We start from the raw sequence: 115,343 nt of genomic DNA, 5'->3' as shown, positions 1-115,343 counted from the left end.
ACGATTAATTATCCCAACCTAAAAGAGCACTTTGCGGTCATAGGTCCACTCCGTCATGAAAGCCGTTTACAGGAAATCGCCGAATCGATCCTGCAATCATACCTGGCTGTCTTCGTCGAGGGTGAACCGGAAGCCATACTTCTGGAAACGTCCGGCTGGGAGCATCGGGGCGTCGAGGAGCCGTCCTCTGAAGTGGCCATACGTGGGCCTAAGGAGAGTTTCACTGAAATGCTTCAAACCAATACGAACCTCATTCGCCGAAGAATTCGAACGCCAAAACTCAAGCTGGAATCTGTCGTTCTTGGAGAGTTGTCCAAAACAAAAGTCGCCATAGCCTACGTGGAAGGACTAGCCCGTCCAGACTTAGTCCAACTGGTCAAGCAACGAATTTCCAACATCCGCATGGATATCATCCTGGAATCCGGTTATATTGAAGAGCTCATTGAAGATAAATCGTTCAGCCCCTTCCCTCAGCTTCTGGACACAGAGCGTCCGGATATTGTGGCAGCGAATTTGATAGAAGGGAGAGTAGCGATATTAACCGATGGAACGCCTCAAGCCTTGCTCGTTCCGATGACGTTCTGGACCGCCTTTCAAGCCGCCGAGGATTACTACGAGCGTTTTATATACGCTACCTTGATTCGGTGGACCCGGTTTATTCTATTTACCATTTCCTTATACTTACCTTCTCTCTACGTGGCCATTACGACATTCCATCCGCAGCTGCTGCCGTCGAATTTTTTGCTGAGCATTACCTCCGCCCGCGAAGGAGTTCCGTTTCCGGCCGTCATCGAGGCCCTATTAATGGAGTTTCTGTTCGAAGGTTTACGCGAGGCGGGAGTTAGGCTGCCAAAAGCCGTAGGCTCAGCCGTCAGCATTGTCGGCGCCTTGGTCATCGGTGAAGCGGCTGTTCAGGCTGGAATTGTGTCCGCACCAATGGTCATCATTGTCTCAGTCACCGGGATCGCATCCTTCACCATCCCCCGGTACAACATGAGTATAGCGTTCCGGATCCTTCGCTTTCCACTTCTGCTGATCTCAGGAGCGTTTGGTTTGTTTGGAATCGCCATGGTGAGCATCTTCATCTTAATCCACATGGTCAGGTTGGAGTCATTTGGTGTTCCCTACTTATCGCCTATCGCTCCTTTTGAACCAAAACAAATCAAGGATGTTCTTGTACGCGCACCTTGGTGGAAATTGAGAACTCATAAGGCTTCCATGATCCGAAAGCCTAGGCGGAGGTAATATGCTTAACAAATGCCTTGGAGTACTGACAGCCATCCTTCTCCTGCTTCCGTTAACCGGATGTTGGGACCGCCACGAATTGAACGACCGCTTGTTCGAGTTTGGTTCTGGTGTCGATCGGCTCAAGGACGGGGAAATTATGCTCACCGGGCAATTCCTGATTCCAACGAATTCCAAAGAGGGTGGCGGAGGAGCGGAGAAATCTTACCTCATCGAGACAGGGGTGGGAAAGACGGTATCTGACTGCCTCTTTGACATGCAGTTAAAGCTGTCGCGAAGAATTACACGTACGCATCGTCATAACATCTATTTCGGAGAAAAGATGGCAATAGCCGGCATCTCGGACCTCATGGACTCGGTAACCCGGGATCCCGACAGTCGGCTTAAATCCGATATGTGGGTCGTAAAGGGAGGGACCGCTCTCGAGTTTATGGAAATATCCTACCCGCTGGAGAAGCTGCCTGTTATCGCCCTTTCCAAATTAAGAAACATTATCGGTAAGAAAACCGGTAATTCACTGCTGGAGTTATTAATCGAGGAACATGTTGAAGGAAGCGGCTTAACGCTACCTGCTGTCGAAATTTTATACGACCCAAAGCAAAGAAAAAAAACAATCCACGTTTACGGCCGTGCCGTTCTTAACCGTAAACAGCAGTTGGCAGGTTATTACGATAGCATGGAGTCGGCCTATCGGTTGTGGGTGACTGGACAGACCAATCGTGTTCCCGTTACAGTTCCTCTTCCTGATGGAAGAGGAACGTTCAGCGTTGATGTCCGGCAAACCAAATGCAAGGTGCGCACCAAATTTGAACGCGATCGAGTTGAAATTGAAGTCGATATGAAAGGCGGTGCTGTCGTGTTGGAAAGCATTCCGGCAATTGATCTTCGAAATATCAATCAGTTGAATAAGTTCGAAGCTGAATTGAATCGTCATGTGGAGACAGCCATTTTAAACGTGATCAAAAAAGCACAACAGCAGTTCAAAGTCGATGTGTTTCAATTCGGAAAAGCGTTCAGCCGGCAACATCCCTCGGAATGGACAGATTTGGATTCTGGGTGGGAGCAAGCGTTTTCCGATGCAAAAATCACTGTAAATTCACATGTTAAGATCAGACGGATCGGACTCCAGGGACCTCCTCCTAATAAACCGTAAGGAGCTTGAAATGAAGCTGACGAAATATCAATTGTTCTGGTTGTTATTTACGATGGAATCAGGCATGACTTTACTAATAGCGATCGGTCCGGTTTTCAAAGAAGCCAATCAAGGCGCCCCAATGGCGGTTCTTTTGGCAGGCGGGTTGTCAGTGCTAATGACCTTGATCGCGGCAAAGCTGAGCCTATTATATCCAAATGATACATTCATCGAATACGTACCGAAAATTGTAGGCAAATGGTTGGGCTATATGATCATTATGGCTTACTTAATTCTCTGGATTGGCGTAGCAGGCATCGTTTTACGCCAATATGCGGACTTCGTTCAGATGACCTTGTTTATGAGGACTCCAGTATGGGTTATCGTCTTGTTTATGTTGTTTGTGATTATATACGCGGTGCATGGCGGCATCCATATCATTGGACGCTGCAGCGAAGTGATAGGGCCCATTATCGTCATCAACCTTGTATTGTTCCGGCTCCTAACGATAAAAGACTTACGCCCGGAGCGGCTGCTTCCGCTTTTGCCTGCCGGAGGCCTTATACCGGTATTAAAGGGGAGCTTGCCGGGGGCTTCTTTCCTGGGCGAATCGGTTATGATTGTAATGCTGATCGCCTTTCTTGCTGAAAAAAAGAGAGCGGTATCTTCCGGTCTGTGGAGCGTGGGCATTGCTGCAATCGTCCTCTTAAACGTTACGCTTGACGTGTTGATGATACTGGACAATACCGTTCCAGCCAAACTGCAGTACCCTGTATATGCGGTCAGTCAATATATTTCAGTCATGGAATTCATTCAAAACCTCGATATTTTACTGGTCGTCGGCACCTGCTTCAGCGTGTTCATCAAAATATGCCTCTATATGTTCATGGCGAGTTACGGAACAGCTCGATTATTCCATATGCAAAAATGGCGAAACATGCTCTGGATCACCGGATTATCGGTATTGGCAGTTGCTTTATATCCTGGAAACGTGGATGTTACCCAAGTGAATTTTCCGCACTTCTGGAAAAACGTTGTGTTACCGATATTCTTGTTTGGTATACCGCTACTTTTATGGGTAATCGGGATTGCCCGCAAATACTTAAAACAAACCGATGCGAAAGCCCCTTGATGGGATTTTTGGGTAGAAAAAGAAGCTGACCGAGCGTATCCGATCAGCTTCTTCCTATCTTTGTTGCCGTACAGCCTGTTTTACCAAGCGGAAGCGCCACCGTCTATCGCATAGTTCGTTCCTGTATTATTGAGCATAGCTTTCAGGCAATTCATCGGTCTTCCTCCAAAACTTGACTGTTTAAGAGTTAATATTGCAAAAATGGTTCCAATTCATTCCGTGTAGTATTCGCGTTTTATTCTAAAATGGTTAAATGAGTTGATCAAAGTTTATCAGCAATACCGCCAAACCAATGAGAAACAATACAATCGGCATTATCATTTGTTTTACATTGTCGTTTATTTTAATATGCGTAAGGATCGCCCCAAGCATCGTAATCACAATGATTAAACTACCCCAGGCAGCCAATGTTTAATTCCAAACCCCCGCAATAACCAAAATCTTGAAATAACTTCAATGAATCCTGTAAAAAATCTAAACCAGCCCGGGTAACCATAATGCTTATACACTTCAACCATTTGTTTCGATCCGAATTTCATAAAACCAAACATGAGGAATCCTAACCCTAAAATATCTTGAAGGATAATAGATAAAATATGCATGATGTAGTTCTCTCCCTCTTCGTATCTTGGATGTGTTATTTATGGTCCTCTTCCCATTTCGCGACCTGTTCACGAACCCGCGGAGCGACTTCCCTGCCCAACAGCTCTATGGCTTTCATGACGTCCTCATGCGGCATGGTACCGACAGGCAAGTGCATGAAAAACCGCGTAAATCCTAAGTGTTTACTCATAAATATAATCTTGTTGGCCACCGTTTCGGAATCTCCAACGTATAAGGCACCTTCCAATGTCCGTCCGTCATCAAATTGTGAACGGGTATACTGCCCCCAGCCACGCTCTCTGGCAAAATAGTTAAACGATGCTTGAGTAGACGGAAAATACTTATCGGCTGCAAGCGAGTTGCTTTCACCTACATACCCGAGCGAATGTACGGCGATCTTTAATTTCGATATATCATGTCCTGCATGTGCTGCAGCCTTCTTATACAGCGGAACGAGCGGGGCAAACCTTAATGGGCTCCCACCAATAATAGCCAATACAAGCGGCAATCCGAGCTCGCCGGCCCGAATAACCGATTCCGGATTTCCACCACTGCCAAGCCATACCGGCAGTGGGGTCTGAACAGGGCGAGGATAGACGCCCAAATTCGTAAAGGCTGGCCGAAACCCGCCCTTCCAGGTTACCTTCTCCGATTGCCTTAATTTCAGCAAAAGCTCCAATTTCTCTTCAAATAGCTGATCATAATCTTTTAAATCATAACCAAACAACGGAAACGCATCGACCATGGATCCTCGACCCGCGATAATCTCTGCTCGCCCATTCGAGATACCATCAAGTGTAGAGAATTGCTGAAATAAACGTACCGGATCTACCGCAGAGAGTACGGTAACCGAACTGGTCAAGCGAATTCTCTTGGTCATAGGTGCTGCTGCCGCCAAAATGACGGCAGTAGCGGAATCCCCAAATTCCTTGCGATGATGCTCACCAACTCCAAATACATCAAGTCCTACTTGATCGGCAAGAACAATTTCTTCTACGACCTGACGTAACCGCTCGGCATGACTGATTGTCTCACCTGTATGAGCATCCGGAGTCGTTTCAACAAACGTATCAACACCTATTTCCATGATTAGATCCTCCTAGTTAGTTACATCATCTGTATGAAATACTCGTTTTCCAAGGGTTTCGGAACCATGGTTATCCCTTACGATTTTTGATCCCATATCCGATTTTCTTCATCACACGGATAAGCTCAAGCTTCTCCTCATCCGTCGCGAAGGATAAATGATCAGAGATCAATTCAGCGTGCTTGGGGAAAATAAGATCAAATTGACTCCGCCCTTCATCAGTTAATGTCACGTTCGTTTTTCGCCGATCGCCAGGTATTGGCACTCGTTCCACCAGCCCCTTTTTCTCAAGCTTATCGACTACGTAAGTGATACTCCCGCTTGGAATCGAGAAAGTATCGCTGATTTTCTGAATCGGCTGAGGTCCTTTATTATAAAGAAGCTCTAAAATTTGAAATGTTTCTCTGCTGAGCCCGTAATTGTCAATATCACTTTCTAGGCTGTCATATAGCTCTTTCACCATGTTTCTTAGTACGCGTACTAGCTGTAGATCCAGTTCCTTGCCTGAAGAATCGCGTTCTGCCAATATATATCCTCCTTATCCGTTTCATACTTAAATGAAAGGCCGTATTTGTAATTGAGATAGTATTCCACAAACGCGGGTCTAGCAGATAGGATATTCAGAAACACCCTATAATTAAATGTCCTAACATTAGATATTCTATTATTAGTGTAAATGGAAGTCAACCTGTAATATGCAGGAAGATAGAGCTCCCATGTAGGAACAATAAAAACCGGACCATCCCCTATTGTGAGGAATGATCCGGTTTTCTTGTACTCCATAGACTATTGTTTATAAGCTCCTGCTGCAGATAGTCTTCAGTCTTTCATCTCCACCTGCCGGTGAATGATCAAATATCCACTTCAGGCAAGTCGCCTTACGGAATCATAATTTGCTGTCCGACCTTCAATCCGTGCACGTTCGTAATGCCGTTGACATGGGCAATGGTCTTCCAGTCTACGCCGAACTTGATGCCGATACGATACAGGTTGTCACCCTTCTTGATGACGTATACCTTGCCGGAAGGCTTCGTGTCCGGTGCCGGTTTGGACGGTGTGGACGGTTTGGACGGCGTGGACGGTTTGGAAGGCTGCGCCGGAGTTGATGGCTCGGATGGCTTCGAAGGCGTCCCCGGTGTGGTTGCCGGAGGCGTCACGGGTGCCGTACCTGCCGTGCTGACCGACAAATCAAGTCCGTACTTGGCAAAGCCATCCTCGGCCCCGCCGATGTATTTCATGTTTTTGCTGCTGGCCGCAAGGTCCTTCGCATCCGGAGAGGAGGTAAAGGTCACGTTCAGCTTGGCGTCCACCGGCGCAAAGGTCCAGTTACCGTCAGCGGACGGGTTGATGGTTCCGTTGTCGCGGATGTAGTCAATGATGACCTGGCGATTTTCGTCCGGAGCGGCCATAATGATCCGCTTGCCGTCCGGGTTGGCGAGCTTCGAGGAAGAAGCGCGGTAGTTGTTGGTCGCCACGACGAACTTCTGTTTCAGGTCGATCGGCTTGCCGTCGAACTGCAGATTCGTGATACGGCTTGCCGAAGGATTCACGACAGTGCCCTTCGCATCGTATTTGTTCGGCTGGGTCACATCGATTTGATACGTTACGCCATCGATGACGTCGTAATTGTATGTCGGGAAGTCCATGTTCACGAGCGGCTGCTCGGTCGTCTTGGAAGGATCGATCTGATTGAACTGGCCTGCGGACCACTCCAGCCATTCCTTCACTTCAGCTCCCGTGACCACAACGGCATGCACGGTGTTCGGGTATACATAGAGGTCCGAGACGTTCTTGATCGCGATCGTTCCGGTCGGAATGTTTGTATAATAAGAAGCCCCGTTACGTCCGCCTGCCTTGAATGGAGCTCCTGCCGACAGCACCGGAAGGTTTTCGTATTCGGTTCCCTTTAGGTTTTTCTCGACGTACCATTTCTGCGCGTTGGTGACGATTTGAATGGACGGATCGTCCTGTACAAGTGCAAAATAACTGTTGATCGGCGCACTGGTTTTGCCTACCGGACCGCGTACATAATCGATTGTTGCATCATGCTCGGTCTTCACTGCATCCACGATTTCTTGATCGGCGTCAACGAGCGCCTTCTTGTTCGCCGTATCGTAGATCGGGCGCGCTTCGGTTTTCGAGTCGACCACTTTCCACTTGCCGTCCACGTTCTCCAGGTTCAGGTCGATGATGCCGAGGTGATCGCCCCAGAATCCAGGTTCAACCGAAGGAACGCCGTTAATCGTGCCTTTCTCCAGATCGACACCGGTTTTGCCTTTAAATTCTGCGCTCGGGAACGTTTTATGGGCATGTCCGAACAGGATGGCGTCGATTCCTTCCACCTGGCTCAGATACAGAACGGTGTTCTCCATCAGGGGCGTCTCCGGGATATCCTCGAAACCGGAGTGAGGAATGGCGACGATGACGTCGGCTCCTTCCTTCTTCATTTGCGGAATGAACTTTTTGGCCGTCTCGACCATGTCCTTCACGATGACTTTGCCTTCCAGGTTGGCTTTATCCCACTGGGAAATTTGCGGAGGAACGAATGCGATCACGCCGACCTTGATCGTCTGCTCCTTGCCGTTTTCGTCCGTTACCTTTTTGTCCAAAATCGTATAAGGGGTAAAATAGTTCACGTCGTTGCTGTCATCCTTGTCCCCGTCGTCCTTGTAGACGTTGGCGTTGACAATCGGGAAGTTCGCTCCCTCTTCCGACAGCTTCAGGAAATCCAGGCCATAGTTGAATTCATGGTTGCCGACGCCTCCGGCATCGTAATCCATGAGATCCATAGCTTTGTAAACCGGGTGCACTTCGCCCTCTTTAAGCGGTTTCACTTTGGCCACATAGTCGCCAAGCGGATTCCCTTGAATCAAGTCCCCGTTGTCGAACAGCAGGCTGTTCTTCGCTTCGTTTCTGGCTGCCTTGATCAGGCTGGCCGTCTTGGCAAACCCGTATTCGTCAGTGGGCTTGTCCGCATAGTAGTCATAGTTGACCATGTTCACGTGCAAATCGGATGTTTCCATGATCCGCAGTTTCACCTTGGATCCGTTGCTGCTGCTGTCCGCAAATGCAGGCACCATCGGAACGGCGAGCACGTTGATCGCAACGGCTGCGGCGGTGATGCCTTTGAGGACTTTTTTACGGGACTTCGACATGTTACCCCTCCTAATAGATGTACATCGAGTACGGTGGGCAGAACAAATTTTAACTCCTTTATTTAACTAACCATTGTTAAATTAAGTTCTGTCTACAAGAGTAGTTTATATCGATGTAACCTGTGAAATAAAGACAAATACATCCAATTGTCAAAAAATAATGCCCGAGAACAAGGTCTCGAGCATCAGGTCGTATTACAGATCTATGAAAATGGTTCCAATTCCTTATAGACAGGGTAAATCTACTCGATCCATTCGTGCTTCTCCCCGTCTTTTCCCGTATATTCTACACGGATGGGCGTAACTTCAAGCAGGACGTAATCCGGATCATCGGGGCCGGTAAACTGTTTCTTGAATTCTTCCTTCCAGATCTGCTTACGCAGGGAGTCCTCATCCGTTACTTTGCAGGTTCCTTCAATCTCCACAATCTCCCGCGATCCCCCGATTTCATAGCCAAGCAGCAGGGAAACGTGAGGATTCTGCTCCAGCTCCTCGACTTTATGCGTCTTGCGGTCGGTGACCAGATGGATGCTAAGGCCCTGATTATATAAAGCCATATACCGCTGCTTCGGGCGGTTCCCTTCCACCGTGGCAAATGAGCAAAACTGGTTGTGATCCAGTATTTTGGCCAGATTTTGTTCCAGGATGATTTTCGCTTCCATCTCTAGATGATCCGCTCCTTTCAGCTTCGTGTTGTCCATGGGTCGCAACCCGTAACCATAGTGTACCCTGACCGGTATAGGATGAACCTTCGAACACGGTAACTTTTATCCAAGAATAGACATGACGTGCCCTGAATACCTTGTTATGATGGAGATACCGGCCGTCATCCGGCTTGTCCGCACCATGAATTTAATACTGTAAAGGAGTTCCTCATGAAACGACTCATTTGGATAGGGTGTCTATCCTATTTTCTGATCGGCCTGGCGCATGTCGTGCTGGGATCGGTCCTTCCCGTGCTGCTGGAGCATTATCACCGTGAATACAGCGAAGGCGGGACGCTGATCTTCACCCAGTTCGCCGGTTTTCTGGCCGGCGTGCTCGTATCCCCGTGGCTGAACCGCCGTTTCGGCAAAAGGGGCGGGCTGTTGATCGCCATCGGCCTGCTTACGGCCGCCGAGCTGGTCTACACCCTGCTGCCGCCTTGGGAATGGCTGTATGCCATCGCCGTGTGCGCAGGCTTTGGCTTCGGCATGATCGAAGCGGTGATCGGGACCATTATTATTGCGGCGATTACCGATAAAACCGCTGTGGCAATGAGCCGCCTGGAGGTTTTCTTCGGGGTTGGGGCCATGGTTATGCCGCTGATCGCAAGCGGATTCATTACGGAAGGCTGGTGGAGATTCTCCTTCCTCGTCATTTCGCTGTTCGCGCTCGTCACGCTGCTGTTCTGGTCGAAAGCATCCTTCGGTGAAATCGATGCGGTGCTGAGCGCCAAAGGGCCCTCCGCTTCCGTGTCCGGTCAAGAGCATGCCGCGGCCAAACGCTTCCCTTATCAAGGCGGAGCCTTCGGCATTCTCGTCCTCTTTATCGTATTCTTCTTCCTGTACGTCGGCACCGAAATGAGCCTGGCCAACTTTATGCCCGCCATCCTGATTGAAAAAATGGGCATGAAGGAAGCCCCCGCGGCGCTCAGCGTGACCTGTTTCTGGATCGCGATGTCCGTCGGCCGGATCTTTGCCGGCGTCGTCGCCGAAAAGATTCACTACCGGGTCTACGTACTGTTCAGCTGCCTCATCACCTTGGTGCTGCTGATCGTGTTCCCGCTGATGGGCCAGGTATGGTCGGCTTTCGCGATCATCCTGCTGCTCGGGCTGTTCATGTCGGGGATCTTCTCGATTGCGCTCGTGTTTGCGAGCAAGCTTCTGCAGGGCAGCGAAGAATCGACGCCCAGCATTTTGATCGCCTCCGGCGGCGTCGGCGGAGCCATCCTGCCGCTCTTCATGGGCTGGAGCCTGGATCATCTGGAAGTGAACCAGTCAGCCTGGATGCTTGCGGTGTTCACCGTCGGCATGGTCGTGCTCAGCTTTGCGGCCTTCCAGCTGCAGCGGCGGAAGCTTGTTCGCCAGACTGGACTGCAGGGGCCGTCAGGTGCAGGAAAATAAGCCATTCAATTTAGAAGCGGGCCAGCCGGTCCGCTTTTTTTATTTTTATATAACCCTTAAAAAACTATTTACAGGTTATATAAATACAGATATAATCCATTCATAACCAGTAATAAAAATTTTAAGGGTTATAAAAAGGAGATGGATGACATGGAACTTCAAAAGCTTCCCTGGGCAGGCATTCGGGTATCGACAGAAGCCACATCGGTGGTCATTGACCCGATTTATTATTTTCCGGACGTTTTCGGCCAGTCTCACGAGCCTCTCTTCCCGCTTGGCGAATATGGCCCGGCAGATGCGGTGCTGATCACCCACGAGCATACCGATCACTTTGATCCCCAGGCTATTATCGAAGCCTACGGGGCTGATATTCCCGTGTACCTCCCACAGGAGAGTGTCCTCCTCGCCAAGAACAGTGGCCTCAACCGCGTGATCGGCGCTTCGGTCGGCGATGTGTTCCAAATCGGTACGCTGAGCGCTGCAGCCACTTACTCCATTGATGGGGTCGGGGACACCCAGATCGCCTGGGCGCTGAGCGACGGCGAGCGCCGCCTGCTCCACTGCGGAGATACGCTGTGGCATGGATACTGGTGGAAAATCGCCGCTGCTCACGGCCCGTTCGATGCGGTATGCCTGCCGGTGAACGGCGCCATTCTGGAACGTCCTGATCTGCAGCCGCCCAGCGGTATGCCGATTACGCTGCTTCCTGAACAAGCGGCCGCGGCGGCACACGTTCTGGGGGCCAAACGGCTGGTGCCGATCCACCATACCGCCATCCACCATCCGCCCGTATACCGGCAGACTTCCGATTGGCAAAATCGCCTGCGGGCTGCGGTTGATGATACAATGGACATAGCATTCCTGAATACAAAGGAAACGATTACTTTATAAAGGATGACGCATCATGGATAAGTCCCCTTCCCGCAATGTGCTGGGAGGCGCCCTGTGGATCAACCTCGCCAATACGGTACGCATGCGGGAGCATCAGGTCACGGATATGCTGGAGGAGCCGGGATATCTGGACGAATGGCTGCGCGATAATGAACTGCACGGCTTAAGCAATACCGGCGGTGCAGCCTTTTCCGCACCGCCGGAAGACCTGCTGCCCGAACTGCTCCGGCTGCGCGGCGTGTGCCGGCTCGTCCTAGAAGACGTGGACCATGACGGTACCTTGTCGGAAGAGGCATTCGCCGCCATAAGGGCCGAAGCGTCACGGTTAGACGTGGCGCTTCGGGCTGAGCGGGATGCCCAAGGCCTCCCCCATCTCATCACCTACGGACAAACCGCCGTCCAAGACGTGCTGTACCCCATCGTCCGCTCCATGTTCGAGACGCTCGCAAGCGTATCTTTGGACCGCATTCGGATATGCGAGCATGACGACTGCATCCTGCACTTTGTGGACACCTCCAAGAGCGGTAAGCGGCGCTGGTGCAGCATGGAAACTTGCGGCAACCGCCATAAGGCGGCCGAATTTTATGCGAAGAAAAAGCAGCAGCGCGGGAACTAAAAAAGCCCGGGTAGTCTCACGGACTTCCCGGGCTTTTGTCAATGAACCTGTTGCGTTGCTGACTGCCCCTCATTGATATGGCGGACACTCAGCAGCTTAGCTCCTTTGTCTAAAGACTTATATGAGTATGTCGATAAGTACGTTCTTCCGACCTCTAACAAGTTCCATGTATTTTCATTATCGACTTTAATTTTAAATGCTCCTTCCTCTTTACTATGGGGATTCTCGGCGACAATCCAATATGTCGAGCCAATGAGTTGCTTATCGAGTATCGTTATGTCTCCCCCGCCAGACGTTGGCCCGGTGCATGCTGTCAACATACACATGAAAAGCCATACTGCAATTATTTTTTTCAGGACCCTCTTCCCTCCGTTCCTAACTATTTCAATACTACCCATGCCACCAACAGCCTACAATTTATAAACAATGATGAATATATAAAGTTGCCGTACAACCCGGATTTAAGTGCTATAATGGCCTTAATTTAGGGAAAATCCGTTACAAGTATTTTGAAAAGGAGCTTATACATATGGCTAATAAACGTTTGGATCATGTCGGCATCGTCGTGCGGGATTTGGAGTCAACCATTCGGTTTTATACCGAGATCGTGGGCTTGGAGCTTAAAGGCAGGCTGACGCACACCAATGGCGTGTTCCAGCTGGCTTTTCTCGGCTTCGGGGGCAGCGACGAGACGGAAATCGAGCTCATTCAAGGCTACAGCTACGACCTGCCGGCCGAGGGCACGGTGCACCATTTCGCGATCCATGTCGACGACATTCAGCAGGAATTTGCGCGGATTCAAGCGCTCAGCGGCGTAGAGCTGATCGATCAGGAAATCGTGACTCTGCCGAACGGATACCAATACTTCTTTATCTATGGCCCGGAAAAAGAATGGATCGAATTTTTCCAGAGATAATCTGGAATCATGCAGATGTCTGGACACCCCCAGGGGGATGGACTATAATATGGGAGGAAAACAACCCGAAAACCTTATAGAATCCGGGGTGCTGGAATTGGCCGGCTGAGATTGTATCCCTTCAAGATACTGACCCTTTTAACCTGATCTGGGTAATGCCAGCGTAGGAAACCGTTTGTCACGGCATACAAGCCGTGCTGATCTTGCGCATGTGAAGCGTCCCGTTTACGGGGCGCTTTTTACATGAATAATAATGAAAAACGGGATTGCGCCTTACGAATGCTTCTATGATTCAGTCACTCAGATCGGCTTACGATTCTAAATCTAACAAGGATAGGGGATCACCGGTCGATTGCTTCGACAGAGAAAATAAAGAACGACCGGATATCAAAGGAGAGAGAAAGCCATGAAGAACAAATCCATCGGCCTGTTGCTGCTGGTCTGCACGCTCGTACTGGCGCTTGCCGGATGCGGCGGCAGCCAGAACAATACGGGCAGCGGAGAAGGCACATCCGCTTCCGATAGCACGGCAGGCCAGGACAACACCGCAGCGAAGCCGCTGAAGGACGTCAAAGTCGTCCTCGACTGGACGCCCAACACAAACCATACCGGGCTCTACGTCGCCAAAGACTTGGGCTACTATAAAGAAGAAGGCTTGAACGTTGAAATCGTGCAGCCGGGCTCCACGGGCGCCGACGCCATGGTCGCTTCCGGTAAAGTGCCCTTCGGCGTAAGCTATCAGGAGAGCGTGACTCAGGCCCGCACGCAGGGCGTGCCGCTCGTCTCGATCGCCGCAGTCATCCAGCACAATACGTCGGGCTTTGCCGCACCGGTGGACCGGGGTATCAAGACGCCGAAGGATTTTGAAGGCAAAACCTACGGTGGCTGGGGCTCCCCTGTCGAGGAAGCTGTCATGGGCTCCATCATGGAAATCGACAAGGCGGACGTGAAGAAGGTGAAAATCGTCAACATCGGCGACGCCGATTATTTTACCGCCGTGAAGCGGGACATCGATTTCGCCTGGATCTTCTACGGCTGGACGGGAATCGAAGCGAAGCTGCGCGGCGAGCCGCTGGACATGCTGTATGTCAAAGATTATTCCGAGAAGCTGGACTACTACACTCCGGTCCTCGTAACGAACGAGAAGCAGATCCAGGAGGACCCCGAGCTGGTTAAAGCGTTTATGCGCGCGACCGCCAAAGGCTATCAGTACGCGATCGACAAGCCGGAAGAAGCCGCTAACCTGCTGCTGAAAGACGTGCCGGATCTCGACAAGCAGCTGGTGATCGAGAGCCAGAAATGGTTAAGTCCTAAATATCAGGACGACGCAGCCCGCTGGGGCGAGCAGAAGGAACAGATCTGGAAGGGCTATTCCGACTGGATGTACGAGCACAAGCTGCTGGATAAGCCGCTGGACGTGAAGAGCGCGTACACAAATGACTTTTTGCCGGAACAATAAGCCGGCTAAAGCCTGACAATACCTGTAACCTATGAAGAGAGGAAGTTGATTCGTATGGCCAATACGCTGTTAAGCATTCAGGTGATCCCGAAAACGCCGGGCAACGAAGACTCTTACGCCTACGTCGACCGCGCCATTGAGGTCATTCAGCAGTCCGGCGTGAAGCACGAGGTGCATCCGCTGGAAACGACGATGGAAGGCGAGCTCGAGGAGCTGCTGGACGTTGTGCGCAAAATGCATGAAGCTCTGGTGGCCGCAGGCAGCCCAAGCATTATCTCCCAGGTTAAAATCGCCCATAATCCCGGCGGAATCAGCATGGACAAGCTGACGGAGAAGTACCGTCCATGAGAAGCTGGTGGAAAAACGTATGGCCGCCCCTCGTGGCGGTCATCTTCTTTTTGCTCGTGTGGCAGCTGCTGACCTCCCTGTTCCATATCGAACAGTGGATTCTGCCTGCGCCGAGCGACATCGCCCGGGAAACCGCGGCTGCATCCGGCGGCTTGTGGGAGCATGTATGGGCCACGCTGAAGCTGACCGTGTTCGGCTTCGCCATCGGAACCGCCATCGGGCTGATCATCGCACTGATTCTGCATTTGATTCCGTTTTTGAAGCAGGCGCTGTATCCGCTGCTGATTCTAAGCCAAAATATCCCGACGATCGCCCTCGCCCCCCTGCTGATGATCTGGTTCGGCTTCGGTCTCCTGCCCAAGATCATCGTCATCACGCTCGTCTGCTTTTTCCCGGTGGCGGTCGCCGCCTTAGGCGGCTTGAAGCAGACCGATCCCGTCATGATGAACTACATGCGCATGATCGGGGCGGGCAAAGGCCAAATCTTCGCCAAGCTGGAGCTGCCCCACGCGCTCCCTTCCATCTTCTCCGGCATTAAAATCGCTGCCACTTACAGCGTCATGGGCGCGATTATCGCCGAGTGGCTTGGAGCCGACAAGGGCATTGGCTATTATATGATGCTGCAAAAATCGGGCTACCGCACCGACCGCATGTTCGTGGCGATCATGATCATCGTCGTGCTGAGCCTGCTGATGTTCGGGCTGATTGCGCTGCTCGAAAAATGGTTCGTCCGCTGGAAGCCGAAGCAGGGCTAGCGGGCCTGGCCGGAAAGGAGAGTTGCCTTGATGAATAAAGAAAACACGCCCGCGCTGGAGATTGTCTCCGTCAGCAAAAGCTTCAAAGAGAAACGCCGTACGCTGCCTGTTCTCAGCGACATCTCGCTGACCGTGGGCCAAGGCGAATTCGTGTCCATCATCGGACCGTCGGGAAGCGGCAAGAGCACGCTGCTGCACGTGATCGGCGGGCTGACCCGCCCGGATGCCGGCACCGTCCGGATGAACGGCGCCGAGGTGACCGGGCAGCAGGGGCACATCAGCTACATGCCGCAGCAGCCCGCCCTGTTCCCTTGGCGGACGATCGAGGACAATGTGCTGCTGGCCCAGGAGGTGCACGGCCCCGTCAGCCGGGAGGCCCGTGAGGAAGCGCGGCACTGGCTCGCCAAAGTCGGCCTGGCCGGCTTTGAAAAGGCACATCCGCATACGCTATCGGGCGGCATGCAGCAGCGGGCGGCCTTTCTCCGCGCGCTGCTCAGCCCGCAGGAGCTGATGTGCCTCGACGAGCCGTTCAGCGCGCTCGATGCGCTGACCCGCAGCGACATGCAGCGCTGGCTGCTCGACATTTGGGAAGAGAACCGCCGCTCGGTTCTCTTCATTACGCACAACATCGAGGAGGCGCTGCTGCTCTCGAGCCGCATTTACGTCTTCTCGAGCCGGCCGGCCACGGTGCTGCACGCCATCGACGTACCGTTTCCGCGCCCGCGGCGCGAGGAAGTGACGGAGGCTCCCGAGTTCCTGCAGCTGAAGCGGCAGCTAAGTGAATGGATGCGTGAGGAGCAGCGAAAAATGCAGGCAGCACACCAAGGAGGATCACGCCAATGAGCAGCAACCACAGCGAAATCAAGCCTGCAAACGGCCAAGAGATGGCCCTCGACCGGAAAGCGGCGGCATCCGCATCCTCTGCGGAGGCGAACCGGCCGCCGCTCGCCCCCTTGATCGATGCCCATATTCATCTCGATACCTATAAGGAGCACGAGACGCAGGCGCTGCTCGGGAGTCTGAAGGATGCCGGCGTCGAAGCCGTCATCGGCGTGTCCATGGATCTGGCATCAAGCCAAGCCAATCTGAGGCTTGCCCAGGCCTGGCCCGGGCAGGTCTATCCCGCCTTCGGCTTCCATCCCGAGCAGCCGCTCCCTGCTGACCGCGAGATCGACGCGCTCTTCGGCTGGATGGACGAGCATGCGGGCGACATGGTCGCCGTCGGCGAAGTCGGCCTGCCGTACTACTCGCGGCTGGAGGCCGCCGAGGCCGGGCTTCCTTGGGATAACGGGCCATACGAGGCGCTGCTCGAGCGCTTCGTCCGTTTTGCCCGGGACCATGACAAGCCGATCGTGCTGCATGCCGTGTACGAGGATGCGGACATCGCCTGCGATCTGCTGGAGAAGCACGGCGTCTCCCGCGCCCATTTCCACTGGTTCAAGGGATCGGCGGACACCGTGCGGCGCATGGCGGATAGCGGGTATTACGTCTCGTTCACGCCGGATATCGCCTACGAGGCGGAAATCCAGGAGCTCGCGCGCCGGTATCCCGCCTCCCAGGTGATGACCGAGACGGACGGGCCCTGGCCGTTCGAAGGGCCGTTCGCCGGTCAGATGACCCATCCCCGCATGACCGCGGAAGTGGCCCGCGTATGGAGCAGCATCCATAGCGTTCCCCTGCCGGAAGCGAGGGCGCTGCTGCATGCCAATGCCTGCCGTTTTTATGGCCTTCCACGTTAAATCAGAAAGTGGCCTGCCCGCTATGGACAGGCCCTTTTCTTTTTACAATCCCAGGATATGTTTAACGCTATGGTGTTATCCGCCAATGAGCGCCTCTCCGGTTTCGAGCAGCGTCTTTAAGCCTGAAAGCACGATCGGAAATCCCCTTTCAACAATTTTTGCCGTTTCAGCGGCTTGTTCCAGTTCGTCATGCACAACGGTTACGAGGGTGACGCCCTTAAGTTCGTCGTGTGAACTGATCTCCCACGTAATGCGTATCGGGGGCTCGTTTTTCGTCCCCGGAAACGCAACATACCGCCAACTCATTACGAGTTTACTCGGAGGATCGATATCGACAATGATCCCTTCCGCTCTCTTTTCTTCCTTGTTCCATAGCTCGAATGGAGATTCGATTTGCCAATCGGAACGGATGGCGCAGTTGTACCAAAACTTCGACGTCTTGTCCGGATCCGTAATCGCTTGCCACACTTGTTCGGGGGTTGCTTTAATCGCGATCCGACTTACATGACGAGGGTTGGTTTCCATTTTCGTTTCACGCTCCAGTTCAAAAAAATATTTTTAATCGCTTGACACGTTACTTTTTAGTAACATATGATGAGGGTGTCATAAGTGACTTTATAGTCACATGATAGCGCAAATGGATTTGTTTGTCAGCCGGCGGCAGGCAAATCGCATAAAAAATGAACGGGAGCTGATCTTCTAAATGGCTAAACAGATGATGGAAACTCCACAACATGATCAAGACCCTCTTGACGAGCCAGGTATTCCGCCTGTGCAGCTGCATCACATTGGTTTTAAAACGGCCAGGTTCCTGGAGATGCGGGAGTTCTACCGCACCTTCCTCGGAGTCACACCGTCCCTTGAAGTGGAGGGCATTGGAGGCTTTTACACCTTTGATCTGGCCCACCATCGCCTGGTCCTCTTTCACGATCCTGCTTGCATCGAACAGGTACCCGAAAGCGCGGGCATGCATCATGTAGCATTCATCTACAGCATCGATGATCTCCTGCGGACGTACCAGCGTTTGAAACAAAAGGGGCTGGTGCCGTACATGGCGATGAATCATGGTCCAAATACGTCGTTCTATTATCGGGATCCTGACAACAATGCCCTTGAACTTCAAGCCGACAACTATGGACCTGACCTGCTCAAAGGTCTGGAAGCCATGCGCGAACTCCAGCATTGTTCCAACCCCATCGAAGCACTCGGCGTCTTGGTGAACCCGGAAACCTTTTTGAAAGCCTGGCAAGAGGGAGCAACCCTAACGGAGTTACACAAACGTTCCTACGCGGGCGAGTTTGCCGAAGGTGCACCTTCGTTCCCAATATAAAGGGGCAGAAAGCCGTAAACCGCAAATACAGAGGAGGAAAAACCAATGAACAGCATTCAGAGTATTGTTGATCGCTTCGAGATCGAAGCGCTGCGCGGCGAGTTCACCGATTCGGTGATGATGCGGGATCCCGACCGCCTGGCGTCATTGTTCACGGAGGACGGCGTGTGGCGGATTCCGGGTGCGGGCGTTGAACTCACCGGCCGGGAGCAGATTCGCGGCGGGAGCAAGCGGCTGCAAAGCCAGTGGGACTTTTTCGTGCAAACCACGCACCCGGGCACGATCCAACTCGATGGTGATACAGCCGTCGGCCGTGCCTTCATCTCTGAGCTCGCCCGCCTGCAAGACGGCAGGAGTGGACTGAACTACGCCGTATACCATGACCGCTATCAACGCACAGCGGACGGCTGGAAGTTCGCCGAGCGCGTCTACGAGATCCGATATCTCGACACCACACCGCTTTCGGGCTCGGTGCAGATCGAAGCACATGAGTAGAAACCGATGTTCCGGCGCCCCGCTGCGGGGCGCCGGCTTTTGAGTTGAAAAAAATGATTACGGGTCGGATTGGCGCATCAGAAACGGAATATACGGCACCGGCTTCGGCTGTCCTTAATACAGCTTCTGCTTGTTTTCAATCCGTTTGGTATCCAGATTCAGCTCCTGATAGTAGATCATGTTTTTATCCACTTTGGTCACGTTAAAGATGACGCCGGTCTTCCCGGACGTTTCGGGGCCCTTCACCACCGTGACAGTCTGAGGGAACACCTTGTCCGGATCCGGCACGGCCTTCAAAGAGTCCACGCTGATCTGGCTTTGGTACGTATTCGGATGCTTATCGAAATATTCCGTAGACCGGATCAGCCCGCCATCCTCGTCCCATCTGGGCTCGCCGAAGGTGTTCAATGCAGCGTAGGGTTTCAAATCTCCGGTATAGTAAAGTTCCGACTTATAGCGGTCGGGATTGCGGCTCGTTACACGGGTGACGATAAAGTATGGCCCGGTAGGGCTCAGAGTTACGTTTGACTCCTTGGCGCTGTATGTATGCTTGATGACGAGCTTTTCCGTCTTCGCCTGATAATCTCCGAAATAGACTTCGAAGCTGCTGCTGTCCGTCGATTTGATGTAAACGTATTTTTGGGTGAGCCGGGAGTAGCTCAAGCTTTTCACGGTTCCCGTGTTCGTCAGAGCCTCCATCTGATCGGCAAAAGTGGCGTTACTCCCCTGCTCCGTTACTCCGGCTGCCCCGCCTGATGAATGGCCGTTCTCCACATTGCCAGGCTTTCCTGCCTCCTCGCCGGAACTGATCGGAGCGGGAGTCATCCCCAGGCCGTCATTCAAGCCTCCCGGTTCCGTGCAACCCGCCAATGCCAGAAGTATACAGCATCCCGGCAGTACAGTTTTGAATCTTGTCCACATGTATGGCTGCTCCTTTTCCATAAAATGATCATTTATATATCTTTTAGCTGGGATAAGCAATTATAAGCATTATAGAGACCTCTGCTCGTCTATAAAAGGGCTGCTCCGTTACTTTTGAATGAAGGTTTTGTCACCATTCCTAAGTTATTTACCCAGGAAAAGGAAAATTGGCACATCAGGCGCACAAAAAAGAGACTTGCGTCCAAAGACGTAAGCCTCTTTTTCATCATCATCGAGCCTCGGCGGCTGCCGGTTTATTTTTTCATAAAGCCTTTCCCGGTCAAAAACTCCCGCATATGCAGCCGGATCGGCTCGGCCAAACGATCGGCCATAATCTGCGACCATGGCGTATCCCGCTTGCCGCCGGTCCGCTCGGACAGGTAGCGCTGCATCGTTTGGTCATACGCCTGCACAGGCTCCTGAATCCGCTCCTCGTTGTAGCCGTTGCGGTGCAGGACCGCCTCCACCGGCAGCCGCGGACGAATGCCCGGCTCCTGATCCGGCACGCCCAGGCACATGCCGAATACCGGGTAGACAAGCTTCGGCAGATTCAGCAGCTCGGATAATTCGGCGATCCGGTTGCGGATGCCCCCGATATAGACGATGCCCAGCCCGAGCGATTCCGCGGCGACCGCCGCCGTCTGGGCCGCCAAAGCCGCATCGACCGTGGCCACGATATAATTCTCCGTCGAGTCCACGTACGACTCCCGGCCGGCCATGTGACCGCCGGTGACCTGATCCAGACGGTGCAAATCCGCACACCAGATCAGAAACACCGGGCATTCCTCGATATAGGCCTGATTGCCGGCTAATTCGGCCAGCTGCTTCTTCAGGGCCGGGTCCGTGGCCGCGATGACGCTGTAAGCCTGCACATTGCTGGAAGTGGAAGCGCACTGTGCCGCAGAAATGATCTCGTGCAGCTGTTCCTCCGTAACCGGTTCATTCTTGAACTTGCGGATGGAGCGGTGGTTTTTTATTAAGGATATAACCTCGTTCATCAGTCATACATCTCCTAACGCGAGTGGTTGTTCACAAGACGTCTCAAGGTTGAATCCCGCCTGCAATCATACGCAACAGGCAGACACCGGACCCTATTATTATAAACCATCCTCGTCACTTCAAAAAATGGATGCGCTGCGGCTTCCCCTGTTCTATTTTTCATAGAAATCCATTAGAATATAATTAGATATACATCTAATTTGATTTATATTAAATTCGTTATTGTTTATTAATCACATTAACGGTTTGAACCGTAACACTTGCGGTCTATGCCAAGGAGGTCCCATCATGTATCAGATGGCCACAAGCACTACCTTTCATCTCGTCCGGCACGGCACCAAGGTCCGTGCTATCGGTGATGTCCCGCTTTCCCCCGAGGGCGTGCTGCAGGCCCGTCAGACGGCCCGTCATTTAAGCCGGCTGCCCCTGGCCGCGATTATGTCCAGCCCGCTCCGGCGGGCGGCGGACACGGCCGGATATATCGCCGAAGCCTCCGGCCTTCCCGTGCATACGGATGCCCGGCTCAGGGAGCGCGCCAACTGGGGCGATCTCCCCGGCCAATCCTTTGAAGCGTTTGTGCGCATGTGGGAGCGATGCACGAACGACCGGGATTATGTCCCTCCCGTCGGCGACTCCGCAAGACAGGCCGGCGACCGGCTGTCATCGCTCCTGTTGGAGCAGGCTTTGCAGCATCCGGGCAAACATCTCGCCTTGGTTACCCACGGCGGACTGATCACGGATTTTCTGCTCAATGCCTTTCCCGAAAGCGAGCTGAACCGCTGGTACCCCTCCTTCGTCTCCAGACAGAGCGAGCTGGTGCCGGAATGCTCGATCACGACCGTCCTGTCCGGCAGTGACGGCGGGTTCGTTCTGACCGGGTTCGCCTCCATCCGGCATCTTCAAAAGTAACCGGCAGCACAAAGCCCCGGCAGGGGCCTTGTGGCAAAGGCTCTGCCGGGGACTCGGAGCATCCGTCCATGAAGCGCATGGCGACCCGTTATCTGTTGAGCGAGTTCCCCATCGAAACATGGCTTCATTTACAGTGTAGCCATATCAATGACAAACCGGTACCGCACGTCGCTGCGAAGGACGCGTTCATAAGCCTCGTCGACTTGGTCGGCGCGAATCACCTCAATTTTAGGGGCAATGCCGTGCTCCGCTGAAAAATCAAGCATCTCCTGCGTTTCCCGAATGCCGCCTACGAGGGACCCGGCGATGCTGCGGCGGCCTATAATTAAGGAGAACACGTTGTACTGATCCGGTGTGCCCGGAGCACCGACATTAACAAGCGTACCATCGACGCGAAGGAGTGATAGGTACGCGTCAACGTCAAGATTCGCGGATACGGTGTTCAGGATGAGATCGAAACGGCCGGCCAGCGCTTTGAACGTCTCCGGATCACTGGTGGCAAAGTAATGGTCTGCGCCGAAGCTCTGGGCTTCGTCTTTTTTACCCATGGACCGGCTCAAAACCGTGACTTCCGCACCCAGGGCATGCGCGTATTGGATCGCCAGGTGGCCGAGCCCGCCCATCCCCAAAATGGCTACCTTTTTGCCGGGGCCAGCGTTCCAATGCTTCAATGGGGAATACGTGGTGATGCCGGCACAGAGCAGCGGGCTTGCCTCGCTCAGCTCCAGACCTTCCGGGATCCGGACGACGAATCTCTCCGTAACGACGATCTTTTGGCTGTACCCGCCATAGGTTGGATTGCCGTCATAGTCCAGCGAATTATAGGTCTGAACGACGCCCTTCGTGCAATACTGTTCTTCTCCCATGAGGCAGTATTCGCACTCTCCGCAGGAGTCTACAAAGCAGCCCACGCCAACGCGGTCACCCACCGCAAATCGGGTTACTTCCGAACCTGCAGCCGCTACGATGCCGGCAATTTCATGACCGGGAACCATCGGGAATATCCCCCCGCCCCACTCAGCATAGGCACTATGTATATCCGAATGGCAAACACCGCTGTAATGAATATCGATTAAAACGTCGTCCGGCCGCAGCTCTCTCCGCTCAATCGTTGTTTTTTCAAAAGGTTCTTTAGCGCCTGGGGCGCTGAGCACGCGTGTTGTACACATCTTTCTCACTACTCCCTTACTCATGGAATTGGATTGCATTGGCTTGCATTTTTAGCATAAATCTTCAAGTTCACTTTAAGTCAAGGGCATTTTTTCATCACTTAAGAGACCATGATTCTTTGGCATAAACACTTACTATTCCTGAGTTCTGTAGGCGGATTTCGCTCAACATCCTCTGTTTTTCATATTCCGTTCGGTTTTTTCCAACAACCGGCTGCCTGCCCCATCGGCATTCTATCTATTCAGGGCTCATTTCAGTTACCTCTGAACATCACTTATGCTAAAGTTAACTTTAACAACAAAAACAGAGGAGTGTATCCAATGAACAGTATAAAAGAGGTCACGCAGATGACTGGAATAACGGCTTCCACGCTCCGGTACTATGAAAATGAAGGCTTGCTCCCTCATGTCAAACGCGACGAGAACGGAAAACGCCAATACGATGAAGAAGACCTGGAATGGGTGCATTTCATTACCGCACTTCGGGCAACGGGCATGCCAATCGTACAGATACAGAGATATGTCCAGTTGTATCAAGCGGGCGATTTCACCATTTCGGAACGTAAAGCGATGATGCTCCAGCATAAAAGAGATATTGAACACAAAATAGCCGAGCTCTACCGCAATTTGGATAAAATCAATTATAAATTGGCGCTGTACGACGTGCTCGAAGCCCAAAGGAATCATGCGGACATTAAAATATGATCGAACCCAAACCCATGATGCCAGGCATCAATCCTGCTCAGTAGCCAGGGGGAACGATTTACACGCAAAAAGCCCAAGGGGCCGGCTTTCATCCGGTTCCCTCGGGCGAATTTGTTGTAACGGCATATGCAGTTAAAACTAGTGACCGGCATAACCTTTGCCACCGCTGCTTAAGTCTATCCAGCAGCGGAGCTCACAGCTTCACCCGCTGCAGGCGCAGCGCGTTCAGCACGACCGACACGGAGCTGAACGCCATCGCGGCGCCGGCCAGCCATGGCGCCAGGAAGCCCGCCGCGGCGATCGGGATGCCGACCGTGTTGTAGGCGAGCGCCCAGAACAGGTTCTGCTTGATGTTGCCCATCGTCCGGCGGCTCATCAGAATCGCGTCGGCGATGGCGTTCAAGTCGCCACGCATCAAGGTGACGTCGGCGGCCTCCATCGCCACGTCCGTCCCCGTGCCGATCGCCATGCCGATATCGGCCGTCGCCAGGGCCGGGGCGTCGTTGATGCCGTCCCCGACCATCGCCACCTTGCGGCCGGCCTGCTGCAGCTTCTTCACTTCCTCGGCCTTGCCTTCCGGCAGCACCTCCGCCAGTACGCGGCGGATGCCGGCCTGAGCCGCGATCGCCTGCGCCGTCCGCTCGTTGTCGCCGGTGATCATGACGACCTCGATGCCCATCTCCTGCAGGCGGGACACCGCCTCACGCGACGTCTCCTTGATCGTATCGGCGACGGCTACGAGCCCGGCATATTTGCCGTCCACCGCCACCAGCATCGCCGTCTTCCCGGCCTCCTCGAGCCGGTTCATCACCGGGAGGGCGCTGTCCAGCGCTACTCCTCGTTCGGCCATCAGCTTCCGGGTGCCGATCAGCACGAAGCGGCCGTCGACCCGGGCGGAGACGCCGTAGCCCGGCAGATTGGCAAATTCCTTCGCTTCCGGCAGCGGCAGCCCTTTGCTCCGCTCCTGCGCGCCCGCCACGATGGCTTCCGCCAGCGGATGCTCGGAGTGCTTCTCAACCGCCGCGGTCATCCGCAGCAGCGACTGCTCGGTCATGAGCGGCGCGGGCACCACGTCCGTCAGCTGCGGCTTGCCGCTCGTGACGGTGCCGGTTTTGTCCAGCACGACCACCTGGACGTCCTGTGCCGACTCCAGATGCTCCCCGCCTTTAAACAGGATGCCGAACTCCGCGGCCCGGCCGGAGCCGGCCATGATGGAGGTCGGCGTCGCCAGTCCGAGCGCGCACGGGCAGGCAATGACGAGCACCGCGATCGCCTTCTCCAAGGCAGGGGCAAAATGACCCGGGTCCACAAGGAAGTACCAAGCCAGCCCGGTCACAATCGCAATACCGACCACGATCGGCACGAAGATGCCGGAAATGACGTCGGCGATCCGCTGGATCGGTGCCTTGGAGCCCTGCGCCTCCTCCACGACCTTGATAATCTGCGCCAGCGCCGTCTCGCTGCCGACCTTCGTCGCCCGGATGCGCAGCACGCCGTTCTTGTTCAGCGTGGCGCCCACCACATTGTCCCCGGCCCGTTTCTCGACCGGGAGGCTTTCGCCGGTCAGCATGGACTCATCAACAGAGGACGCTCCTTCGAGAACCCGCCCGTCCACCGGAATTTTCTCCCCGGGACGGACGATTACGGTATCTCCGGCGGCTACGTCCGCGACCGGGATGCTGATCTCCTTCCCGTCCCGCAGGACGAGCGCCGTTTTGGCCTGCAGCCCCATCAGGCTTTTGATCGCCTCCGAAGACCGGCCTTTGGCAAGCGCCTCAAACCATTTACCCACCAAAATCAGCGTGATCAAAATGCTGCTCGTCTCATAATACATTTCAACCCCATGATGCATCCCCATTGCCGCGGAGGCAATCGTCAGATACAGGCTGTAAAAATAAGCGGCCGATGTGCCCAGTGCAACCAGCACGTCCATGTTGGCGCTCCAATTGCGCAGCGCTTTATAGGCTCCGACGTAGAACTGCCCGCCGATGATGAACTGTACGGGCGTCGCCAGAATCAGCTGGAACCAAGGGTTCATGAACAGCGAAGGCACTGGAATCCACGCCGTAAAGGAAAAGTGGCCTACCATCGCCCAGAGCAGCGGCAGGGAGAGAATGGCCGACATCATCCATTTCCACCGTTTATGCTGGATCTCCTGACGGCGCAGCTCGGCGGTATCCTTGGCTTCCTGCTTCGGAATCGCCTTGTACCCGAGCTGCTCGACCTTATGCATCATATCCGGCACGGTCACCGTCCCCGGCATGTATTCCACACGGGCCGTTTCCAGGGCCAGATTGACATTCGCCTCCGTCACGCCGGACAGCCGGCTGAGCCCCTTCTCGATCCGGGTCGCGCAGGCCGCGCAGGTCATTCCCGTAATGTCAAAATCCATCGTTTCCTTCATCGTGCCGTAACCGAGCGATACGATTTTGTCTTCCAGCTGCTTCAGGTTCGTCTGCTTCGGATCATAGGTAACGGAGGCCTTCTCCAATGCCAGGTTCACGTTCGCCCGGCTGACGCCTTCCATCCGGCCGAGCCCCTTCTCGATCCGGGCCGCACAGGCCGCGCAGGTCATTCCCGTAATAGGCAGAGTCGTATGTTTCTCCGATTGATCCGGTATATGCTGCTCCATGGCCGCGTTCTCTCCTTTCCCAGTCTGTGGCATACCCTAGCGGGGTATAAACTTGAGTCAAAAAAGGCAGCGCCCGCAAATCACGTAAATTCGCATCGCTGCCAGGTATATGCGGAGGACGCCCTCGCCTCCGCCAGCTTTTGAAATTTGCATTAGAGGCGTAACATCCGCCTGCCCTAATGTTTAGACAACATCGTAGCCTTGATCCTCAATCGCTGCCTTAATGGCGTCCAGGCTTACTTTGTTCTCATCGTAGTCTACCGTCACCGTATTGGACGGCAAGTCAACCTTGCCTGCGGCGCCGGCATTCTTCACCGCTCCCTCTACAGCATTGACGCAGTGGTTGCACGACATGCCTTGAACATTAAGCGTAACCTGTTTCATCATATATTCCTCCTTAAATTGGATAATCTCTGCGCTCTTGTAGGTATTATTTCATTAATTTCTTTACCGTAACCAGCAGTTCGTCAATCACTTCATGGTCCCCGGCTTCGATCCGCTCGACCACGCAGCTCTTCATATGCCCCTCCAGGAGCAGCTTGCCTACGCCGTTCAGAGCGGATTGGATCGCCGCGATCTGGTTCAGCACATCATCGCAATAGGTATCCTTCTCGATCAGGCCTTTCACACCGCGGATCTGTCCCTCAATTCGGTTCAAACGAGTAATCAAGTTGTTCTTGGTTTGTTCCGAGTGATGGCTGTGCCGCTCGCTGCATCCCGCTTCGCAGGAGCTGTCAGGACTGGGAGCGGAGAGCGGGGCACTGCCCGTCATTCCTTCGACCTTCATTTCGACCTTCGCCATGAGGACACCTCCTTTGCCGCTTTGATACCATCATTATACGATACCCCCCAATAGTATGCAAGCACAGAACCGTCAGATAATGGATTCGTTTTCCATTCCGCCATGAAAATTAAAGGAATTAAGATTTAACAAGGCGAATTAAACACTGATTCGCTTATCTATTTTTTGCTGCAGGGAGAAAATTTTTATGTTCAAAAAACGTCTTTTAACGCAGCAGCAAATACCCGGATTTATCGGCACGCTGGTGTTCTGCCTGCTTGGCACCCTTTTGTTTCTGCTCAACATGAGCCGCCTGTCCCTCCCGTATACTACGGCGGACTGGTTTCTCCTCGGCTCCATGCTTGCCGCGTCGCTGGTCCTGTATATGTATACCTTCCAGGTTCCCCCGGACGGAAGCAAGCAGTCGATGGACTCGGTCGTGTATCTGGCGTGCATCTTTACCTATGGGAGTGCGGCTTCGCTGGTTATGCTGCTGGTCAGCGCGGTCATCTTCGCCTTCATTGAACGGAAACTGGCATGGTGGAAGCATCTTCTCAATTTCTCCATTTATTCCATCATGATTTCCGGCGCAGGCGGCATGTTTCATCTGATGGGCGGCCGTCAGGGCTACCTTCAGAACGTCCATTTACCGGCATACTTCAGCGCCCTCGTAGCTTATTTTATACTGAATCTGGTATGTATCGGCTTGTACTATTGCTTGATGTACCGCAACCGGGACAACCTGTACGCCCTGCTGAAGGGATTGCTGCGGGAATCGATGCTTGTTTACTTATGCATCCTGATCCTCTCCCTCGTGCTCACCATCATGATCGTCCATAACGGTGTGACGGGACTGGGACTGTTTCTCGGCATCAGCCTGCTGCTGTCCCATCTGTTCCGGATGCAGTTCGGCATGTATCAGCAGGTGCAGGAGCGCGCCAATACGGATCAGCGGACGGGATTATACAATCATACCTACTTCGAGCAAATTCTCGACGTGCAGCTGCAGCAGGCGAGAAATACCGGCAAGCCGCTGTCCCTGGCTATGGTCGATATCGACGATTTCAAAAAGTACAACGATCACTTCGGGCACCTGAAGGGCGACCGGCTGCTGGGCCTCATGGGCCAAATTTTAAAAGAGGAATCGGAAACGGCCGGCATTTCCGCCTCCCGGTACGGCGGCGAGGAGTTTTCCCTGCTGATGCCTGGTTACGATACGCAGCAGGCCCTCCAGTTTATCAACCGTCTGCGCAAACGGATCAACGACACCCCTTACGAAGGCGTAGAAATTTTTCCGCATGGATGCTTGTCCTTCTCAGCCGGCATTTCCGGATACAAGCCTGACATCCACGACAAATCGCTATTGGTGGATCAGGCGGACCAGGCGCTCTACGGTGCCAAAAAACAGGGCAAAAACGCGGTGAACATCTACGGGGAATCCCAGCCTGTACAGGATGAGCAGGACATCGCCCAGGACGTCAAAAACATCGAGCAGCAGCTCAGCCTGTTTCTGTACAAGGATATCGATACGTTCAAGCATTCCAAGCGGGTGTTTCGCTACGCCATGGATATGAGCAAAGTACTCGGGCTGGACCCGGTCAGCCGGAAGCAGTTCGTGCTCGGGGCACTCATCCACGATATCGGCAAGCTCGAAATACCGCGCGACATTATCCGGAAGCAGGGCAAGCTGAGCCCGTCGGAATGGGAAACGGTGAAAAAGCATGTCGTTTGGGGCAAGGAAATCGCGCTCATTCAGGAGCAGTTCAAAGCGCTGACGCCCTATATCGAGCTGCATCATGAACGGTACGACGGCAAGGGGTACCCGCACGGGTATCGGAAGGAAGAAATCCCTCTGCTGTGCCGGATGCTCACCGTGATCGATTCCTTTGACGCCATGACCTCGGAGCGCCCCTATCAGAATACCAAATCGGTCGAAGATGCAATCCGCGAGCTGCGCGCCTGTGCCGGCACCCAGTTTGACCCGGACCTGACCGAGCTGTTTATCCGGTATATTGAAGCCAGACAGCAGGGCAAAGCCTTCCCGGCTGCGGATGTGAACCTTCTCTATGCGGGTTCGCCAACAACGCCTTGAATTCACCCATATTCTATCTATATGAACGAAAAACCCGTCGCATGTCTGCAAAGCATGCGACGGGTTTCTTCAACTTGATTTGATTGCTTCCTTTTACCTGCAAAAAGGATACCCTTCCGGGTACCCTTTTTCTGTCCGTCCGTTCGGGTAGGCCCAGCCGGCTTACCCGCGCTCTGTGTTTAACTCGTATGATGTTTGGTGTAATTCCTTAATCATGTGCTGCAGGAACATGTTCTGTTGACGGCTGATTCCGTACTGGTTATCCTTGATGATCAATTGTTGAATCCGTTTCTTCAGCAGCTCACTCCGACGTTCCAATACAGCCAAACTCATGAATAACATCACTCCTGATTTCAATTTTTTCGTTCATCGGGAACTCCCTTTTTATTATATCGAGACCTGAAACTTATTGAAAATGTGCTGAAAATGGCTGATCCCGGCCCTCGCGGGCTGAACCGCGATGACCGGGGCTCAGAGCCCCCAGCCGGAGATATCCTGCCGTATCCTCCGGTATCCGGCAAGTCAGCCGCCAAATATCCCATTTCATGGGAAATTTCGGATTCCGGAAAGGGGGCCACGCATAGATCCCACCGGATGTTTGGCGAAAGTTCACGAAATCGATGAATCCTGAGGTCTGCTATAGCCCATTAGGGTCATTTTCATCTTGGGTTGATGGCTATACAATTACCAGTGTGCCTGCCGCAAGCGGCGGTATCGGCTCTGAATTCAAAGTAGGTGAATCCTTGATATGTTTAAACGTAATATGAAACCGCTATGGGTGTGGATGCTGGTGATCTTCATCGGAGTGCTCATTCATCCTGCCGCCAGCTCGGCCCATGCCTATCTGACCAAGTCCAGCCCGTCCGATAATGAGGTGATGACGCAGGCGCCGGCCAAAGTGACGCTTCAGTTCAACGAGGCGCTGCAGCCGGCCTTTCACTCCATAATCGTGATGGATTCGTCCGGAGCAGAGGTTAACCAAGGTAACAGCAAAATTCCGGCCGGACAGCCGGCTGTCCTGGAAGTGGACCTGAAGGCCGGTCTTCCGGACGGCATTTATACAGTTCAGTGGAAAGCCGTGTCCGGAGACGGCCACCCGGTGAACGGAACGTTTCCGTTCCAAATCGGCACAAGCAGCCAGGGTACGGCCGGCCACATCGTGTACGCAGGTTATACGCCAGGCGCCGATCTGATCCTGATCCGCTGGCTCTTTTATGTAAGCTTGGCTTTTCTGCTTGGCATTCTATGCTTCTATCTGTATTTGCTGCCGGCGGGCGGAGGATCCCGGCTTCCGGTGTTATCTCCTCGGAGCCGCAAGCTTCTGGGCATATCTTATGCCGCTCTAGTCATCGGTGTGCTCCTGAGCCTGCCGATGCAGACGGCGATCGAAGCCGGTGTCGGCTGGAGCGAAGTGTGGAACGCGGAGCTCCTGGGCAAAATGCTGCGCATTACGAGCTTCGGCCACATTTGGCTGGTGCAGGTAATCCTTGTGCTGTTCCTGGGCGCGCTGCTGTACGCCGCAACCCAGAGCACCGAGCATAAAGGGCTCCGTGCGCTGTATGCGGGCACGCTGCTCACCGGCGTGGGGCTGCTGCTGTCCAAGGCATTTATTGGGCACGCGGCTTCGGCCGAATCGATATGGATGCCGGTATTTATGGATTTCCTTCATCTCGTCTCGGTTTCCATCTGGCTCGGCTGCCTGCTCGCACTTGGCTTGATTCTGCCTAGGGAGGCATCCCTCCCGGAAGAATCGGAGCTTCGCAAACAGAGTTACTTTGCGGTCATCGAGCGCTTCTCTTTGTGGGGCACCACCCTGGTTGCCGCAGTACTGATCAGCGGCGTGTACGCTTCGCTGACGTATGTGCCGACCTGGTATTCGCTGCTTCACACCGCCTACGGACGCATCCTGCTGCTGAAATGCGTGCTGCTGCTGGTGATGCTCGGCTTCGCCGCTGTGCACCTCATCCGCGGGCAGCGCCGCAGCAAGCCGCTTGGCGCCGGCGTATGGATCGAATTCGCGGCCGGCATTGCGGCCCTGGTTCTCGCCGCCGCCCTCTCGAACCTGCCCCCGGCGTCCTCCAATCCGGGGCCGGTGAATGTGCATCAGACGCTGGATAACCGCACCGTCGTCACGCTGCAGATCAGCCCGAATATCGCGGGCGAAAATACCTTCGAGGTAAGCGTGAAGGATGCCAGCGCCAAGCCGGTGCAGGGCATTCAGCAGATTAAGCTGACGCTGACCTCGCTGGACATGGATATGGGCAAATACGAAATCGAGATTCCCGGCGCCGACAAGACATATAAGGCCCGGGACCTGATCAGCATGGCTGGCCGCTGGAACGTCCATGTCCATATTTTGACCGAGTCCCTCGACGCCTGGGATACCGACTTCCAGATTACCGTCGGAAGCAGCTGAAGCATGCGGGGCAAGTGAAATCGCCTCATCACCAAATACAATATAAAGGGGTATTGAGTATGAAAAAATTGTTGAGCAAACGCATCGCGTTCTTGATGACGGCAGCTGCCGGCCTGCTTCTGTTTTCCGGCATTGCCAGCGCGCATGTGACGGTCAAGCCGGCCACATCGGCTCCGGGGGCCTGGGAAACTTACACGATCAAGATTCCGTCTGAGAAGGAAATCGCCACTACCAAGGTAACGTTAAAAGTGCCGGAGAACGTGGACCTTAAACAGTACCAGCCGGTGCCGGAGTGGAAAGTCACGACCGAAAAGGATGCCTCGGGTAAAATCAAGACCATTACGTGGAGCGCTACCGGGGCCGGCATCAATGCTGGTGAATTCCAGCAGTTCAACTTCGTTGCGCAGAACCCGGACCAGGATGCCGATGTCGCCTGGGACGCTTACCAATATTACAAGGACGGCAGCATCGTGGAATGGACGGGTGACGAAGGAGCGGATTCGCCGCACTCCATCACCAAAATTACCGCCGCGGAAACAACGGAGCCGGCCGATCACGGCCATGACGACACGGCCACCACGGATAACGGAGCCGGGGCCGACACGTCCGCGCAGGACCAGGCTGCCGCATCGACTCCTGCCCCGGCCGCAGCCGATTCCGGAAGCAGCGGCGTTCAGACCGCGACGCTGGTCGCCTCGATTGCCGCCCTGCTGCTGTCTATCGTGTCCTTGATCACTTCGTTTACGAAAAGACGGCAATAAAAGACCCGTAAATACGGTTGATCCGAGGAGCTGCTTATGACAGCTCGACAAAGCGATGTTATCAACAAAAAGAAGCTGTCCCGCATCAAAGCGGAGCAGCTTCTTTTTCGTTATCGGCAGTATCAAGCGTTGCCGCGTGGGCACCCTATATATGCTAAATTCCTATTTTTTCCCGCTGTGCTCGAGAATCATATCCACGAACAGATCGATTTGGCCCATAATGGCAATCGGATCATAGCGGTAGAACGTGTCGAAGTCGTTATAGAAGATGCGGTCGTTCTTCGCGGCCGCCAGGCTGTTCCAAACCGGGGAAGCCTTCAGTTCCTTCAGCTTGTCGCCTTTCTTCTCCGGATCGTAGGTCGTCAGGAACATGTAGTCCGCCGCGTACTCCGGCAGAAGCTCCATGGACAGCTGCAGCGTCTGGTTTTCCTTGCTGTTCTTCGCCGGACGTTTCAGCTGAAGCGCGTTGTACAGCACCTGGCCGCCGCGGCCGGCATTGTCGCCGAACGTCCACAGCTCACCCTTGTCCGTCAACTCGTAGATGCCGAAGGTGGCATTCTCGTCCACGACGCCTTTGAGCTTCTCACGGGCAGCCGCTGCTTTTTCGTCGAACGCTTTGATGAATTCCTCCGCCTTTTCCTTTTCGCCGGCAATATCGCCGAACAGGCGCACCGTATCGTCAACGTTGGTTGCGGTGCCATAAGGAATGTAGATGGTCGGTGCAATTTTGGACAACGCCTCATAATTGTCGTCGTACATGACGACGATCAGGTCGGGCTTGAGCGAGAGCGCCTTCTCGGTATTGATTGGATAGCCTACATCCTCTACTCCGTTCAGCTTATCTTTCAGAAACGGATTTTGGAAAATGCTCGGTTCCGCGCCCACCACAGGGGCTCCCACGGACAGCAGCTCCCCGCCATAATAATCGGTTACGATGCGCTGCGGCTTCACGGGAATCTCCACGTCGCCTTTTTCTGTCTTATACGTACGTGTTCCGCCGGCCGATGCCGTCTCTTTCGAACCCGATGCGCCCGTCTCCTTGCCGGAAGTCTCGGCTGCCGTCCCGCCGGATGCTGCTGATCCGCTGCCGCCGCTATTGCTGCCGCAGGCCGTCACCAGCATGGATAGCATGACCACCAGGATCATGACCGTAAACAATGATTTGGATCTTGTAAACATAATAACCCCCCATAGGTATGTAATTCATCAGTAATGATAATCATTATCAATTGAAAACTTAACAGCTCGCCGGCCCCTTGTCAATCTTTATTTTCTTGCCGGAAATTCGGCACCGTCCACAGATTTACCCGATACTTGTAGGGTTTCACCTAAGCACTTCCTTATTGAGAATGGCCTTCTTCCAGTGCATTGCAGAACCAACGCTCAATTGTGCCAGATTTATGCCGATTGTATATTTCTCATTGCCAAGATGCCTGCTGTTCATATAAAATGAGTAATTGAGAATGAAGTGAGAATGAGAATCAATTTCATGGAAATAGGTGACAATATATGAATCAGCAGGCAGCAGCGAATATGACCCCGGACTCCAAGGAACGCCTCCGTTCCCGTCCGAAGACCGCCAGCCTGATCCTTATCAGCGGCCTTGCCGCACTCGTTCTGAGCATGGGATTATCGATCTCCTTCGGGGCGGCCAATATCCGCCTGTCTGAAGTATGGTCGGCCGTGTTCAATTTTCATGCGGATGTGGTCAATCATCAAATTATTCGGGATTTGCGCCTGCCGCGGGTCCTTGCCAGCGCGATGATCGGCGCGGGCTTTGCGGTAGCCGGCGCCCTGATGCAGGGGATGACCCGCAATCCGCTCGCTGACTCGGGACTACTAGGCATTAATGCAGGTGCAGGCTTCGCCCTTGCGCTGTGCTTCGCCTTCTTTCCCGGTCTGTCCTTTATGTATCTAATCCTGTACGCCTTTCTCGGCGCGGGGGTCGGCGCCGGACTCGTTTACGGCGTCGGATCGCTTGCTCCGGGAGGTCTAACCCCGGTACGCCTCGTTCTGGCCGGTGCAGCGCTCAGCCTGCTGCTGACCGCGCTCAGCGAGGGCGTGGCGCTGTACTTTCACATCGGCCAGGACCTGGCCTTCTGGTATGCCGGCGGCGTAGCCGGCACGAAGTGGGTGCAGCTCAAGATCATGTTCCCGTGGATCGCCGGGGCCCTGATCGGATCGCTGCTCATTTCGCGCTCGATCACGATGCTGAGTCTCGGCGACGAAGTCGCCAAGGGACTCGGGCAGCGCACGGCCTTGATCAAGCTGGCCGCCGTGCTCATCGTGCTCGTCCTGGCGGGTTCCTCGGTCGCCGTGGTCGGATCGGTGGGCTTCATCGGGCTCATTATCCCGCATGTCACCCGCTATCTCGTGGGCGTCGATTACCGCTGGATCGTCCCTTGCTCGGCGGTGCTGGGCAGCCTGCTGGCGGTTCTCGCCGACTTGGCGGCAAGAATGATCAATCCGCCGCATGAAACCCCGATCGGGGCGATCATCTCGCTGATCGGCGTTCCGTTCTTCCTCTATCTTGCACGAAGAGAGGTAGGGGATCTGTAATGTCCGAACGACAAGCGGTTTCTACTTACGAACAGCGGAGAAAGCTTCGCGGCATGACCGTCATGCTGATTCTCGCGCTGCTCATTATTGCGGTCTTTATTGTCAGCATGAATACCGGCTACATACGGTTAAGCCCGCTCGACCTGATCCGGACGCTGTTCGGGCAGGGTTCGGATCAGGAGAACCTGATTCTCTTCGAATTCCGGCTCCCGCGGATCGTCATCTCGGTGCTCATCGGTGCCGGGCTGGCGGTGTCCGGAGCGGTCATGCAGGGGATTTTCCGCAATCCGCTGGCCGATCCCGGCATCCTCGGCATCAACTCGGGAGCAGGGCTGATGGTCATGCTGCTCGTGTCATTCTATCCGACGACACAGGCTATGCCGGTGTTCCTGCTCCCTATCTTAGCCTTTGTGGGCGCAGGATTGACGGCAGCGTTGATATACTCCCTGTCACACACGCGGAACAAGGGAATCCGCCCGATCCGGCTGATGCTGACAGGCATCGCCGTCGCCGCCGGCATTCAGGCGGCCATGATCGTGCTGACGCTCCGGCTGAAGCCTGAGCAGTATCAATTCGTCGCGACATGGCTCGCCGGGAGCATCTGGGGAACGAACTGGAAGTTTGTCCTCTCCCTTCTCCCCTGGATCGTCGTCCTGGTGCCGTACATTATTTATCGGGCACGTGTGATGAACGTGCTGCAGATGGGAGAGCAGATGGCGACCAGCCTTGGAGAAAACGTTCGCAAGGAGCAGTTCCGCCTGCTCGCCGCTGCCGTCGCCCTGGCTGCGGCAAGCGTGGCCGTCAGCGGCGGCATCGCCTTCGTCGGACTCGTCGGTCCGCATTTGGCCAGACGCCTCGTCGGTCCGAAGCATCAGATGCTGCTGCCGGTCTCGGCGTTCATCGGGGCGCTGCTCGTGATCGCGGCCGACACGATCGGCCGCTGGATTCTGCAGCCCTCCGGCGTACCGACGGGCATTGTGGTCGCCGTCATCGGCGCACCTTATTTTCTGTATCTGCTCGCCAGAGCGAAAAGTTAAAAGAAGCCCGTGCTTGATATAGATCATATTTTCCGACCTTTGGATCGGATCATACCTGAATGGACTTGGAGGGAAAACCATGAGTGAATCATTGGAGCTGTACGACGTAACCATTATCGGGGGTGGCCCTGCAGGCATGTATGCGGCTTTTTACAGCGGGATGCGCGACCTGAAGACCAAACTGATCGAAGCGAAGGACGAACTGGGCGGACGGATGCTGATTTACCCGGAGAAGATGATCTGGGACGTCGGCGGCACGGGACCGATTCTGTGCCGCAATCTGATCGAGCAGCTGAAGCAGCAGGCGCTGACCTTTGATCCGACCGTTGTGCTGGGCCAGCAGATCGTCGGCCAGGAACGCCTGGAAGACGGCACCCTTCTGCTTACTTCCTCAACCGGAGAAAAGCATTGGACCCGCACGGTCATCATGGCGATCGGTTACGGCATCCTGGAAATGGCGAAGCTGGACATCGAAGGTGCCGACCGGTACGAAGTGAGCAACCTTCACTATACGGTGCAGGAGCTTGAGCCCTTCCGCGGCAAGCGCGTGCTCATCTCCGGCGGCGGCGATTCCGCCGTGGACTGGGCCAATGAGCTTGAGCCGATCGCGGCCAGCGTCTGTGTAGTACACCGGCGCGAGCAGTTTGGCGGCCACGAGCGCAACGTGGTACGCATGAAGCAGTCCTCCGTCCAAATCCATGTTCCCTATACCGTCCGCCAGCTGCACAGCAGCGACGGGTGCGCGATCAACCAGGTTTCGATCTGCCATGAAGAGAGCGGCGATACCCTTCGTGTGGACGTTGACGCGGTCATCGTCAACCACGGCATGCGGTATAACTTTGGGTCGATCCGCGACTGGGGCATCGATATGGGCGAATGGACGGCGAACGTCAGCGACAAGCTGGAAACGAATGTGCCGGGAATTTTTGCCGCAGGAGACTTTGTGGACTACAGCAGCAAAGTGAGACTGATCGCAGGCACATTCACCGATGCCGTGCTAGCCACGAACAGCGCCAAGCTTTACATGGATCCAGAAGCACCCAAGGTTGCTTATGTCTCTTCGCACAATGAACGGTTCAAGGAGAAAAACCGGGCGCTTGGCGTCATCGACGAAGACCACTAACCCCGTATGCCGGCCAGGAACGGCCGTCTAAGGTTCAGGCTATAAACATTTAATAGAATAAATCAACCAAGCCGAGACCTTCAATGGGGGTAACTTCGGTCCGCACTCTATAGAAAAAAGGCCCGCACGATGTGCAGGCCTTTTTGCCGTTTATATCGGGTTAATCTATGATTTCACACGGGTTCACTGCTTAGGAATCAATCTTGACGCCCTTCTTGGCCGATTTCTGGTCGGCACTCGAATTGTTCAGAACAGGAAGCATCTTCGTATCCCGGACCATCGGGGAATTGCACAACCTGCAGGTCGGTTCATGCTCAAAGGCGAAATTGTCGCGCATCCACCCTTTGCACCCTTCCTTCGTACAGGACCAAATCGCTGTATTTTCCTCAGGTATTTCCTCCATCGACTTTTTGCGGTAGTTCATGCTCAGTCCCCCTTTTATGAAGTATAAAACCAAACTGTATAAACGGACGCCCTGCAGCAGTCAACCTCCGCCAAGAACGGATCTTGGACAAGCCTGCTTGGTCTATATAAAAAACTGCCCTTAACGATTCTGTTAAGGGCAGCCGCTTGTTGATGTTACAGTTTCACTACGTTCTCAGCTTGTGGTCCACGGTTGCCTTCAACCACGTTGAATTGGACGCGTTGTCCTTCGTCCAACGTTTTGAAACCATCGCCAGTGATTGCACTGTAGTGTACGAAAACATCGTTTCCGCCTTCAACTTCGATGAAACCGAAGCCTTTGTCGGCGTTAAACCATTTAACTGTACCTGTTTGCATGGGGCTGTACCTCCAAAAATTGAAATTTAATATGATCCTTCTTTTAAATAAAGCTAAAAAAAATTCACACATTGAAAAAAGTTCCATCGTAAACATGATACCCTTTTCAATATGTGAATTGGTTTCAAATTTTAGAACTGAATACAGTGTACCACAGAAATCACCGAAATGCAAGGATTTGGGAAATGTTGATATTTTATCGGACTTCCTGCAATATAGTGTTACGAGCACGTCGGGCCGACTTGCTCCTTAAAGGTTACATAGGAAGGGAGGTATATTTCTGATCGAATTCAAGAACGTCAGTAAATTTTACGGCAGCTTCCATGTCCTCCAGAATATCGACCTTCGGATCGAAGAGGGCGAAGTAGTCGTGATCATCGGACCGTCCGGTTCCGGCAAGAGCACCCTGCTCCGCTGCATTAATCGGCTGGAAAAAATCTCGTCGGGCGAGCTCTATGTGAACGGAACGGCGCTTCATGACAAAAAGATCGACATTAACCGGTTCCGGCGCGAGATTGGCATCGTCTTTCAGCATTTTAATCTGTATCCCCATAAAACGGTAATCGACAACATTGTGCTTGCGCCGGTCAAGGTGCTGGGCCTCTCCAAAGAGGAGGCGGCCGAGCGTGCGACCTCATATCTGACCCGCGTCGGCATTGCGGATAAGGCGTCCAGCTATCCTTCCCAGCTCTCGGGGGGACAGCAGCAGCGAGTCGCGATCGCCCGAGGCCTGGCCATGCATCCGAAGATTATGCTGTTCGACGAGCCCACATCGGCCCTCGATCCTGAAATGATCGGCGAGGTGCTGGATGTAATGCGCTCTCTCGCCTACGACGGGATGACGATGGTCATCGTTACGCATGAGATGGGGTTCGCCCGCGAAGTTGCCGACCGTGTCGTATTTATGGACAACGGTCAAATCATCGAGGAAGGCCCGGCGGCAAGCTTCTTCGACCATCCGCGGGAAGAGCGCGCGCGGACGTTTCTCAGCCGGCTGATCCATCATTAAATTCAGCCGAAAGCTCAAGGAAAGGGGTTATTAAATTCATGAAAAAGCCTTTGAGGTGGAGTGTTGGTTTTATCCTGTTAGCGATGTGCCTGGTGTTCACAGCCTGCGGAGGCTCAAAGAATGAGCCTACAGCCGCCACCGGCGGCGGCTCGACCGACACGACCGCAAGCGGCAACAAGGACGACGGCGGGGACACGTCCGCCAAGGGCGGTACGCTGGAAGCGATCAAGGCCCGCGGCAAGCTTATCGCCGGTGTAAAATACGACACCAAGCTATTCGGTCTGAAGGACCCGACTTCCGGCAACGTGGAAGGCTTTGACATCGACATCGCCAAGGCGCTGGCCAAAAAAATACTCGGCGATGAGACCAAAGTCGAGCTGAAGGAAGTAACGTCCAAAACCCGCATTCCGCTGCTGCAGAACGGGGACATCGATCTCATCGTCGCCACGATGACCATCACCGAGGAGCGCAAGCAGCAGGTCGATTTCAGCGACGTCTATTTTAAAGCGGGCCAATCCCTGCTCGTGAAAAAAGGCAGCAACATCCAAGGCCTGGCGGATTTGAAAAAAGGCGTGAAGGTTCTGACCGTCAAAGGCTCTACCTCGGCCAAAAACATCCGCGAAAAGGCACCGGATGCCACCGTACTGGAGTTTGAAAACTATCAGGACGCGTTTACCGCGCTGAAGGCCGGCCAAGGGGAAGCCCTGACGACCGACAACGCCATCCTGCTCGGCATGCAAAAGCAGGATCCGAACTACGTGCTGGTCGGCGGCACCTTCACCGACGAGCCTTACGGGATCGCCATCAAAAAAGGCGACGCCGAGTTTGTGAAGACCGTCAACGATCTGCTCAAGGAAATGAAGGACAGCGGCGAATACGACAAGCTGTATGAGCAGTGGATGGGTGTCAAACCTGAGTAGGGCCTTTGATTCGATGCCTTTTCTGGCACGCTGCGGAGAGCCCTGAAAACCTTTAAGAAAGGACGAAGGCCATGCCGGGCAAATTTGACATTCATGTCTTGTTTAACCACTGGGACCGCTTTGCCGAAGGCTTTATCCACACGATTGAAGCCAGCGTCCTCGCCTTGATCGGGAGCTTCGTGCTCGGCGTTATCATCGCCGTGATGCGAATCTCACCGGTCCGGGCCCTGAATGTGATCGGAACGGTGTATGTTGAGTTTATCCGCAACATCCCGCTCCTGCTCGTCGTATTTTTCTTTTTCCTGGGGCTCCCGTCGCTCGGACTGCCGCTGGACGGCTTTACCTCGGGGACGCTCGGGCTGACGGTATACACCGCTTCATTCATCGCAGAAGCCATCCGCGCCGGCATCCAGTCCGTACCGACCGGCCAGACCGAGGCCGCCCGCGCGACGGGGCTGTCATACATCCAGACGATGCTTCACATCGTGCTGCCCCAGGCCATCAAGATTGTGCTGCCGGCCATCGGCAACCAGTTTATTAATCTCGTTAAAAATTCGTCCATTCTGGCCGTCGTGACCGGGTTGGACCTGATGTATTACGCCGACCTGATCAACTCCGACACCTTCCTGCCCCTGACCGTGTATACGATCGTCGCCGTCTTTTACCTGGTGCTTACGCTTCCGCTCAGCTTTGCGGTCCATTACATGGAACGCCGGTTCCGCTCGGCTGACCGTTAAAGGGGCTTTATTCTGGCAAGAGGAGAAGATGCCGCCATGGATTTTATAGGTGCTTATTCCCTACCCAACGTCAAGTTTCTGCTTGAGGGGTTTCTCGTTACGATCGAGGTCGCGGTTTTGTCCATTGTGTTCAGCTTCGTGCTGGGAACCGTTCTCGGAACGCTGCGTTACGCCAAAATCCCGGTGTTTTCCCGGATTGTCGCAGCTATCGTCGATATTATCCGGAACCTGCCGCTGCTGCTGATCATCTTCTTCATGTACATCGTGCTCCCCCAGCTCGGCATCAAGATGTCCCCCTTTTGGGCGACAGTCGTCGGCCTGACCTTGTTCGAGGGGGCCATGATTTCGGAGATCGTCCGAGGAGGGCTCAACTCCGTTGACCGGGGACAAATCGAGGCAGCCCGCTCTTCGGGGCTGAGCTACATGCAGACGCTCAGCCATATCATTCTGCCGCAGGCGCTGCGCCGCATGATTCCGCCCTTGGTCAGCCAGTTTATTTCGCTGCTCAAGGATACGTCGCTCGCCGTCATCATTTCGCTTCCCGAGCTCATGCACAATGTGCAGATCCTGCAGGGGCACAGCCCGAACTACGTCATCCCGGCCCTCATCTTCGCCGCCGCCATGTACTTCATCGTGAACTACATTCTCTCGATCATTGCCCGGCGGCTGGAGGCCAAGACGCTCTAATCGGCTCTGGCCGTGACAAAGAAAGCAAGCCCAGCTCTCCCCCTTTACGGGTGAGGCTGGGCTTGCTTGTGTTGGTGCGTATGGACTAACGTATGCTGCTGGCGGTTAACGCGCCAGCGATACGACCAGCGTTTTGATTTCGTACGGCTTGAACCGCAGCTCTGTACCGTTGCCCGATACGCTTAACGGCTCGCCGCCTTCTTCCATTAAATTCGTCTCGGCCGCTTCGCTGACCGTACCGGCACGCAGGTCCAGCTCGACCCGGGCGCGGGTGCGGATGCCGCCGTATTCATACAGACGGATGACGATATCGTTGCTATCCTCGGCCTTTTTGACCGTGTCGATCATAATATTCGGCTGATCCACCTTCACCAGGCTGAGCGCCTCCGGCAGGATGCCTTCCTGTACCGGCACGGCCAGCAGAGGCGTATTCAGGCCGCAGGCCGCTTGATGGGTCCCGCCCTCATACCAGCCGCCGCGGTGCGGATACAGCGAATACGTAAATTCGTGCTCGCCCTGATCGGCGGATCCGTCCGGATAGAGGGCGGATTTGATCAAGCTGAGGCGGATGACGTGGTTGCGGATGTCATGCCCGTATTTGCAGTCGTTCAGCAGGCTGACGCCGTAGCCGCCCTCGGAGAGATCCACCCAGCGCTGCGCCACGGATTCGAACCGGGCGTAATCCCAGCTCGTGTTCCAGTGGGTCGGACGCTCCACGTTGCCGAACTGGATCTCGTAAGTGGCTTTGGTGGAGCGGATGTCGACCGGAAATGCAGCCTTGAGCAGCTGCTGGTGCTCGTGCCAATCCACTTTGGTCACAAAATCGATCCGCGGGTCGTCCCGGTACACCGTGAACCGCTGCTCAATGGTGGAGTTTTGATACGCATACACCAGCTTGATCACGCCGCGCAGCGGGCCTTCCTCCAGGACGGACAGTTCCTTCAGGTCTTCGACCGTCCGCATTTTTTCCTGATAGAAAATATCGATATCCCAGGCGTCGTGCGCCATCGGCTTATCCTCGAACACCTGCAGCACGTTGGCCGGCTCGCCCGGCTTCAGTACTTCGCGGTCCGCCTGCTTGTCGTACAGCGATACCAGCTGACCGGCTTCATTCAGGCGGATGCTGTAGAACGGCGTTTCCACGACGTCCCCTGTGATCTGCCAATCCGTCTCAGCCGCTGCCGCGCCTGCAGCGGAAGCTGAACCTGGGGTGCCCGCCCCACTGCTGCGGCCGTAAATGGTCGTGTATCCGTAGGCCGGCACATTCTTCACGGTAACCAGTACGCGGGATGATTCACCCTCCTGTGCTGGAATGCTCTGGGTCGGCAGCTCTTCTCCGGCTGCGGAATACCACACCATCTGTGCGGCTCCTTCCACGGGAACTTCGCTGACGAAAGAGCGCGACCAGCCGAGCGGATTGAAAATCCGGACAGGCAGGCCCTTCCCTTCCGCCTTGGCGGAGTCCGGCTGTGTAGCCGCTTCCCCTCGGCCCGCGGCGTTAAACTGCGACAGCCCCTGTTCAAGCACCTGCACGGCCAGCTGCTCGGCCTCAGCATACTCGATCCGGCTGTCCTCATACACTTCGTGAATAGACGAGCCCGGGATGATGTCGTGGAATTGGTTACGCAGCACGATCTCCCAGCTGTCCGCGAGGCCCGCGGCCGGATAGGCATAGCCCGGATTCAGGATCAGCGCCAGCGTGTTTACGAACTCCGCGTTGTGCAGCAGCTGTTCCATCCGGCGGTTCATCCGCTTGTTATAAGCCTGGGACGTATAGGTCCCGCGGTGGTATTCCAGATACAGCTCCCCATCCCACAAGTGGAGCTGCGGATCATCCTTGACCCGCTCCTCCAGCTGTTCGAAGAATTCTTCCGCTCCGCCCTGCTTCACCTGCGGCGCCCCCGGCATGTCTTCATAACGGCGGGCCGCTTCGAGCATATCCCGGGTCGGGCCGCCGCCGCCGTCGCCCCAGCCGTAGGCGAGCAGCAGATTCTCGTTGATGTCCTTCTGCCGGTAGTTATCCCACAATCCCTGAATCGAGGAGCCGGTAATGTTGCCGTTGTACGTATAGAACCAGCTGCCGTCATTGTCCGGGGTCGTGATGTAATGCGTCAGCATTTCGGTTCCGTCGATGCCGCGCCACATGAACGTGTCGTACGGGAAGCGGTTGTATTGGCTCCAGCTGATTTTGGTCGTCATGAAGTAGTCGATGCCGCTCTTCTTCAAAATTTGCGGCAGCGCCCAGCTGTATCCGAACACGTCCGGCAGCCATAAGACGCGGTTATCGACGCCGAACTCCCTCTTGAAGAAGCGCTTGCCCGTCAGCAGCTGCCGGACCAGCGACTCCCCGGAAGGAATGTTGCAGTCCGATTCCAGCCACATCGCCCCGGTCGCTTCCCAATTGCCTTCCTTCACGCGATCCTTGATTTTCTCGTACAGCGTCGGAAAATCCTTCTTCAAATAAGCGTACAGCTGCGGCTGGGACTGAAGGAAGACATACTCCGGAAAGCGGTCCATGAGTGTCAGCACGGTCGAGAATGAGCGCCCGGACTTCTCACGCGTATGCTTCAGCCGCCACAGCCAGGCGACGTCGATATGGCAGTGGCCGACCGCGGTGATCTGCGGCCGCGGGCCGCGCGGAATCGCCTCCAGCCGCTCTTTCAGCACGTACAGCGCCTGCTCGGTGGAGGCGTAGAAACGGTCCGATCCCGGCGCGCTCCAGTCCAGCAGCCGGAACGCCTCCTCCAGCGCAGATGTCATCGCCTGCTTTTCCAGGGCGCGTTCGTCCAGCAGCTTCACCGTCTGCAGCATGTGCAGCGCCGTATAGTACAGATCGTCGGTCGCCGCATCCAGCACCGCAAGTTCCAGCACATCGATCCGGTGGTCAAACGGCATATGGCTGCCGTTCGGGGGCGTCAGCCCGCTCCATGCGCGGATGGCCAGCTCCACGCGCCCTTCGTCCACGGCCTGCGCCGGAAAGAACAGCTCGGCATGGTTGCGGTCCACAGCCTGCGCCGGCTCTCCGTTCAGGTACACCTGGCCTTCATAACCGCTGCAGTTGCCCCCGCCCGTTTCTCCAAGCTTGATCAGTCCTACGACGTCCTGCGCCCGCCACGATGCGGGAAACACCACGTCGGCAATGAACCAGGCGTAGCGGTCCCTTCCTCCCCAGCGGTCCCCTACCTTCACGACCGGCTGGCTGCCTGCGGCGGCTTTCGCTTCCGCCAAACCGTCCACATCCGGTACGATATGCATGTTCTCCAGCGGCTTGCGGTCCCGGTATCTCAGCCCGGCCAGCTCCTGAATGCGCCGCTCCAGCTTTTCAATCATAAATCTCATGGATGATCACCTTTTCCCCTTCTGCATCCTTCCGTCTCCGGCCATGCATGCTCCCGGAAATTCCGGAGTAATAAATTGCTGCTTCGTCGGTTACAGCACATCAGCAATAAGTTTTGCTCGTATTAATATATATAATATAGCATTTATGTTTAATATAAAACAAAAAAAACAGCATCTCTTGTTGCAAGAAATGCCGTTTCCGATTCACCTGGTTATACCGGGCCTGTCGTATGGTGAATGACGAGACGGGGTTTAAAAATCCGCTTCGTATACTTGACGTCCTTGATGTTCCCTTCCAAAATGTCCAGCAGCAGGCTTGCCGCCTCGCGCCCCATTTCTTCCTCGCTTTGATCGATATACGTAAATACACTGAGCTCCTCGAGCATGGGACTCGGGTTATCGAACGTGACGATGGACAGGTCTCCCGGGACATCCAGCCCCAATTCCTTGGCCATGGACCACAGATTGACTCCGAGCTTGCAGTTCAGCGCGATAAACGCCGTCGCCATCCGGCTCTTGAGGAAGCGGTACAGCGGATGATCGGTACGGGAAGGCCCCGTCGGAATGCTGAAATCGGTAAGAATCAAAGCAGGATTGATCATCGCGCCCTTGTTCTTCAGCGCTTCGTTATACCCTTGAATCCGTTCATCGACTGTAACCGTCGGTATTGGAGAATCCGAGCATATCGCAATGTTCCGGTGTCCCAGCTCCCACAGATGATCCACCGCCAGGATGGAACCCAGGGCCGGATCGGACAGGACCACGTTCGTCTCTACGCCGGGCAGATGCCGGTCCAGGAGCACGAACGGGTAATTTTGCATCTTCAGCGCGATAATTTCCTCACTGTACACCTCGGCATCCACCGGAAAAATGATCAGCCCGTCCGTTGTGCTGCGGAGCTCGCGGATCGCTTCCTTCTCCAGTTCCTTGGAATTGTAAGTGAACATGACGACCAGCGAGTACTTGCTCCCCGACAGCGCGCTGCGGATCCCCCGTACCATTTGGATGGCAAAATAATCTTCAATGGAAGGGAACACGAGCCCGATCTTGGGAGCCGACGACGATTTGACCTCAGAGACGAGGGAGACCGGATTACCCGATATGTACTTCTCAGGCACGCCCTTGACGTAACTTCCCCGGCCCGGAATCCGATAGATCCAGCCTTCGCCAGCCAGCTCGGCCAGCGCATTGGCCACGGTGATCCGGCTCACCTGAAACTGGTCGATCAGCTCCTTCTCGGTCGGAATCCGGTCGTCTTCCTTCAGCTGCCTGGAAGCAATCAACTGCTTGAAATGGTTTTGAATTTGAATGTACAGCGGCTCCCTGTCCTGGCTCATGACAATAATCCTCCAATACCTGATCTTTCGGTCATCTTCCTTTTAGCATTATATCCCATGGGACATACATGTCAACGCCGCTATCCATACGCGGCCTCAACCGGACCGCTGAATATCGTACCGGATATCCAAGAAACGGAGACCGAAAATCCACATCCGGTGGCGGGCCGTCAGCCGCTGTCCGGACTCCGCCTCCCGGATCCAGAAGGTTTCCTTCAGGGGCAGGCGCATCGTGAACCATGAGGCATGCAGATAAATGCCCTCATCGCCCCGGTGAGCCGGGCTGTGGGCGCTGGTCAAAACGAGCCCGGAGCCTTCATTATACAGCCGCAGCATCCCGGTCATATTGGCGCCCGGCAGCGGCAGGGCAATATTCATGTAGGGCTCGTCTCCGAACCAATGCAGGGAATAGAGCGCAATGAAAATCGCCTCTCCCTGCCCGTTCAAACGCTGCCATGCCCGAACCCGCTGTCTGCCGTCCTTGCCCGACGCCACCGGAAGAACCCGGCCGTACATCCCCTGCCACCCCTTGAACGTGCCCAGATGGATCTGTCCGATCCGGCGGCTGATGGCTTGGTAGACCACCGCCAGCGGCCAAAACCACCCGGCCCAGCGGATGTCGGCCTTCATCGCGTACTGATCGGTATGCTCATAGAAATCCCGAATGACGGGCGACAGCCTCCGGGCACGAAACGAGACGGAGTCAAACCCGTCGATCCGGTCGACCAGCCCTGAATAGGACGCCGTGTCGTCGAGGATTCCCTTCCTGCTTAAGAAGTGGCGCCCGATATGCCTTCCGCCGGTGATGGAGCTTACCGGTTTGCCATAATAGCTCTCCTTCGGGAAGTTTCCCTCCAGCAGCCAGCCCGCAAGCGACGGTAGAGCTACACCTATCGCGTTCATGAAGCCGTGAATCCAGATCATCCGGTTGATCGAGAGGCTCCCGAACCCCATCGCCCTTCCGGCTGCGTAAACCAGGGAGAATAGAATCGTCACCATCAATACGAGCGCCGAAAAGGATATGAGGTATTTGGCGGCCCGGCGGGTAAAGGAGGCTTTAAAGACAAGCAGTCCATAGCCGTAAAGAGCAGCCAGGTACGCCGCCACCAGAATGAACTCAAGGGCGGTCGAAAAAGCAATGCCCAGCGCAATGCCGGCCGGGGCTAGCATGATGATGACGGTCGAGGTCAAATACAGCCTCCGTCTATCCGTTATTTTTCGCCCCAACAACCCGGCCAGGACCGGGATAATAAACGAAGAGTAATGGAAATGAACAGCTGTCAGCATGATGAGCACGTCCGAAAAATCCATCACCCGCAGATGCAACGACGCGGCCAGGAACCAGAAGCCGCCCCCGGCCAAGTACATCAGTCCGAAATCCACCGCGGTTTCGGCAAGCGGATGCAGCCCCCGCTCCAGCAGCCGTCTCAGCCCATACAGCGCCGTAATCACCGTAAAAGCCACCCAGGGGAGGCATAACAGCGGGATATCTTCCATGAAGGAGAGTGCCGCACAGACGGCGGCCGGGGGATAAAGTACCGTCATGATTTTGTACAAAGCCATCGTTTTCCCGTTTCGCAGGCGGGCATCTACGAGCATCAGGAAACCCGGTACCAGCACCATGACCGCCAGCATCAGCACCGCTTCCAGCACCTGAAGCTGCCGCCCGCTGACACCGAGAAACATCACATACAGCAGCAATCCGAACCATGCGTTACGCTTCATTCCGGCTTCCTCCGCTCCCGTCTTTCCTTGTTCCCGTAAAGCTTCCCTTATAAGCGAAAAGGGTGCCGAACAGCGGATTGCGCACATGCACCCGGATCCGGAAGCACTGCCGATCCTCATCGTAGGACTCCACGATCTGGGCCGCCCCGTGAAAAACCCGGGGAAGCGGGATCCGCATGCCGAACAAGGGCAGCCATTGGCTCCTTGAGTTGATGTGCATGGCTCCTTTGTCGTCCACGTGGAGGGACAGAGAGGAGCCGAGCAGCGCCGGCTTACCGAACAGGTCCAGGATTTGCTCCTCCTCGCCGTCCCATTTCATCACGGCATCGAAATGGCGCTTTTTTCCCCGGAAATCAAACGTCCGATCCCAATGCACCGTCTCCTGGCCCTTTGCATCCCGGGATACCTTGTTGTGAATGACGAAAGGGATGTTCCGGCCCCGTTCGGGGAAAAAGAGACGGGCAGGAATACCGAGCATCATCATGGCCCGCACGGCGATCGAACCGCCGCTGATCTCCTCCATCCGGCCGGCCCCGGCAAAAACCGCATCTCCCGTCAGCCGGTAACGCTCCTGCAGCTTGGGATGCAGCAGCTGATAGGTATCGCCGAGCGCCTGTTCATAGATCGATTTCATAGGTCACCCGCCTTCTTTCGGCGGCAGCGGGCGGCACTGGGCAGATGACGGCTGTTCCCGTAGCCGATCAGCGACAGGATGATCAGCATTCCGTTTAGCGTCACGGGATTAAACGGGGCGACGAAACTGCCGATGTCCCCGATTCCCGCAGAGACGGTCAGACCGCAGATGGCCACGATCTGGAGAATAAACAGCGGGCGCTTCAGCTTATACAGCGGCAGCAGCCACACGAGCCCAAAGAGCATTTCCAGTATGCCGACCATCCGGATCATCGCCACGCCGCTGCCCATGCTCCCGGTTACAGCCTCCATCATGCGAATTTCGTCCGGATGGGCCATGATTAACTTGGGAACGAGGCCGTGGTACAGCCATACAAAGGCGATTACCCCGCACACGGTCCAGTACGTGAGAAAACGCTGGAGAAGCAGCTTCGGATGAAATCCCTGCTCCAGCCACATTTTTAAAGCGTCAAAGCTCCAAGCCGTCGCCCATCCGAGCAGCGGCCTGAACAGGTAGGCATCAGCAAGGCGCCCCGCCGCGCCAAAAGCCGACTCATATTGGTACAGCGTCTCGAAGCCGATACCGCCGTCTTTGTTCGTATACTTCCAATACCCGCTGCCCTTACGGATGAGCGACAGCCGGTTATGCGTCCAAAACTTTAGTGAGGAAACCCGGTCCCCGGATTCCTTCTCCACTTGTCCCGCCGATTCTCCCTCGCCTGCAATGTCGATCCCCATGCCGATCCGGGTTCGGTACAGAAAACGTTGAGGCTCTTCCTCTGCCCGCGGCAAATACGAAATTTCCGTAAACCGGGCATCCCACGCGGTATGCAAAACCGGGTTCTGGGTATATTCCCATAGCTTATCCATCGTTGTGTCGATATCGGTTTGCACATAGATGGGCCGTTGTTTCTTCATGGCGTCTCCCCCTTGCTTTGCTCCCTTCCTAATTCGCGGAAAAAGCCCGATGTCCTTCTACATTCCCTCCTGTTTAGACAAGATCATACACGTATGGTATCTGTTCGGAGACCTCCGGCGGCGCGAAAGCTGGAAGGAACTGGCGAAGAAAGGGCGAATCCTTAGTAGATTGTTATAATCTGCCGAAGTCGGGGAGGAAAAAGTCCATGAGTTTTTTAGACCGTTTGGAAAAATACGCCGAGCTCGCCGTCCATGTTGCGGTCCATATTCAGCCGGGGCAGTCCTTGTGGATCAGCGCTCCGATCCATGTGCCGGAGTTTGTGCGCATGATCGCCAAGCAGGCGTATCACGCCGGAGCGAAGCTGGTTCATATTGAGTGGCAGGACGAAATCAGCACGCAGCTGAAATATCATCTCGCTCCTGACGAGGCTTTTGAGGAGTATCCGGTATGGAGAGCGAAGTGGGTTCAGGAGTTCGCCGAGAACGACGGAGCATTTCTCTTTATCGAATCGGCCAATCCCGAGCTGCTGAAAGGCGTGAACCCCAAGCGGATCTCAGCCCATTCCAAGGCGGCAAGCGCCGCACTCTCCAAGTGGCACGAGTATATGTCCGCAAGCAAAATGACCTGGTCCATTATCGGCGTTCCGTCCGAAGGCTGGTCGAAGCGGGTTTTCCCGGATCTGGCACCGGAAGCCGCGGTTGAGGCGCTGTGGGAGGCGATTTTCCAAACCGCCCGCGTAAGCGGCGGCGATCCCATCCAGGCTTGGAACGAACATAATGCAAATTTGCGCAGCAAGCGCGAATATTTAAACCGCAAGCAGTACAAGCAGCTTCATTATAAAGCTCCGGGCACCGACCTGTTGATCGAGCTTCCGGAGCATCATGTCTGGAACGGCGGTACCGCCCGGAACGAAGCGGGCAATGAGTTCAACCCGAACGTTCCGACGGAGGAAGTATTCACTTCGCCCCGCAGGGAAGGGACCCGGGGAACTGTCCGTAGCACCAAGCCGCTCAGCTATCAGGGAAACCTGATCGAGAACTTCAGCCTGACGTTTGAGGACGGAAAAGTCGTCGATTTTACGGCAGAGAAGGGTTATGAATTTTTAAAGGGCATGCTCGACATGGACGCGTCGGCCCGCTATTTGGGCGAAGCCGCGCTCGTGCCGCATCGCTCGCCGATCTCGGAGACGGGGCTTATTTTTTTCAATACGCTATTTGACGAAAATGCATCGAACCATCTGGCCCTGGGCGAAGCCTTCCCGACCTGCATCGAGAACGGAACCTCGCTCACCCGGGAAGAGCTTGACCGTGCCGGGCTGAATCACAGCATAATCCACGTGGACTTCATGATCGGTTCCGCCGACATGGACATCGACGGGATTACGGCGGACGGCCGAAGGGAACCTGTATTCCGTATGGGTAACTGGGCGTTCTGATCCACCATAGTTAAGCAGAGCCCTCCAAACCGCCTCACATGCAGGCTGGACGGAGGGTTTTCTATTGTGACCGATTCCAGCGTTCTTTAAGCCCCCTTACGCTTGATTCGATCCAATCCGAAACGAGATGTTCCGGAGGTCTGACCGGTGCAGCCAGCGGTCAAAGGCCTGCACCGCGGCCTCCCCCACCTGGATATCCTGCTCGCTTGTCCCTCCGCTGACCCCGATGCCCCCAATGATGACATCGCCTGCTTTTAACGGGATGCCTCCCCCCAGGATGACCACCCGGCCCTGATTCGTCGTATTAATCCCGAAGGATGGCTGCCCGGGCTGGGCCGTCCTGGACAGATTCGAGGTTGGCAATTGCAGGGCCACACTGGTCCAGGCTTTGTTCTGGGCGATATCAATGCCCCCCAGCCGGGCATGGTCCATCCGGTGGAAGGCGACCAGATTCGCGCCGTCGTCCACGATGGCGATATCCTGGGCCAGCCCCATTTCCTTGGCTTTCTTCTCGGCTGCGTCGAGCAGCAATTTGGCAAGATCCAGCGTCATTTTCATGATTAGAATACCTCCAGCTTCAATGTTCTTTCCCCATTGTATGGCCGCCAGCCCATAAGCGTGTTATTGGGGCTAAGGATATAATGAATTTGTATACAAATGCAAAACGGAAGGCAATAACAAAAAAGGTTGCCTCTATGTAGAGACAACCCTTTCGTTATTCCAAATAACCTGTCGTAGAGCCGGACGCCGAGTTGCCGTTCCAAATCCTGAATTGGAAAACTTCATCGCCTGGTTCAGTACGAAGATGGCGGAGAAGAAAAAGGAAGCCAGGATACCGTATAGGATTGGACGCATGTCAGGCCAGATAAGCCTCCTTGACCTGCTCGCTTTGCAGCAGCAAGCGGGCCTCGTCTTCCATGATGATTTCTCCGGTCTGAATGACATAGCCGCGATGGGCGATTTGAAGCGCCTGATACGCGTTTTGCTCCACGAGCAGAACGGTCATTCCCGTCCGATTCAGCTCCTGAATGATATCGAAGATCTGCTCCACGATGATCGGAGCGAGTCCCATGGACGGCTCGTCGAGAAGCAAAATTTTCGGCTGCATCATCAGTGCCCGGGCGATCGCGAGCATCTGCTGCTCGCCGCCGCTCATCGTCCCGCCAAGCTGGCCGAGCCGTTCCTTTAGGCGCGGAAAATAACCGAAAGCGCGCTCCATTCTGTCCTTCACGATTTTCCTGTCTTTGACCGAGAACGCGCCCATCTCCAAATTTTCCTTCACAGTCAGCCTCGGGAAAATGCGCCGTCCCTCTGGAACGTGCGCAATGCCGTCCAGTGCAGTCTGATGCGGTGGCTGGGTGGAAATGTCCTGGCCGCCAAATCGAATCGTCCCTTTGATTTTCACCTGGCCGCAGATCGATTTCAGGGTCGACGACTTGCCTGCGCCGTTCGAACCGATCAGCGTGACGATTTCGCCCTCGTTCACCGAAAGAGAGATTCCCTTAAGTCCCTCGATTGCGCCGTAATAAGCATGCACCTTATGAAGCTCAAGCAAGCTCATGACATCACCTCCTGCCGGACTGCGCTTTTGCCCAAATAGGCTTCAATGACTCTGGGGTTGGACCGGATTTCCTCCGGGACCCCTTCGGCAATCTTCGTGCCGTAGTCCAGAACCAGAATATATTCGGACAGCTCCATGACGAGCTTCATGTCATGCTCGATCAGCACGACCGTAATGCCCATCTCTCGCTGAATTTGCTTGATCAGCTCGATCAGCTGCGCCGTTTCGCGCGGGTTCATGCCCGCCGCCGGTTCGTCCAGCAGCAGCACCCTCGGCCGGGTCGCAAGCGCCCGGGCGATTTCCAGACGCCTTTGGGCTCCGTAAGGCAGACTGCCTGCCTCCTCATTCAAGTAGGCTGCCAAACCAACGTATTCGAGCAGGCGGTAGGCTTCCGCCGCGGAATCCTCCTCTTCCTGCCGGATTCCCGGCAGACGAAGCAGCGTGCCGAACAACCCCGCCTTCAGATGAATATGCATGCCGACCATCACGTTCTCCAGGACGGTCATGCTTCCGAACAAACGGATATTTTGAAACGTACGGGCTACGCCCAGCTCCGTAATTTTGTGGGGCTTCACCTTCACGATCGATTTGCCGCCCAGTTCGATTTCGCCTTCATCCGGTATGTAGATGCCGGTAATCATATTGAAGAAAGTCGTTTTCCCGGCTCCGTTCGGACCAATCACAGCGGATATTTTCCCTTCCGGGAACGTAAAGTCTACCCCGTTCACAGCAACGAGGCCGCCGAACCGCTTGATCAGCTTCGATACTTTCAGCTCGCTCATTTGAACGCACCTCCGCTCTGCTTGGCCGACTGCCCGATTGGAACTGCCGCCTTGGGGAGGTTCGCTTTCAGCTTTTCCTCGTTTACCTTGCGGTTCTTGGCCGCAATGAGACCGTTCGGCCGGAAAATGGCCATCAGCACGAGAATGACGCCAAAGAGTAACCGCTGCATTTTCGACGGCGATAGCGCGCTCGGGATGTTCACGATGCCGTTCAACGTCAGCTGGTTAAACCAGTTGGTCAGCTCCGTCAGCACCTGAAGGTTAAGAATCGTCACGATCGCGGCACCCAGAATGACACCGGGAACGCTGCCCATTCCGCCCAGTATAACCATAACCAGAATCGTCGCCGACTCGACCAGCGTAAAGCTCGTCGGATCGATAAACGTTTGCTTCGCGGCAAACACGACGCCCATCATGCCGGAGAACGACGCGCCAACGGCGAAGGCGGTTAGCTTGGTGCCGATGACCGGAATCCCCATCGCCTGGGCCGCAATCTCGTTTTCCCGAATCGCTTTCCATGAACGGCCCAGCCTGGAGTGCTCCAGCCTTCTTACGCCGAACAGGACGACGGCCAGGATCGCGATCACAATAAAATAAAATTGGTGCGGGAACGTAAATTGGAATCCAAACAGATTCGGAGGCGGAATCGACGAGATTCCCATCGCCCCGTTCGTGATATTCACCGGTTTGGACAGATTGTTGAAAATAAGCCGGATGATTTCGCCGAATCCAAGCGTTACGATGGCCAGATAATCGCCTTTTACCCGAAGCACCGGCAGGCCGAGAAGCACGCCGAACAGCGCGGCGATAAACCCGCCGAGCAGAATGAATAACCAGAACCAAGACCCGGAAAGCGGGAATAAATTGCCCGAAATAAAGTTGCTCACCTGTGGGGTCGAAAAGATGGCGTACGAATACGCGCCAACCGCGAAAAAAGCGATAAACCCGAGGTCGAGCAGCCCGGCGAATCCAACCACGATGTTGAGTCCAAGCGCCATGGCTATGTAAATACCACACTGCGTGACGACTTCCATGTACGATTCGTGTGAAGCTCCGCCCGAGGTAGCAAACGGAATGACGATCAGAAGAAGAACGCCGGCAATCCCCCATTTCACCGTGTTCGGGAACGCAGTATAGTACAGCAGCAAAAAGGAGGAGAGCAGCAGCAAAAAGGAAACGACCGACTTATCCGATAAATAGACGCTGAGTGCCGTGACAATGACAAAGACCGCATAGACCGCGGCTAGGACGAGCTTATTTTGCCTGAGGACGAATATCCATTTATTCACCGCTTGTCACCTACACTTTCTCTTTGATGGCTTTGCCAAACAGGCCTTCCGGCTTGAAGATCAGGACAACGATCAGGATTAGAAAGGACATGACGTCTTTATATTCCGCACCAAAACTGCCGCCCGTCAAAATCCCGAGATTCGTCGATGCGAGCATCTCGATCAAACCGATTAATATGCCGCCGAACATCGCGCCGCGGATATTGCCGATGCCCCCGAGAACGGCGGCGGTGAAAGCCTTCATACCCAGGGTGAAGCCGATATAAGGGTCAATCGTGCCGTACTGCTGCGCGAATAGTACACCAGTGCCGCCACCCAGCGCCGAACCGATAAAAAACGTGAGCGCGATCACTTTATTCACGTTGATCGACATGAGCGATGCCGTATCCCTGTCCTGCGCGACGGCGCGCATTGCGACACCCCATTTGGTCCGGTTCACGAACAAATCGAGACCGATCATGAGCACCACGGCCGCAGCGAGCACGATAATTGTATTCGTTTTAATAAAAGCATCGCCGAAAACACTCCAAAGAGAAGAAGCAGCGACCTTGAGGTTGCTGTCGTAAAGCGTAATGCCTGTCACAATAAAATTGCCCGTTTTCAGGTCGGCGATAAACCGGACGATGTCCTGAAGCAGGAAGGAAATGCCGACCGCGGAAATAAAAGAGATCAGCTTAGGCGCTTTACGAAGCGGCCGGTACGCCACACGTTCAATTCCGATTCCCAAAATCCCGGTTAACAGCATAGCGATGACAAATGCCAGCAAATAAGCAAGCCAACCCGGCATGGCTCCCAGTAAGCCGGCGGACTTCAAAGTTAGCAGCGCCGCCGTTCCTGCGAACGCGCCGGTCATAAAAATTTCCCCATGCGCGAAGTTGATGAATTCCAGAATACCGTAGACCATCGTGTAGCCGATGGCGACAACGGCATATACGGCTCCAAGCGCGAGTCCGTCGACCAATACCTGGGGAAGCGTCTGCAGGATCTCCGAAATCATGTTCAAACCCCTTTTCCGTATTTCAGTCGCAAATGAGGCAGCCGATTCAGCATACCTCTTTTGCGCAGCAATCCCATCCATCCCGAGGTTCTTATTTCGGTTCGACCTCAGAGATCATACTGCCTGGATATTGGGGACCGTCATATTTGTAAATGAACACTTTGGCATACTTGTTGTCACCTTTGTCATCAAAGCTTACCTTCGTCGCGATACCCTGATAATCGGTCGTAGTGCGAATCGCATCGCGAACCTTCTCGCGAGCAGGCACCTTGCCGCCGTTCGCGTCGATCGCCTTTGTCAGAGCGTTCAGGATAACGTTCATTGCGTCATAAGAATATACCGCGTAGTTCTCGGGATTTTTACCGAATTTCTGGTGATACTTATCGGCCCATTCCTTGTTCGACTTGATGATGTCCGTGGCTACAGAGCTGTACGCCACATTGGTCAGCTTGTCGCCGGCAACATCGACCATGCCGGAGGAGTCGATCCCGTCTCCGCCCATAATCGGCACGTCAATGCCTTTCTCGCGGGCCTGTTTGACGATCAATCCACCTTCGTTATACAGGACGCCGAAGTAAATGAAGTCCGGCTTCTTGCTCAGTACCTGGTTCAGCACGCCGCTGAAGTCCTTCTCACCGACGGTAATGCCCTCATAGCCGACAATGTTGGCTCCGAGCTCTTTGGCCGCGTTTTGGAAGCTGTCAGCAATGCCTTTGCCGTATGCCGTCTGGTCCTGAATAATGAAAATGTTCTTGGCCCCGACGGTTTTCACGGCATACTCGGCCCCTGCCGGTCCCTGAAAGTCGTCGCGGGCGACAACGCGGTTCACCGATTTCAGCTTGCGGTCGGTAAGATCCGTCGCCGTGCTCCCCGGAGAAACCATTGGGATGCTATATTTCTCGTATACGACCGATGACGGAATCGAAACGCCGGAGTTAAAATGTCCGAGCACCGCCATCACCGATTTGTCCGCGCCGATCAATTCGGCATTGGCTACCCCTTTTTTGGAGTCACCCTGATCATCGTAAGGAACAAACTGCAGGTCGAAGCCGAGCTTCTTGAATTCGTCTTTGCGTTCCTCGAGCGCCATTTGGCCGCCGAGTTTAATCGATTCCCCGTAGGCGGAGCTGCTGCCGGACAACGGCGATTGCGAGGCAATTTTAATGACCGTCAGGTCGCCTCCCGCCCCCTCCGAGCCACTCGCGGCGGAGCTGTTCTTCCCGGAGCTGCCGCATCCGGCCAGCAAAGATGCCCCCAACACGGTAACCATTACCGCTCCGAGTCCTTTTTTCCATTTCTTCATCTGAGTAACCTCCTGATTTTTTCATTATGGAAGAAAGAAGCGCGCACGCTTGCACCTCTTCCCTATAAACGGGTTCGTACATGTTCAGTTTTTCAGTACTGAGATCCGAGGGACAGACAGTGTTCATGTTTGGTTAGATGACTTATTTCGTAATAAAAGACGACCTCCTTTAATATTAAGATAAATTCGGCCCTACAAAATCTTACGAAATCCGACAGAAAATTCACAAAAAAACGCGCGAGCCTCCAATCGGCACGCGCGTATCCTCACTCATCATCTATTGTAAGCGTTATACTATCTAACATGGTGAATCGATTTTTCGGAGAATACTACTTTCTGAGCTTCTCCCGAACTTCCAAATAAAGTACCTGGAGGAATTTTTTAATATTCACTTTCCCTTTATCCTGGCTTGGATCCTCTTCCATCACCCTCATTTTCCGCCGAACGTCCTCAAAATCAAAATAAAGAGGCGCATAATGTTCAAATTTGGGATTGCCGTAATCCGTCAAGCCAATGGAAGCCAAATTCGTCAGAGCCGTCATGACGGCTCGTCGGATCCGCTGTTCGATTGCCTTGCGCTCCTTTTCAATCTCGCTTGGGCTTTGCTTGTAACGACTGGCCACCGCTTCGTACAATTCTTTTAAAGGCGGGAAACCGGACGAACGCGGATGCTCGATGAGATCTTCGATAATCGAAACGATATCTTTGCTCCCAATTTCGCCGACGATGCCCAGCTCCATGAGAATCGAACACATGACATCGCGAACGGTCCGCCTATTGCGGAGCGGCAATTGCTCCATGCCTTCGAATGCCGCCAGCGTTTGTTTGATGTCATAAATATACCGCTCGTATCTCCACCGCTCGTTCACCTTCATCAAGACGGCCTCCACTTCCAAACGGTTGATCGGCTTATGAATAAAAAAATCGATTCCGGATTGGTAGGCGTGTCCGACCAAATCCTTATTACTGATTTGCGAGATCATGATGAATTTCCCCCGAAAGCCTTGCTCCTTGGCCTCCATGATCGTCTCGATCCCGTCCTTATCGGGCATCAGCAAATCGATAAGAACAACGTCCGGTAACGCGTCAAGAATCAACCCTACCCCTTCGGTCCCGCCGGACGCCAAGCCGACGACTTCGCCAAGCGAGGTATCCTCAACAATATTTTGCAGCATTTTCCGGCTTGCCACGTCGTCGTCAACGATCGCGAACTTAAGAGACATCTTGATGGCCTCCTTGTTCTACATCGGGTTTGGGAAGACGGACGACAAACCGGGACCCGCCGGACCTGCCGGCCGGCTCCACGGCAATATGACCGCCGAAGGACCGGACAATCTCGCGGACATGCGACAAACCGATACCGTTGGCCGAAACGCCTTTCTCATTAAACTTGGTTGTAAAGCCCGGCTCGAAAATAATGCCGCGAAGCTCCTCAGGGATCCCCCTGCCCGAATCCCTCACGATAAAAACAAAATCCCGCTCGTCCTCAAACACTTTCAAATGGATCGCTCCCTGTTTATCAATCGCTTCGACGGCGTTGGCCACAAGGTTGTTCAGCACTGTCATCAGGGGAAAGTAATCCGGCCTGCACAAATCCCGCTTCACTTCCGTTTCCGCTTCGATAACGATTTTTTTCTTCAGCATTTCACTATATTCCCGGTTTCCTTCAACCACGAAACGAACGATTTCCGTTAACGTCAAATCGAATACGATTTCATCATCGTAAAGCTTTCGAAGGCCCGCCAAAATACGCTGGGAGTCCTTCTTTACCTCGTGGAGCTGCTGAGCGACCGCGATGGTCTGCCTGCTATAATCGCACAGGCGATCCTTTTTCAGCTTGCGGTACAGGTCAAAGCTGCTCGCGGTAATCCGCTCGATCGTCTCCATCGATTTTCTCAGATAAATGGCTTCCCCGTACAAGCCGGCGCCGACATTCAGCATTTGCTTGATCCGCTTTTCCTGCTCAGCATGGAGGGCGCGCATTTGGTTGATGGAGATGCTGCTGAACAAGCCGATGATAAAATAGCTGCGCAAAATCGCCACCATGAACAAATAACACCATTCATGAAATGAAAAACGGTAGGTGCCGAGCATTAGCCCGTGCAGTAAAAGCTCCGTAACATTAGATGCAAAATCGATTGCAGTGACGATCCCGCCCAGAACGAGCGGCTGAAATCGGTCCAGCCTTTTCTGTATCCGGCTCATCCCGAAGGCATAAATCAAATAATACGCGCCGGCTGCGAGGCTGTTTTGCAGGACTGCATTCAGGATGCCGGTAATGATACCTGTTTTGATATAGGGCAAGTGGCGGGTGAACAGCAAGAAAAGTAAAAATGTGCTGACGCCGAACCCGATGCGGAAAACGTCACCTTGAAACGGATGGATCTTAAATTCAGCGCCAATGGCCGTGGCCGTTGCGACTACAACCATCTGCAATTTTTCGTTTTTAACCAGATTGTTCATTTTTGGTCGCTCATGCCGAAGAGACAGGCACTATTCCCCTCCCTTAGAACTATGCCGGGTGATATCGATACTAACAGATCTCTTGCATATTTTTAAGGTACCGGAGACACCCGCTATCTCATTCTCCAAACCCGGAATTGGATGAGTTCGACCCGATCGGAACGTTCGGTAAAGACCGATAAGCCATCGCTTTTCTCCCCCATCCGCCCCGCATGTAGTGATATCTGGGACATTTGCAGCAATTTTATAATAAGTCGAACTTTATTTGAATTCTAGCCTGAGCATTTTGGTAAATACATACATATGGGGATCGCATAAGGAGACGAAAGCGTATTCAACGCGGAGAATATCTATTAGCATGAACAGGTGGAGTTTCCGGAAAAAGAGAAACGATTTCCATAGGCACACGCAAACAAACCGCCAAATAAGACTGGCGGCTGTGATAGCCAGTGCTCTAGGCGGTTTGAACATGTGGTTGTTTTATATCAAGTTTAATTGGACGTCAATATTGCCATGAGTTGCCCTCGAGTACGGACAGACGTCATGCGCCGCTTCAATCAGCTCCCGAGCCGTTTCCCTTTCTATACCTGCCAAGGTAATGTCGAGCTTGACTGCAAGCTTATAATGGTCTGTTTCATCTTTACCGAGAGTCACATGCGCCGTCACTTCCGTGCTGTCCACCTTTATTCTCCTTTCCCGGCACACGACATTCAGCGCGCTTTCAAAGCATGCTGCGTATCCACCCGCAAACAGCTGCTCTGGATTGGTTGCTCCTCCCGGTCCACCCAATTCCTTCGGATGGATCACATTAAGGTTCAGCATGCCGTCGCTCGACTCCAGCCTGCCATCCCGGCCTCCAGTTGCTGTGACGCTTGCCGTATAAAGCTCCTTCATTGTTCTAATTCCTCCTGTAATCGCGATAACGTTGCCTTCCTACAGGTTGCCCATTTCTTCTTCATTTCAAATTCAACCGGCATTTTTTAGGTGCCCAGCCTCGTCCAAGATCTATATAGTGATTTCAGCATGCAACATTTGGCACATTTCCCTCGTCAGGAACTATGAAGGAACAAGCATCATTTACCAATTGCATGCACGGTGAAATATTCCGATCCGCACTCGCAAGAAAGCCATATAGAGGAGGAAAATGACAGATGAACAAAATCTACAAAGTATTGGCAACCGCGTCGATTGCCGCGCTGGCAGCCGTTCCGGTTGCGGCCAGCGCCCAGGAAGTGCCGCCTGCATCCGCTCAAAGCGGACAAGGCCAGGTTCAACATGAGGCCAAAGTGGTTCCTGCCACCTGGGGACAAATCACGAACTTCGTGAACGACAAGACCGGCAAGTTCGTTACAGTAACGGGTCGGGGACTGGCTCCAAGCGATCAAAGCCAGATCATCCTGGCCATCACGCCGGAGACCAAGATCATTGATGCCCGCGGGAAAACCGTTCCCCTGAAAACCGTAATCGATGAGAAAAAAGTCGTGAAGGCGTTCTACGGACCGAATATTACGAAAAGCCTCCCGGCCCGCGGCACGGCGCTGACGCTTGTCGTTCAGGACCAGAGCTTTACCGCCATTGACGGTACCGTATCCGAAGTAAGAGAGAACGGCATCCTGGTCAAAGGAACCGATATTTACACCTCTAATGGGGAGACGATCCTTCTGCATCTCGCGGATAAGGCCACCATCCTCAGCCAGGATGGCAAGGTGCTGACCAGCGGCGACATTAAAGAGGGTACGAGCATCCGAGCTTTCTATGGCCCTGCCGTGGCCATGAGCCTGCCGCCGCAAGCCGGAACAAATTATGTGATCGTGAACACCGAAGACGCCGGAAGCGGCGAAACCGGAAATACGGATCAGGAACTCAAAGCCGGTACGGACGGCATCGTGACCAATACGGCGGACGGCAAAGTGACGGTCGTCGGCAAGGCTCATGACAATGGCGGCGTCAACTACGTCATCCTCTCCGTGGATGACAAAACCCAAATCGTCGACGAAGACGGCAAGGCGCTGACCAAGGATGCCCTGAAGGCGGATATCCGCGTGGACGCCTACTACAGCGATATCATGACGATGATTTATCCGGCCCAAACGCATGCCGGCAAAATCGTGGTGAAGAAGGCGGAAACGGTCAAAATCGAAGGCACCGTTAAAGCATCGGACCGTGCTTCGGCCGATCAGGTCTATGTGAACGTCGGTTCCGATGATTCCACCGACAACGATGTCCTTCTGAACATCTCGAAAGATACGCCGGTCATCCCGACAATGGGCGGCGATACCGAGCTTCGCCCGGGCACCAAAATTATCGCCTATCATTCTCCGATCATGACCAAATCGATTCCCGGCATCACGAGTGCCGAAGCGATCATCGTGACGTCGGACGCCGATACGGTACAGCCTAAGTAAATTCAACGTATACGCAACGTGCTTAAATGCGCCAAAACCCGGCCGATTCTCCTGATGAATCGGCCGGGTTTTTTATTGCGCCGGGACAAAGAGCCGAATGGCCGTTTACGAGGTCAAGCCTGCCGGATTCACGGGCACGTTCATCCGATGATCGGTGTGCCTCAGACGATCTTCAAATCCCTTACCGGTTCAGCCGCTGCTCCTTCAGCTCTCCTTTAGCTCTTCCGCTTTCTTCCGGCGAGAGCGACCGTCATTGGGATGATCAGCATGGTGTAGAAACCGAGCACCGTCATACTGAGGATAAAGGCGCTCGTGTAGCTGCGCGCATTCGACTGCAATACGCCGTCCGCCACCAGCCTGTCAGCACCCCCGGCAGCGGAAGCCGTAACCTTGCATGCGCCGGGAGCTGCCTGTGCCTGACCGGCCGCTGCCGGGAAACAATCCCGCAGCCTGGCCAGCGCCGTCTGCCCCTGCTCCTCCGACAGGGCGTAGGATGTCAGATGCTGCCGCAGTTCAAGCTCGGTCCGCGCCTCCGCCTGATGGGCATAGTGGCTTAAAGAGCTCATCCAAACAATTCCGATGAGGCCGATGCCGATGGCGGAGGCAAGCTGCATTCCCGTCGTCAAAATGCCGGAGCCCGATCCGATATCCTGCTTCTCTACTTTGGACAGCACCACATTGGTCAGCGGCGCGGCGATAAAGCCTTGGCCTATGCCCAGCAGTACGAGAGCCGGCAGCCAGAACCATACGTTCGGCGACCACCCGGTGGCCCAAATCGTCAGGGCGACGGCGAAATAGCCGACGGAGGTCATCACCGAACCGACGGTAAGGACGTGGGCTCCGATTTTGCCCGCCAGCTTCGGTGACAGCAGCGAAGCCAGGAAATATCCGATGCCCATAGGCAGAATGATTAAGCCTGATTTCAGGGCGCTGAATCCATGCCCCATCTGCAGCAAATAGGCCGTGATCAGAAAAAAGGCGGCTTGGGCGGTCATCATAAGGAAGATCACGGCCAGGCCCAGGCTGAATGCTTTCTGGCCGAACAGCCTGACGTTCATAAACGGCCGGCGCCCTTTGGCAAGCAGCCTGCGCTGCATCCATACGAAGACGGCGAGGACAGGGACGGACAGAATCAGGCTGATGACGAGCAGCGCCGGCCACCCTTCCTTCTGCCCTTGAACCAGCGGATACACGAGGAGCAGCAGGCCTGCCGCCGCTATGGCTGCACCGAACCAGTCCATCCGCGAGCGGTCCGCATCCTTCGATTCCGGAACAAACGGAGCCATGGCCAGGATGATCAATCCGACCGGGACGCTGAAGAAAAAGACCAGCCGCCAGTCGAGATGCCACGGATTCCAGCCGAGCAGCAAACCGCCGATGAGCTGGCCGGTCGAAGCGGCCAATCCCTGGGCGGCGCCATACAGCCCGAAGATCATTCCCCTCTTCTCCGGCGGGTACTGCGCCTGAATGAGGGACAGCACCTGCGGGGATATCAATGCCGCACTAAAGCCCTGAAGCACGCGGATGGCCGTAAGCACACCGACACTGCCCGAAATGCCGAATAACAAGGATGTTAAAGTAAAGCCGGCTACGCCGATCAGGAGCATCTTCCGCCGTCCGTACCGGTCGCCCAGCCGCCCGCCGATAATCAAGGCCACGGCATAGGACAAGGTGTAGGCCGAAACGACGAACTGTACGCCGTAGAAATCGGCGTGAAGCCCCCGCTGAATCGAAGGGGTCGCCACATTGATGATAAAAATGTTCGCTACGGCCATAAACACGGACAGCAGCATCACCGCCAGCATTAAACGCGGCCTCTGGCGCGGCTCAGCTGCCGCCTGCGCAAGTGGCGCGGGAATAGAATTGAACGGTTGGTTCATCGCTTGCTTCATCCTCCTCTGGCGATCCCGAGCATTTGACAGCAGCCGGAATCAGCCATTAAAATAAATGAGACAGATCTGTCTCGTTTGATAACCGTATGATACAGACAGATCTGTCTCATGTCAACAGCGAATTTACCTTTATTTAGGAATAGGTGATTAGAATGACGAAGAAGGAATCCGCCAAAGAACGGATACTGAAGGTGGCGTCCGATTTATTTTATAGTGAAGGCGTGCGTGCCGTGGGGATCGACCGGATCATTGAAGAATCAGGGGTCGCCAAGGCCAGCTTTTACCGCAACTTCCCGACCAAGGACCATCTGGTCGTGGCCTATTTGGAGCTGCGCTCCAAGATCAGAATGGAGACCCTTGAAGAAGTAAAGCGTCAGTTCCCCGATTCGCCCAAAAAACAGCTCTATGCCCTTTTGGAGGAATTGGTCGAACGGATGCAGAGCTCCCGGTTTCGCGGCTGTCCTTTTATGAACGCCATCGTCGAGTTTCCGGATGAGGACCATCCCGGACACCAGGCAGCCTTGTCATTCCGGTCCGCCCTCTGGAAAGATGTAGAAGATATTGCGCGCCAGGCCGGGGCCCGCGATCCGGTCCAGCTCACTTACCAGCTTCAGCTGCTGAAAGACGGCGCCATGATGAGCGCCTACATGGATAAGGGTTACTATCATGCCGACTATTTTCTGAATGCCTGCCAAGTGCTGATCGATCGGCAGTTTGATGAAGTCCAGTCCGTCACGCCGGACAGCTGAATAATATGGCGCCGCAAGCAGCAGCGCATCAAATAGGCAAGACCAGGAACAACTTTCGCGTTCTTCTCCCGGCCTTGCCTCTTACCATGCCCTTACGCTTTCGCAATCGCCAGCAGGTGGGATGTGACGCCCACATACTCCCGGAAGGAGCGGATCCGTTCCTGCTCGAAACGGAACACGATCGCCAGCTCATTCGCGTAGGGCATCCCGTTAAAGATTCCCTCCGCTTGAAAAATGACGATGCCGGTATCCCCTTGCTCCACGCAGGTGACCGGCGTTAACCTGGCGCTCATGCTCGCCCGTTCCAGCTCGATCAACTTCCGAAACCGCCCGGTTCCCCTCTGCTCTCCCTGCCATTCCTCAAAAGGGATCGGGACGATAAAACCAAAATCAGCGGTCACCAGCGCTTCAAACGCCCCCGTATCCCCTTCCTCAATCGCCCGGCGAAAAGCATGAAATGCTTGCAAACTGCGCTCGTTTCCCTTTTTTTCCATTGGTTCCATACAGCATCCTCCTCTATTGGGCTGATTATGCCTTTCCAAATCTTATGAACTCATCATATCGTTTAAACACGACAGGTACTGTCTTGTTTATGTGGTACACTTGAGAAAAAAAGAAAGGACGGGACGCCGATGTATAAATCCCAGCGGTTGATCCGGCTCATCATGCTCGTCAATGCCAAGAAAAGCTTTACCCTCCGCGAGCTTGCGGATGAGATGGGGGTGTCCCAGCGGACCATATCCAGGGACCTCATCGAGCTTGGCGAACTGGGCATCCCCGTCTACTCCGTTCAAGGACGGGGCGGCGGTTTCCGGCTGTTAAACGAGCGGCTGCTGCCCGCGATCGCTTTTACCGAAAGCGAAGCGACCGCTTTGTTCTTCGCCTCCCAATCGCTGGCTTACTTCGGCTCGGTCCCGTTCGGCAAAGCAGCCGCTTCCGCCCTCGACAAGTTCTATCACTATCTCCCGCCGGATCTGAAAGAGAGAATCAGCCGCTTAACCGGTAAAATGGCGATTTGGAGCCCCCGGCGCAGCATGCCGGCCGAATGTCTGGAGGTGCTGCTGCAGGCGGTCATGATTCGCAGTGCCGTGACCATTGTCTACCAATCCGGCGCATCCGCAGACGAAAGAGTCATTCAGCCGATCGGCCTCTACTCGGACCAAGGGTACTGGTACTGCCCCGCCTACTGCTTTACCCGCAAAGCGTATCGCCTGTTCCGGGCGGACCGCATCCGCTCGGCTGTGCTGAATGAAGAAATCTGCTGCCTCGATGTGGTTGATGAGAAGACGGTGTTTAATTGGAATGAGGAAGAGCTGGAGAAGGCGCCGAAGACCGGCTTTATCGTCCGATTGACTCCGGAAGGCGTCCGAATGCTGGAGGGGAACGGCAGGCTCCAGCCTTATATTGAGTGCGAGGCCGATGGCGGCGGCAGGATCGACATATCCATTCCCCGGAAGGACGTGGCGTTCTTTGCCGATATGGTCTGGATGTTGGGACCGGAAGCGGTGATTGTGGAGCCTCCCGAAGCCCGGGAGTGGGTCAACAGCCGGCTGGCGGCCATGCAGCGGCAGTACGCGGAGCTCGCACCGGAATCTGAATCCAAGTAGTATGACGATACGGGGCAGCCTGCGCTTGAACACCCCAAAGAAAAAGCCCCTGTTCGTTGGTTCAGTACCAACGGACTGGAGCCCTTTGACATACAAAAAGCCAGGCCCCTCGAGGACCTGGCTTTATTTTATCCCGTTAATAACTTTTATACTGTAAAGTGTTACCGTATGGGTATTTCTGGACCCACGTGCAAGTTATAATACTACAGCCGGAAGTATAAGTCTATATTTTTGGCGGATTTTTTCTATACTTAGACTTATTCTTTCACAGGGAGGGTCTAAGATGTTGAACCAAAGCGAAGCCGAAGAAAGGCGTTATGCCGAGGCGATGACAGACGAGCTGGGGCGGGCGCTGGAAGACATCCGCGGGAAAATATCCGCTTCCCACCGCGACGTTATTGAGGCGAAAAAATATATGTGGGAAAACATTTCACAGCTGGATCCCGCGGAGCGGGCCGCGAACAAGGTCGATATCTCGCTTCAGATCGACTCGGGTGAGAAAGCCATCGACAAGGAGCGGAAGCTGTATAAACTGTACCAGTCTCCTTATTTCGGCAGGGTAGACTTTCACGAGGATGGCCTGAAGGAAGCCGATGCCTATTATATCGGGATTCATTCTTTTGCCGGGACGGACGGACACACAAATCTGATTTACGACTGGCGCTCGCCGGTCGCCAGCATGTTTTACGATTTCGGCGTCGGCCCCGCCTATTTTATCGCCCCGCTGGGGCGGATTGAAGGCGAGCTGACGGTGAAGCGGCAGTACAAAATCAGGGACGGCCGCATGGAGTATATGATCGAAAGCTCGATCAACATCGACGACGACGTCCTGCAAAAGGAGCTCAGCAGCACTTCGGACGAAAAGATGAAAAACATCGTCGCCACGATTCAAAAGGAGCAAAACGTCATCATCCGCAACGAAACCTCCGATGAGCTCATCATTCAGGGCGTGGCCGGTTCCGGAAAAACGTCGGTCGCCCTGCACCGTATTGCCTTCCTGCTGTACCGCTATAAGGAAACGCTGACGTCGAGAAACGTGCTGATCATCTCGCCGAACAAAGTGTTCTCCGATTACATTTCGAGCGTGCTGCCCGAGCTGGGCGAAGAAAACATGATGGAAATACGCCTCGAGGAGCTGGCGGAAGCCGAGCTCAAAGGGATCGCCGGTTTCCAGACGTTCTATGAGCAGGTCACCGCGTTGATGGAGCAGGAGGATCCCTCCATGATCGAACGCATCCGGTTTAAGGCAGCCGCCGGCTTCATCCGGAAGCTGGATGAGTTTATTGCCTATGCAGAGCAGCATTATTTTGAGCCGGAAGACGTGCAGGTCGGCGGACTGCGGATTTCTGCCGCAGAGCTGAAGGCCATTTATGAAGGCACCCGCCGGATGCCCGTGCAGTCCAGGCTCGAGCGGGCCGCAAACCAGGCAGCGGCGAACCTCAGGGACGAGGATGGTCAGAAGCTGTCCGCACCCCGGATTCGCAAAATCAAGGCGGCCGTTAAAAAAATGTTCCGGGCATCCAGCCTCCTGGCGCTGTACAAGGATTTCTACGACTGGCTGGGCAGACCGGAGCTGCTGCGCATGGCAGGACCGAAAAAGCTGGAATATTCGGATGTCTTTCCCCTCGTCTACCTGAAAATGTACTGGGAAGGAACGGCTCCGTTTGATTTTGTAAAGCATCTGATCGTCGATGAAATGCAGGACTACACACCGATTCAATACGCGGTGCTTTCCAGGCTGTTCAACTGCCGCAAGACGATCCTTGGCGATGCCGGCCAATCCGTCAATCCCTACTCCTCCTCTTCGCTTACCGAGATCAAAAAGGTGTTCCCGAACGCGGATACGGTAGAGCTGTTAAAGAGCTACCGCTCCACCTATGAAATTACGACCTTTGCCCGGCAGCTTAAAGACAACCGCAGCGTCGTTCCCATTGAGCGGCACGGCGAACTGCCGCGGATTGTTGCCTGCGCAGACGAGGAGGACGAAATGGATCGCATCCAGTCCGTCATCCGGGCATTTTTGAATTCCGGATCGCGTTCCATGGGGATTGTCTGCAAAACAAAGGGTCAGGCGGACGAGGTCTATCAAAGCCTGAGGGACGTATTTGACACCCTGTATCTGCTGGACTTCGACAGCGAGGAGTTCCGCGAGGGCATCATCGTCACTTCCGCCCATTTGGCAAAAGGTTTGGAGTTCGATGAGGTCATCGTTCCTTTCGTGAGCAGCGAAGTCTACCGGAACGAGATGGACCAATCGCTGCTCTATATCGCCTGCACCCGGGCGATGCATAAGCTGACGCTGACGCACAGCGGGGAACGGACGGCCTTATTAAAAGAGCCCGGGGAGCACTAGCCCCCGGGCTCTTCCTTTTTATCCAAGATACGATTCCAGCATCCAGACGTGCTTGTCGAGATCCGCCTGCATCCCGATCAGCATATCCGCCGTCGGATGGTCGCCGGCGCTTTCCGCCACACGAATGCCGTCCTGCAGCTCCTTGCTGACCGCAGTGAAGTCATGGATGAGCGACCGCACCATACTGCGAGCATCCTCTTTTCCCCCAGCCTCGGCGACCGTGCCGATTTCGAGATACTCTTTGAGCGTGGCGGCCGGTCTGCCTTTGATCGCCAGAAGGCGTTCGGCGATATCGTCCGTTTTTTGCGTAATATCGTTGTACAGCTCTTCGAACTTCGCATGCAGCGTGAAGAACTGCTCCCCTTTTACGTACCAGTGGTAATTATGGATTTTAACATAAAGGATGCTGAAGTTTGCCACCTGCTGATCCAATACCTGTTCCAACGTGTTTGTCGTGTTTGTCGTGTTTGCCATCTGTAATCCATCCCTTCTTTAGATGAAATGGACCGCCTTAGGCGATCCGGCTGATTAAGAAACATTTGCGGCGACCGTTCGTTACGGCTGCTTGGCTTCTTCTACCGGGACAACGGTTATGTCATCCACGAGCGACTCGCAGTGCGGGCAATAATGCCGGAGTTCGACTTCGTGGCCGCAGGCGGTATGCTTCAGGCTTTTATAGCATTTATCCAGATGCTTCTCCCCCCACAGGATAAAAGCATGAAAGATCATCTCCATATCCCGTCCGCTTTCCGTCAATTCGTATTCATACCGCGGAGGATGCGCGGAGTACAGATTGGATACAATCAATCCGTCCTCCTCCAGCTGTCTGAGCCGCTCGGATAACACATTCGCAGAGATCGTCGCCAGGCCCTGCTTGATTTCGTTGAACGTTTTTTTACCGACCAAAATTTCATGTATGATCATCAAAGACCATCGATCGCCTACGATGTTCAATGTTTGCGCAATGTTGCAATCCAGGTTGTAAATATTCTTCGGCATATCCATGACCCCCCCGTGTATCTTTGCCTCAAATGTGGTGCTGGCTTCTAACCCTAAAGTGCCACAAATGACCGCCTCAAGCAAATTGGTCCCCGCGTAGCTTCCATTAGAATCCTTCCAGTACGACCTTGCCCACCGTACGGCCGGTTTCCAGCAGAGCGTGGGCCTTACGAAGATTGGCCGCATTGATCGGCGTCAGCGTTTCGGTTGTGGTTGTCCGGATGACGCCCTCGTCCACAAGGTGCGCGACTTCGTTCAGCAGCTTGTGCTGCTCGATCATGTCCGGCGTTTGGTTCGTGGAACGGGTAAACATGGTCTCCCACACGAATGTGACGCTTTTATTTTTGAGCAGGGTTAGGTTCAGCAATTCATTCGTCTCGACGATCGAGCAAATCTTGCCTTGCGGCGCGATCGCTTCCGCCATGTTCACCCAATGCTTCTCCGTGCTGTTCAAGCAGAGGATGTAGTCGACCTGCTCGATGCCGGCCGCCTTAAGCTGCGGCAGGAACGCTTCGAAATGGTTGATAACGTAATCCGCCCCCAGCCCTTTGACCCAATCCGCCGATTCGGGCCGGGAAGCTGTGCCGATGACGGTAAGACCGGAATACTTGGCCAGCTGCGTCGCAATCGATCCGACCCCGCCGGCTGCCCCGATAAGCAGGATGGTTTTGCCGGCGTTGTCGGCCGGGGTCCGGGAAATACCCAGCCGGTCGTACAAGCTCTCCCAGGCCGTGATGGTTGTTAACGGCAGCGCCGCCGCCTGCGCAAAATCCAATTTGGAAGGCTTCGTGCCCACGATTCGTTCGTCCACCAGATGAAATTCGCTGTTTCCCCCAGGTCGCGTAATGCTGCCGGCATAGAACACTTCATCGCCCGGCTGAAACAACGTCACATCCGGACCCACCTGCTCGACGACGCCCGCGACATCCCATCCCAGTACCCTAGGCACGCTCTCCACGCGGTCTTTAGGCGAACGGACTTTATAATCGACGGGATTCACCGAGATGGCGTGGACTTTCACCAGCAAATCCTTGCCTGTTGGCACCGGTTTATCGAGCTCGACGTCAATCAGGCTTTCCGGATGATCAATCGGTAGATACTTATACAGGCCTACGGCTTTCATTGTCTCTTTTACGTTCGTCATGGCTCTTCTCTCCCTTATACATGTAATTTATGGTGTTAAGCTGAGCGTCTGTGTGTGTCAGTCATTATGTAAGCGATGAGCCCGCTAAGGAGCTCATTGGATCGCGCCGAGCAAGTCGTTGATCGTCTCCGCCATCGACGGATGCGTAAAAATGGTATCGCGGAGTACGGAGTACGGCTGTCCGGACTGCATGAACACGGACACGATGTTCACAACCTCACTCGATTCCGCCCCGAACATGGTGAACCCGAGCAGACGGTCGGTCTCAGCGTCGACGACCGCCTTGAGCAGACCGTCTGTCTGCTTCAGCTGGCGTGCCCTCGTCGATGCCGTAACGGGTAATTTCGCCGTTTTCACGGTATGCCCCCGTTTGAGCGCCTCCTGTTCCGTGTACCCGACTTGGGCCAGCGGCGGATCGATAAACACGGAGTAAGGAACGAATCGCCGGTCGCCGGTCGTTCGAGTCCGGTCGCCGAACAATTGATTTTTAAGGATCCGGTAATCGTCGAGCGAAATGTACGTAAACTGCGGGCCTCCGTTCACGTCGCCGATCGCCCAGATATGCGGCACATTCGTCTGAAGCGTCTCGTCAACCCGGACGAAACCGCGCTCCGTCACTTCAACGCCTGCCGCTTCGAGATTCAGTCCGTCCGTATTCGCCTGTCTGCCGGTGGCGACCAGTACGGCATCCGCTTGGAGCGTGTCCTCACCGTCAGGCGTGGACAATCGCAGCTGAACGGATTCCCCTTGTTCCGTAATCCGGGACACCTTGGTCTGCAGCCGGAAGCGGATGCCCTTGGCCTCCAGCACCTTTTTGACCTCTTCGGCAATCTCCCGGTCCTCTCTCGGCATAAATACACCGCCGTTCTCAAGAACGGTCACCTCCGAGCCGAAGCCAGCATAGATGGAGGCGAATTCCAGGCCGATATATCCGCCGCCGATGATGGCCAACCGGGAAGGCAGCTTCGCCAAGTCCAGCATTTCGGTGCTCGTATAAACGTGAGTTCCGTCCATCCCGGGAATGTCGGGAAGGACCGGCTTTGCCCCCGTATTGATGAAAATTCGCTCAGCCTCGGCGAGGATGGTCCCAGCTTCCGTTTCCACCCGAACCTCGTGCGGGGATTGAAACGAAGCCGTTCCGGTCAATACCGTGATCCCCGGATGGCTGTTCAGGTTATTGAAGTTCTTGCCGCGCAGCAGGGTAACCAGCTCATCTTTCTCCTGAAGGGCGCGCGCATACTTCGCCTGCCGGGACTCCGGGCCGTTCCCTCCCTCCTGCGAAACGATATGCGACTGATAAGCCAGCGCCTTTGTGGGAATGCAGCCGATATTGATGCAGGTTCCGCCATACATCAGAGGTGACTTTTCCACGACGGCGACTTTCAATCCCTGCTCGGCCAGAAAGGGGGCCAACGTTTTTCCGCCTTTGCCGAAGCCGATAATTAACGCATCGAACGTTTCCTTGATCATCGGACGATCCATCCCTTCTCGAATGAAGCTCTTACTTAAGATTTTTTTCTCGTAAATATGTACCTCGCAATGTGTTCGCTGCTTGTGCTCGTTTCTATGTAAGTCATAATACAATACTTAGTTAGTTTTTACAACCCACTTATTTAAAAAAACTTACCGTTGGTTTTTTGGAGTTCAATCCGCCCCCTTAACTAAGGGAAAACGGCTCCCGTTATTTTCACTGCAGCAAAAAGACAGCCGATCCTCCTGATGGCTGCCTTCCTTGAACTGCTTTATCTGCTGCTTTTGCATCGTTAAATTCGCTAGGCTTCATTCCCAATTACATTTTCGTAATCATCCACGTCACACCGAACCGGTCAATGACCTCTCCGTAGTAAGCGCCCCAAGGCTGAAGGGCAAAAGGATATTTGCTTTCTCCGCCCTCACTCAGCTTGGCATAGGCCGCTCTGGCTTCCGTCTCATCGGTATATGTTAAAGAAAGGCTGACGCTGCGGTTATACGAAACCGGTTCAAACGCGTCGGACAGCATCAACGGGTTCGTTCCCGCCAACGTTACCGCCAAGTGCATCACTTTATCCTTCATCGCCTCAGGCGTTCCAGGCGCGTCTCCGTATGTACTGACAAACTGGATTTCCCCGCCGAGGGCCTCGATATAGTAATTCGCCTGGCTTCTTGCATCCACCGACATCAGATAAGCGTTCATTTGTGCTCCCATCATTGTTCAACAACCTTTCACCTGTTTTTTTGTCTTTACATCAATACGACGAATGCATGTCGGCGAAATCGACACGGAAGAAAAAAATTCACAAAAAGTTTTTTATAACAAAAAAAGAGCTGCTTCCACGGTCATCTTCGCCCCGTTCGAGCAGCCCTTTGCTATCGTTATCGATCTGTTTTTGTTTTTAAGGTTGAATGGATGCACCGGCCGCATACCATTTCCCGGATTTGAGTTGGAGTGTCAGCCGGACCGGCTCCCTGAACCCGAAATGCTCACTGGAATACTGCTGGGTCACATAAGCCAGGGATATCCCGAAGAAATGCAGCGGAAATACGAAGCCGATGTCATGAACGGCGGGGTCATACGCATAGCCGGTCTTCGTCATGTCTCGCTCGACTGGATGGATGTCATGATAGACAGCCTCACTCATGTAATCGGTATAGTCCGGATCTCCGCTCATGGCTTTTACCAAAATCCGTTTTGTATCATGGGCAATCCAAGCGCCAAACCCGGCGTACGCGGCTGCAAAAACAATGATCAGCGATAACGCAAGCCTTTTCCCCTTCATGCCGGTCCCCCCCTTGGTTATTCCAGGTTCCGCAGTTCCGAAGTTTTCCTTGCTAGTGAACCAGCCGCGTAATCTGCTTCTTTTTCCATGAGAAGCGGTAGTAGCTGTACACCAGAATGAAGCTGGCGATGAACGCCGCCGGATACCCGATCCAAATGCCTTCAATGCCAAGGCTTGTGTGGTACGAGAGCACGTAGGCCACTGGGACCTCCACGCACCAGATCGACACGATGTTGAATACTGTCGGCCACAACACCGTGCCGCTGGACCGCATCGTCGCCCCGTAAATCTGCGTATGGCCGAAGATGAGGTAGCTCCACAGCGTGATCATGAGCAGCCGGTGGGCGATGTCCAGCGTATCGCCGCTCGTGATAAACCAGGACAAAATATGCTCTGAGAACAGGTACACCGGGATAATGATCAATGCCCCAATGATATAGTTGAGCATAATGCCCACGCGGATGACCTGTTTCAGCCGGTCCAGCTGACCGGCCCCAATCGACTGCGCTCCCAGCACCGATACGGTCATGCCCAGGCTGATCGCCGGCATCTGGACGTAGCTCGCCACCTGATTTCCCGCGCCGTAGGCAGCGGTTGCGTCTGACCCGAACCGGTTGACGAATATGATGACCGCAATCTCGGACAGCGACACCAGGATCATGCTGATGCTGGAGGGAATGCCGAGACGAAGCAGCAGCTTCAGCATTTCCCTGTCCATCCCCAGGTGCCTGCGCACCGAGGCGTCGAACTGCAGCGCGTGGTTCTTCCAGCGAAGATACCACAGCATCACGATAAAGGTCACGATCGTGGAGACCAGATTGGCGTAAGCCGCGCCGTACAAGCCGAGCTTAGGCAGCCCGATCCAGCCGAAGATCAGCACAGGCAGCAGAATCAGGTTCAGCACCGTGCTGACGATCAGAAAATAAAACGGCGTTTTGGAATCGCCCGTTCCGCGCATAAAAGTCGTATAGACCGCATACAGGAACAAGAACGGCAGGCTCCAGAACATAATGCGGGCATAATGTACGGAAATGTCGATAATGTTGGACGGGGTTCCGATCAGAAGCAAAATGTCCTCGGTAAAGATGCCCCCCAGCACCGCCAGAACAATGCCGAGGATGAGCGTGAAGGTCAGCGTCGTGCCGACGACCGCCTTGAGCTTCTCCTCGTTACGGGCACCGTAGGCCTGGCCGATCAGAATGGCACTGCCGGAGCCGATCCCGATCACAAAGGATATGACCAGAAAAAATAACGGGAAAAACGCAGATATCGCCGCCAATGCCTCAACCCCGATCCAGCGCCCCACAACGATGCTGCCGACCAGCTGGCCGACGGACTGCAGGGCGTTGCTCAGAATAAGGGGGATAAGGAAGGCGATCATGGCCCGCAGTACCGTATCCTTCTTGTCGGGAGCGCCCGGCCCCGGCCTCTCGGATGGCACGGCACCGGAGGTGCCTTTTAATCCTTGCTCGGTTGAACTCATGTAAAACCATCTCCTTTTATCATCATCCAATGGAAAGGCTTCTGCTTGCTCATCAATATCCCATCTCCTTCAATAGGCGGGACAAAATGCGGAACCGCTCACCCAGCAGCTCGCCGTCTTCGCTCAGCGCCTGGGCAAAAAGCTTGATATCTTCGTCGATCATCGGATTGTCCGTGCATACCGCCACTTCCATGGCATCACCCTGCACCCCCACCCGGTCGATGGTCGCCTCTTCCGGGTCATACAGCTTGGGATATCGGTAGGCTTCGCTGAAATAGGCGCTGCTGCGCAGAATCAGAATCGCCAGATCCAACACCCGGTGCATTGGAAGCTCTTCGGATTGGCGCGACCATTTCTCGCCGGTATATCGCCATACCTTAGCGGAAATATCCACCTTCCCACGCTCGTTCCACTGGGCCAGACCCAGGGATAGTCCCTTGGCATCCGTACTGTATGCCTTTCTGCCGTCGATATTTTCATAATTCTCGGATACGATGACCGGTTTATGCTTTAACGTTGTTGGGATCTTCATGGTTAGATCATCTCCACATGTTTTAATTTATCTTTCCAAATATCGCGCAGGAGCTCAAGGTCCTCCGTATAGTCGGTTTTGGACTCATCCTTGTCATAGGCGAGCGTGTCTACAACCTTCACTTCAAACTGGCTCTCCCCGTATTCGTTCCATTCCCGCTGCAGTTCCTTGCATTTGTGCAGGCCGGATCTTAACGTAAACTGATGCCGGTTCAGCATGCTCTTCATATCCTGCGTGAAACCCAGATAGATGCGTCCGGAAGGGATACATTTGAGCATATATACGCCCATTTGGGGTTTCATTTCTTTGTACTGGGCGATCAGCTCAGCCCTGCGGCTCTTGTCCATCCGATTCATCTCACTTATCCGTTTAATATTTAGTAATTTACTAAATCAGTAATTTACTAAATGACTAGATCATTTATATTACAGATATTGTATCCTGTCAAGGAATTTGGAAAACTTTTGAGATGAACATAAGGCATCAGCCCTTTTGTGATCGGAAAATTTCATTCAAAGAAGACAGACCGCGTTTAAAGGTTATTTTTCTTGCATTATCAAGAAGCCATGGCTCTGGAGTTTATACGTTCTGATATTATAAGAAAAACGTCTATCGACGTACCTTCAAAGAAGACAGACCGCGTTTAAAGGTTATTTTTCTTGCAATATCAGGAAGCCATGGCTCTGGAGTTTATACGTTCTGATATTATAAAAAAGGCACCCGGCCGTTAGCCAGGTGCCTCAGGAAATCGGCGCAGCCTCGCGCCTTCCTATTTATTTTCCAGCTTCGCCTGCTCCACCCGCTGCTGCGCCGCCGTATAGGTGTCGATCAGCTTTTGGACGCCGAGGCCGTTGATTTCCTCCACATATTTATCCCACTCGCTTAACTTTCGCGTGCCCAGGACAAACTTGGAGAAGTTCTCTTCGCGGTATTTCTTCACGGCCTGCCCGGTCACCGACAGCACCTCGTTCTCCGCGTCGGTAAATGCCGGCTTCGGCTGCATCGCCGGCGGATCGTACTTGACCGCTTCCTCATATGCCTTCTTCAAATCGTCCGAGAACAGCGACAGGTGCGCGTTGAAGTCGATCCACGTGTACGTACCGCTCGTCTGCAGGCCGGTCTGCTTCCGCATTTCCGTCACGTCGGTATACTCCGGCTTGAACTTCTTCTCCCCGTTGTCCACCGTATAGGTCTCGCCTTCCTTGCCCCAGCTGCTTAAGTTTCGCCCATCTTCACTGTAGAAAAAGTCCATATACTTCATAATTTCGTCCTTATGCTTGGAGCTCGAGGCGACGGTCAGACCGCCCTCAAGATAGTGGAAATACGGGTTCAGCTGCTTCACGCCCGGCAGTCCTGCCGGCGGCGCCATGAACTGCAGGCTGTACTCCGGATTGTCCTTGCGCATCGCGTTATTGAAAAAGTCGACGCGGCTGATGTAATCGATTGTCACAAAGGATTGACCCGTGGACATGACGTCCTGCCACTGCTTCGTCTGGATCGAGAGGAAATCCGGCGGAATCAGTCCTTCCTCATAGAAGGTATGCCACATCTCCACCATTTTCTTGTAGTTATCCTCGGTCGGTCCGAACTTCCACTTGTTGTCGTCAAAATCGTAATACACATCCGTGCCCGTATCGAAGTTGGTCGTCAGGTTGGCGTACATCTCATCCGGAATTTGCCCGAAGCGCATCGACAGCGGATAGCTGTCCGGGTACAGCTGCTTCAGCTTTTTCAGCACCTGATGCAGCTCCTCGTAGGTCTTAGGCGTCTGCAGTCCGTTTTTCTTGAACACATCCTCGCGGTACAGCCAGATCATCCGGTTCGTCTCCCCAAAGCCTTGGTTCGGGAACATATACATTTTGCCGTCCGCAGACAATGCGGCCTTGGCCTCCTCCGGATACTGCTCCATCCACTTTTTCAGATTCGGCATTTGGTCGACGTGGTCCAAAATATTTTCCAGCGCGCCTTGGTCCCCGTATTTGTTGGAGTCCCTGCGGCCCGACATATACATGAGGTCCGGGAGATTGGCCGAGGCCATGACCAGGTTCAGCGTGTCGCTCAGCTTACCCGAAGGCGTCTGTACGTTCAGCGTGACTCCGGTTTTCTCCTGAATCCATTTCCAGATCGGCCAATCCTTGCTGTAAGGGAAGGTCGCATTATTGTCAAGCAGAGCCGTTAAGGTGACCGTTTCCTTCTGTCCCCCAGTTCCGGCATTGGCATTGGATGCCGTATTCGTCTCTTCCTTCTTCCCGCCGGTGCATCCAGCTGCGGCAATGACGATCAGCAGCGCGGCCAGCAGCGCTGAAGCGATCTTTCTTTTCTTCATTCGTTTCGCCCCTTTGATCAAAATTGGAACATCACAGTTATCCCTTCACCGCACCGATCATCGATCCTTTCACAAAATATTTCTGGACGAACGGATATATGATCAGGATCGGAATCGTGGATACCATGATCGTTGCAAACTTCAGCGAATCCTCGACCACCATGTTGTCTCCGCCGATCTGCGTCACCTGCCCGGAGCTGACGCTTCCGGCCAGCACGAGATTGCGGAGGATGACCTGAAGCGGGAACAGGTCGGGATTGCGTAAATACAGCAGCGGATTCATGAAGTTGTTCCAGATGCCTACCGCATAGAACAATGAGATCGTAGCGAACACCGGCTTGGATAACGGAACGATAATGCGGAAGAAGATGCCGATGTCGTTCAGTCCGTCCATTCGTCCCGATTCCTCCAGCTCCTTCGGTATGCCGCTGAAGAACGTCCGCATCAGAATGAGATTCCATGTGCTGACCGCTCCCGGCAGTACCATGCCCCAGATCGTATCGACCAGCCCGAGCGAGCGGACCACCAGAAACGTCGGGATCATGCCCCCGCTGAAAAACATCGTAAACACGATCAATAGCGTAAAGCCTTTGTGAAACGTCATGTCGCTCCGGGACAGCGCATAAGCGCCCATGGACGTAATGATCATCGCAATCGCCGTGCCCAGCACGGTGTAGATGATCGTGTTCCGGTAGGCCGACCAAATTTTCGGGTCCCCCAGCACCAGATCGTACATCCGGAGATTAAAGCCCTTTGGCCACAGCGTGACTTCTCCCTTCATGACGTACACGTCCCCGCTGAGCGAAACCGCAAGCATGTAAACGAACGGATACAATGTCACGGCAGCCACACCGAGCAGAATCAGCGTATTGACGATGGTAAACAGGCTGATCCTGCGGCGGCCGCGAACCTCCCCTGCACTTACCATAGGCTGGTTCCCCCCAGTCTGCGGCTGATAAAGTTGGCCGAAAAAATAAAGATGAAGCTGATGACCCCCATGAACAGATCAATGGAAGAGGCGTAGCTGAAGTTCCCCTGCTCCATGCCGACCCGATATACATAGGTGCTGATGATGTCCGCCGTGTCGTAAATGGCCGGGTTATACATCAGAAATACTTTCTCGAAGCCGATCTCGAGCACCTTCCCGATATCGAGGATCAGGATGATCATGATGGTCGGCGCAATGCCGGGCAGCGTCACATGCCACAGCTTTCGCCACCGGTTCGCCCCGTCGATGCTGGCCGCTTCATACAGCTGCGGATCGACCGCGGTCAGCGCCGCCAGGAAGATGATCGTCTCCCATCCGATGTGCTGCCAGATTTCCGACAGGACATAGACCGGCCGGAACCATCCCGGCTCCATCATGAAGTTGACCGGCTTGCCGCCAAGCGCAGTAATCAGCTCATTGATGATTCCGCCGTTCGGGGACAGGAACATGATCACCATGCTGGCCACGATGACGTTGGAAATGAAATGCGGCAGGTAGCTGACGGTCTGCACCCATTTTTTGAACACGGCATTCCGGACTTCGTTCAGCAGCAGGGCCAGAATGATGGGCGCCGGGAAGCCGAAAACCAGCTTGTAAACACCGAGCAGCACCGTGTTTTTCATCAGCACCCAGAAATCCGGGTTCTCGAAAAACATCCGGTAATACTTGAAGCCCACCCACTCGCTCGCCCAAATGCCCTTGAACACGTTGTAGTTTTTGAATGTAATGACGAGGCCGAACATCGGTGCATACTTGAAAATCGCGTAATACAGCAGGCACGGGAGAAACAGCAGCCATAAGTATTTGCTTCGTCTCCAGGCCCGCTTCAGCCTGCTCTGCATGGTCATGCCGCTGCGGCGCTTTACGTTCAGGCCCGGCAGGCCTGCTTCAACGATTCCCGACACTTCCGATTGTGCTTGTTTCACCCACATGCGCACCTCCCTCTTTGGTCATGGGCCGTGAAACCCTGTACCCGAATCATACTTGAACGTTTCCCCATAAATAAATCTGCACGTTTGTGAGGATATCCCCTTTTTCCTGGGTCAGCCGGAAGATTGTAGAGATTCCCGAAAAGGTGAATATTGTTTGAACGCGAAAATAAATCTTATGATATAGGTAACAGAGCGCACATTGCGGAGGTGTTCAAGAGATGTCACTCATCCTGACGAAAAAACTGGGGTACACGACGCTTTTCACGAAATTACTGCTTGGATTTCTGGCCGTCATCTTGCTTCTTGCCGCCTTCAACCTGGTTTCCTTCTTCTATTTAAAACGCCAGATCCACCAGGAGATCGTCAAGTACAACGAACTGAGCATTAATCACGCAGTGGAGGGCTACGAGGATCATTTTCGGCTGACCCGGGAAATGGTGCTCGGTCTGAACCAGAACAGCCTCTGGGCGACCCACATCAACTTGCTCCGGCATGCCAAAGTCAACAAGGCGTACGGCTACGTCAACGACGTTATTGCCGAGATGAAACAGCTGTACACGAACCCCTTCCTCTATATTGACAACCTCATCATTGACTTCCGCAGCGACGCCTACGTCATCGAGAAGGACGGGACAAGCAGCGCAAAAGCGATGTTCGGCACGTATTACGTAAGCCCTTCCTACCCCCTGGAGTTTTGGGACGGCCAGTTTGAAGAATCGTACGCCTACCGCGTGTTTCCGTCAGCCCCCTTTACCGAGAACACGGCGGGCCACACGGTGTCCAAAGGCGTGCTGATGCCCATGGTCATTAAAATGATGCCTTACCGCGACATGTACTTCATCGTCATGATCGATGCCCAAAAGCTGACACAGGACCTGCACGTGTCGATCAGCGATCAGTTTTATATTCTGAGTGCCGACGGGCAGCCGCTCTACCAGACGTCGGCCGACATGAAATCGGGCCTGGTCACCTCGTTTGATCCGGACCGTTCCTTTATGCAAACGAAGGATTACTACTATTTCTATAAAACAGGGGCTGGTACGGGCTTCACCTATGTCAGCCGGGTTCCGGTCCAGAGCATTTCCGGCCAGCTCCTCAATCTGAATCTGATCCTGCTGTCACTGCTCGCGATCGTCGGCGTCCTGATCGTGCTCACCTTCCTGTTTAGCCGGCGCATGCACCAGCCGATCCGGCTCATCGTCGACGAACTGAAGGGCTACGAGACCGACGCAGGCAGTGGGACGGATAACGAACCCGTTCGCGAAATCGAGCTGATCACGCGAAAAATGCACCACATGCGCATCTCCCACCAAAGCATTTCGCGTGATCTGGCGCGCAAAAACTCCATGCTCCGGCATTACGCCTACACCAACAAGCTGAAGAACATCCATATGAACCTGAAGGAGATCCAGGAGTTGACCGATACGAGCCTGCCTTACGTAGTGGTGGTCTACCAGGTGCTGTTCAAGGATGCCTTCGAACACTATCAGCAGAAAACCGGTAAAGGCTCTTACTACCTCCGCGTGTACGTCGACAATGTGTGGCGCCAGGCTTTTCCCGACGCCGTCACGATCCAGACCGAGCCCCACCAGATCCTGACGCTGCTATTCCTGCCCGAACCCGAAGCGGATCTCACCCCGTACATGCAGCGGCTGCTGCAGGTGTTCTCCGTGGACCGCGACAGCTATCTCGTCACGATGGCCCATGGAGCCGTTCAGCCGGCAGGGGCGGACTTCACGGCCGCGTATGAGCAGGTCCAGGAACGGCTGAAGCTGCGCCGCCTGGTGGATGAAACGCAGTGGATTCGGCCGGACTCCCCTGCTGACGGCGGAGCGCGAGGCGAGCGCTACCTCAAAGCGATGTGGGAGCAGGAGTTCCAGACCCGCCTGATGAGCGGCAGCGAGGAAGGCATGCAGGAGTGGGTCGGGCGCAGCCTGGACCAGCTCGAGAAGAAGCAGGCGGTGGCCAGCGACTACCGGCAGTTCGCCAAGGATGTGGCGGGCGAGCTGGATAAAGCGCTGCGCCAGCTTCCCGCGGCCGCATCGGCCGATGCCGGCGGCCGCCCGCCGCTCGAAGAGACCCGGCGCTTCTACAGCCGGGCCCAGTACGAGCGCTGGTTCGGGGACCTGCTGCGCCCCGTGCTGCAGGGAATCCGGCGCAAGACGGAGGAGCATGATCCGATCACGTCGTTCGTGACGGAGTATATGTGCACGCATTTGGACGAGGACATCAACCTCGACATGATGGCCGACAAGTTGAACATTACGTCCGGCTATCTGTCGACGTATTTTAAGGAGAAGACAGGTGTTAATTTCAGCGACTATCTGAACGACCTGCGCATCCGGACGGCCAAGGAGCTGCTGCAGAACCTGGATCTGCGTATTCAGGACGTGGCGGCCCGGGTCGGCTACCGCAACGTGAACTCGTTCATCCGTATGTTCAAGCGGCATGCGGGGATTACGCCCGGGGAGTATCGGCGTAAATATGCGTCGTAGGGGAAGTGATGGCGGGCAGGCTGGGCGGCGGGCAGCGTTGGTGCAGGTTAAATCCGGTACTTCGGCGCTCGCATGGACGCTCCGTGTACGGATCGTTCTTCCGATCGCTGTTGTCTTTGGATTTCTTCACCGGAAACATAACAAGGGTGAAATCCAAAGACAAAGGCGACCGCTCCGCTTCTCCAGATCGATTCCGCCCACTCCGCTGGGTCGAGATTGGAGTTATGACGAGTAGCAGACAAAAATTAATCACATGAAATAACCATCCTATTAGCAATCTGCCCAAAAATTCCAATCAATCGGGGTAGTTCCTTGCCTAACTCATATCTTTCACAGCATTAATCTTGTTCCATTAACCTTCTTCCACACCCGGCTCCCTTGTTCAGTTCAGTGCAGGGCCTGCCGTCCATCACATGTGGGTAAGTAAAAACCCCCACCCGGACTTCGTATCCGGGCGGGGGTTCGATGTTTTAGTCAGCCCGCGCTAAGCCTGAGGCTGTATATTGGGCTGCGCGTCGCGGGCGTCGTACTTCAGCTGCCCGCGCTTGTAGATGCGAAGGATGCGGATGCCCGCCGCATCCTTGGTGAAGAGCGCCACGTCCGCGGGCGCGCCGGGCGCCAGGCCCTGGGCCGCGGGCAGGCCGAGCAGGCCCGCGGGGCGCACCGAGGCCATCGCCCACGCCTCGCCGAGGCTTGCGATGGCCCGCTCCGCGAGGTGCGCGATGCCGGCGGTGAGCGGCAGCGCCGAGCCCGCAAGCAGCGCGGGCTGCCCGGCCAGGTGCAGCCGCCCTGCCGGCGTCAGCGTGACGCGGCCGCCGATATGCGTGTCGTACGTGCCGGGCGGCATTCCGCCGAAGCTGACGGCATCGCTGACCAGGATCAGCCGCTCGCCCTTTACCTTGGCGGCGACGCGAAGAAAAGCGTCCGGCAGGTGAAAGCCGTCCGCAATCACGCTCGCCCACAAGGGCTCTTCCGCCAGCTGATCCCATATGTAGTTCGGGTGGCGGGGCAGCACCGGGTGAGCGCCGTTGCCCAGGTGTGTGGACATGCGCGCCCCGGCTTGAACGGCCGCCTGGATTTGGGCCGAGTTGGCCGCGGTGTGGCCGATCGAGACCAGCACGCCGCTGCCCGTGCACCGCTCGATAAAGTCCACGGCCTCCGGCCACTCCGGCGAGACCGTGACGATCCGGATCCGCCCTCCGGCAGCCTCCTGCCAGGACTGGAACAGCTCCCAGTCCGGCGCTCTGACATACTGGGCGTCATGGGCTCCTCTCGGCCCATCTTCCGGGGAGATAAACGGCCCCTCCAGGTGAATTCCCGCCATATTATGATTAGCGTCCGTTTCGCACACTTCGGCAATCGTGCCGAGTCCGCTGCGCAGCGCCTCATCGCTGTTCGTAATCAGCGTGGGCAAATACGAGGTGACACCCTCCGCCCACAGCCTCTCGTTTAACTGCCGGACGGTGTCCGCCTGCAGCGGATGCGTGTTGAGGTCCAGCCCCGCATACCCGTTGATCTGCAGATCGACAAGTCCCGGTCCGATCAGGGGCAGCTCCTGCTCGCCCGCCTGTGCCCCGGCAACCCGCCGGCGCTCTGCCTCTTCCGGTGTCCCGAGCACCTCGTACCCGGCAATCACCCCACCTGCCAGGGTGAGCCGGATATGCTCCCGGGTCAGGGCATGGATGCCCTCCAGCCGGATCAGGGCGTCACGGCCGCCTGCTGCCGTGGGATCCATGCCGCCGCGGTCAGCCTCCATACGAATCCCGATCCAGGTATAACGTACAGTTCGGATGCTCCCGCAAAATGGAAGCCGGGCAGGCGGTCGTGATCGGTCCCTCCAGTGTCTGCGTCACCGCGCTGCGCTTCGTCGGTCCCGGCACGATGCAGAACAGGCGGCCGCCGGAGAGCAGCGTAGGGATCGTCAGCGTCATCGCCGTTTCGGGCACCTCCCGGAACCGGTCAAAACAGCCGTCCCGAACCTGCTGTTCCCGGCACATGTCGTCGAGCTCGACGATTTTTACCGTCTTCGGGTCGTTGAAATCGGCCACCGGCGGATCGTTAAAGGCTAAATGGCCGTTCTCCCCGATGCCGAGGCAGACAATGTCGATCGGGGCTTCCTGCAGCAGCGCCGCATACCGCTCACACTCCGCGGCGGGATTGGCGGAGCCGTCGATCAGGTGGACGGTTCCCGGGCGGACCCGGGAGAACAGCCGGGTATCCAGAAAAGTGCTGAACCGCTGGGGAGCATCTTCGTCCAGTCCGATATATTCGTCCATGTGAAACGCGGTCACCCGGCTCCACTCGATATCTTTATCCGCTGCGAGATAGTCCAGCAGCTCGTTCTGCGACGGAGCCGCGGCAAACACGATCCGCAGGCTGCCCTGGTCTGCCAGGATCGCCTTCATTGCTTGGGAGACATCGGCTGCCGCCGCTCTTCCCATCTCGTCTCTCGACGCGTACTGCCGGACCTGAAGACGGTCCTTCCACCACTTTTTCTCCGCCAAACGGGGACTGGGCATGATCATTCCTCCTCCATTGAATTACAAACCGCTCTTGCTTATTGAAATGGAACTCCGCTCCAGCAGCTCAAACAAGGAATTCAGGCAGTCAATGGTCGCCTCTTCCCCTCCCTCGGAAAAGGCATATCCGGCCGGGCGTTTGAGCTGCTCTTCCGTCAGGCTCGATTGGAGCCTGTAGTGGGTTTCGACCACCAAATAGCCGTCATACCCTTCTTGCACCAGGCGGTGCAGCAGGCCGGCGTAATCTACCTGGCCTTTTCCAACCGCCACCGCTTCGGTATGATCTCCCTGCTTCACCGCATCCTTCAGGTGGATGTGGCAGATCCGCTCCCGCAAAGCTTCGTAGCCGTCAGGGTAAGGGATCTCCTCGTCCGGGTCCCACAGATCGTTCCCCGGGTCATACAATCCTTGCAAATAAGGAGAATCCACCGCCCGGATCAGCGACGCGGCCTTGGCCGCATTGGAGGCGTAGACCGCCGGATCCGCTTCCAGCGCGTAAATGACGCCATGCTGCTCCAATATCGGCACCACGCCCTTTAATTCCCGGACGATGTCGTCATACGCCTCCTCCAGCGGGCCTTCGGCCCAGAAGCTGAAGCCGCGTACATACCGGGTGCCGAGCCGCTGCGCCAATTCCGCATAACGGGTCAAAATTCCCCGGTGTTCGGCTACTTCTTCTGCATTTCGAAGATTGCATTTAAACACCGGGGCGGATAAGCCGCTGACCTTCAGGCCAGCCGCGCGGATCGCCGCACCGATCTCCTCAATGCGCGAATCGCTTAGCCGGTACAGCTGCTCCCCATCCACGGAGCGCAGCTCCAGTGCGGCCAGCCCGTACCTGCGGGCAATCCGGATCGCATCGGTGATGTCCTGGGAGATTTCGTCGGTAATGACGCCCAGTTGAAAAGCCGCATTCATGTCGCCCTTTCCCCTCCTTTCATCAAGCGGCAAAATCAGGAGCTGGCAACCGGGCTGATACCCGTATCCAGCTTCACGGTCCTGCCGGTCTCCCGGCTTTCGTTGGCCGCCTCCAGAAAAGCGATGACTTCCAGCGTCTCCGTCAAGTCGATCGGAGCGGCGCCCGTTTGGAACATGCGGATCACTTCTTCCATCATGCTGGCATAATACGGCTTGCCGTCCGCATACACGTCGACATGCTCGGTCCCCTGCTCACGGTGAATCAGGGCGCCGAAACGGCGGTTGCCCTTCCGGTTGCCGCGCAGTGTTCCGACCCGGCCGTCCTCCCATACGCCTACGGCGAGATCATGGTCAGCATTCGTGGTGACCGTGACCTCTTTACACCCCTTGCCCATGCTGCGGTACAGCATATCAGCGGCATGGATGCCGTACCAGTAAAAGCCCGGCTGCGTCGGCTGCAGCTCCATGGGGCCGTAGGTATCCACGCCGATAATGCTCCCCTGATCGGCTGAATCCAGCGCCCGGCCCAGGCCTTCCGACCAGCGGACGGAGGAGCAGCTCATGAGCGGAATTCCGTGCTCCTGCGCCAGCCGGTAGATCGCCTTAGCGTCACGGGTCGTGACGGCAAACGGCTTGTCGATAAAAACCGGCTTTCCATATGAAACGATCTGCCGAAACTGCTCCAAGTGCACGCGCCCGTCCACCGAGAGCAGCAGGATAGCATCGGCATTTTCGGCTGCCTCCTGGATGCTCTGGACGATGGGGACGCCGCTGTTGTCCCTGACTTCAGCCGTGAATTTATCCACCCGCCCGATACTCAATTCAAAATCCGGCGATCCGCCCGGATAGGCGGCCGTCACTTTCCCGCCGCGCACGTGGTGCGGGTGATCCGGGTTGTTCAGCAGCTCCGCAAAGAGCGGTGCATGCGACGTGTCCAGGCCAATGATTGCGATCTTCAGCTCTTCTGTACTCATTTTTCGCTTATCGCCTCTTCCTACAATTTGATTTCCTTGCCCGTACGCGAGGACTCGTAAATGGCTAGGATCAAGTCCACCGATTTCCTCGCTTCCTCTCCCGAAATGAGCGGCTCGCGATCCTCCCGCACCGCCTGAATCAGGTCGTCGATCAGAATGTAGTGCCCGTCGGAAGAAATGGCATTCGGGTCGTCCGCGCCTTCGGCGGAGCCTTCCGACACGAGCGGGGCTGTATCACCGTCGACCGTTTTCCATACTTTAAAACCGCTGTCTCCGTAAATGATCGTGCCGTGCTCGCCGTGAATTTCAAAACGCGGCTCCTGGCCGGGATTCACCGATGTCGTTCCCTGGATGACCCCAAACGCCCCATTCTTATATTTCAAAACCGCAACCGCTGTATCCTCCACCTCGATGTCACGAATTAACGGAGCCGTGTAGGCAAAGACGCTATCTACTTCTCCCATCATCCAGCGGATGATGTCAATGCCGTGCACCCCCTGATTCATGAGGGCGCCGCCCCCGTCAATGGCCCATGTTCCGCGCCATCCGGCGCTTTTGTAATATTCCGGGCTGCGGTAGTACTTTAAGTAGGCGTCCCCCAGCACTAACTTGCCAAGCTTGCCTTCGTTAATGGCCTTTTTGGTCAGTAGCGCATGCGGCGTGGTGCGTTTCTGGAATACGGTGGCCAGCTTGACGCCATGGCTCCGGCAGGCTTCGATCATCTCGTCCATATCCGCCTTGGTAATGCCGAGGGGCTTTTCGCACAGCACGTGCTTGCCCGCCTCCGCGGCCGCGACGGTGGCATCCCGGTGGCCTCCACTGGGCACGCAGATGCAGACGGCGTCCACGTCACACTCCTGCAGCATTTGCCGGGTATCCGTATATACATGGGCCGCCCCGAATTCCTCTGCTATTTTTGCCGCTTTTTCCGGAACGGCATCGACAACCGCCGCCAGCTCCGCCTCCGGATGGCTCACGATGGCTCTGGCGTGCAGGGGGGCAATCACCCCGGCCCCAATAATGGCAAACCGCATTTTTTGGCTCATACCAATCTCCTCCCGGTGGGATCCACCTTAAGTTTACAACCCCATTCTAGTGGGACCCGTCTCCACGGCCAATCGCCCATTCTGCGGCTTTGCGCACAACTTTGGCGTCATCCGCAGGATCGAAGATGAATCCGTAAAGATGTATATGACAGCGCTCTCCGGGACTTGACCGTAAGGCAACAAAAAAAGCGCCCCCTGCCCCCCGGCAGGAAACGCTCTGCTTACAAAAAATAATTCGTGATCGACTGGTCGCTGGCCAGAAGGCCTTCGCTGTCCAGCTTCTTTTTCAAATACTTTTTATCCGAGGAAATAAACACGCTCATGATCAGATCGACCACGAACAGGAACGTAATATGATTGGACATAAAGGCGCTGTTATTGACGGATATTTTATCCGGAACGATAATATCGACAGCCGCGTTCTCCGTAATCGGCGAAGCGTCGTAGCAGGTAATGGCGACCACCCTCGCCTGATTGACCCGCGCGATGGATACCGCATCGATAATTTCCCTCGTTGAACCCGAACGGGAGAAAGCGATGACCACATCGTCCGGACCGCACTGGGAGGCGGCGATCTTCATTTCCCTGCTGTCGTTGATGGCTTCCGCCATCATGCCGATAATCGCCAGCCGGTTGCGGAGCGCCATAGCCGCCAAAAACGAATCGAACAATCCGATGACAACGATCCGGCGGGCACTTTTCAGCAGATCTACGACCTGGTTGAGTTGCTCCTCCGTCACGAGCGCAGACGTGTTCACGATCAGCTCATTATAATCCAAAGCGAGCGCATCAATGGGATTGATCTCGCGTCTTTCTTTCTTCTTCGCCTGCATATCCCGGTAGAACGCGTCCTGGGCAAAGGCAATCTTGAAGTCGTTGAAGCCTTTGAAGCCGACCTTTTTGCAGAAGCGGTTAATGCTCGTCTCGGACACGCCGATCTCATTCGCAATCGCCGTGATGGTGTTGCGGGTAATAAACTCCGGATTATGAATGACAAAGTTGGCGATTTGATTTTCGCCGTAGGTTAACTTTTGGGTTTGCGATACGATTTTGGCGATGACGGCCGGAACCTGTGAAGACATGTGACCTCCTCCTGACCTACCTGTGGGAAAATAGCTAATCCGGTAACCCCCGCTAGCAAACCCCATTATATCATACAAGGGAAGGTATTTAGAAAACGATGTCACAACGCCGCCGCACGGCCGCTCTTCCACACCTCGACTTCCCGGCTAAAGGCCTCTTCGCTTAATGAGCCGGTTTGAAGCAGGAAGGCGTAGTCCAGCACGTTCGGCAGGAAGGGCAAGCCCATCATCTCCTTACAAAAGGCGTGGGCCGCGATTTCGCTGCACTGGACGATGCTCGAACGCTTCACCAGCCGCCTGCCCAGCCGGAACACCTCGACCGGCTCCAGCATGTCGTTCGTAAACTGTCCGGCCCGATACTCCACATAGTGAAAAAATTCATGCGCCAGGTGGATATCGACCAGCCGCTCCAGCTCATCGTCCTGTGAGGATGAAGAACGCTGCGCCTGTTCTCCAAGGCTCATGACCGCCCGGTACGCATCAGCCATGCCGCGGAGGGATGCGGCGTATACGACCACCTCCGGCGGCGTTTTGGTGAAATCGATCTGCGCCCGCAGAGAGAGGTGATGGAACGTACCGGAGCGATCGGTGATTTCGTAGTGGAGCCCTTCGCGGCGGTACAGCTCCCGGATGGACATGCCCCGGCAGGCCTGGGCCGCTTCCCTGCCCCTTTGGAGCGACCTGTCCACATAATAGGCCAGGCGGTCCTGGGGAATTTTACGGTACAGCGGGTCCTTGGTGAGCTCCGCATGGGCGAGCACCTCATCGGTCAGTCCAAGATATTGAACATTCCAACCGTATTCCTGGAACTCCGGCATGCCTTTCATCCCCCTCTTCATGGTCCTATCCTTTATCTAACTTCTGATCTCTAGAACTGTTCTACTGGTACGCAATGACGATCATTTCGTCCTCGGGCTTCAGCATCTCCGTTTCAAGCGTGAGAATCGACAGCAGCTGCTCCTTCGTCTGCATGCCGGTCAAATCCAGCATTTTCTCCTTATAAAAAGCAAACACCTTCGGGATCGTCGCGTTGGCGTCGGAGTAGATCGTATTATCGTCCAGAAATTCGTTAAGCCGGTCATCGGCCTGCGCTTTCGTCACTTTCGTAAATTGGACGCCGCCTTTCTTGAAGCGGACGACCCCTTCGCGGTCCAGCACGGCGACGTAGTTGACCCTCTTCTTCATCAGGCCGAACAGGGATTTCTTCGTCTGCTCCGCTTCGAACAGGCTCCAGCGTCCGCACTGAGCCGCCAGCCGGGTGTTCTCCGTCGATTGGTCGACCGAGCTGGCCGCAACCGCCGTCATTTCTTCCACCGGCATCGCCTGCTGGCCGAGGTCTTTGGAGCGCAGCTCGGTTGAACCGGTCGCGATGGCCCGCAGAATGTTCTTCTGGCTATCGATTTCAATCGTGACCTCCACCGTCTCCTCGCTGGCTCCCGATTGGACGATCCGCTCCACGATGTCGGCCCGGATCCGCTTGATATCCTCCTCCGTCGGATTCACGACGGTCCGCTCCAGCTGCTCCTTGACCATGGCCAGCGCCACCCCGATCGTGGAGACGTAAGGCGCGTTGCTGGCGATCTGGCTCTTGAAGCCTTCCCGCTCACCCATCGCCGGCACCAGCACGGCCCCGCTGCCCCCGCCGCCGACCAGCGTGACGAAGGCCCGGTCCAGCTCATAGTCCTGGATCATTTCATTCACGGTTTTCATCGTTTTGTCGATCGCGATATCCATCACCTTGCGCGCGGTTTCCTCCACGCTCAAACCGACGTGTGCGGCAAGGGCTTCCCAGGCTTTCACCGCCGCTTGCTTGTTTCCGTATGCGTAGTCTCCCTCCGGCACATAGCCGAGGATGTTGGCTGCACCCGCCAGCGTATACGAAAGCTCCCGTCCGTTTCCGCACTCGCAGATGGCGTATTCGGCCGGGTCGCCTTCCCGGGGGCTGACGAATTTCACCTTCGGACTGACGATGTGGTCCGGCGGTGCGAACGCTTCGTACTCCTTGCCGGCGATGTGCGCGCTGCGCGGGCCGACGTCGGTAATTTTGCCGCCGGACACCTTGATCATGCTGCCGCCGGCGATACCGAGCGTGCGGACGTCCAGCGATTGCAGGTACGTGCGGTGGCCGCCGACCTGGGCGTTCTGGATCATGACCTTGCCGTTTTTGATGACGGAAATGTCCACGCTCGTTCCGCCGACCTCAAAGAAAATGCCGTCCGAAATTTTCTCGTACATCAAAGCGCCCGCCACCCCGGCTGCGAGGCCCGACAGCATCGTCAGGATCGGGCGCTTCCGCACCTCGTCGATGCTCATCACGCCGCCGTCGCAGCGCATGATCATCAGTTGGGACTGGATATTGGCGTTTTTGACGGACTTCTCGGTCATGTTGGCCGTTTCCATCATTTTCGGAATGAGGGATGCATTCACGACCGCCGTCCGCGTCCGCGTCTTCAGCCCGTACAGTTGGGAAATCTCGTGGCCGCCGGTGGCATAGATGCCCTTGCGGTTCGCCAGATCGATGACCCGCAGCTCATTGGTCGGATCGTCGACGCTGTACGCCTCAGAGGCGACGATGACTTCGGCCCCCTGCTGCACCAGGGCGTCGATAGCCGCTTCAATGTCCGTGTCGGTGAGATTTTTGGAGTCGAGGAACGTATGATACGTCTTCAAATACTTGCCTGGCGCCAGCTCAATATCCCCCGGATTGGACTCCGACCTTGCGCTCATGCCGTCGAGTCCCGTGCCCATACCGATGATGCCGACTCTGGCCACATCCCCTTCAAGCAGGGCGTTGGTCGCCTGGGTTGTCCCATGGGCGATAAACGTGACGTCCTCCGGGAGAATACCCTGGCTCTCCAGAATCCGGTTCAAAATCTGCACGATCCCCTTCGCCACACCGTCCTCATCATGGTGCGTCGTCGGGATTTTCATTTTGCCGATGACTTCAAACGTTTCGTTGTCGATGACGGCCGCGTCCGTAAACGTTCCGCCGACGTCGATGCCTACCCTTACTTTTTTTCTCTCCATGTTATCCTCCTGAAGTCAGGACAGGGGAAGGCCCGCATCAAGCCGCGCAGTCCGTTCCCCGTCCGGAATCATCCGTTAAACTGTCTTTTATCAAAACACCATGAACGCGCCGATGACCATGGAGATCAGGACGGCGACCATCATCCAAGGCAGCGTCTTCTTCAAGATTTCGTTGATGTCGGTCTTTGTAAAATCCGAAACCCACACGTTATGCGAGTTCGTCGGGTCGGATACGGCCTGCACGTTGCTGACGACTCGCAGCGCCAGCATGGCGGCGACCGGCGTCATGCCTGCCGTCACGAACAGGGCGGCGATGCCGCTGCCAAGACCCCATACGTTGAGCGGACCGCGGTAAATCGCCAGCGGCGACAGGATGGTGAAGAAGAGAATGTACATGATCGGATTGCCGGGAAGCACCGCCTCAATGAGCGGAGAGATCAGCGCCGAAACCTGTGGTGCCATAACCGAATTAAGCAGGATGCCGATGCCGATCATCAGCGCCATGGCGCCGGCGACGTCTTGGATTCCCTCGATCAGCGCGCTGGAGAGCACGTGGATCGGGCGCTTCGGCCAGGCCAGCAGAATCGTGACGAGCGCCCCAATGATGACGGCGGGAACGATATCGATTTTAAAAGCGAACACCAGAATGACCGGCACCAGCGGGCTGATCAGCGCATACGTCGGCACCTTCTTGCCGTCACCGCCGGTAGCTGCGGGCATTGCCCATGCTCTGCGGCCTTTGCCGTCCTTGCGGATATAGAACACGATCATAGCCAGGGACAGCACGATCAGCGGCAGCGCGGCCACCAGCGTGTAGTCGGCGATTTGGTCAACCGACAGCCCGAGTACATCAACATACACGGCCCAGTTCGACACGTTGAAAAGCGCACCCACCCCGACAGCGGACAGCACGACGATCGATGCGACGAACTGCGAAATGCCGGCGGTCAGCATGATCGGAATGACGATCGTACCGACCAGGATCACCATGCCCAGCCCGCCTGCGGCGGAGAAAATAATAGACGCGGTCACGAAAAACAGAATCGCGATCAGCATCGGCTTATCCCCGGCCAGCTCGGCGGCCTTGCGGATAATCGATTTGGTAATGCCGACCTTGTTCAGGATTTGCCCGAACCAGGCGCCAAATACGAGGCCGGCAATCGCCCCGGACAGCCGCATCGAGCCGGACGCCAGGATTGTTTTGGCAATGCTTGTCGTATCGGGATTATTCAAGTTCCATGGCACCCCGGCGATGATCGCAAACAGGATCGCCATCAGCGGAAGCGCCAGAATTGCCGGGATTTTACGCGTCATCATCAGCCCGACGAACACCAAAAACACAATCAAAATACCGATCGCCTGCACCCACATTACACCAGTCACTTTGGTTACCCCTCTCGTCATGAGATTCCTTCACGTGGTTACTTCATATGCTTAATGATTCATAGCCTATATTTCCAGATGTGCTCCTTGCGCTTTGAGCTGAGCCTGCACCGCTATGATGTCCACATCCTGCACGTTAACGCCATGTTTGGCCGCGTATGCCGCAGCCACGCCGCCCGCATGGCCGATCGCCCCCGTCGTCGGAGTGGTTCGCATGGCCGCCTGCGCTTCGAACGTCGCCGAGATGCAGCGGCCGATAACGATCAGGTTTTTTACGGAATTCGTGATCATGCAGGAGTACGGAATGCTGTACATGCCGCCCCACTCCAGCTTCTGATGCTTCGTCCCTTCCCCGTCCGGGCTGTGAATGTCGATCGGATATCCGGAATGAGCGATGGTATCGTCAAAAAGCTTCTGCTCCAGCAGGTCCTCGGCGGTCAGGGTATAGACCCCTTTGATCTGGCGGGAGCTGCGCACCCCGATGTTCGGACCGGTGGACTCCACGACCGCGTTTTCGAAGCCAGGAATGTATTTGCGGACAAACAGCTCCAGCTCGCGGCACTGCTTCCGTCCCTCCATCTCCGCCAGGCTGAGGCTGAACGCATCGGTCGGGTCGTGACCCAGAATCCGGGTCGTGTTCAGAATGACCTCGCCCGGATTGTTTGTTTCGAAGAACAGCACGTTCTCGCGCTGGATCGAAATTTCGCCCCGCTCCTTCGCCTTCCGGAACAAGCTGTCAAAGCCGCCGACCGAGAGGCGCGGCGCCTTCTCGATGATGGAGGTGTCGCCGTTGTAGAGCGGAAAATCCTCCGGATGCGCATGGATGTACTCCTTCACCTTCGGAATGTTCACGTTGTACATTTTCATTTTCAGCGTCATCGGCTGCATCGCCCCGTCCGATTCCCGGCCTTTCGTAAATTCCGCTCCGGCGCCCACGGAAAGATCCCCGTCCCCGGTCCCGTCAATGAACACGGATGCTTCGATGTCGGTCAGCCCCGACTTGTTGCACACCTTAATGCTGACGATGCGTCCGTCCTCCGCCTTCACGCCGGCGAGCATCGTATGGTACAGAATCTCCCCGCCGCTCTCGGTGACCATCAGCTCCAGTTCATGCTTCATCGCTTCGGCGTCGAACGGGGTTACTGAATACGTAAAGCCGACCGTGTCAAAAATATGCCCCGGCGACTTCCCCTGCCGCTTCAGCCGCTCGATCAGCTGGTCGGTAAAGCCCCGGATCGCCAGCTTATCCCCGGCGTGAAAGGTCATCATCGGTCCGACGCCGTTCGCCGTCAGCGTACCGCCTAGAAACCCGTGGGACTCCACGATCAGCGTTTTGGCCCCCGAGCTTGCGGCCGCCACCGCAGCCATTGAGCCGGAAATACCGCCGCCCATAACCACCACATCATACTTCAGCTTGTTCTCCAATTCGTCCTCACTCCTCCGGTAAATGATGTATGATTGCTTCTTGATTCATAGACTATCAAAACCTCAGGTTTATGTAAATGCTTTCAAGAAAATATTTTTCTATATATCCGGATTTTTAGTAAATTATTTTCTAACCGTTCTAATGCGAGGTTGCGCGGCATATAACAATGGGTTGGGAGTGGGAAATGATCCACAGCAGCAGTTGACCTGCCCCCGAATTGCCGCCATTCAAAGGCGCAGCCCGAACAAAAAAGCACCGGAATCCCTCCGGTGCTCCCTTCAACAGTCCTGCTTATTTTGCAAATTACTTCTCATAGTTCTTCGCCATAAAGGGCTCCGCCAGTCTCGACGGGTGCAGCTTGCGGCCGAGGCCGAAAAACTCGCAAAAGCTCATGATCAGCGGGTTCCACCGCTCGGGGTTGATGTAGTGTTTCTCCCCCATCAGCAGCTCTTCGTCGATGTGGATCCGCTTAATCTTCATCTCCATCGCCGCGATGGAGCTTGGCTCTTCGAAGGAGTGGACCTGCACCAGCTCCGCTTCCAACTGAACCGGACATTCCCCGGCCCGCGGCGCTTTCACCAGTTTCGACGGGACTTGCGTAAACCCGGAGAGACCGAATTTATCCGGTTCATACCGGTAGCCCATCTCCGCCTTGTAATCAGGGACGGGGCTCGTCCCTGTCGTCAGCGCCAGACGATCCACTTGACTGACCAGATCGGCCGACGGAAGATTCAACACACACTCACGCTCACGCTTGATATTTTGGACCGTCTTTGATTTGCCGCTCATGCCGAGCATGCAGGACTGATTCAGCCACCACGCGGAAGACATCGGGGCTAAATTGGCCGAGCCATCCTCATTCAAAGTGCTGATCAGAACTACAGGCGTGCCAAAGTAGAGAATATTGGGTTCAATCGTTTTAAGCATCCTCTTACTTCCCCCTATCCATTTGTAAAAAATCTATGACCAAGGGATATCCTGTAGGGCTGCAGCCACCTTAGGAAATATCTCGGCTTAAGTATACTGCCGCCGGCGGGAGCTTGGAAGGCTTCCCAAGTATAAGCGCAAGATAACGAAAACCGCAGAAACAGGTCGCGGGTGTTTGGGGACCATCCGGGTACCGCAAAACAAAAAGCACCGGAATCTCTTCCGGCGCTCCTCAACCTTATGCACTTGTGTAGAAGCTGTCGCAAAGCGGATCCTATCCGGCCCCCGGCGCATGTGGTGAACCTTTGGCACAGGTTGCCATAGTAACCGCACTCACGCTCAGCCCCTTGCCACGCGCTCGCTTTAACCCTACACCGAATACAGCCGCCCGTCCTCCTCTTCCTTCAGCCAGATCTGCATAAATCCCGGTTCCCGGTTGTCCCACAAATGGTACGGTACGAAGCGGTACTCCCGCTGCCCGTCGAACCCGGTGAGCGCCACCATGCCGCCCAGCTCGTCCCGCGGCTCCAGGCCAAAGGAAATGCCCGGCCGGACTGCAAACTCATCATAAACGAGTTCAGGGTTATCCGCCTGCTCCAGGCAGTACACCAGCGGCCCGCGCTGAACGGCGACACGGCCCCGGTCGGCCTCGACCTCCGGCCGCGCGTGCACCGGCTGAACTGGCATTTCCATCACGTAGTCAATCGTATCGCCCGGCTTCCAGCGGCGGCTGAGCACGAGGAATCCCTGGTCTATGGTCCAATCCGCAGGAGCTACGGTCTCCCCGTTAATGGACAGTTTCGCCCCGCGGCACCATCCCGGCAGACGCAGCCGCACCGCGAATTCGGCCTCCCTGGCCGGCTCCACCTCGATATGCACATGCCCGTCCCATGGATAGCGGGTTATGGTCTTCATCAAGACCCGGCTGCCGTCCTTCAGTTCCAGATCGGCCGTACCGGCGACGAACTGCAGCATGACGGGGCCTTCCTCGTTCACGGCGTAGTTGTATCCGCCGATCGAAGGCAGAAACCGCACCAAATTCGTCGGGCAGCAGGACGTATCGAACCATTCGGTCCGGTGATGATCCCCCCGGGACGCCAGCGGGTTGACGTAGAAAAAGCGGTCGCCGGACAGCGAAATCCCCGCCAAAGCTCCGTTGTACATGGAGCGCTCTACGACGTCGGCGTACTTCGCCTCGCCAAACAGCAGGCTCATCCGGTGATTCCAGAACACCATCGCGATCGAGGCGCAGGTTTCGCAGTAAGCGCTCTCGTTCGGGAGGTCGTAGTCGTGTGTAAACCCTTCATTATGCCGGGACGGCCCGATGCCTCCGGTAATGTACATGTTCCGCTCGACCGTGTGCGCCCACACTTTGCGCAGGGCGTCTTCGTAGGTCCGGTCCCCGGAGGCCAGCACCACGTCCGCCATGGCGGTGTACAGATACATCGCACGGACAGCGTGCCCGGTGACCTTTTCGATATCGCGGACAGGGACATCGTCCTGGCAGTATGCCGGTCCCCACTCCTCGCGGTCCCATATCGCGCCTTGGCCGTGCCCGTGCCCCCGCTCCTCGAGCAGCCACAGCGCGAGCTTCCAATAACGCTCCTCGCCGGTCGCGCGGTACAGCTTGATCAGCGCCAGCTCGATCTCCTCATGGCCTTCCACCCAATGCCGCTTGCCCGGCCCGAACAGGCTGTCGTAATGGTCCGCCAGCTTGCAGGCCACGTCCAGCAGCGTGCGCTTGCCTGTAGCCGCATGGTACGCAACCGCCGCTTCGATCAGGTGGCCGCCGTTATACATTTCGTGCTTTTCCATATCCGTCCACTTCCGGTCCGGAGCTTCAAGCGTGTAATACGTCGTCAGGTATCCGTCCGGCTCCTGAGCCGCTGCGATCAAGCCGATGATCCGGTCGATCTCCGCCTCCAGCTCGGGGTCGCGGTCCGCCATCAGCAGATATGCCGCGCCTTCAAGCACCTTGTACACATCGGAATCGTTAAAATAAATCCCTTCGAATTCCCCTTCCATAAGACCGGCCGCTTTGGCGAAATTGCTGATCCGCCCGGTCGATTCGCATTTGTCCAGGCAGGTCCGGAGCGTTACCTGCTTGCACACCTCCAGCTTTTGCTTCCACAGTTCATCCTGGATCTTCACCTGAGTAAAAGGCACGCCCTGCCAGCCCTGCTGCGAATGAGCCGTTGTCATCCTGCACCCTCTCCCTTCATGCAATATGCTGCAATGATTAACCTTTCAACCCCGTCAGGGTAATTCCCTCCAGAAAATAACGCTGTCCCAGCAAAAAAATGAGAACGCACGGGAGAATGACCACCGCAGAGGCCGCCATCAGCAGATCCCACTGGGCCGAGTAGCTGCCCTGGAACATCTGCAGGCCTAGCGCCAGCGTGAAGCGGCTGTCGCTCTTCAGGTAAATGAGCGGTCCCATGAAGTCGTTCCAGGTGCCCAGGAAGGTGAACAAGGCGACAACGATCACCGCAGAGCGGCTGAGCGGCAGAATGATGCGCCAATAGATTTGAAAGTAACCCGCCCCGTCGACGACGGCCGCTTCGTCAAAGTCCTTCGGAATCGACATATAGAATTGCCGCAGCAAAAAGATGTTGAAGATTCCGCCTCCGAAAAAGGACGGCACGATGAGCGGATAATACGTATCATAGAACCCGAGCTCCTTCCAGCCGAGAAAGCTCGGGATGAGCGTTACCGCTCCCGGCAGCATCATGCTCGACAGCAGGACGGCGAACACGGCATCCCGCCCTTTCCAGCGGATCCGTGAAAACCCGAACGCCGAAATCGTGCTCGTCAGCACCGTTCCGATCATCACGCTCGCCACGATGACCAGCGTATTGACGAAGTAAGTGCCGAACGGGAGGGACGTAAGCGCCCTTTTATAATTGTCCCAGTGGAAGGGATGCGGAATCCATTCCGGGGGCATCACGAAGATCTGGGATAAATCCATCAGCGAGCTCCGGATCAGCCAAATAAACGGGATGATAAACAGCAGCGAGATCAGTCCGAGCGCCACATAGCCCGCGCCCAGCTTCAGTCTGGATTCCCTCATGACGGCCCGCCTCCTTCGTAGTGAACCCAGGATTTCGACGACCGGAACACGAGGAATGTAAACGCCAGAATGATCACGAACAGCACCCAGGCCAGCGCCGAGGCATAACCCATTTCCGTATCCCGGAACGCGGTCCGCCACAGATAGAACACGAAGAACAGACTCTTGTCGTTCGGTCCCCCCTGGGTCAAAATATACGCCTCGTTAAACACCTGGAAGGAGCTGATGATGGTCATTACCGCGTTGAAAAAGATCGTCGGCGTCACCATCGGAATCGTAATATGACGCAGCTTGTGGTACCAGCCGCCCCCGTCCACATCAACCGCCTCGTAGTACTGCTTGGGAATGCCGGACAAGCCCGCCAGAAAAATGATGACCGTCCCTCCGATGCCCCACAGCGTCGTCAGCACAATGGAGGGGATGACGCTCTTTTCAGAAAAAATCCAGTCGCTCGTCGGCAGGTGAAGCCATTTCAGCATCATGTTGATCAGCCCGAGGTCCGGGTTGAGCAGCCACATCCATATCATCGCCGAGGCCACTGCCGGCACGATGCTCGGCAGATAAATGATCGTCCGGAACAAGGCGCGCGCCTTAATGTTCATGTTCAGCAGCAGCGCGATGATGAAGGAAATGATGATGCAGGCCGGCACCCGCAGCAGGACGAAATAAAACGTCACGCCAAGCGAGCGGTAGAAACTCTCGTCCTGGCCGGAGAAGAGCCGGGCATAGTTGTCGAAGCCGATAAAGGACACCGACTCCTTGAATACGTTGTAATCGGTCAAGCTCAGCACAAAGCTCGCGATCATGGGACCGGCGGTAAACAGGATAAACCCGAGTACCGCCGGAGCCGTAAACAGCAGCCCGTAGAACAGAGCTTTGCGTTCCCGCACGCCCGCCTTGCGGCGTACAGGAACCGGAGCGTTCATCGGAATGTTCGTCTGCATGTGTACTTTAAGCCCCCTATTTTACGTCTCGCCGTCCTTGCACCTGTGCCTGAGCCTTGGCCGCGATGCTGTCCATGGCCTCCTTGGCCGTTGTTTTGCCCAACCATACGTTATCCATGGCAGGATTGACGATATCCATGATTTTGTTGAAATTCTTAACGTAGCCGGTAGGCGTGGCATGACTGTGATTCAGCACAACGTCAATAACCGCATCTTTGTAGCCTGATGGCCGGGAAGGCTGATTTACCGCCCATTTCGACAGCAGGGCATCATCCGTATACCAGTCCTTCAGCGAAGGCATCCATGTGCCGTAAGTTAGCATCTCGATTGACGCGTCCGGGTCAATAAGCGCCTTGAGCAGCTCCCAGGACTCTTGGGGATGCTTGGTCGATTTAAAGATGGAAAACATCGCGCAGACTACCGTGGTCGCCGGCTTTTTCATGACAGGAAGCACCCCGACGTTAAAGTGAACCTTCGATTCCGCAAGCGTGCTGGTGTTCCATTGTCCGTCAATCACCATCGCCACTTTTCTCGTCTGCAGAGCCACATTTGTTGCCGGAATGTTCTTAGCCTGCAGCGGTGACGGTGCAACGTGGTACTTATTGATCAGATCGGCGATATTCTGCAGCGCCTCGACGGCTTCCGGCTGGTTCAAAGCAAATGTTTTGCCGTCCGGGGAGACAAAGTCGCCGCCATTTGAAAAAATAAAGCTGCTGTATGCTCCCCACCAGTTGCCGGGGTTCACCCCATATTGCTTGATGTTTTTCGGATCAAAATTCGGATCGTCCGCATTCCGTCCTTTGTTGTCCAGGGTCAACTTCTTGGCAGTATCCACGAACTGTTCCCAGGTCCACGCTTCCGATACTTTTGAAGGCGGCGGCGTCAACCCAGCCTCCTTGAAGACATCTTCGTTATAAAAAAGCGTAAACGATTCCGGGCCGGGGGCAATACCGATGATATTGCCGGGCTCCGAGGAATAGGTGATATTCGGGACCAGCGTATCGGCCTTTATTTCGGAATCCTTGTCCAGAAATTCCTGAAGATTCAGGAATTTTCCCTGTTCCGCAAGCGGAAAGGCGATCGTCGCCGATTCCATCATCGCCACGTCCGGCTCATCGTTGCCGGCAACCATGGTCGTCAGCTTGGTGTCGTAATCGGTAGGAATCTGCTGCAGTTCCACCTTCACATTGGGGTGTTCTGCTTCGAACCGGGCGATGACCTTTTTGTTTACGGCAATTTCATTAGGCGCTCCCCATAAGGTGAGGCGGAGCTTGATCTGTTCGCCGGCCTCCGCCTGAGTTCCCCCCTTGTCCGAGCTTCCGGCTGCAGGCCCGCCGCTTTCCTCCGACCGGGTGCAGGCGCTCAGCAGCAATCCTGCCGTGAGCAGAAATACAATCGCTGCCGTCAGCGGCTTTCGGTGTTTTTTCATCATGAACTTTAACCCCTCTCCTGCTATACGAATGATTTCATAGCTGCAGCCTATGTTGCTTTTGATTATAGATTTTGGGCAGCGCTTTCAAAACCGGAATATTGTTAGAATGGTGGACTTTGATTAGGAACGTGGGGAAGTGTGATGATCACCCTTGTTCCCTGGCCTACAGCGGATTCGATATCGATGCCGTACTCGTCCCCATATGCGAGACGAATGCGGGAAATCGTGTTTTTGATGCCGATGGAGGCGGACTCTGCATACAAAATCCGCTGAACCGTTTCCCGGCTCATGCCGCGCCCGTTATCCGACACCTCCAGCACGCGGGCTCCATCCTTGATCTTTCCGGTAACTTCGATGCGTCCCCCTTCTTCCATCTGCTCAAAACCGTGGAGAATGGCATTTTCGACGAACGGCTGAAACAACAGCCTTGGTACCGGCGTATCCAGCAGCTCGGCAGCGATGTCAAAATGAACCGTAAACTTCGATTCAAAGCGGGCCTCCATAATGTAAAAATAGTCCTTCATCCACTCGAGCTCCTCGGCCACCGTTACGGCCCCCCAGTCCTTGCGCGAGGTGTAATGCAGCATATTGGACAGGCGGACGAGCATCCGGTTCAGCTCCCTCTGTCCCGATTCGATGGCCATCCAGTTCATGATGTTGAGCGTATTGTAGAGAAAATGCGGGTTCATCTGCATATTGAGCGCCATGATTTCCGCCTCTTTCTCCTTGATCCGGATTTCGTAATTTTCCTTTACCAGCGTTTCGATGCGCGAGTTCATCCGGTTGAACCGCTGCAGCAGCACCCCGAATTCGTCATGGGTCCGGACCTCTACCCGGGTCTGAAAGTCCCCTTCGCCCACCGAGCGCATGGCGGTAAATAGCTGCCGGATCGGGCCTGTCATTTTGCGGACGATAAAGTAAGCGAATAAGTACGCAATCAATGCCAGAAGCGCAGCCAGCACGATGGTCGACGTGCGGATGGTCGGAATAAAGCCGCGGACGAGGGTGGATTCCGGAATCATGACCACCGAGAGCCAGCCGGTCACGGCGGAGCGGTCGAAGCACAAGATCGTCTTTTTGCCGTTCAGGACCAATCGCTGCGTCCCGCTGCCCGCCTTGCGAATGGCGTTCACCCATTGTTCATTGAACACTTGGGTCACTTGGGAGGCGTCCGAGCTCGCCACGACCTTGTTATCCGGATCAATCACCAAATAACTCGAACCCGCGGGAATGCTTTGATCAAATTGGGAGTTGAAGAAGTCCGCTTTAAAGCCGATTGTCAGCACCGGCCGCTCCACGTCCGGATCCAGCCTTGCAAGCGTAGAATTATCGACATAGGAAAATTCCATCAGCCGGGTGGCGGAAAACATGTACCGGTATTCGATATCGCTGTTTTGCAGCCAGGGCTGATCGAACATTTGGACGAAATTGTAGGTAGGGTACCAGACCATTTTGCCATGTGCCGTCTCTGCCTCCTGATACAGCGCCGTGCGGGTCGGATCCCCCTGCGGAAGATTCCGCTGCGAACCGAAACTGTAATAGGAAGTCCACAGCTGGTACGTGTACACATCCTCATTTTGCGTAAAATACTTGCTCAGGATGGCCGACACCTGCCTGTCCGCATTCAGCAGCTCCGACGGTCTGGAAGGATCCAGTTGGTTGAAGATCCGAAAAAGGTCGCGGTCCACGAACAAGGCCAAGCTGCCCTGATCTACTTTCCTCAGCTTCGTATCCATGACCTCATTGCTCTTTTTGACGATTTCGAGCACGTTGTTTTGCGCCTGATCCCGCATCGAGCTCAAGCTGTTTCGGTAATAGATGAAGCTCAGAAGCAGCAGGGGCAGCGCGATGAGAACCACATAGCTGGCCAGAAGCCTGGAGCGGAATTTCATCTGGACCTCCCCTCCCCTGATTTTTGCTGTCCGGCCCAATGACGGTACGCGTCGGGCGTAGCGCCAACATGCTTTTTGAAGCTCCGGGAAAAGTATTTCGTATCGCGGAAGCCGCACCTTTCGGCGATCTCGTACACCTTTAATCCGCTGGAGTCCCGCAGCAGCTCTTCGGCTTTGCGCATCCGGATCTCAATAAGAACATCCGAGAAGGAGCGGCCCGTCGCCTCCTTGAACAAGGTGCTGAAATAAGACGGGTTGAAGCGGAACGATTCCGCCACCGATTCCAGGGATAAATCTTCCATATACCGCTCGCGCATCAGCTCCAGGCAGCTGTCGATCACGAGCTCACGTTTACTTTTTTTCTGGTCCTTCAGCGTGACGCCCATTTGCCCGAGCACCGAATCCAAAATCTCCAGGAGCTCCGCAAATCGCCGGCAAGCACGGATCTGCCGCACGGCTTCCTCCGTCAACGTGTTCATCCCCCACCCGGATTTGCTGTCTGCCAGCTTCAGCAGGAGCAGACAGGTTTGGTCCTTGACGGACTGCGGTTCGGCCATGCCGTCCGCCGACATGGCAGTCACGGCTGTACGGCACAGCTCCTTCGCGCCGTCCGTATCGCCGGCATTCAGGAGATCAAACAGCTCTGCGGCATCGCTCGTTAATGCCGGCTGCATCGGCAGAAGCTCGTCGTGGAACAATACGGACCCATGCTGGTCATAAAACAGATACGGCAGCGCGGCCAGAGCCGTCCTGTAAGACTGAGGGCCCCCCTCGGCTAGATCAACGCATTCTTCTCCGATCGCATGCACCCATCGCCCAGGGTATCCTGCATTAGCAAGCTCTGCTTGAAGATTGGCAGTAACCCTGTAGATTTCTTCCCGCCATTCACCGAGACTTGTACCGATTTGAAGGATCGTGACCCACCTCGGCCGCGCCCAATCCGCCGCATCCCAGGCGATCGTCAAGGCCGTGCCGAAGGCAGACCAGGCGCGTTCCAACGCGCGGTGCAGCCTGTCGGCCGACAGAGATATGGAGCGGGGCTCGGTGTAAATGTCAGGTGATGAAGCGCGGAAACCGGATGGCATCCCGCGATCCAAATGTTCCGCGGTAGAGACGCTCCTCTCCCCGCTGGCCGGCTCCAGCTCCGAAACGATGACCACACCAGAGCCATCCGCGATGCCGGCCGAAACCCAACTCCGCTCCTCCTCCCCGCTCAGACTGCCGGACAGCCACTGCTGGATCAAACGCCCTTGATGCGCCAATGAGGCTGCTGTCATTTGCTCCTCCAGCGCCTGGGTTCGGTCCCTTGCTTCACGCTCTTCACGATAGATCTTTTCCAGGCGCGCCAGTACCTCTTCCAGCTTGTCGACATCGACCGGCTTTAACAAATAATCAAATGCCCCCTGCCGCAATGCTTCCTGGGCGTATTCGAAAAGGTTGTACGCGGACAGCATTACGACCCGCGGCTTGTAAGGCAAGGCTTCGTTCGCTCGCCGCAGGAACGTAAGCCCGTCCATTTGCGGCATCCGGATATCCGTAAATATGACTTCGGGCCGATCGATGCCGGCCATTTCGAGCGCCTTCGCTCCGTCCCCGGCCGTAAACACTTCGCAGCCGGGCCGGCTCGCCAGCAGCATCCCGGCCATGCCCCGGCGGTGCCGCGGCTCATCGTCTACAATCATGAATTTCAAAGCGGTTCACCCCCAGAATGTTCATAGCATTAAATTCAACAACATCGTATCAGATGGAAGAAAAGGTAGGTATATAAAAAACCAACCCGGCAGGATAGGATCCTGTCCGGGTTGGTTTGGTTGGTTTGTGAAACTCTGCTAGAACAATTTAGGATGTCAGAGGTACTATGTAATGAGTGATGAAGACCTGCCCTAGCGGAATTAAATTTTCAATGTTGCCTGTTTGCCTCATCCACTGTATTTTCGCAGCATATTCTCCAGGCACAGGCACCATCCCTCCATCCATCGTCGGAGCAATCATCTGCAAGGTAAATTCCGTTCCCTCCATCGTCGGACCATCCTCATTTACAAGCCCTAAATTTATCGCTGCCAAATCTGGAGGAAGCAAAACATCTGCAATCCCGTCGCTATTCGTTTCCCCTATAGCAACTTCCTCGCCGTTATGCCACAGTATGAATTGAGCACCAGGTGCCGCCTCGGATTCCTCCCCACTCCCTCTTCTAAGATCGATCTGCAGACCTAGGACGGTCTCAGGTGTGATTCCCCCGGCTTTTACTCTTAGTGTTCTATTCAAGTCAGTGCCCTCTACTGGGTTAACCTCTGTCGACAGCTCATCAAAAACATGGACCTCTTTTGTTACGGTCACGAGCGGATCGCCGGCAGCCTCTTCATCCTTTAGCAGCTCAACCCTTACCCGATAATCGCCGACTTCCGGCAATCTGGTTCTAAAAGTAATTGGCGTGCCGTTCAGCTCGCCAAGGGTAAAGGCTTCCCCTTCTTCCCCGTCTGGTCCGGCTTCCTTAGTTAGGACGATGCCATCAGGGCTGAGCTGGCCCTCTTTGATAACCTTTTTCCCATACCCATAGGTGTAATCCGTTTCGGACAAGTTGATGCCCGTTATAGAGCTGTACGTCACTCGTACCTTTACTTTCGTATCCTGATCCGATTGACCGCTGCTAAATCCAAGCGAGAACGTATGCGAAGCATTGAGCGGCACTTGTTCCGGAAAATCCGGGTTGAAAACAGCCTTAATTTCGGTAGGCTCCTGATCGACCGGAGGATCCACCGGCGGGTTCACCGGTGGTGTTACCGACCCACCGCCTGATCCCGGGGAATTGGGCTGCGCGGGGGGAGGCGGCTGCTGGCCTCCCATTTGGATCCGCTCCTGATCACGCCGCTGCGCGTCTTCTTCAAAGCGCTTCTTCTCTTCAGCACCCAGCTGCTGCATGTACTGCTCCTGGGCCTGCTTAGCCTTTTGCTCTACTGCCCTCTGGTTGGCCTGCTGCATTTCGGCGAGCGTTTTCAGGATCTTGTCAAGGATAGCCTGTAATTGCTGCTGCATCTGCTGTTGCATCAATATTTCCTGTATCTGTTGCTGTTGCAATGTTTCCTTTATCTGCTGCTTCTGTTGCTGAACTTGTTCCTGAAGCTTCTTCAGCAGCTCCTGCTGAGCCTTCTCCTGCTCTTTGCGTTTAGCCTCCAGCTGCGGGTCCAATCCCACGGTCGGATCAAACGGACGCACATTTCCAAGGTCAATTTTTCCGTTCGGGTCGTCAATCCCACGGTTCACCTGTTCTATCAACGGATCCAATTTACTTTTTTCGATCTTACCCTGACTACTCGCCTCCTTGGCTACGTTGCCGACCAAGACATTCAAATTTTGCTGGATTTTTTGAAGGTCTTCCAGCTGGTTTACCAAAAAGGGGTCGTTTGACCCGTTTGACTGTGAAGTATCAGAAGGTTTAGGCTTACCTTGTTCCAATTGCTTCTTCTGCTGCTCAATCAGCTCCTGGTTCTCCCGGTCGATCTGCGCCTTGTTTTGAATGATGGCTTTAAGGATTTCCGGTGAGGCCTGCTGAACGAAATCCGAAATATCGACACCTGTTGGCGTTTGAAGGGAAGGATCCACGCCGGGCGTTAAGCTGATTTGCTGGGCTGGATATAAAGTGACGGGTGATTCGGCCTTGCCGGCAAAGCTTTGGGGGTTCGTACCGGAAATCTTGACCACTCCAGCTCCCGCTGCAATATCAGGGATACCTGTCAATGGATTGATAATGACAAAAAACTGCGTTCCTTTAACCTCCAGCTTCTGGCCGGGAACGTCCATTTCAAACACATCCCGGGACTCGCGCAGATCATGCACGCTCGTATAAGCCTGGCCAGACATCAGCTCCAGCTTAGTCGTAGATTGTACGGCTCCACCCGTCAGCACCTTGATCCGAATTTCGCTGTTGGGAGCCAGCGTGATTTCGTCCCCTTCGTCCTGAATGGCCAGAACCGCACTACCGGATTCAGTAACAAGCGTGTCCCCCTCATGCAAAAGCATTCCCGGATACGCCTGAATGCGCAGCGCTCCCCCGCTCTGCTGGATATAAGCCGGTCCGTCAATGCGGCTGATGGTCATGCTGCGTGCGCTGTCGGCAGAAGCCTGGGTCGTCCAGGCCGCTGAGCATGCGAGCAGCAGAATCAGCGACGTGCTGACCATTTTCAAAGATAATTTTCCTCGTATCACGTTGTTTTCAACTCCTTTCCTTTATTTATCACGGATGACCACGGTTTTCTCCGAAGCCAGCCATTTCACGTCTTTGTCCAGCAGGTCCGTCAGCGTCCGGATCGGCACATACAGCTTCCCGTCGATGGACTGGGCGGTGCTGCCGGCTTCCAGCTGAATCATGCGGTCCCCCGATTGTATCAAAGCGGACTTAGAGGTAGCCGACACCAGCTTCAGCCCTAGCTCGGATGCGATAGCCCGCAGCGGGATCAGCGTCTGGCCGTCCTTGGTTACACGGGTATCGGCCTGAAGCCATTGGGCGTTGTATGCCACGTAAACGGCACCGGTCGGCTTCATCGGTTTATGATCCGGCTCTCGATACAGGCTCCACTGCCGCAAGCCGTTTCCGGTAATCCAGCCGACACTCCCGTCCTGGCTTACAGCAACCCCCTGCGGATATGAAAGCAAAGCGGTGCTCTCGACACCGTCTGCCTTCCCTTCTTCTCCCTGCAAAGAGCCCACGAGTGTATGGACCTGACCGTCTTTCAACGTTCGAACGACCTGATTGAGCGAATCGGCAATGACCAGCTCATGCTGTGAGGAGGACCAGTCCACATCAGCAGGATGATTAAATTTCGCCGAAGCCGCAGCTCCGTCTTGGTAGCCTCCGTCCCGGTAGAGTTTCACTGATGCCGCCCCTTGGCCATCGCCTGCTGCCAATCCGGCGACCGTCGTGACCATGCCGGTTTTCAGGTTAATATAGCGAATGACCTGGTTGCCGGAGTCACTGACGTAGAGATTCCCCTCATCGTCGAGCGCCAGCCCCGACGGCTCGTTAAACCGCGCATCCTTCAGTGCCCCGTCCTTGTAGTCGCCAGCGAATGACGCCACTCCCGGGTAAACTTCCACAACACGGCTGGAGGCGCCGGTAAGCGTACTGACCGTGCCGTCTGCCGTGATTTTCCGAATCACATGATTCAGCGTATCGGCAACATACACCGATCCATCCTTTGCCACGGCCACGTCCTCAGGCGTATAAAACGCGGCGGCCGAACCAGCCCCGTCTTGAAGTCCCTGGACTCCATTGCCTGCCAGCGTGCTGACCTGCCCCGTAGGGGTGATTTTGCGGATCGCATGGTTCCCCGAGTCGGCGACGTACAAATTGCCGGCGGTATCCGTATCCATGCCCATCGGCTGATTAAACAGCGCGGTATTCGCAGCCCCGTCCAGCAATCCACCCAGCGGCTTGGCGCTCTCGTTATAACCCGCAAACCGCATTCCCGCATAAACGGTCCGCTTCGTGCCGCTGACCTTCCATATCACGTGGTTCACCGTGTCGGACACCAGCACGCCGCCGTCCTTCAAGGTCAGTGCCCTGCCGTTTCCAACCCATCCCGCGGCGAGCAATTCCCCCTTCGTGCTGGCGGTAGCATCCGGCTGCCAAGTGCTGACGCTGAGCCATGCCGAGTCCTCTCTGACCCCTGCACCCAAAGCCAGGGAAGGCATACCAAGTGCCATGCACAGCGTCAACGCGGCGGTAACCCACCTTTTACCGTACCCCTGCAAATTTCATTCCTCCTATGTATTTATGAATGGATGCAAACCACTACGCTGAATTGCTCTGCATCGATCTTATCCTGATTAAAAGCTTCCGACTAGTAAAATATTTCTATTTCAGGGCGCGAGCAGGCAAGGTTTCTTCTTTTGACGTAAAAAAGATTCCCGCCTATCGCTCAGGCAGGAATCTCACCGATTTCTATATGCTGTTACTTACCGGGACAGCGACTCCACAATCCCGCGGGCAATCCACACGCCGGCCGCTCCGGCTTGAGCCAGACCGCGCGTGATCCCCGCTCCGTCACCGCCGCAGTACAGCCCGCGGATTTCCGTCTCCAGCGTCTCCGACAGCTTTGGACGGGCGGAGTAGAACTTGGCCTCGACACCGTAGAATAACGTATGCTCCGAAGCAATTCCCGGCGTGACATGGTCCAGCGCTTCGATCATTTCGATCAGGCTTCTCATCGTGTTGTAAGGCAGGACAAGACCCAAGTCCCCGGGCACAGCCTCTTTCAGAGTGGGCTCCAGAAATCCTTCCCGGATCCGCCCTTCGGTCGAGCGCCGTCCGCGCAAAATATCCCCGTATTTCTGGACGATGATCCCACCATTGGAGAGATCGTTGGCCCGTTTACATATTTCACGCGCATACTCATTCGGCTTATCAAACGGTTCCGTAAATTTATGCGAGACGAGCAGCGCAAAGTTCGTGTTGGACGAGCCCAGCGCCGGATCCTTGAAAGAATGGCCGTTGGCCGCCATGGCTCCGCTGTGGTTCTCGACCACGACATGGCCGGAAGGGTTGCTGCAGAATGTCCGGACCCGTGTGCCGACCGACGTGTTAAAAACGAATTTTCCCTCGTACAGATGCTGGTTGATTTCCGACATCACCACGTCGGAGGTTTCGACGCGAACGCCGACGTCGACCTGGTTGTTATACATTTTGAGCCGGCGCTTCTTCAGTATGCTTGTCAGCCAAGCCGACCCGTCCCGGCCGGGGGCGATGATGACGCGGTCCGCCTCATAGGTGTCCCCGTTCTTCAGGACGATGCCCTGTACCGTGTGAACGCCGTCTTCCTTGACGGTGAGTATGTCTTCCACCTCGGCCTTGAACATCATGTCGATGCGCGTGTTCAGAAACTCGTAGATCGATTTTAAAATTTCCAGGTTCTGCTCGGTACCGAGATGCCGCACCTGTGCCCGCAGCAGCTTCAGACCCGCCGCATAACCGCGCTGCTCAATGCCCCGGATGACATCCGTCGTCGGATCGGTAATATTCGTCGTAGCGCCATGCTGCAGGTTCAGCTCGTCAACGTACTGGATCAACTCGAGCACTTTGGATGGAGGAAGATAGTCTGTCATCCAGCCGCCAAATTCGGTCGTAATGTTGAATTTTCCGTCGCTGTAAGCTCCGGCTCCGCCAAAGCCAGCTGTGATCGAGCAGGCCGGTACGCAGCCCGCAAACTCCTTACGGCCGCCGGCGGGTGGACATAACTTGATTTTGTCCTCCAGAATTGGACAGCTGCGGCGGTAAATATCATGCCCTTTATCTACCAGGAGCACCTTCAGATGAGGCGCCTTCAACGCAAATTCATAACAGGCAAAAATACCGGCTGGACCGGCTCCAACGACAATGACATCATATTTATTCATCATGTTCCTCCTGAAATGGGATAGGTCAGCACAAAAAATCCCCGGCATAGAATAGGTATGCGAAGCAGCCTATTCGTAGCCAGGGATTTACGGCCCCTTGTAGAAACCCTCAAACCATATCATTGAGGTTATACGAATCAAGTGTCTGTATTGATCGTTTACAGGAGTTAGTGTAAAGGATAAATACGAATGTGTCAACACCACCAATGATCATTGTTCGTATTTTTGCAAAAAAAATTAGATGCTAGGCATTTTCGACTGACATATCAACCACAAAATACGAACATTATGGGATAGCCAAAAATACGATTTGCCAATGGCGCCCTGATTGGATAAGATGTAAGCGTTACCGTCGGACAATGAATCTTACGGAATCGGATTTCTATTTCAATCTACGGGAGGTAGACCGGATGATTAGAGGGATCGGGCATTTGGCCTTTGATGTGGCCGATATGAACAAATCGATCGATTTTTACTGCGGCATTTTGGGATTTAAAAAGGCATTTTCCATTGAGGATGATCATGGCAACCCCTGGATCGAGTATATTAAGGTCCGGGAGGGCCAGTTTATCGAACTGTTTTATGGGGCCGAAAATAAACCTGAAGCGGTGAAGCGTCCCATCGGATTCTCGCATTTATGCCTGGAAGTGGACAGCATCGAAGAAATCGCCGCCCATCTGAAACGGAATGGTGTCCCGCTGGACGTGGAGCCCCAGCAGGGCAAAGACTCCAATTGGCAGTGCTGGGCAAAGGATCCGGACGGCAACCGCATTGAATTTATGCAGCTTAACCCGAATTCCCCGCAAATGAAGGCTTAAAAAAAACCCCTTAACCGCACCGTTCGTGCGGCTAAGGGGTTTCCTTATATCCATCCTTATTTCTCATCCGTCGGCGGCTGGTCGCCGGATGCCTTGTCGCCGGCCTTATCGCCGGTTTCCTGATCCGTATTTCCCTGGTCGGGATTTGTCAAGACGAACGATCCGCCGGCCGCGTTAACCTTTTCAATCTGGGCAATGTCCAGCTTTTTGCCAAGCTTCACGGTTACGGTGCTGGTGTATTCGTCCGTCAGCACCGTACCGGAATCGGTCGTTCCCGTAGTACCCGACGTTCCTGTGCTGTCCGTTACTCCCCCGTTGTCACCGTTACCGCTGGCTTCACTGCCTGCGGCCGCTCCGTCTTTTCCACCGGAAGTGCCGGTCGATGCATCAGCCGATGGATCGGCAGACTTGTCCGGGGCCTGGCCGGCATCCGTTCCCGCCGTTCCGTCCGCGGCGTTCGTCTTCCCGGCGGAGGAACCGCCGGTATCCGCATCCCCGCTCTGCACCGCGTCCGTACCGGATCCGCCGGTCTGTCCGCCTTCCGTCGCATCGGTGCCCGACGGTCCCGCCGAATCGGCGGTCTGTCCGTCGTCCGAATCGCCGGCAGCCGTATCTCCGGCCGTGGAATCCGTCCCCCCGGCTGGATCCGCCGCGCACTGGCTGACCGTCTGCGGATCAATCGCCTCGAACAGGATGTTTCCGTCCTTATCCAGGACGGTCACCTCGCCTGCCTTGAAGTTCCGGCACGCCTCCGGCTGCTTGAAATGGAAAGTGAGCTCCGTCAACTCCCCCTGGTCCCCATCCTTAACCTGCTCCGCCGTGAGCAGCGGAATTTCCGTCGCCGTTTCCGCTGCCGGTGGCTGGGATGCTACCGGCGTTTTCGTGACATCTACCGGGGTCGCTTTCCGGTCGAAGGCGCCGTTCGCCTGCAGCGTCAGCATCGTTACGCCTGCCGCGATCACGATCACCAGCAGCACCGAGCTGAGCATGATCGGCTTACGGTTGTTTCTGAAAAATTTCATCCACGATGGCGCCAGCTCCGCCCGCGCCCGGGCATAGGCCGGCTGCAGTGCCATCGGAGCGGAGTCAAAATACCGTTTCACCTTGTCTTTGTTCCGGAACGCGCCCGGGTCATTTCGTTTCATAAACGACACGATCGCCGCGGCATACGCGGGCACCAGGCCGCGCGGACGCACAAACAGCGGCTGGTCCGCCGACCACTGGATGTACTCATACACCGTCTCCGGGCTGTCTCCGTATTTATACACGAAGTCCAGCAGGGACCCGTAGTCCACCGCGCCGGTCTCCACGTCCTGACAGAAGGCTAGGGTAATCCACTCGAACACCTCCGGCTTCACTTCCCGCTGCAGCCAGCCGCGGCCGATATACTGCACCTGGTCCCTCTCGGCAAAGGACAATCCGTCCAGCACGTCCTCCCTTTTCGGATGGTCGGTACCGAACCATTGATAGAGCGCAAGCATAACATTCGCTTTGGAGCGGATGCGGGCATCGAATCGGGATACCCACGATTTTAATTCTTTCGGTTCCCGCAGAAATCCAATATCCAGCAGCTGCTCTCTCGAAAGACGTTCCAAATCCAGATCCTTCAGCAAAAAGAGATTGGCCGCATACACCAGCCGGTCGACAAACCGTGACCCGCCTTCGATTTGGCCCAGTCCACGGCCCGGATCCCGCTCGAGATCGTCCAGCTGGTCCATCACCGCATTCACGGCGCGGACCGGATCGGACTCCCGGCCCAGCTTGTCCATCAGCTGCGTTTCCGCAAGCTTGGTAAACACCGCATTCTCCAGCACAATCGGGTGATTCTGCACCCAGGTGCCGGCGAACTCGATCAGATCACTGGCTGTCGCTGCCTGTTTCAGCCTGTTTTCTATGTAAGGCTCGAACAGCAGGGCGGGCAGCCCCGGGCTGCTCAGCACACGGGCGAAGAAAGTGCGGCTCAAGGTCGGCGTGCTCTCCAGCATGCCGTACGCGGCTTGCGCAATATCTTCACGCTGCTGCGACAGCGCATTGTTAATCGTACGGATGAAATACTCCACGATCCGCAGGCCAAAATTTTTGCCGTCGACGGCATAGTAGTCCTTGATGCTTTCGATGATGTCCGTACCTGGCACCTCGCCCAGCTTTACCCGATCCAGCTCCTTGTCAAAACGCGTCAAGAACAGCTGATTTAGCCGGGCTTTGGCATGAATTGCCCCAGGCGTGGACAGATAATCGAGAATGCAGCGCAGCACCGTGCCGGATTGCGCCGTATACAGCTCTTCCCGTCCCTGATCGATCTGGTACAGCACGCAAAGCTCATGGTAGCCCGCAACCGAGATCCGCCGGATCGGCTCCATGCCCTCCATCATTTGGTCGGCAAAAGCATAAAAATCCTCCGACCGTTCCGGATTCCGCAGATTCGCCCAGGCGAAATCCAGATACGGCTGCTTGGACCAGTCCAGGTCCACGTTGATGACACGGCCCGCCGCCAGCTCAAACAAATAATCCTTCTCCACGCTGCGGTCGCCGAGACGCAGGCCTCCTTTTTCCACGAAGGTCAGGTGGATGCCCTTTTTGCTCTGCGGCTCTTTGGCATACGTCAGAAAACCAAGCTCGCGGCGCAGCGCGTAAGGCAGGCTGCCGTACAGCACATGCAGCAGCTGGCGTGCCTTAACGGATAACTGCTCGACCGGAACGTCCAGGACGATGTATACCTTCTTTTTGCCCGATACCGAAGACATGGCTGCAAACAGCAGCTGTTTGAACACCTTCTCGTCGATATGCAGCTCCTCCAGGAGCGCCATCACTTCGGCCGGATTCATATTCCGTGCTTCTTCCCCCTCTGGAAGGTCCATAAGTTCGGGGAGATCCGCGCCCTGCTCAATATCGTAATGATCAGCAAACTTGGCGTTCAGCAGCTTGCGGTAATCTGTGCCCGTCTGCTCCATCCAGCCCGGAGGGAGCACGTAGTTATGGGTAAAAAAGGCGCTGCGCAGCCCCGTAAAATCCGCCGGCTGGTACACGCTCCGTCCCAAAACCGTTTCCCCGGTCTCGGCCCGAAACAGATGCAAGGCGTCCGGATAGGCGGCCGCTTCCTTCTCGCTCCGTGCGGTCAGCTCCGCCGGGGCGTCATATTGACAGAACGGATGCAGCACTTTTTTAATAAAGCCGTGCTCCAGCCCCAGCGATCTGGCGATCGTGTCAAACCCTTCGGTAGAGCGGAAAATCCCGCGCCGCTCGCGGGTATACATTTGCTGCTGAACCCTTTTGGGAGTGAAATCAGGCACTAGTCTTCTCTCCCCTCGATGTATTTCAGCTTGTACAACAGCCAGATAAAGGGCTCATCCACCCGGATCGGGCTGACCACGGTTTGCAGCTTCTGCCCCACCGGGTTGCTGCCCAGCGCAGACACCGCGAAATAAGCCGTATTGGAAAAGTAGACGTCCATCGTCCCCTTAAACGGCCGGTCGACCTTTTCGATGAAGCGGCGAATTTCTCCGTCGATATTTTCGAACTCGGTCAGATTCAAATATTTGCGGTGCACCATGTTGTTGAAAATGTTGCTGTTCGGCTTCACGTACTCGCCGTCCTCGTCCTTCAGCGAGTGGAGCATGTCGCTCTTCGTCAGCACCACCGCCGTCGGTATGTCGGTCTTGCCTTTGTCCTCGTAGGCGATGAAATCGCCGAACATCGTCAGCACCACGTCCCGCGGCTCGTCGTACTGCGACACCCATTCTCCCGGCTGGTCGCCTAAATTCAGGCGGATCTTCTCACGGATGGAGCGGATCTGCAGCGGATCGACCATGAACAGGATGCCCGCGGAGTTTTTGATGTGCTGCCCGTGCAGGCCGAGGTAGTCCTCATCGACCATGCCCTCGCCGGCCACGTCGAAGAACACCAGTGTAAGCGGCGGTTTGGTCTCGTCCTTGAACACGAACTGGAAAATAAATGGCTCCTGCATCTTCTCCTTCTGCGTGGAGGCGAGCAGGTCCCCGCGTTCAAACAGCGGCTCCTCGTACATCGTGCGGAACTTCCGGCTGATCTCCGCATTCAGCGGCATGCAGGCCGCATTGAAATGGTCGGCTGTCATATGCTGAAGCGTATGGATCAGCGAGGTCATATACACCGACTTGCCGACTTGCGAGGCGCCGATGATCGAAATGATATTGCTCGGCACTTTGCCCGCCGTTACCGGAAGTTCGTTATGGCACTTCGGGCACAGCCGTCTGCGCGTGACCACCCCGTAGCGGTCGTTCAGCCCGATCAGCACGTGATCGGAGTAGATCTGATGCTCCTCGGGAATGTCCCGCGGATAGAGGATCGCCTCCATATCGTACACCGAATCCAGGCCGAAGCGTTCCCTGTAGCGGTTCAGCTCCTCATCCTCGCGGAGCGCGTAATCCTCGTCGTCTTCCCGATGGTGAGCGGCGCGGAACACGACCTCCTCCGGCGAAAATTTGCTGAAGCAGTACGGACATACGATATCGTAAAACAACGGCCGGGGCTCCGGCTCCGGCTTCCTCTTGAACCTGTCAAAAATGCCCATGATGCTCTCGTTCCCCCTTCCCAGTGCTTCTATGTTAAAAAGCTGGCTCGAAGAGCCGCTGATGCTTTTCGTGAGCTGGCTCGAAGAGCCGCTGATGCTTTTCGTGAGCTGGCTTGAAGAGCCGCTGATGATCTTTCGTGAGCTGACTCGAAGAGGCGCTGATGATCTTTCGTGAGCTGGCTTGAAGAGCCGCTGATGATCTTTCGTGAGCTGGCTCGAAGAGGCGCTGATGATCTTTCGTGAGCTGGCTCGAAGAGG

The 115,343-nt window shown here is 55.2% G+C and carries 100 protein-coding genes, 1 pseudogene and 2 riboswitches (1 of these 103 cut by a window edge); of the genes and pseudogenes, 33 read left to right on the top strand and 68 right to left on the bottom strand.

Going from position 1 to position 115,343, the window contains the following annotated elements; translation table 11 throughout:
- The 3 genes in view from FHS19_RS23675 to FHS19_RS23665 are tightly spaced (at most 10 nt apart) and all read left to right on the top strand, a layout consistent with a single transcriptional unit that may run on beyond the window.
- Window positions 1-1,245 carry the 3' portion of a spore germination protein gene (locus FHS19_RS23675; RefSeq protein ID WP_183584260.1) on the top strand. Its footprint begins 246 nt before the window's first position, so 1,245 of the gene's 1,491 nt are visible here — the last part of the coding sequence; its start codon lies off the left edge, out of view; its stop codon occupies window positions 1,243-1,245.
- A gap of 1 nt (window position 1,246) precedes the next feature.
- Window positions 1,247-2,398 carry a Ger(x)C family spore germination protein gene (locus tag FHS19_RS23670; protein WP_183584259.1) on the top strand — a complete coding sequence of 384 codons (1,152 nt, stop codon included), beginning with the start codon at window positions 1,247-1,249 and terminating at the stop codon, window positions 2,396-2,398.
- Between the two features lie 10 nt (window positions 2,399-2,408).
- Entirely contained in the window at window positions 2,409-3,509 is a 1,101-nt protein-coding gene (locus FHS19_RS23665; RefSeq protein ID WP_183584258.1) for a GerAB/ArcD/ProY family transporter, read from the top strand.
- A gap of 249 nt (window positions 3,510-3,758) precedes the next feature.
- Here the strand turns inward: FHS19_RS23665 and FHS19_RS35770 are convergent.
- The 5 genes and pseudogenes from FHS19_RS35770 to FHS19_RS23635 all read right to left on the bottom strand — a co-directional run bounded on the left by FHS19_RS35770 (window position 3,759) and on the right by FHS19_RS23635 (window position 9,055).
- Window positions 3,759-4,048, bottom strand: a pseudogene (locus FHS19_RS35770) (DoxX family protein).
- 98 nt (window positions 4,049-4,146) lie between these two features.
- Window positions 4,147-5,199, bottom strand: coding sequence for an LLM class flavin-dependent oxidoreductase (locus tag FHS19_RS23650; protein WP_183584255.1), 1,053 nt, complete (start codon window positions 5,197-5,199; stop codon window positions 4,147-4,149).
- Between the two features lie 70 nt (window positions 5,200-5,269).
- The gene (locus FHS19_RS23645; protein WP_246426781.1) at window positions 5,270-5,725 is read right to left on the bottom strand and encodes a MarR family winged helix-turn-helix transcriptional regulator; all 456 of its coding nucleotides are present in this window, start codon (window positions 5,723-5,725) and stop codon (window positions 5,270-5,272) included.
- A gap of 352 nt (window positions 5,726-6,077) precedes the next feature.
- Entirely contained in the window at window positions 6,078-8,354 is a 2,277-nt protein-coding gene (locus FHS19_RS23640) for a bifunctional 2',3'-cyclic-nucleotide 2'-phosphodiesterase/3'-nucleotidase (RefSeq protein WP_183584254.1), read from the bottom strand.
- A 242-nt stretch (window positions 8,355-8,596) separates the two neighbouring features.
- A complete protein-coding gene (locus tag FHS19_RS23635; protein ID WP_246426780.1) occupies window positions 8,597-9,055 on the bottom strand; it encodes a pyridoxamine 5'-phosphate oxidase family protein in 459 nt (152 codons plus the stop codon).
- Between the two features lie 96 nt (window positions 9,056-9,151).
- Here FHS19_RS23635 and FHS19_RS23630 point away from each other — a divergent pair, with 96 nt between their 5' ends.
- From FHS19_RS23630 to FHS19_RS23620, 3 genes are all read left to right on the top strand, one after another.
- Window positions 9,152-10,459, top strand: a complete 1,308-nt coding sequence (locus tag FHS19_RS23630; RefSeq protein WP_312887332.1) for an MFS transporter — start codon at window positions 9,152-9,154, stop codon at window positions 10,457-10,459.
- A 150-nt stretch (window positions 10,460-10,609) separates the two neighbouring features.
- Window positions 10,610-11,350: an MBL fold metallo-hydrolase gene (locus FHS19_RS23625; RefSeq protein ID WP_183584252.1), complete on the top strand. Its 741-nt coding sequence runs from the start codon at window positions 10,610-10,612 to the stop codon at window positions 11,348-11,350.
- A 13-nt stretch (window positions 11,351-11,363) separates the two neighbouring features.
- Entirely contained in the window at window positions 11,364-11,966 is a 603-nt protein-coding gene (locus tag FHS19_RS23620) for a CGNR zinc finger domain-containing protein (protein ID WP_183584251.1), read from the top strand.
- A 38-nt stretch (window positions 11,967-12,004) separates the two neighbouring features.
- Here the strand turns inward: FHS19_RS23620 and FHS19_RS23615 are convergent, their stop codons facing one another.
- A complete protein-coding gene (locus FHS19_RS23615) occupies window positions 12,005-12,364 on the bottom strand; it encodes a hypothetical protein (protein ID WP_183584250.1) in 360 nt (119 codons plus the stop codon).
- 131 nt (window positions 12,365-12,495) lie between these two features.
- On the opposite strand from FHS19_RS23615, the gene FHS19_RS23610 reads away from it, so the two are divergent.
- The 6 genes from FHS19_RS23610 to FHS19_RS23585 all read left to right on the top strand — a co-directional run bounded on the left by FHS19_RS23610 (window position 12,496) and on the right by FHS19_RS23585 (window position 17,183).
- Complete coding sequence (locus FHS19_RS23610; protein ID WP_183584249.1) at window positions 12,496-12,882, top strand: VOC family protein; 387 nt, start codon at window positions 12,496-12,498, stop codon at window positions 12,880-12,882.
- A 74-nt stretch (window positions 12,883-12,956) separates the two neighbouring features.
- Window positions 12,957-13,069, top strand: a riboswitch (TPP riboswitch).
- Between the two features lie 219 nt (window positions 13,070-13,288).
- Window positions 13,289-14,341: an ABC transporter substrate-binding protein gene (locus FHS19_RS23605; RefSeq protein WP_183584248.1), complete on the top strand. Its 1,053-nt coding sequence runs from the start codon at window positions 13,289-13,291 to the stop codon at window positions 14,339-14,341.
- A gap of 54 nt (window positions 14,342-14,395) precedes the next feature.
- On the top strand, window positions 14,396-14,689 hold the full coding sequence (locus FHS19_RS23600) for a thiamine-binding protein (protein WP_076172706.1): 294 nt from the start codon (window positions 14,396-14,398) through the stop codon (window positions 14,687-14,689).
- Window positions 14,686-15,444: an ABC transporter permease gene (locus FHS19_RS23595; RefSeq protein ID WP_183584247.1), complete on the top strand. Its 759-nt coding sequence runs from the start codon at window positions 14,686-14,688 to the stop codon at window positions 15,442-15,444. Before FHS19_RS23600 ends, FHS19_RS23595 begins: the two co-directional genes overlap by 4 nt.
- Window positions 15,445-15,474: 30 nt before the next feature.
- Complete coding sequence (locus FHS19_RS23590) at window positions 15,475-16,287, top strand: ABC transporter ATP-binding protein (protein ID WP_183584246.1); 813 nt, start codon at window positions 15,475-15,477, stop codon at window positions 16,285-16,287.
- A gap of 41 nt (window positions 16,288-16,328) precedes the next feature.
- Window positions 16,329-17,183: a TatD family hydrolase gene (locus FHS19_RS23585; protein ID WP_183584576.1), complete on the top strand. Its 855-nt coding sequence runs from the start codon at window positions 16,329-16,331 to the stop codon at window positions 17,181-17,183.
- Between the two features lie 75 nt (window positions 17,184-17,258).
- Here the strand turns inward: FHS19_RS23585 and FHS19_RS23580 are convergent, their stop codons facing one another.
- On the bottom strand, window positions 17,259-17,708 hold the full coding sequence (locus FHS19_RS23580) for an SRPBCC domain-containing protein (RefSeq protein WP_183584245.1): 450 nt from the start codon (window positions 17,706-17,708) through the stop codon (window positions 17,259-17,261).
- Between the two features lie 178 nt (window positions 17,709-17,886).
- Here FHS19_RS23580 and FHS19_RS23575 point away from each other — a divergent pair, with 178 nt between their 5' ends.
- Both FHS19_RS23575 and FHS19_RS23570 read left to right on the top strand, forming a co-directional pair.
- Window positions 17,887-18,513 carry a VOC family protein gene (locus FHS19_RS23575; RefSeq protein ID WP_183584244.1) on the top strand — a complete coding sequence of 209 codons (627 nt, stop codon included), beginning with the start codon at window positions 17,887-17,889 and terminating at the stop codon, window positions 18,511-18,513.
- Between the two features lie 45 nt (window positions 18,514-18,558).
- Window positions 18,559-19,008: a YybH family protein gene (locus FHS19_RS23570; RefSeq protein WP_183584243.1), complete on the top strand. Its 450-nt coding sequence runs from the start codon at window positions 18,559-18,561 to the stop codon at window positions 19,006-19,008.
- 114 nt (window positions 19,009-19,122) lie between these two features.
- Here FHS19_RS23570 and FHS19_RS23565 read toward each other — a convergent pair whose 3' ends face one another.
- Complete coding sequence (locus tag FHS19_RS23565) at window positions 19,123-19,929, bottom strand: hypothetical protein (protein ID WP_183584242.1); 807 nt, start codon at window positions 19,927-19,929, stop codon at window positions 19,123-19,125.
- 254 nt (window positions 19,930-20,183) lie between these two features.
- A complete protein-coding gene (gene nfsA / locus FHS19_RS23560) occupies window positions 20,184-20,927 on the bottom strand; it encodes an oxygen-insensitive NADPH nitroreductase (protein WP_183584241.1) in 744 nt (247 codons plus the stop codon).
- Window positions 20,928-21,216: 289 nt separating this feature from the next.
- On the opposite strand from nfsA, the gene FHS19_RS23555 reads away from it, so the two are divergent.
- Window positions 21,217-21,837: a histidine phosphatase family protein gene (locus FHS19_RS23555; protein WP_246426778.1), complete on the top strand. Its 621-nt coding sequence runs from the start codon at window positions 21,217-21,219 to the stop codon at window positions 21,835-21,837.
- A gap of 128 nt (window positions 21,838-21,965) precedes the next feature.
- Here the strand turns inward: FHS19_RS23555 and FHS19_RS23550 are convergent, their stop codons facing one another.
- Window positions 21,966-23,006, bottom strand: a complete 1,041-nt coding sequence (locus FHS19_RS23550; RefSeq protein ID WP_183584240.1) for an NAD(P)-dependent alcohol dehydrogenase — start codon at window positions 23,004-23,006, stop codon at window positions 21,966-21,968.
- A gap of 321 nt (window positions 23,007-23,327) precedes the next feature.
- Here FHS19_RS23550 and FHS19_RS23545 point away from each other — a divergent pair, with 321 nt between their 5' ends.
- Window positions 23,328-23,711 (top strand): MerR family transcriptional regulator, encoded by a 384-nt coding sequence (locus FHS19_RS23545; RefSeq protein ID WP_183584239.1) that lies wholly within the window; start codon window positions 23,328-23,330, stop codon window positions 23,709-23,711.
- A 193-nt stretch (window positions 23,712-23,904) separates the two neighbouring features.
- Here FHS19_RS23545 and FHS19_RS23540 read toward each other — a convergent pair whose 3' ends face one another.
- The 3 genes from FHS19_RS23540 to FHS19_RS23530 form a co-directional block, all read right to left on the bottom strand.
- Window positions 23,905-26,343 carry a heavy metal translocating P-type ATPase gene (locus FHS19_RS23540; RefSeq protein ID WP_183584238.1) on the bottom strand — a complete coding sequence of 813 codons (2,439 nt, stop codon included), beginning with the start codon at window positions 26,341-26,343 and terminating at the stop codon, window positions 23,905-23,907.
- 183 nt (window positions 26,344-26,526) lie between these two features.
- Complete coding sequence (locus FHS19_RS23535; RefSeq protein WP_183584574.1) at window positions 26,527-26,727, bottom strand: copper ion binding protein; 201 nt, start codon at window positions 26,725-26,727, stop codon at window positions 26,527-26,529.
- Between the two features lie 46 nt (window positions 26,728-26,773).
- Window positions 26,774-27,115 (bottom strand): metal-sensitive transcriptional regulator, encoded by a 342-nt coding sequence (locus tag FHS19_RS23530; RefSeq protein WP_183584573.1) that lies wholly within the window; start codon window positions 27,113-27,115, stop codon window positions 26,774-26,776.
- A 217-nt stretch (window positions 27,116-27,332) separates the two neighbouring features.
- On the opposite strand from FHS19_RS23530, the gene FHS19_RS23525 reads away from it, so the two are divergent.
- Window positions 27,333-29,216 (top strand): bifunctional diguanylate cyclase/phosphohydrolase, encoded by a 1,884-nt coding sequence (locus tag FHS19_RS23525; RefSeq protein ID WP_183584237.1) that lies wholly within the window; start codon window positions 27,333-27,335, stop codon window positions 29,214-29,216.
- Between the two features lie 162 nt (window positions 29,217-29,378).
- Here FHS19_RS23525 and FHS19_RS23520 read toward each other — a convergent pair whose 3' ends face one another.
- Window positions 29,379-29,549, bottom strand: coding sequence for a hypothetical protein (locus FHS19_RS23520; RefSeq protein WP_163880247.1), 171 nt, complete (start codon window positions 29,547-29,549; stop codon window positions 29,379-29,381).
- Window positions 29,550-29,964: 415 nt separating this feature from the next.
- Here FHS19_RS23520 and FHS19_RS23515 point away from each other — a divergent pair, with 415 nt between their 5' ends.
- Together FHS19_RS23515 and FHS19_RS23510 are read left to right on the top strand one after the other, a co-directional pair.
- Window positions 29,965-31,632, top strand: a complete 1,668-nt coding sequence (locus tag FHS19_RS23515) for a copper resistance CopC/CopD family protein (RefSeq protein WP_183584236.1) — start codon at window positions 29,965-29,967, stop codon at window positions 31,630-31,632.
- A 59-nt stretch (window positions 31,633-31,691) separates the two neighbouring features.
- Window positions 31,692-32,393 (top strand): YcnI family copper-binding membrane protein, encoded by a 702-nt coding sequence (locus FHS19_RS23510; RefSeq protein ID WP_183584235.1) that lies wholly within the window; start codon window positions 31,692-31,694, stop codon window positions 32,391-32,393.
- A gap of 162 nt (window positions 32,394-32,555) precedes the next feature.
- Here the strand turns inward: FHS19_RS23510 and FHS19_RS23505 are convergent, their stop codons facing one another.
- Entirely contained in the window at window positions 32,556-33,572 is a 1,017-nt protein-coding gene (locus tag FHS19_RS23505; RefSeq protein WP_183584234.1) for an ABC transporter substrate-binding protein, read from the bottom strand.
- Window positions 33,573-33,902: 330 nt separating this feature from the next.
- On the opposite strand from FHS19_RS23505, the gene FHS19_RS23500 reads away from it, so the two are divergent.
- From FHS19_RS23500 to FHS19_RS23490, 3 genes are all read left to right on the top strand, one after another.
- Window positions 33,903-34,952: a FecCD family ABC transporter permease gene (locus FHS19_RS23500; protein WP_183584233.1), complete on the top strand. Its 1,050-nt coding sequence runs from the start codon at window positions 33,903-33,905 to the stop codon at window positions 34,950-34,952.
- Complete coding sequence (locus FHS19_RS23495) at window positions 34,952-35,989, top strand: FecCD family ABC transporter permease (RefSeq protein ID WP_183584232.1); 1,038 nt, start codon at window positions 34,952-34,954, stop codon at window positions 35,987-35,989. Before FHS19_RS23500 ends, FHS19_RS23495 begins: the two co-directional genes overlap by 1 nt.
- A 79-nt stretch (window positions 35,990-36,068) precedes the next feature.
- Window positions 36,069-37,112: an NAD(P)/FAD-dependent oxidoreductase gene (locus FHS19_RS23490; protein ID WP_183584231.1), complete on the top strand. Its 1,044-nt coding sequence runs from the start codon at window positions 36,069-36,071 to the stop codon at window positions 37,110-37,112.
- A gap of 190 nt (window positions 37,113-37,302) precedes the next feature.
- On the opposite strand, the gene FHS19_RS23485 is transcribed toward FHS19_RS23490, so the two are convergent.
- Together FHS19_RS23485 and FHS19_RS23480 are read right to left on the bottom strand one after the other, a co-directional pair.
- Window positions 37,303-37,536 carry a cold-shock protein gene (locus tag FHS19_RS23485; RefSeq protein WP_076172678.1) on the bottom strand — a complete coding sequence of 78 codons (234 nt, stop codon included), beginning with the start codon at window positions 37,534-37,536 and terminating at the stop codon, window positions 37,303-37,305.
- A 155-nt stretch (window positions 37,537-37,691) separates the two neighbouring features.
- Window positions 37,692-37,892 (bottom strand): cold-shock protein, encoded by a 201-nt coding sequence (locus FHS19_RS23480; protein ID WP_076172675.1) that lies wholly within the window; start codon window positions 37,890-37,892, stop codon window positions 37,692-37,694.
- Between the two features lie 280 nt (window positions 37,893-38,172).
- Between FHS19_RS23480 and FHS19_RS23475 the strand changes: the two genes are divergently transcribed.
- The 4 genes from FHS19_RS23475 to FHS19_RS23460 all read left to right on the top strand — a co-directional run bounded on the left by FHS19_RS23475 (window position 38,173) and on the right by FHS19_RS23460 (window position 41,245).
- On the top strand, window positions 38,173-38,901 hold the full coding sequence (locus tag FHS19_RS23475; RefSeq protein WP_183584572.1) for an amino acid ABC transporter ATP-binding protein: 729 nt from the start codon (window positions 38,173-38,175) through the stop codon (window positions 38,899-38,901).
- Window positions 38,902-38,939: 38 nt separating this feature from the next.
- Entirely contained in the window at window positions 38,940-39,821 is an 882-nt protein-coding gene (locus tag FHS19_RS23470) for an ABC transporter substrate-binding protein (protein ID WP_246426777.1), read from the top strand.
- Window positions 39,822-39,892: 71 nt separating this feature from the next.
- A complete protein-coding gene (locus tag FHS19_RS23465; protein WP_183584230.1) occupies window positions 39,893-40,558 on the top strand; it encodes an amino acid ABC transporter permease in 666 nt (221 codons plus the stop codon).
- A gap of 36 nt (window positions 40,559-40,594) precedes the next feature.
- Entirely contained in the window at window positions 40,595-41,245 is a 651-nt protein-coding gene (locus tag FHS19_RS23460; RefSeq protein WP_183584229.1) for an amino acid ABC transporter permease, read from the top strand.
- Window positions 41,246-41,350: 105 nt separating this feature from the next.
- Here the strand turns inward: FHS19_RS23460 and FHS19_RS23455 are convergent, their stop codons facing one another.
- From FHS19_RS23455 to FHS19_RS23435, 5 genes are all read right to left on the bottom strand, one after another.
- A complete protein-coding gene (locus FHS19_RS23455; RefSeq protein ID WP_183584228.1) occupies window positions 41,351-44,584 on the bottom strand; it encodes an alpha-mannosidase in 3,234 nt (1,077 codons plus the stop codon).
- 212 nt (window positions 44,585-44,796) lie between these two features.
- The gene (locus FHS19_RS23450; protein WP_183584227.1) at window positions 44,797-45,921 is read right to left on the bottom strand and encodes a GntR family transcriptional regulator; all 1,125 of its coding nucleotides are present in this window, start codon (window positions 45,919-45,921) and stop codon (window positions 44,797-44,799) included.
- 96 nt (window positions 45,922-46,017) lie between these two features.
- Window positions 46,018-47,646: a YndJ family protein gene (locus tag FHS19_RS23445; protein ID WP_183584226.1), complete on the bottom strand. Its 1,629-nt coding sequence runs from the start codon at window positions 47,644-47,646 to the stop codon at window positions 46,018-46,020.
- A complete protein-coding gene (locus FHS19_RS23440; RefSeq protein ID WP_183584225.1) occupies window positions 47,636-48,280 on the bottom strand; it encodes a DUF4166 domain-containing protein in 645 nt (214 codons plus the stop codon). The genes FHS19_RS23445 and FHS19_RS23440 overlap by 11 nt, the downstream gene beginning before the upstream one ends.
- The gene (locus FHS19_RS23435) at window positions 48,277-49,197 is read right to left on the bottom strand and encodes a DoxX-like family protein (protein WP_183584224.1); all 921 of its coding nucleotides are present in this window, start codon (window positions 49,195-49,197) and stop codon (window positions 48,277-48,279) included. The genes FHS19_RS23440 and FHS19_RS23435 overlap by 4 nt, the downstream gene beginning before the upstream one ends.
- Before the next feature lie 206 nt (window positions 49,198-49,403).
- Here FHS19_RS23435 and FHS19_RS23430 point away from each other — a divergent pair, with 206 nt between their 5' ends.
- On the top strand, window positions 49,404-50,633 hold the full coding sequence (locus FHS19_RS23430) for an aminopeptidase (RefSeq protein WP_183584223.1): 1,230 nt from the start codon (window positions 49,404-49,406) through the stop codon (window positions 50,631-50,633).
- Window positions 50,634-50,729: 96 nt separating this feature from the next.
- Here the strand turns inward: FHS19_RS23430 and FHS19_RS23425 are convergent, their stop codons facing one another.
- The 10 genes from FHS19_RS23425 to FHS19_RS23385 form a co-directional block, all read right to left on the bottom strand.
- Window positions 50,730-51,191, bottom strand: coding sequence for a GlcG/HbpS family heme-binding protein (locus tag FHS19_RS23425; RefSeq protein WP_221224078.1), 462 nt, complete (start codon window positions 51,189-51,191; stop codon window positions 50,730-50,732).
- 135 nt (window positions 51,192-51,326) lie between these two features.
- Window positions 51,327-51,488: a multidrug resistance efflux transporter family protein gene (locus tag FHS19_RS35880; protein WP_512699194.1), complete on the bottom strand. Its 162-nt coding sequence runs from the start codon at window positions 51,486-51,488 to the stop codon at window positions 51,327-51,329.
- Window position 51,489: 1 nt separating this feature from the next.
- The gene (locus FHS19_RS23420) at window positions 51,490-52,194 is read right to left on the bottom strand and encodes an ABC transporter ATP-binding protein (RefSeq protein ID WP_183584222.1); all 705 of its coding nucleotides are present in this window, start codon (window positions 52,192-52,194) and stop codon (window positions 51,490-51,492) included.
- On the bottom strand, window positions 52,191-52,976 hold the full coding sequence (locus FHS19_RS23415) for an ABC transporter ATP-binding protein (RefSeq protein WP_183584221.1): 786 nt from the start codon (window positions 52,974-52,976) through the stop codon (window positions 52,191-52,193). The genes FHS19_RS23420 and FHS19_RS23415 overlap by 4 nt, the downstream gene beginning before the upstream one ends.
- Entirely contained in the window at window positions 52,973-54,265 is a 1,293-nt protein-coding gene (locus FHS19_RS23410) for a branched-chain amino acid ABC transporter permease (protein ID WP_183584220.1), read from the bottom strand. Before FHS19_RS23410 ends, FHS19_RS23415 begins: the two co-directional genes overlap by 4 nt.
- Before the next feature lie 10 nt (window positions 54,266-54,275).
- Window positions 54,276-55,262: a branched-chain amino acid ABC transporter permease gene (locus FHS19_RS23405; protein WP_183584219.1), complete on the bottom strand. Its 987-nt coding sequence runs from the start codon at window positions 55,260-55,262 to the stop codon at window positions 54,276-54,278.
- Window positions 55,263-55,353: 91 nt separating this feature from the next.
- The gene (locus FHS19_RS23400) at window positions 55,354-56,565 is read right to left on the bottom strand and encodes a branched-chain amino acid ABC transporter substrate-binding protein (RefSeq protein WP_183584218.1); all 1,212 of its coding nucleotides are present in this window, start codon (window positions 56,563-56,565) and stop codon (window positions 55,354-55,356) included.
- A 329-nt stretch (window positions 56,566-56,894) separates the two neighbouring features.
- The gene (locus tag FHS19_RS23395) at window positions 56,895-57,788 is read right to left on the bottom strand and encodes a response regulator (RefSeq protein ID WP_183584217.1); all 894 of its coding nucleotides are present in this window, start codon (window positions 57,786-57,788) and stop codon (window positions 56,895-56,897) included.
- On the bottom strand, window positions 57,778-59,028 hold the full coding sequence (locus FHS19_RS23390) for an ATP-binding protein (RefSeq protein ID WP_183584216.1): 1,251 nt from the start codon (window positions 59,026-59,028) through the stop codon (window positions 57,778-57,780). Before FHS19_RS23390 ends, FHS19_RS23395 begins: the two co-directional genes overlap by 11 nt.
- A gap of 480 nt (window positions 59,029-59,508) precedes the next feature.
- Complete coding sequence (locus tag FHS19_RS23385; protein WP_183584215.1) at window positions 59,509-59,922, bottom strand: organic hydroperoxide resistance protein; 414 nt, start codon at window positions 59,920-59,922, stop codon at window positions 59,509-59,511.
- Window positions 59,923-60,179: 257 nt separating this feature from the next.
- Here FHS19_RS23385 and FHS19_RS23380 point away from each other — a divergent pair, with 257 nt between their 5' ends.
- Window positions 60,180-61,433 carry a peptidase gene (locus FHS19_RS23380; protein WP_183584214.1) on the top strand — a complete coding sequence of 418 codons (1,254 nt, stop codon included), beginning with the start codon at window positions 60,180-60,182 and terminating at the stop codon, window positions 61,431-61,433.
- A 215-nt stretch (window positions 61,434-61,648) separates the two neighbouring features.
- Here FHS19_RS23380 and FHS19_RS23375 read toward each other — a convergent pair whose 3' ends face one another.
- Window positions 61,649-63,313 (bottom strand): MFS transporter, encoded by a 1,665-nt coding sequence (locus FHS19_RS23375; RefSeq protein WP_183584213.1) that lies wholly within the window; start codon window positions 63,311-63,313, stop codon window positions 61,649-61,651.
- A gap of 164 nt (window positions 63,314-63,477) precedes the next feature.
- Here FHS19_RS23375 and FHS19_RS23370 point away from each other — a divergent pair, with 164 nt between their 5' ends.
- Complete coding sequence (locus tag FHS19_RS23370) at window positions 63,478-64,074, top strand: TetR/AcrR family transcriptional regulator (RefSeq protein WP_183584212.1); 597 nt, start codon at window positions 63,478-63,480, stop codon at window positions 64,072-64,074.
- Window positions 64,075-64,166: 92 nt separating this feature from the next.
- Here the strand turns inward: FHS19_RS23370 and FHS19_RS23365 are convergent, their stop codons facing one another.
- Window positions 64,167-64,577: a nuclear transport factor 2 family protein gene (locus tag FHS19_RS23365; protein WP_183584211.1), complete on the bottom strand. Its 411-nt coding sequence runs from the start codon at window positions 64,575-64,577 to the stop codon at window positions 64,167-64,169.
- Window positions 64,578-64,706: 129 nt separating this feature from the next.
- Between FHS19_RS23365 and FHS19_RS23360 the strand changes: the two genes are divergently transcribed.
- Entirely contained in the window at window positions 64,707-65,681 is a 975-nt protein-coding gene (locus tag FHS19_RS23360) for a helix-turn-helix transcriptional regulator (RefSeq protein ID WP_183584210.1), read from the top strand.
- Window positions 65,682-65,964: 283 nt separating this feature from the next.
- A complete protein-coding gene (locus FHS19_RS23355) occupies window positions 65,965-68,034 on the top strand; it encodes a HelD family protein (protein WP_183584209.1) in 2,070 nt (689 codons plus the stop codon).
- Between the two features lie 18 nt (window positions 68,035-68,052).
- On the opposite strand, the gene FHS19_RS23350 is transcribed toward FHS19_RS23355, so the two are convergent.
- From FHS19_RS23350 to FHS19_RS23295, 12 genes are all read right to left on the bottom strand, one after another.
- Window positions 68,053-68,508, bottom strand: a complete 456-nt coding sequence (locus tag FHS19_RS23350; RefSeq protein WP_183584208.1) for a Dps family protein — start codon at window positions 68,506-68,508, stop codon at window positions 68,053-68,055.
- An 81-nt stretch (window positions 68,509-68,589) separates the two neighbouring features.
- The gene (locus FHS19_RS23345) at window positions 68,590-69,033 is read right to left on the bottom strand and encodes a winged helix-turn-helix transcriptional regulator (RefSeq protein ID WP_183584207.1); all 444 of its coding nucleotides are present in this window, start codon (window positions 69,031-69,033) and stop codon (window positions 68,590-68,592) included.
- Between the two features lie 106 nt (window positions 69,034-69,139).
- The gene (locus tag FHS19_RS23340) at window positions 69,140-70,177 is read right to left on the bottom strand and encodes a zinc-binding alcohol dehydrogenase family protein (protein ID WP_183584206.1); all 1,038 of its coding nucleotides are present in this window, start codon (window positions 70,175-70,177) and stop codon (window positions 69,140-69,142) included.
- Window positions 70,178-70,270: 93 nt separating this feature from the next.
- Entirely contained in the window at window positions 70,271-71,647 is a 1,377-nt protein-coding gene (locus tag FHS19_RS23335) for an FAD-dependent oxidoreductase (RefSeq protein ID WP_183584205.1), read from the bottom strand.
- A gap of 319 nt (window positions 71,648-71,966) precedes the next feature.
- Window positions 71,967-72,365 carry a VOC family protein gene (locus tag FHS19_RS23330; RefSeq protein WP_312887311.1) on the bottom strand — a complete coding sequence of 133 codons (399 nt, stop codon included), beginning with the start codon at window positions 72,363-72,365 and terminating at the stop codon, window positions 71,967-71,969.
- A gap of 184 nt (window positions 72,366-72,549) precedes the next feature.
- Window positions 72,550-72,933: a hypothetical protein gene (locus FHS19_RS23325; protein ID WP_183584204.1), complete on the bottom strand. Its 384-nt coding sequence runs from the start codon at window positions 72,931-72,933 to the stop codon at window positions 72,550-72,552.
- Between the two features lie 52 nt (window positions 72,934-72,985).
- Window positions 72,986-74,314 carry an MATE family efflux transporter gene (locus tag FHS19_RS23320; protein ID WP_183584568.1) on the bottom strand — a complete coding sequence of 443 codons (1,329 nt, stop codon included), beginning with the start codon at window positions 74,312-74,314 and terminating at the stop codon, window positions 72,986-72,988.
- 154 nt (window positions 74,315-74,468) lie between these two features.
- The gene (locus FHS19_RS23315) at window positions 74,469-74,948 is read right to left on the bottom strand and encodes a DUF6530 family protein (protein WP_183584203.1); all 480 of its coding nucleotides are present in this window, start codon (window positions 74,946-74,948) and stop codon (window positions 74,469-74,471) included.
- A gap of 2 nt (window positions 74,949-74,950) precedes the next feature.
- Window positions 74,951-75,304, bottom strand: coding sequence for a GIY-YIG nuclease family protein (locus tag FHS19_RS23310; protein WP_183584202.1), 354 nt, complete (start codon window positions 75,302-75,304; stop codon window positions 74,951-74,953).
- 413 nt (window positions 75,305-75,717) lie between these two features.
- Complete coding sequence (locus FHS19_RS23305) at window positions 75,718-77,274, bottom strand: extracellular solute-binding protein (RefSeq protein WP_183584201.1); 1,557 nt, start codon at window positions 77,272-77,274, stop codon at window positions 75,718-75,720.
- A gap of 37 nt (window positions 77,275-77,311) precedes the next feature.
- Window positions 77,312-78,202, bottom strand: a complete 891-nt coding sequence (locus tag FHS19_RS23300; protein WP_183584200.1) for a carbohydrate ABC transporter permease — start codon at window positions 78,200-78,202, stop codon at window positions 77,312-77,314.
- The gene (locus FHS19_RS23295) at window positions 78,196-79,110 is read right to left on the bottom strand and encodes an ABC transporter permease (protein WP_089550423.1); all 915 of its coding nucleotides are present in this window, start codon (window positions 79,108-79,110) and stop codon (window positions 78,196-78,198) included. Before FHS19_RS23295 ends, FHS19_RS23300 begins: the two co-directional genes overlap by 7 nt.
- 302 nt (window positions 79,111-79,412) lie before the next feature.
- Here FHS19_RS23295 and FHS19_RS23290 point away from each other — a divergent pair, with 302 nt between their 5' ends.
- Window positions 79,413-81,689, top strand: coding sequence for a helix-turn-helix domain-containing protein (locus tag FHS19_RS23290; RefSeq protein ID WP_183584199.1), 2,277 nt, complete (start codon window positions 79,413-79,415; stop codon window positions 81,687-81,689).
- 484 nt (window positions 81,690-82,173) lie between these two features.
- Here the strand turns inward: FHS19_RS23290 and FHS19_RS23285 are convergent, their stop codons facing one another.
- The 20 genes from FHS19_RS23285 to FHS19_RS23190 all read right to left on the bottom strand — a co-directional run bounded on the left by FHS19_RS23285 (window position 82,174) and on the right by FHS19_RS23190 (window position 109,718).
- Entirely contained in the window at window positions 82,174-83,424 is a 1,251-nt protein-coding gene (locus FHS19_RS23285) for an N-acetylglucosamine-6-phosphate deacetylase (protein ID WP_183584198.1), read from the bottom strand.
- A gap of 10 nt (window positions 83,425-83,434) precedes the next feature.
- Window positions 83,435-84,208 (bottom strand): glucosamine-6-phosphate deaminase, encoded by a 774-nt coding sequence (locus FHS19_RS23280; protein WP_183584197.1) that lies wholly within the window; start codon window positions 84,206-84,208, stop codon window positions 83,435-83,437.
- A gap of 21 nt (window positions 84,209-84,229) precedes the next feature.
- Complete coding sequence (locus FHS19_RS23275; protein WP_183584196.1) at window positions 84,230-85,126, bottom strand: sugar phosphate isomerase/epimerase family protein; 897 nt, start codon at window positions 85,124-85,126, stop codon at window positions 84,230-84,232.
- A gap of 35 nt (window positions 85,127-85,161) precedes the next feature.
- Window positions 85,162-86,100 (bottom strand): Gfo/Idh/MocA family protein, encoded by a 939-nt coding sequence (locus FHS19_RS23270; protein WP_183584195.1) that lies wholly within the window; start codon window positions 86,098-86,100, stop codon window positions 85,162-85,164.
- 20 nt (window positions 86,101-86,120) lie between these two features.
- Window positions 86,121-87,146: a Gfo/Idh/MocA family protein gene (locus tag FHS19_RS23265; RefSeq protein ID WP_183584194.1), complete on the bottom strand. Its 1,026-nt coding sequence runs from the start codon at window positions 87,144-87,146 to the stop codon at window positions 86,121-86,123.
- A 221-nt stretch (window positions 87,147-87,367) separates the two neighbouring features.
- The gene (locus tag FHS19_RS23260; RefSeq protein WP_183584193.1) at window positions 87,368-88,228 is read right to left on the bottom strand and encodes a MurR/RpiR family transcriptional regulator; all 861 of its coding nucleotides are present in this window, start codon (window positions 88,226-88,228) and stop codon (window positions 87,368-87,370) included.
- Between the two features lie 101 nt (window positions 88,229-88,329).
- Window positions 88,330-89,046 carry a hypothetical protein gene (locus FHS19_RS23255; RefSeq protein WP_183584192.1) on the bottom strand — a complete coding sequence of 239 codons (717 nt, stop codon included), beginning with the start codon at window positions 89,044-89,046 and terminating at the stop codon, window positions 88,330-88,332.
- A 61-nt stretch (window positions 89,047-89,107) separates the two neighbouring features.
- Window positions 89,108-91,255 carry a hydantoinase/oxoprolinase family protein gene (locus FHS19_RS23250; RefSeq protein WP_183584191.1) on the bottom strand — a complete coding sequence of 716 codons (2,148 nt, stop codon included), beginning with the start codon at window positions 91,253-91,255 and terminating at the stop codon, window positions 89,108-89,110.
- 90 nt (window positions 91,256-91,345) lie between these two features.
- A complete protein-coding gene (locus FHS19_RS23245) occupies window positions 91,346-92,659 on the bottom strand; it encodes a citrate transporter (protein ID WP_246426776.1) in 1,314 nt (437 codons plus the stop codon).
- A gap of 45 nt (window positions 92,660-92,704) precedes the next feature.
- Window positions 92,705-94,063, bottom strand: coding sequence for an FAD-dependent oxidoreductase (locus tag FHS19_RS23240; protein WP_246426775.1), 1,359 nt, complete (start codon window positions 94,061-94,063; stop codon window positions 92,705-92,707).
- Between the two features lie 304 nt (window positions 94,064-94,367).
- The gene (locus tag FHS19_RS23235; protein ID WP_183584190.1) at window positions 94,368-94,991 is read right to left on the bottom strand and encodes a flavin reductase family protein; all 624 of its coding nucleotides are present in this window, start codon (window positions 94,989-94,991) and stop codon (window positions 94,368-94,370) included.
- 369 nt (window positions 94,992-95,360) lie between these two features.
- Entirely contained in the window at window positions 95,361-97,193 is a 1,833-nt protein-coding gene (locus FHS19_RS23230; RefSeq protein ID WP_183584189.1) for a glycoside hydrolase family 127 protein, read from the bottom strand.
- Window positions 97,194-97,230: 37 nt separating this feature from the next.
- Window positions 97,231-98,061, bottom strand: coding sequence for a carbohydrate ABC transporter permease (locus FHS19_RS23225; protein ID WP_183584188.1), 831 nt, complete (start codon window positions 98,059-98,061; stop codon window positions 97,231-97,233).
- Window positions 98,058-98,987: a carbohydrate ABC transporter permease gene (locus FHS19_RS23220; protein ID WP_183584565.1), complete on the bottom strand. Its 930-nt coding sequence runs from the start codon at window positions 98,985-98,987 to the stop codon at window positions 98,058-98,060. Before FHS19_RS23220 ends, FHS19_RS23225 begins: the two co-directional genes overlap by 4 nt.
- Window positions 98,988-99,021: 34 nt before the next feature.
- Complete coding sequence (locus FHS19_RS23215; protein ID WP_183584187.1) at window positions 99,022-100,437, bottom strand: ABC transporter substrate-binding protein; 1,416 nt, start codon at window positions 100,435-100,437, stop codon at window positions 99,022-99,024.
- Window positions 100,438-100,538: 101 nt separating this feature from the next.
- Window positions 100,539-102,329, bottom strand: a complete 1,791-nt coding sequence (locus FHS19_RS23210) for a sensor histidine kinase (protein ID WP_183584186.1) — start codon at window positions 102,327-102,329, stop codon at window positions 100,539-100,541.
- Entirely contained in the window at window positions 102,326-104,011 is a 1,686-nt protein-coding gene (locus tag FHS19_RS23205) for a response regulator transcription factor (RefSeq protein WP_246426808.1), read from the bottom strand. The genes FHS19_RS23210 and FHS19_RS23205 overlap by 4 nt, the downstream gene beginning before the upstream one ends.
- A gap of 157 nt (window positions 104,012-104,168) precedes the next feature.
- Entirely contained in the window at window positions 104,169-106,346 is a 2,178-nt protein-coding gene (locus FHS19_RS23200; protein ID WP_183584184.1) for a FecR domain-containing protein, read from the bottom strand.
- Window positions 106,347-106,553: 207 nt separating this feature from the next.
- A complete protein-coding gene (locus tag FHS19_RS23195; protein ID WP_183584183.1) occupies window positions 106,554-108,077 on the bottom strand; it encodes a stalk domain-containing protein in 1,524 nt (507 codons plus the stop codon).
- A gap of 204 nt (window positions 108,078-108,281) precedes the next feature.
- Window positions 108,282-109,718 carry an NAD(P)/FAD-dependent oxidoreductase gene (locus FHS19_RS23190; RefSeq protein ID WP_183584564.1) on the bottom strand — a complete coding sequence of 479 codons (1,437 nt, stop codon included), beginning with the start codon at window positions 109,716-109,718 and terminating at the stop codon, window positions 108,282-108,284.
- A 56-nt stretch (window positions 109,719-109,774) separates the two neighbouring features.
- Window positions 109,775-109,874, bottom strand: a riboswitch (purine riboswitch).
- Between the two features lie 254 nt (window positions 109,875-110,128).
- On the opposite strand from FHS19_RS23190, the gene FHS19_RS23185 reads away from it, so the two are divergent.
- Entirely contained in the window at window positions 110,129-110,536 is a 408-nt protein-coding gene (locus FHS19_RS23185; RefSeq protein WP_183584182.1) for a VOC family protein, read from the top strand.
- Between the two features lie 56 nt (window positions 110,537-110,592).
- Here the strand turns inward: FHS19_RS23185 and FHS19_RS23180 are convergent, their stop codons facing one another.
- Entirely contained in the window at window positions 110,593-113,826 is a 3,234-nt protein-coding gene (locus tag FHS19_RS23180) for a GAP1-N2 domain-containing protein (RefSeq protein ID WP_183584181.1), read from the bottom strand.
- Window positions 113,826-115,085, bottom strand: a complete 1,260-nt coding sequence (locus FHS19_RS23175) for a hypothetical protein (protein ID WP_183584180.1) — start codon at window positions 115,083-115,085, stop codon at window positions 113,826-113,828. Before FHS19_RS23175 ends, FHS19_RS23180 begins: the two co-directional genes overlap by 1 nt.
- Between the last annotated feature and the right edge of the window lie 258 nt (window positions 115,086-115,343).

The sequence above is a fragment of the Paenibacillus rhizosphaerae genome (assembly GCF_014192015.1).
Taxonomy (GTDB): Bacteria; Bacillota; Bacilli; order Paenibacillales; family Paenibacillaceae; genus Paenibacillus_AQ; species Paenibacillus_AQ rhizosphaerae.
Note: the sequence above shows the minus strand (reverse complement) of the source record. Positions and strands in the feature narration are given on the sequence as shown.

Bases quoted from the DNA above. Each gene is read 5' to 3' on its own strand.
- FHS19_RS23190 (WP_183584564.1), bottom strand. From the start codon at position 109,718: ATGAATAAATATGATGTCATTGTCGTTGGAGCCGGTCCAGCCGGTATT.
- FHS19_RS23565 (WP_183584242.1), bottom strand. From the start codon at position 19,929: ATGTGGACAAGATTCAAAACTGTACTGCCGGGATGCTGTATACTTCTG.
- FHS19_RS23230 (WP_183584189.1), bottom strand. From the start codon at position 97,193: ATGACAACGGCTCATTCGCAGCAGGGCTGGCAGGGCGTGCCTTTTACT.
- FHS19_RS23405 (WP_183584219.1), bottom strand. From the start codon at position 55,262: ATGATTTCGGAGATCCTGCAGACGCTTCCCCAGGTATTGGTCGACGGA.
- FHS19_RS23570 (WP_183584243.1), top strand. From the start codon at position 18,559: ATGAACAGCATTCAGAGTATTGTTGATCGCTTCGAGATCGAAGCGCTG.
- FHS19_RS23435 (WP_183584224.1), bottom strand. From the start codon at position 49,197: ATGAAGAAACAACGGCCCATCTATGTGCAAACCGATATCGACACAACG.
- FHS19_RS23465 (WP_183584230.1), top strand. From the start codon at position 39,893: ATGCCGGGCAAATTTGACATTCATGTCTTGTTTAACCACTGGGACCGC.
- FHS19_RS23500 (WP_183584233.1), top strand. From the start codon at position 33,903: ATGAATCAGCAGGCAGCAGCGAATATGACCCCGGACTCCAAGGAACGC.
- FHS19_RS23485 (WP_076172678.1), bottom strand. From the start codon at position 37,536: ATGAACTACCGCAAAAAGTCGATGGAGGAAATACCTGAGGAAAATACA.
- FHS19_RS23200 (WP_183584184.1), bottom strand. From the start codon at position 106,346: ATGCTTTTGCATGAGGGGGACACGCTTGTTACTGAATCCGGTAGTGCG.
- nfsA (WP_183584241.1), bottom strand. From the start codon at position 20,927: ATGAACGAGGTTATATCCTTAATAAAAAACCACCGCTCCATCCGCAAG.
- FHS19_RS23460 (WP_183584229.1), top strand. From the start codon at position 40,595: ATGGATTTTATAGGTGCTTATTCCCTACCCAACGTCAAGTTTCTGCTT.
- FHS19_RS23550 (WP_183584240.1), bottom strand. From the start codon at position 23,006: ATGTGTACAACACGCGTGCTCAGCGCCCCAGGCGCTAAAGAACCTTTT.
- FHS19_RS23380 (WP_183584214.1), top strand. From the start codon at position 60,180: ATGAACAAAATCTACAAAGTATTGGCAACCGCGTCGATTGCCGCGCTG.
- FHS19_RS23430 (WP_183584223.1), top strand. From the start codon at position 49,404: ATGAGTTTTTTAGACCGTTTGGAAAAATACGCCGAGCTCGCCGTCCAT.
- FHS19_RS35880 (WP_512699194.1), bottom strand. From the start codon at position 51,488: ATGCGTCCAATCCTATACGGTATCCTGGCTTCCTTTTTCTTCTCCGCC.
- FHS19_RS23470 (WP_246426777.1), top strand. From the start codon at position 38,940: ATGAAAAAGCCTTTGAGGTGGAGTGTTGGTTTTATCCTGTTAGCGATG.
- FHS19_RS23350 (WP_183584208.1), bottom strand. From the start codon at position 68,508: ATGGCAAACACGACAAACACGACAAACACGTTGGAACAGGTATTGGAT.
- FHS19_RS23265 (WP_183584194.1), bottom strand. From the start codon at position 87,146: ATGAGCCAAAAAATGCGGTTTGCCATTATTGGGGCCGGGGTGATTGCC.
- FHS19_RS23640 (WP_183584254.1), bottom strand. From the start codon at position 8,354: ATGTCGAAGTCCCGTAAAAAAGTCCTCAAAGGCATCACCGCCGCAGCC.
- FHS19_RS23270 (WP_183584195.1), bottom strand. From the start codon at position 86,100: ATGAGTACAGAAGAGCTGAAGATCGCAATCATTGGCCTGGACACGTCG.
- FHS19_RS23210 (WP_183584186.1), bottom strand. From the start codon at position 102,329: ATGAAATTCCGCTCCAGGCTTCTGGCCAGCTATGTGGTTCTCATCGCG.
- FHS19_RS23450 (WP_183584227.1), bottom strand. From the start codon at position 45,921: ATGAGCCAGGACAGGGAGCCGCTGTACATTCAAATTCAAAACCATTTC.
- FHS19_RS23365 (WP_183584211.1), bottom strand. From the start codon at position 64,577: ATGGAACCAATGGAAAAAAAGGGAAACGAGCGCAGTTTGCAAGCATTT.
- FHS19_RS23355 (WP_183584209.1), top strand. From the start codon at position 65,965: ATGTTGAACCAAAGCGAAGCCGAAGAAAGGCGTTATGCCGAGGCGATG.
- FHS19_RS23335 (WP_183584205.1), bottom strand. From the start codon at position 71,647: ATGATCAAGGAAACGTTCGATGCGTTAATTATCGGCTTCGGCAAAGGC.
- FHS19_RS23625 (WP_183584252.1), top strand. From the start codon at position 10,610: ATGGAACTTCAAAAGCTTCCCTGGGCAGGCATTCGGGTATCGACAGAA.
- FHS19_RS23235 (WP_183584190.1), bottom strand. From the start codon at position 94,991: ATGCTTAAAACGATTGAACCCAATATTCTCTACTTTGGCACGCCTGTA.
- FHS19_RS23325 (WP_183584204.1), bottom strand. From the start codon at position 72,933: ATGAAGGGGAAAAGGCTTGCGTTATCGCTGATCATTGTTTTTGCAGCC.
- FHS19_RS23635 (WP_246426780.1), bottom strand. From the start codon at position 9,055: ATGGACAACACGAAGCTGAAAGGAGCGGATCATCTAGAGATGGAAGCG.
- FHS19_RS23590 (WP_183584246.1), top strand. From the start codon at position 15,475: ATGAATAAAGAAAACACGCCCGCGCTGGAGATTGTCTCCGTCAGCAAA.
- FHS19_RS23290 (WP_183584199.1), top strand. From the start codon at position 79,413: ATGTCACTCATCCTGACGAAAAAACTGGGGTACACGACGCTTTTCACG.
- FHS19_RS23175 (WP_183584180.1), bottom strand. From the start codon at position 115,085: ATGGGCATTTTTGACAGGTTCAAGAGGAAGCCGGAGCCGGAGCCCCGG.
- FHS19_RS23540 (WP_183584238.1), bottom strand. From the start codon at position 26,343: ATGGAGCAGCATATACCGGATCAATCGGAGAAACATACGACTCTGCCT.
- FHS19_RS23440 (WP_183584225.1), bottom strand. From the start codon at position 48,280: ATGAAATCGATCTATGAACAGGCGCTCGGCGATACCTATCAGCTGCTG.
- FHS19_RS23225 (WP_183584188.1), bottom strand. From the start codon at position 98,061: ATGAGGGAATCCAGACTGAAGCTGGGCGCGGGCTATGTGGCGCTCGGA.
- FHS19_RS23445 (WP_183584226.1), bottom strand. From the start codon at position 47,646: ATGAAGCGTAACGCATGGTTCGGATTGCTGCTGTATGTGATGTTTCTC.
- FHS19_RS23665 (WP_183584258.1), top strand. From the start codon at position 2,409: ATGAAGCTGACGAAATATCAATTGTTCTGGTTGTTATTTACGATGGAA.
- FHS19_RS23295 (WP_089550423.1), bottom strand. From the start codon at position 79,110: ATGACCATGCAGAGCAGGCTGAAGCGGGCCTGGAGACGAAGCAAATAC.
- FHS19_RS23360 (WP_183584210.1), top strand. From the start codon at position 64,707: ATGTATAAATCCCAGCGGTTGATCCGGCTCATCATGCTCGTCAATGCC.
- FHS19_RS23255 (WP_183584192.1), bottom strand. From the start codon at position 89,046: ATGCCGGAGTTCCAGGAATACGGTTGGAATGTTCAATATCTTGGACTG.
- FHS19_RS23280 (WP_183584197.1), bottom strand. From the start codon at position 84,208: ATGCCCAGTCCCCGTTTGGCGGAGAAAAAGTGGTGGAAGGACCGTCTT.
- FHS19_RS23390 (WP_183584216.1), bottom strand. From the start codon at position 59,028: ATGAACAATCTGGTTAAAAACGAAAAATTGCAGATGGTTGTAGTCGCA.
- FHS19_RS23650 (WP_183584255.1), bottom strand. From the start codon at position 5,199: ATGGAAATAGGTGTTGATACGTTTGTTGAAACGACTCCGGATGCTCAT.
- FHS19_RS23520 (WP_163880247.1), bottom strand. From the start codon at position 29,549: ATGAGTTTGGCTGTATTGGAACGTCGGAGTGAGCTGCTGAAGAAACGG.
- FHS19_RS23320 (WP_183584568.1), bottom strand. From the start codon at position 74,314: ATGATCGCCTTCCTTATCCCCCTTATTCTGAGCAACGCCCTGCAGTCC.
- FHS19_RS23620 (WP_183584251.1), top strand. From the start codon at position 11,364: ATGGATAAGTCCCCTTCCCGCAATGTGCTGGGAGGCGCCCTGTGGATC.
- FHS19_RS23495 (WP_183584232.1), top strand. From the start codon at position 34,952: ATGTCCGAACGACAAGCGGTTTCTACTTACGAACAGCGGAGAAAGCTT.
- FHS19_RS23260 (WP_183584193.1), bottom strand. From the start codon at position 88,228: ATGTCTTCACAGGTTCCGGCCGTCATCGCCAAAATCGTATCGCAAACC.
- FHS19_RS23585 (WP_183584576.1), top strand. From the start codon at position 16,329: ATGGCCCTCGACCGGAAAGCGGCGGCATCCGCATCCTCTGCGGAGGCG.
- FHS19_RS23220 (WP_183584565.1), bottom strand. From the start codon at position 98,987: ATGAACGCTCCGGTTCCTGTACGCCGCAAGGCGGGCGTGCGGGAACGC.
- FHS19_RS23185 (WP_183584182.1), top strand. From the start codon at position 110,129: ATGATTAGAGGGATCGGGCATTTGGCCTTTGATGTGGCCGATATGAAC.
- FHS19_RS23515 (WP_183584236.1), top strand. From the start codon at position 29,965: ATGTTTAAACGTAATATGAAACCGCTATGGGTGTGGATGCTGGTGATC.
- FHS19_RS23285 (WP_183584198.1), bottom strand. From the start codon at position 83,424: ATGGATCCCACGGCAGCAGGCGGCCGTGACGCCCTGATCCGGCTGGAG.
- FHS19_RS23315 (WP_183584203.1), bottom strand. From the start codon at position 74,948: ATGAAGATCCCAACAACGTTAAAGCATAAACCGGTCATCGTATCCGAG.
- FHS19_RS23245 (WP_246426776.1), bottom strand. From the start codon at position 92,659: ATGACGAGAGGGGTAACCAAAGTGACTGGTGTAATGTGGGTGCAGGCG.
- FHS19_RS23455 (WP_183584228.1), bottom strand. From the start codon at position 44,584: ATGAGATTTATGATTGAAAAGCTGGAGCGGCGCATTCAGGAGCTGGCC.
- FHS19_RS23545 (WP_183584239.1), top strand. From the start codon at position 23,328: ATGAACAGTATAAAAGAGGTCACGCAGATGACTGGAATAACGGCTTCC.
- FHS19_RS23340 (WP_183584206.1), bottom strand. From the start codon at position 70,177: ATGACGAACGTAAAAGAGACAATGAAAGCCGTAGGCCTGTATAAGTAT.
- FHS19_RS23595 (WP_183584247.1), top strand. From the start codon at position 14,686: ATGAGAAGCTGGTGGAAAAACGTATGGCCGCCCCTCGTGGCGGTCATC.
- FHS19_RS23490 (WP_183584231.1), top strand. From the start codon at position 36,069: ATGAGTGAATCATTGGAGCTGTACGACGTAACCATTATCGGGGGTGGC.
- FHS19_RS23385 (WP_183584215.1), bottom strand. From the start codon at position 59,922: ATGAAGGAGCTTTATACGGCAAGCGTCACAGCAACTGGAGGCCGGGAT.
- FHS19_RS23305 (WP_183584201.1), bottom strand. From the start codon at position 77,274: ATGAAGAAAAGAAAGATCGCTTCAGCGCTGCTGGCCGCGCTGCTGATC.
- FHS19_RS23310 (WP_183584202.1), bottom strand. From the start codon at position 75,304: ATGAATCGGATGGACAAGAGCCGCAGGGCTGAGCTGATCGCCCAGTAC.
- FHS19_RS23555 (WP_246426778.1), top strand. From the start codon at position 21,217: ATGTATCAGATGGCCACAAGCACTACCTTTCATCTCGTCCGGCACGGC.
- FHS19_RS23510 (WP_183584235.1), top strand. From the start codon at position 31,692: ATGAAAAAATTGTTGAGCAAACGCATCGCGTTCTTGATGACGGCAGCT.
- FHS19_RS23330 (WP_312887311.1), bottom strand. From the start codon at position 72,365: ATGATGGGAGCACAAATGAACGCTTATCTGATGTCGGTGGATGCAAGA.
- FHS19_RS23345 (WP_183584207.1), bottom strand. From the start codon at position 69,033: ATGCCGAAGAATATTTACAACCTGGATTGCAACATTGCGCAAACATTG.
- FHS19_RS23250 (WP_183584191.1), bottom strand. From the start codon at position 91,255: ATGGAGAGAAAAAAAGTAAGGGTAGGCATCGACGTCGGCGGAACGTTT.
- FHS19_RS23610 (WP_183584249.1), top strand. From the start codon at position 12,496: ATGGCTAATAAACGTTTGGATCATGTCGGCATCGTCGTGCGGGATTTG.
- FHS19_RS23400 (WP_183584218.1), bottom strand. From the start codon at position 56,565: ATGAAGAAATGGAAAAAAGGACTCGGAGCGGTAATGGTTACCGTGTTG.
- FHS19_RS23530 (WP_183584573.1), bottom strand. From the start codon at position 27,115: ATGACGGGCAGTGCCCCGCTCTCCGCTCCCAGTCCTGACAGCTCCTGC.
- FHS19_RS23375 (WP_183584213.1), bottom strand. From the start codon at position 63,313: ATGAACCAACCGTTCAATTCTATTCCCGCGCCACTTGCGCAGGCGGCA.
- FHS19_RS23275 (WP_183584196.1), bottom strand. From the start codon at position 85,126: ATGAATGCGGCTTTTCAACTGGGCGTCATTACCGACGAAATCTCCCAG.
- FHS19_RS23425 (WP_221224078.1), bottom strand. From the start codon at position 51,191: ATGAAAATGACGCTGGATCTTGCCAAATTGCTGCTCGACGCAGCCGAG.
- FHS19_RS23300 (WP_183584200.1), bottom strand. From the start codon at position 78,202: ATGGTAAGTGCAGGGGAGGTTCGCGGCCGCCGCAGGATCAGCCTGTTT.
- FHS19_RS23535 (WP_183584574.1), bottom strand. From the start codon at position 26,727: ATGAAACAGGTTACGCTTAATGTTCAAGGCATGTCGTGCAACCACTGC.
- FHS19_RS23395 (WP_183584217.1), bottom strand. From the start codon at position 57,788: ATGTCTCTTAAGTTCGCGATCGTTGACGACGACGTGGCAAGCCGGAAA.
- FHS19_RS23525 (WP_183584237.1), top strand. From the start codon at position 27,333: ATGTTCAAAAAACGTCTTTTAACGCAGCAGCAAATACCCGGATTTATC.
- FHS19_RS23670 (WP_183584259.1), top strand. From the start codon at position 1,247: ATGCTTAACAAATGCCTTGGAGTACTGACAGCCATCCTTCTCCTGCTT.
- FHS19_RS23420 (WP_183584222.1), bottom strand. From the start codon at position 52,194: ATGAGCTTGCTTGAGCTTCATAAGGTGCATGCTTATTACGGCGCAATC.
- FHS19_RS23215 (WP_183584187.1), bottom strand. From the start codon at position 100,437: ATGATGAAAAAACACCGAAAGCCGCTGACGGCAGCGATTGTATTTCTG.
- FHS19_RS23605 (WP_183584248.1), top strand. From the start codon at position 13,289: ATGAAGAACAAATCCATCGGCCTGTTGCTGCTGGTCTGCACGCTCGTA.
- FHS19_RS23575 (WP_183584244.1), top strand. From the start codon at position 17,887: ATGGCTAAACAGATGATGGAAACTCCACAACATGATCAAGACCCTCTT.
- FHS19_RS23615 (WP_183584250.1), bottom strand. From the start codon at position 12,364: ATGGGTAGTATTGAAATAGTTAGGAACGGAGGGAAGAGGGTCCTGAAA.
- FHS19_RS23415 (WP_183584221.1), bottom strand. From the start codon at position 52,976: ATGAGCGAGCTGAAAGTATCGAAGCTGATCAAGCGGTTCGGCGGCCTC.
- FHS19_RS23505 (WP_183584234.1), bottom strand. From the start codon at position 33,572: ATGTTTACAAGATCCAAATCATTGTTTACGGTCATGATCCTGGTGGTC.
- FHS19_RS23580 (WP_183584245.1), bottom strand. From the start codon at position 17,708: ATGGAAACCAACCCTCGTCATGTAAGTCGGATCGCGATTAAAGCAACC.
- FHS19_RS23205 (WP_246426808.1), bottom strand. From the start codon at position 104,011: ATGATTGTAGACGATGAGCCGCGGCACCGCCGGGGCATGGCCGGGATG.
- FHS19_RS23480 (WP_076172675.1), bottom strand. From the start codon at position 37,892: ATGCAAACAGGTACAGTTAAATGGTTTAACGCCGACAAAGGCTTCGGT.
- FHS19_RS23600 (WP_076172706.1), top strand. From the start codon at position 14,396: ATGGCCAATACGCTGTTAAGCATTCAGGTGATCCCGAAAACGCCGGGC.
- FHS19_RS23370 (WP_183584212.1), top strand. From the start codon at position 63,478: ATGACGAAGAAGGAATCCGCCAAAGAACGGATACTGAAGGTGGCGTCC.